The following is a 115343-nucleotide window of genomic DNA, read 5'->3' on the forward strand; positions in this document are numbered from 1 at the left end:
GCGTATGATAGGTGATGAATGTCTTCCGTTGATCGTATGGAGTTGATGCAAACATTTGTGCGTATCGTGGATGGCGGAAGTCTGTCGGCGGCGGCGGGATTGCTTGGCACGACCCAGCCGACCATCAGTCGCCGGTTGCGGACGCTTGAGGATATGCTTGGTGTCGAGTTGATCCTGCGCAATACGCATGCGATCAAGCTGACCGATGACGGGGAACGGTGTTATGCCCATGCCCGCACCCTGATCGAGGGGTGGGACGCCCTGACCGAAGAACTTTCGGGTACGGACGGAGAACCGGTCGGGCGGCTTGCGGTCAAGGTGCCCCATGCCTTTGGGCAGGATCAGTTGCTTCAGCCGCTGATCAAATTCCTGAAACGCTATGACCAGGTCAGTGTCGACTGGGTCCTGAGCGACCGCCCACCGGACTTTATTTCCGAACGGATCGATTGCGCCATTCATGTTGGCGCGGTGTCCGATCCGTCACATGTTGCCGTGCTGCTTGCGGAAATCCCGCGTATTGTTGTCGCCGCACCGGACATTCTGAAAAACAGACCCGTTTGTGATGTCGGGATGCTGGCGGATCTGCCATGGGTATCGCTCAAGACATTTTACGGGTCGGAAATATCGCTGCAAAATATCGGCAGTCAGGAACTAGTCCGGTTTCCGATCAAGCCGCGTCTGAGTACAGACAGTCTGTTTGCAACCCGTCAGGCGGTGCTTGGCGGGCTGGGGGCGGGGATTGTGTCGCGCTGGATCGTGACCGATGACCTGCGAACCGGAAAGCTGGTGCATTTATGCCCGGACTGGCAAGCGTCATCCTTGCCGGTTTATCTGGTTTATCCCTATGCCAGCTATTATCCGGCACGCATGCGGAAGTTTTTTGAAATCCTGCGCGATTTCATGCCAGGCCTGGCTGAGGTCGAAGCCCCGGCGCACAGGCGATAAAGCCACATATGAAAACACCCCGGCTTTGACCGGGGTGTTTTCGGTTGGATTGGATACGGGATCCGGTGATCAATCGGTATTTTTGGATCCGAAATGTTTGTTGAAGTGCAATACCAGCAGGGTAACGATTGCCCCTGAAAGCAGGTAAGCACCAACACCGGGCAGGCCGAACTTGTCACACAGATACAATGCGATCAGTGGGGCAAAACCGGCACCGAGCAGCCAGGCCAGATCGGATGTCAGGGCAGACCCGGTATAGCGGTATTCGCGTTTGAAGTTTGAGGCCAGCGTCCCGGCCGCCTGACCAAAGCACAGGCCAAGCACGGCAAACCCGCCCAGAACGATCATGCCTTCATTGATGATGTTGAAGGAATAAAGCAGCGGGGTCAGAACAGCACCCAGGAAGATGATCCCGGCACTGTATCCCAGCAGGCGACGACGACCGAGCTGATCGGCGATGAAGCCCGATGCGACAATGCCAAAGGCGCAAAGCACGGCACCGACACCCTGGGTCAGAAGGAACTGCCCCGGATTGCCGTTGGCATACAGATAAACCCAGCTGAGCGCAAAGACCGTGACCAGATGGAACAGCGCGTAGCTGACCATCGGGACCAGTGCCCCAAGCACAACGGTACGACCATTATGTTTGAGCGTGTCCATCACGCGGGCGGCTTCGAGTTCGTTCTTTTCAAGAAGATGGCCGAACTCCGAGGTGGCAACCAGACGCAGGCGGGCAAACAATGCGACCACGTTGATGGCAAAGGCCACGAAGAACGCATAGCGCCAGCCAAAGGCCAGGAAGTCATCGGGATGCAGGGTCAGAAGCAGATAGGCAAACAGTGAAGATGCCAGCATGAAGCCAAGCGGTGCGCCCAATTGCGGGATCATCGCATACCAGCCCTTGCGGTTGTCCGGCGCATTGAGTGCCAGAAGCGATGCAAGACCATCCCAGGCACCACCCCATGCAAGACCTTGCAGGAAGCGGAAGCTGCACAGCAGATAGATCGCAAGAACACCGGCCGAGGCATAGCTTGGCAGGAAGGCCATCGCCGCGGTCGAACCGCCGAGCATGAACATGGCAATCGTCAGTTTGACGCCACGGCCATAATGCCGGTCAACCGTCATGAAGACCAGCGAGCCCACCGGGCGGGCGATAAAGGCCAGAGAGAAGATGGCAAAGGAATACATGGTGCCGACCAATGCCGTTTCGCCGGGAAACAGCAATTGCGGGAACACAAGTACCGATGCGATGCAGTAAACGAAAAAGTCGAAAAATTCCGAAGTCCGGCCGATAATCACGCCAAGCGCGATCTGACCGGGATCGTTGGTTGCGTCGGCATTAAGATGCCGTGCGTCGCGTTCCAAACCTGATGAGGTGGCGGTCGCGTAGTTTTCTGTTGTTTGGTTCACGCCGTTCTCCCTAAATCACTGGTCGGACCTTTTGGTCCTAACTACTTTTGATTGGATCACAAATTCGGATCAAAGGACGATACGACTTTGGATCGAGTCTAAGTATAGACATGTGAATTGCAAACGTCAGTGTCAATTATCTTTCTGCACCGCACAACGTTAGGTTTACATTGGAATGATAATTGTCATTAAGACCCAGCTATGCACGGCGGGTATCTTGACATTGTTGCGATGCAGCTATAGCAATTCCCGCGAAATTCCGACCTGGCGGGTTTTTGAAAAAAATTTGCCAAAATTGTGCCCTTTCCGTGGATGTTTGGAATGATTATTCCTATATGCCGTTGCGACGGGGTACGACGTGTGGCGATCTCCGATGGGTCGTTCATGCGGCTCGCAGGCATATTGTTGCCTGTGAGAACATCTTCCAGAAACTGACAAAGTATGAAGCGCATGCTTTCAAAACTTGTACGCGGCGTCGCTGTAGCCTCGATGTTTTCGCTTCTGGCCGGTTGCAACCTGGTTGTTATCGACCCGTCGGGTGATATCGCGTCCCAGCAGTCCGATCTGATTATCGTTTCCACGATCCTGATGCTGCTGATCATCGTTCCGGTGATGGCACTGACTGTCTTCTTTGCCTGGAAATACCGTCAGGGCAACAAGGACGCGGAATATGATCCCGAATGGCACCATTCCACGAAGCTGGAAGTCGTCATCTGGTCCGCACCACTGGTGATCATTATTGCGCTTGGCGCGATCACCTGGGTTACGACGCATACGCTTGACCCGTATCGTCCGCTGGACCGTATTGACGCTGAACGTCCGTTGGCCAAAGATCACGAACCGATGGTGATCGAAGTCGTTTCCCTCGATTGGAAATGGCTGTTCCTGTATCCGGAACAGGGCATTGCGACCGTCAATGAACTTGCAGCTCCGATTGATACCCCCATTCAGTTCAAAATCACTTCTTCGGGTATCATGAACTCCTTCTTCATTCCGGCTCTTGCGGGCCAGATTTACTCGATGGCGGGTATGGAGACCAAACTCCATGCCGTGATCAACGAAGAGGGCGTTTATGAAGGCTTCTCGGGGAACTATAGCGGTGAGGGATTCTCTCACATGCGCTTCAAGTTCCACGGCCTGAGCGAAGAAGGCTTTGACAAATGGGTTGCTGATGTGAAGTCCGACGAGAACTTCCTTGGCCGTTCCCAGTATCTTGAACTCGAAAAGCCGAGCGTCGCCGAGCCGGTTCACTACTACAGCGCAGTGGACCCGGAACTCTATACCGCGATCCTCAACATGTGCGTCGACCAGTCGAAAATGTGCATGAACGAGATGATGGCGATCGACGCGAAAGGCGGCGGTGGACTGGCTGGCATCTATAACGTGATGTCGCTGACCTATGACGTGCCGCATATGCGCGGAAGTCAGCCGTTGCCCGAAAGCAAGTCCTATGTGGCGTCGCTTTGCACCACGCCTGAAAGTGGTTTTTCTGGCGAGCTTGCCAATCTGCCCTTGTTTGACAATGGACAGAGTGCACGCGCCATGAGCATTGCGCCCGCAGGCGTTTCGACAGGGTTCTGAAGCAGTGCCGGTTGGTGAAAGCCAACCGGCCCTTCGCAGTTTTCGCACCGGGTATCTGGTGCCTTGCTGCATTTGAAAGAAGAGTAATCCGATGTTCTCTAATCCGGACCTTTTACATTTTATATTTGGCCGGCTGTCAATCGACTCCATCCCGATGTTCCACGAGCCGATTGTCGCCGTGACATTTGCTGCCGTGGTGCTGGGCGGGCTCGTCGTTGTTGGCGCGCTTACCTATTTCCGTTTGTGGGGATATCTCTGGAACGAGTGGATCACCTCGATCGATCATAAAAAGATCGGCATCATGTATATCATTCTGGCGATCGTCATGCTTCTGCGTGGCTTTGCCGATGCACTGATGATGCGCGCCCAGCAGGCGATCGCGTTTGGGGATGTTGCCGGTTATTTGCCGCCCGACCACTATGACCAGATCTTTACCGCGCATGGCGTGATCATGATCTTCTTCGTGGCGATGCCGCTGGTGACCGGTCTGATGAACTTCGTTGTGCCGCTGCAGATCGGCGCGCGCGACGTTGCATTCCCGTTCCTGAACAATTTCAGCTTCTGGATGACCACCTGTGGTGCCGTCCTGATCATGGCATCGCTGTTTGTCGGTGAGTTTGCAAAAACCGGTTGGCTGGCCTATCCGCCGCTTTCGGACATTGTCTATAGTCCGGGTGTGGGGGTTGATTACTATATCTGGGCCTTGCAGATTGCCGGTGTCGGTACGTTGCTTTCGGGGGTGAACCTGATTGTGACCATCGTCAAAATGCGTGCACCGGGCATGTCGATGATGAAGATGCCGGTCTTTACCTGGACCTCGCTTTGCACCAACATCCTGATTGTTGCAGCATTCCCGGTTCTGACCGCGGTTCTGGTTCTGCTTGGTCTTGACCGTTATGCAGACACCAACTTCTTCACCAACGATCTTGGCGGTAACGCCATGATGTACATCAACCTGATCTGGATCTGGGGTCACCCGGAAGTGTACATCCTGATCCTGCCGGCGTTTGGTGTGTTTTCCGAAGTTGTATCGACCTTCTGCCGCAAGCGCCTGTTTGGCTACAGCTCGATGGTTTATGCCACGGTGGTTATTACCATCCTGTCCTACATCGTCTGGCTGCACCACTTCTTCACCATGGGTTCGGGCGCAAGTGTGAACGCCTTCTTTGGCATCACCACCATGATCATCTCGATCCCGACCGGTGCAAAGGTCTTCAACTGGCTGTTCACCATGTATAAGGGCCGCATCAGCTTTGATGTGCCGATGCTGTGGACGATCGGTTTCATGCTGACCTTTGTCATTGGTGGCATGACCGGTGTTATGCTGGCGGTTCCGCCGGCTGACTTCGTGCTCCATAACAGCCTGTTCCTGATTGCCCACTTCCACAATGTGATTATCGGTGGTGTGGTCTTCGGGATGTTTGCCGGTATCGTTTACTGGTTCCCGAAAGCATTCGGCTTCAAGCTTGATGAATTCTGGGGCAAGATGTCGTTCTGGCTGTGGACCATCGGCTTCTACTTTGCCTTCATGCCGCTTTATGTTCTTGGCCTGATGGGCGTTACCCGCCGCATGAGCCACTTTGACGATCCGTCGCTTCAGATCTGGTTCGTTATTGCGGCCTTTGGTGCGGTTCTGATCGCCGGTGGTATCGGTTCGTTCCTGATGTCGATCGTGGTTGCCGTTATCAATCGCGAGAAGCTGCGTGACGAAACCGGTGACCCGTGGGGTGGTCGTACGCTGGAATGGTCGACTTCGTCGCCGCCCCCGGCTTACAACTTCGCCTTTACCCCGGTTGTTCATGAACTGGACGCCTGGGCGGATATGAAAAAGCGTGGCTTTGTACGTCCGACATCGGGCTTCATCGATATCCACATGCCGAAAAATACCGGCGCTGGCTTTATCCTGGCTGCGATTTCGCTTGTCCTTGGTTTCGCCCTTGTCTGGCACATCTGGTGGCTGGCTGCTGTCAGCTTCATCGTGCTGGTGGTTGGTGCGATTGCGCATACCTTCAACTATGACCGTGATTATCACATCCCGGCAGATGAAGTTGTGAAGACCGAAGACGAACGTACCGCCCTTCTGGCAAAACAGCAGGCGTAAGGGAATGACAATGGCGAATAATACTGCCTCTCAGACCGAAACGCCGGTCTTTTACCTGAAAGAAGAGCATCACCCGGAAACCGGCACGATGCTTGGCTTCTGGATCTATCTGATGAGCGATTGCCTCATCTTTGCGATCCTGTTTGCAACCCATGGCGTGCTTGGCCGCAACTATGCGGCCGGGCCTTCGCCGGCGGATCTGTTCGATCTTGAACTGGTGGCGATTAACACCTCGATGCTGCTGTTCTCGTCGATCACCTATGGCTTTGCCATGCTTCAGATGGAAAAAGGCAAGATTGCCGGCACCCAGCTGTGGTTGGCGATTACCGGTCTGTTCGGGATCGCGTTCGTCGGGCTGGAACTTTACGAGTTCCATCACCTGTGGAGCATTGGGGCAACCCCGATGCGCAGTGGCTTCCTGTCGGCGTTCTATACGCTGGTTGCGACCCACGGTCTGCACGTGACATTCGGCATCATCTGGCTTGTGACCCTGATGGTTCAGGTGTCCCAGCGCGGACTGATCCCGGAAAACAAGCGTCGTCTGATGTGCCTGTCGATGTTCTGGCACTTCCTTGACGTGGTCTGGATCGGTGTCTTCTCTGTCGTTTATCTGCTGGGAGTTCTGGGATGAGTGCACATTCACACGCACATGATGACCATCACGGCGATGGTGCCTCTCACGGTACTTTCAAAAGCTATCTGATCGGTTTCATCCTGTCGGTTATCCTGACAGCGATCCCGTTCTGGCTGGTGATGGATGGCGTTCTTGACAGCAAGGTCGCGACCGCACTTTGGATCATGGGTCTTGGTGTGGTTCAGATCGTGGTTCACATGATCTACTTCCTGCATATGAACACCAAATCCGAAGGTGGCTGGAACATGCTGGCGCTGATCTTCACCATCGTGATCGTGGCGATTGCCATCGCCGGTTCGCTGTGGGTGATGTATCACCTCAATACCAACATGATGCCGCAGATGGATCATGAAATGATCAAAAGCTTTGGCTAGGCCGTTGCTTGATATCTGAAGGGGGCGCGATACTTTACCGGTATCGCGCCCTTTTTCGTTCGCAGACACAGATGCCCTTGGAAAGAAAGCGAGATGACGGACAACCGCCTTTCCCGAACCGCCAAAACGACCACAGCGCCGCAACCATCGCGGCGCGGACCATCCATGACCACCCGGATTGTGGTTCTGGCACTGGCGGCCATTCTGTTTTCCGGGTTTTGCGCCCTTGGATACTGGCAGATCGAACGCCGGGCCTGGAAACTTGATCTGATTGCGCGGGTTGATGCACGCGTGCATGGCGAAGCCCAACCGGCCCCACGCCGCGATGACTGGGCCAATGTCAGTCGCGAACGCGATGAATACCGCAAGGTGACGGTTACCGGCACCTATCGCAATGACCTGGAAAGCCATGTCTATGCCGCGACCGATTACGGGGCGGGCTATTGGGTGATGACGCCGCTTGAACGCGACGATGGCACGATTGTCATGGTCAATCGCGGCTTTGTCCCGACCGACCGCCGCAACCCCGCCACCCGCAGCGATGGCATGGTTGACGGGGAGGTCACGGTGACGGGGCTTCTGCGTCTTGACGAGCCGGTCGGGACATTCATGCGTGACAATGTGCCCGGGGATGATCGGTGGTATTCGCGCGATGTCCGCGCCATGGCCGAAAAGCGCGGGCTTGATGCCAATGATGTGGCCCCGTATTTCATTGATGGCGACGGGGCGGAAAACCCGGCAAAGCTTCCGGTCGGCGGACTGACCCGGATCAGTTTCCCCAACAATCACATGTCCTATGCGCTGACCTGGTTTGGCATGGCGGCATTGACGATTGTTGCAGCCTGGATCGTGTTGCGCCCGCGCCGGCGCCGCGAAGAGGGTGACGACCCGGGCGAGGATTGATCCTTCCGCGACCTGATACCGAAGAACAAAAAAGCCCGGCATTTCAGTTGCCGGGCTTTGTTTTGCAGATTACGTCGCGACCGGTTGGGGAAGGGACCTGTTCGCGTGTTGGGCAGGATCACGGATTGGTGTGATCAACCACTTCGCCGCGTGCCGGGTAGCCCTTGGCAATCACGAAATCAAGCGCGCCAAGGATCTGGTCAAAGGCCGGGCGGGCAAACGGCATGGTCTGGACCGTGCCGAAATAAAGGGTGCCGTCCGGGCGGACCAGAAACAGACCGGGTTCGGAAAAGATCGCCGGTTCTTCATAGCCACTTGAGGTCACGCCGTTCGAGGTCGAGATGTAAAGACCCCATTCGCGGGCCTTATCAAGATCAAGCCCATAGCCGAGATCAAGGTTTTCAAGGCCCCATTTTGCCTTGGCCTCGGTCGCACGGTCTTCGCCGTCCGAGGACAGGACGACAACATTCACGCCGCGTTTGGCAAAATCGGCGAGCTTGTTATCAAGGTCCTTAAGATATTTGCCGCAGATCGGGCAATGCAGGCCGCGATAAAACACGACCATGGTGAAGTTTTCCGGTTTCTGATCGGCCAGCGACCAGGTGCCGCCCCCGACCAGCGGAACGCTGAGAGACGGGACAGGCTGACGGGGCAGAAGCGGGGTAATTGCAGACATTTCGTTCCTCAAGACTTGGTGTATGTGCTGTTTGATTTTATTATGGAATGATCATTCTATAATGCAACATGTTTCGAGACCGATCACTGAACCGTGATCGGAAACAGCGGTCTGCGGGGTTCACAAACCGGTCAGTTCAGGACTTCGAGAATGGTGTTGGTGTAATCTTCAAGCGTTTCACGATCCGCACCGCGGCGCGACATCAATTGAACGCCCTGGATCGACCCTGCAAGAAAGCGCGCCAGTGCGCGGATGTTCTTGTCCTTTGAAATCGTACCATGTTTGATGCCGCGGCTAAGCGCGGCGGCGAACATGTCTTCGACCCGGCGAAAGGCCTGATGGGCGATGGCCGCGGTTTCGGGATCATGCGGGGCCAGTTCCATGCCCGAATTCACAATCAGACAGCCTTTATGTTTGCCTTCTGCGCAGCCGGTTTTGGCAGTGTCGCGGAAAGTCTTTTCAATTGCTTCGCGGCCGTCTTCGATTTCGCGAAGATTGGCAAAACGCTCGGAACTGATTTTCTGGCTGTAATGGTCAAGCACGCGCAGGAAAAGAGCCTTTTTGTCGCCAAAGCTTGCATACATGCTTGCCCGGTTCAGGCCGGTTTCTTCCACCAGATCCTGAACAGAGGTCGATTCAAAGCCTTTGCTCCAGAAGATGTTCATTGCGTTATCAAGAACGCTTTCTTCATCAAATCCGCGGGGGCGCGCCATGACATTTCCTTGGGTAGTGACGAGAACACTGGAACGAGTGTTCTATAACTGTTTTAAAGATGGATCGGCTGGCCTGGAAAATCAACCGCTGTGGCATCACGGCAGGGTGCAGCCACACGCATATCGGGCCTATATCCGATCAAGGGTCACGAAACTGTAGTCCGGACCATCGGGATTGTCGATCCTTTGACGGGCGGTTTCGCGCCATTCATCTTCTGCCAGCGGATCAAGGAATGTGTCGCCGTCGATCTTTGCGTGAACTTCGGTCAACTCAAAGCGCGTCGTAAAAGGCAGGGCGAGGTGATAAATCTGGGCGCCACCGGCAATGATGACTTCATTGATCCCGTCGCGCAGCGCAATTTCGTCGGCAAGCCTGATGGCCGTTTCGATGTCATGGCAGACGCGGACATTTTCATGATCAAATGACCAGTCTTTATCGCGGGTAACGACGATATTGGTCCGTTTGGGCAACGGGCGCCCAATGGCTTCAAACGTGACGCGGCCGAGGATCATCGGTTTGCCAAGGGTCAGGGCCTTGAACCGTTTAAGGTCTTCGGGCAGTTCCCACGGCATCCAGCCATCCTTGCCGATGGCGCCATTTTCGGCCGCAGCAACAACCGCAACCCGTTCAATCCGTTCATTGTTGTTTGCAGGCATCAGACAGCAACCTTGCCGGCAATATGCGGGTGCGGGTCATAACCGACCAGTTCGAAATCCTCGAACTTGAAATCAAAGATCGATTTGACATTGGGATTGATTTTCATGGTCGGCAGCGGGCGGGGATCGCGCGAAAGCTGCAATTCAACCTGTTCAAGGTGGTTGGTATAAAGATGCGCATCGCCAAGGGTATGGACAAAATCGCCAACACCAAGATCACAAACCTGGGCAATCATCATGGTCAAAAGCGCATAGGATGCGATGTTGAACGGCACACCAAGGAAGATATCGGCACTGCGCTGATACAGCTGACAGGAAAGCTTGCCGTCCGCGACATAGAACTGGAACAGGCAATGGCAGGGCGGAAGCGCCATATTGGGCACGTCGGCCACGTTCCAGGCCGACACGATCAGGCGGCGGGAATCGGGATTGTTTTTGATCTGATCGATCAGGCCGGTGATCTGGTCAATGGTTTCCCCATTGGCCCCGCGCCATGACCGCCACTGGCCGCCATAGACCGGGCCAAGATCGCCGTTTTCATCGGCCCATTCGTTCCAGATGCGCACACCGTTGTCTTGCAAATATTTGACGTTGGTGTCGCCATCAAGGAACCACAGCAACTCATGAATGATTGATTTCAGATGCAGTTTCTTGGTGGTGACCAGCGGGAAACCTTCGGACAGATCAAACCGCATCTGATGGCCGAAAATCGATACGGTGCCTGTACCCGTGCGGTCTTCCTTGCGCGTGCCGGTGTCGCGCACCAGACGCATCAGATCAAGATATTGCTGCATGCTCAGTCCTGCGTTTTTCGGAATCGTCTTTGGGGCAGCATAGTCAGGTCGGCGGTCATCGGCAAGCAACGCAGTGTCCCCTTTGATATCGCGTTTTAAACACGCCCCTGCTGACGGTTCCTGTCAGGAGAGATCGCGCAAATTCACCCCGTGTGGCTATACTTGATCGCATGAAATTTTGGCGCGTTTAACGCAGGGAGTGTCGGTCATATGCGAACAGAAGTTCAGTGGGTTGATTGGGACGGAAAGGGGCTTGAACATTGTGTCTGCGAAACCGACGCCGACGGGATCAAGCTTGAGGGTGTGGTGATTGGCACGCGTGAAGGCCAGTATGGCGGATCATACCTTGTTGTGACCGACGCGTCATATGCAACGCGCGAAGTCCGGGTAAGCTATGTCGGCGGGGCGCATATGCATGTCACCTCTGACGGCAAGGGAAACTGGTTTGACTGTCTGGCTGATCGGGATTTGCCGGCTCTGACGGGCTGTTTTGATGTGGATATCGGCATCACGCCAGCAACAAACATGCTTCCGATCCGGCGATTGCAACTGCCTGCGGGGGAGGTGTGCGATATTTCGGCGGCCTATGTGCCGCTTCCAAGTCAGATCGAGGGTGATTTTTTGCCGTCGCGTGCAGCACAACGTTACAGCTGTCTGATTCCGGGGCGTCGTTATCGTTATGAGGGGCTGTTTCGCAATTTCTCGGCAGAGCTTGAAATCGATGAAGCCGGACTGGTGATCGATTATCCCGATACGTTCCGCCGTGTTTGATGGCGGGGAAAATCGGCAATCCGGCATTGTCCGGATATCGGAATGTTCCGTTCGAATGAAAAAAAAAGATTTCCCAAATCCCCTTGTGAAAAGGACCCGGTTTGACCTATATAGGGGCTGTCGGGGCAACCCGACTACGGCGCTAAACTGCGTGACAGAATAGGCTTTACGGACCCGGGGGCGGTACCCGGCGGCTCCACCAAATTTATCGGTTGTCCGACTCAGACAATCTTCGTGGGGCCGAAATAGGATCGACGTGAGCAGTAAAAGTCAATGTGGGCGCTCGGCATGGTACCACCGCATCGGGCCAATGTTTGTAAATGCAAACGACAACAATGCTCCGGTTGCTGTTGCCGCCTAAGCGGTACTAGCACCAAAGCGAAATTCCGGTTGCCGGGAGCGGTAATCTGGTGGGGGACGGGGCACCTAGCAACAGAACGCCCCACTCTTGTATTTATTCCCCGCTTCGTTATGAATAGAGTCATTATAAGGCACTCCAAGATGCAATTGGCGTGCAGAGATGCTATATGACAATGACGGGATTTGCCGGAAAGCACCGGTATCCCGCCAGATACAGGATTACTGATGCAGAAACCGGAAGAATTCCGTTACGATCTTATGGTCGACCAGGCGCTGCGCGGCGTGGTGAAAGATATTCTTGCGCGCGTGGCTGAAGAAGGCCTTTTCGGCGAGCATCACTACTATATCACTTTCCAGACCAACCATCCCGGTGTTGCACTGCCTGAAAGTCAGCGCAAAGCGCATCCCGACAACATCACGGTGGTGTTGCAGCACCGGTTCTGGGATTTGAAGTCCGAAGATGACCATTTCTCGGTTGGAATGAGCTTCGATGGCATGCCGACCACTGTGGTCGTGCCTTTTGATGCGATGCTGGCCTTTGTCGATCCGTCTGCCAACTTCATGCTGACCTTCAGCGTCGAAGAAGAAATGGATGACGATGATTTCGACTTTGAAGAAGATGATGATCTGGATGCCGATCTGATGGATGACGAAGAAGCGGCACCGACGCTGGTGGCCGAACCGTCAAAATCATCGCGCAAAAAATCCAAACCCGATGCGGGCGAAACCGGCGAGGTCATCGCACTGGACGCGTTCCGCAAGAAATAAGACCGGCCCGCCTTCGGGCGCATGGCCGGAACATCGATCGCGGGTCTGACACCAATGTGTCGGACCCGTTTTCATTTCCGGTCAGGCAATCGCCAAATAGGTCGACAGGGTGCCCACCGACAGGATGGTGGTGATCAGGATCATGCGTCCGGTCAGTACACTTTCGCGGTTGTAAAATTCGGCCAGCATGAAGGGCCCGGTCCCGGTCGGAAGGGCTGCAAGCAGGACCGCAAGATGGGCCATGTGGCCCGGCAGGCCAAGAACCGGCACCGCCATCACCCAGGTCAGGGCCGGTTGGACAACCAGTTTGAGGATCACGAAAATCCCCGTGGTGCTCCATTTTTCGTGCTTCTGATTGGCGGTGCGATCAGCCAGAAACAGTCCAAGTGCAATCAGTGCGCACGGGGCGGCCGCCCCGCCAACAAGTTTCAGATAAACATCGACCGGGCCGGGAATTTCCCACGGGGACAGCATCACCACTGAGCCAAGGGTCGGCGCAATCAGAAGCGGGTTTTTGACCAGTGCCTTGAGGGTCTTGAGAATGATGTCAAAACGGCTGGTTTCCTGTTGCAGGCCAAATTCGATCAGGATGATGGCAATGGCAAACAGCACACAGGCGGTCAGGATGGTGGCAATCAGGGTTGCGGCCAGACCGCTTTCACCAATCAGGGCCAGAACAAGCGGGAAGCCAAGGAAACCGGCATTGGCGTAACTGGTGGTAAGGCCGTCAATCACCGCATCGACCAGATGATGGCCGCTGGCAATCCGCATGATGATGGTCAGTATGAAAACCACGCCACAGCCGAAACCAAAAGCCAGAATGAAGTCAGGTTGCCAGATTTCATGGGGTTCGGCCTTTGCCATGATGTCAAACAACAGGGCGGGCAGGGCAAAATAGACCACAAGCCGGTTGATTTCGCGCGTGGCGGTCGGACCAAGGGCACCGCCTTTGCGCGCGATCCATCCTGTCAGGATCAGTGCAAAAATCGGCAGGATAATCAAAATCTGGGAAAGCATGGGCAAACCTGAAACAAAAAACGCACCCGATTGTGGGTGCGCAACCTTGATGCACTTTTAGAACGGGTAATGTCTAGGGCAGGATCAATCAGCGCGCTATCAGAATGATCGTTTACAGGCAATAGACACCCAATAACAGGCTTTGCTTATCCGCAGAACTGCGTATTTGCGGGCAAAAAACGCATATAAGGGCAAAGAACGTGGAAATTTCTTTGTCGAGGCGCTATGTTCCGCGTCAATTATCGAAAAAAACAATCCCACCTTGTTTTGAGAGAGACGAGAGCCTTCCATGAGTGATTTTGTCTATAAACCCATGTTCGATCAGGGGAAGGACACGACCCCGTACCGCAAGATCGGCGATGAGGGTGTTTCCACCGTTGACGTCAATGGCGAGACCTATTTGAAGGTTGAACCCGAAGCGATTGAAAAACTGACCCTTCAGGCGTTTTTCGATTGTTCGCACCTTTTGCGTCCGGGCCATCTTGAACAGCTTCGCAAAATCCTTGATGACGAAGAAGCCACACCGAACGACAAGTTCGTTGCGATGGATCTTCTGAAAAACGCATCCATTGCCTCGGGCGGGGTTTTGCCGATGTGTCAGGATACCGGAACGGCAATCGTCATGGGCAAACGGGGTGGCAAGGTCATCACCGATGGTTCGGATGAAGAAGCGCTGTCCAAGGGTATCTGGCAGGCCTATCAGAAACATAACCTGCGCTTCTCGCAGGTTTCCCCGATCAACATGTTCGAAGAAAAGAACACCGGGTCGAACCTTCCGGCACAGATCGATCTTTATGCGACCAAGGGCGATGAATATAAATTCATGTTCATGGCAAAGGGCGGCGGGTCTGCCAACAAGACCTTCCTGTTCCAGCAGACCAAGGCGCTTCTGAACCCGGAAAGCCTGCGCAAGTTCCTTGACGAGAAAATCCGCACCCTTGGGACGTCTGCTTGCCCGCCGTATCACCTTGCCATCGTCATTGGCGGTACGTCGGCGGAAGCCTGCCTTAAGACCGTCAAAATGGCGTCTGCGCGTTATTACGACAACCTTCCGACCGAAGGTGGCGAGCATGGTCAGGCCTATCGTGACCTTGAATGGGAACAGAAGGTTCTTGAGATGACCCGCGAAATGGGCATCGGCGCACAGTTTGGTGGCAAGTATTTCTGCCACGATGTGCGTGTGATCCGCCTGCCGCGCCACGGGGCAAGCTGCCCGGTTGGTCTGGGTGTTTCGTGCTCTGCCGACCGTCAGATTCTCGGCAAGATCACCAAGGACGGTATCTTTATCGAGGATCTCGAACATGATCCGGCGAAATACCTTCCGCAGGTCACGGACGAGCATCTTGATGACGAAGTGGTCAAGGTTGACCTGAACCGTCCGATGGATGAAATCCGCAAGCAGCTTTCGCAATATTCGGTCAAAACGCGCCTGTCGCTGACCGGGACCGTGATTGTGGCCCGTGACATCGCGCATGCCAAAATCAAGGAACGCCTTGATGCCGGTGAAGAGATGCCCGAATACCTCAAAAACCATCCGGTTTATTATGCCGGTCCGGCGAAAACCCCGGAAGGCATGCCTTCGGGTTCGTTCGGCCCGACCACGGCGGGTCGTATGGATGCCTATGTCGAGCAGTTCCAGGCCGCTGGCGGTTCGTTCGTGATGCTGGCAAAAGGCAACCGTTCGAAGGCCGTCAAGGATGCCTGCGCGAAATATGGCGGTTTCTATCTTGGATCGATCGGTGGCCCGGCTGCGCGTCTGGCACAGGATTGCATCAAGAAGGTCGAAGTTCACGAATATCCGGAACTTGGCATGGAAGCCGTCTGGAAGATCGAAGTCGAAGACTTCCCGGCCTTCATCGTTATTGATGACAAGGGCAATGATTTCTTTGCCGAATTCGGCATCTGATTTCGATCCGGCCATCGGGAAAATCAAAAACGGCGCAGGGGCAACCTTGCGCCGTTTTTTCATGGATTTTGCCGCGCATAGCTGACCTCCGGTCAAAGGGGTTGCCGTATTGGGCGCGGCATGGTCTGATTCGGGCAAAATCAACCCTTTATCGGATAACCTGTTATGTCTGAAACTTCCGCGCTTCGTGCCACCAGTGCGACGGAAAGCCGACTTGTCGGTGTGACATCTGCCTTGGCGACGGTCTTTATCTGGGCCGGTTGGCTTATTGCGACCCGCTATGCCATGACATCAAGCTTTACAGCTGTGGATATTGGTCTTTTGCGCTTTGTGGTGCCGTTTGTTCTGCTTGCCCCGATCTGGCTGAAAAAAGGCATCTGGCCCAAGGGGCTTTCGATTGCCAATGGTCTTTTGATGCTGGTCGGGTCGGGGGCGTTTTACACGCTGATGGTTGCCAGTGCGCTGAAATTCGTTCCGGCAAGCCATGTGGGCATTTTGTTGCCCGGTGTGATGGCGGTCTGGGCGGTTCTGATTGCTGTTGTGATGTTTGGCGAACGTCCGGGCAAGCTACGTTTGACCGGGTATGGTGCGGTGATTGTCGGGGTCTTGTCGCTTGTGGCGCTTAAACCGGCCGGCGAGGTCAGCAGTGACATGTTGCTGGGCTATGGCCTTGTTTCTGCCGGGGCGTTCATGTGGGCGTGCTACACCCATGCCATGCGCCAAAGTGGTCTTGGCGCGCTTGAGGCGGCGGCCTTTGTCGGTTTCTGGTCCTTTGTGATCATGGCCATCATTGCGGTCTTTACCGGTACCACGCTTGCCGATGCGCCGGTTGGCGATGTCATGATGCTGTTGACCGCCCAGGGGCTTTTGGCCGGTTGTGTTGCGGTGATTACCTATGGCCTTGCCGTGCGTCATATCGGATCAACCGGTGCGTCGGCATTCGGGGCGATGACGCCGGCCCTGACAGCACTTGGCGGTGTGATCCTGCTGGGTGAGCAGGGCAACCTTGCGCTGGCACTTGCCGTGGTGCTGGTGATCCTTGGTGTGATGATCGCATCGGGTGTCTTTCGCAAGGTCAGGGTTTAGGTCCGCTGATTGCCAACAGCGTGTTTCGCGCACCAGATGGCGTGGCAAAGCACCTTTAGCCCGGTCTAAATGATTGATTGTATTGCACACGCGAAATGTTCTTTTCGCGTGTGCAATAGTACGCTAATATTCCCTTGTGACCGGGCAATGGCGCCCGGACATTTCGATGATTGGCAGGCAACGAGGCTTGCATGACCTGTTTGGTTTCCGTGAGGGGACCGAACTGTTTCAGCCTCGGAGTTTCAAGATGCTTGCCGGTTTCATCCGTTCTGTTTCCCCCGAAAACGATCCGCAATTCCGTCGCGCGCCCGATGGTTCTGCACTGGTTGATATTTTGCGTTTGCTGCGCAAGGTCAGCACGGTCGCAGACGAGGCCAGCGCACGCAATGAGGCGATTGGCGATATCCTGAGCGCCGTTTGTGATTATTGTGCATGGCCGATCGGGCATGCCTATTTGCGATCGGGTGATGAATTGTCATCAGCGGGCATCTGGTCAATCAGTTCATCAATTTCCGGTGCAAGGATTGCCGATTTCCGGACCCAGTCCGAACAGACTGTTTTTGCCCTGGGGCAGGGACTGATCGGCAGCGTCGCGGCCAATGGCACGGCGGTCTGTATCGCGGATGTCACGCGAAAGGATGGTTTCCTGCGTGCGCCGTCTGCGGCGCGAAACGGGCTTCGGGGATGCTTTGCCCTGCCGGTCAAGCTGGCAGGCCGCACAGAAGGCGTGATCGAATTTTTCAGCCCCGACATTGCCCGGCTTGATGATGAATTGCTGGAACTTCTGGGATTTGTCGGCGGGCAGGTTGCGCGCATTCTGGAACGTGAACAGGTTTTGAAATCGCGCGAACAGCTGGCATCGGATTTTGAAAATCAGGTTCAGGGCACGGTCGGGATGCTTGGTGCGGCGGTCAGTCAGGTGCGCAGCGCGCTTGACGTTCTGGGCGACAGCCATGATCAGACGCGCAACTGCAATCAGGGGATCGCGCAGGCGGCACAAAGTGCGCTTCAGCGGATCGAAAATGTTGCCCAGCAGATGGAAACTCTGAAAAGCCAACTGGTACATGTTGGCGGCGAGGCAGCCGAAACCGTGCGCACCACCCACGAAATCGGGTGTCAGGCCCGTGACATGCGCGAAACATTTGCCACCCTCCAGGCCCGCGCCGCCGATGCGGAAAAGATGCTGTCATCGATTTCTGCGATTGCTGCACAGACCAAGATGCTGGGTCTTAATGCATCGATCGAAGCTGCGCGCGTCGGTGAGGCCGGCAAGGGCTTTGCGATTGTCGCCAAGGAGGTCAAGGCCCTTGCCGGGCAATCTGCCAGTGCAACAGACGAGATTTCGCGCTGGATGGAGCTGATGCTTGAAACCATTGCCAAGGCCGGCAATGACATCGATCAGATTGCCCTGGCGATGGATACCTTGCAGGCGCGATCCGAAACCACCGCCGCACAAACAGAAGAACAGGCCGAAATCTGTATTTCCGTCGCATCGGGGGCAACCAGTGCGGTTTCCGAAGCACGGTCGGTCGGGGACAGTGTCGAAGAAATCACCAATGCCATCGCCCATGCCGATGCGGTTGCCGGTGAACTAAGCGATGCGGCTGCAAATCTTGAAACCCAGGGAAGCGAACTTCGCACCCGGGTAGAAGGCTTTATCGGCAAGATCCTTGCGATGTGACCTGATATCTGCGTGCGCAGATGTGATCCGTCAGGCCTTTTCGTTTTCGGGGCCGGTCAGATGGGCGGTGCGCCGTGCAACCAACCGGGCAAGCGGCGCACCAAAGGCAAGGACCATGAAAAACCGGGTGGCCTGCAACACCAGAATGAATGACAGATCGACATTGGTGCTGGCAGCAATGATTGCGACCGAGTCAAGTCCACCCGGACTTGTCGCCAGATAGGCGGTCAGCGGATCAACATCCATGAAGATCACCAAAAGACCGGAAATCCCCGCACAAAAGCCGATCAGCATTATGATCGACAACAAGACCTTGGGAAAGGCATGGGCGGCGTGGCGCAAGACCGCCGGGGTGAATTTAAGTCCGATCACCCAGCCGATCATCGCATAGGTCAGGCCCAGAAACCATTCGGGCAACACGACATCGATATAGCCGCTGACATGCAGGATCATGGTGACAATGATCGGTATCAGAAGCGTGCCCGACGGCAGGCGCGATTTTTCCCCGACAAGGCAACAGATCGCTGCCAGCCCAAGCGTGATCGCAAAGCCCGGCACATCAAGCGGCGGGAACCATTGATGGGCCAATGCCGCGGCGGCGGCAACTTCGGGATCAACCCAGAAATTGGCAACACTCGATGCCACGGCAACCACGATCACCACCCGGACATATTGCATGAAGGCAACAAGACGGGCATCCGCGCCAAAGGCCTCTGCCATGATGACCATCGCGGATGCCGCCCCGGGGGATGAACCCCAGATGCCCGCCGTTCCCGGCAGAACCTGTTTGACGCACAGGATCCAGCCCAGAAAGCTGCTGGCCAGAAGCGTTATGGTTGTGACCCCGATGATCAGCGGCCAGTCCTGGACAAAGGATGTCAGGATGCCGATGGTCATTGATCCGCCAATCATCACGCCGAGCACGGATTGCGCCCCGAGATAAAGGGATTTCGGCGGTGTGATGGTGGCACCATTGGTCCCCATGACAATACCGATAATCATCGGCCCGACCAAAAGCGCGGCAGGCACATGCCAGCGATGAAGCAGCACCGAAAACACCAGCGATACCGATACCATCACCATCCACTGGACCGGCTTGGGCAATCGGCCAAGGCGTTCTTTTGATGGTATTTCGGGTGTGTGTTGCGGTTCTGATGACACGATGATTGCCTTTGCAAACAAAAGGATCGGCATATCGCGGGTGGCGCGATCTGACAGATATCGGCACAAGGGGCTTGCCGACCGGGTGGGGCAGGCAATTATAACCTTATAATCATTCGGGAATCGAGCTTTTGCAAAAGAGGTAATCTCTGCAACTGTAATTAGCTGCACTTAGCGTTACACATCGCAGCCCTGTGGTTCTTGATCTGGTCTGCAATTGACTGTCTGGAGATTGTCTGATGACGACGTATGAGATCCCGTTTCTGTTTGACGGGGATGAGAAGGCCGGTTTGACCATCGCGCTTGCACATGGTGCCGGGGCGCCGATGGACAGTCCGTTCATGAATGAAATGGCGGGGGCACTGGCTGCTGGCGGTTTGCGGGTGGCACGGTTTGAGTTTCCCTATATGGCCAAACGCCGGGAGGATGGCAAAAAGCGCGGACCCGATCGCGCGGCAGTTCTTTTGCCGTTTTTAGGCGAGGTCGTTCGTCAGCTTGGCGGGCCGGAAAACCTGGTACTCGGTGGTAAATCAATGGGCGGCCGCATGGCCAGCATGGTGGCAGATGATCTTGGGGTGGCGGGGCTTGTATGTCTTGGATATCCGTTCCATCCGCCGGGCAAACCCGAAAACCTTCGCACCGAGCATTTGGCCAGCCTTGTAACGCCCGCACTGATTTGTCACGGAACGCGCGATCCGTTTGGTAAACCTGACGAGATCGCCGGGTATGATTTGTCGAAGGCGATCGGGCTGCATTGGGTTGAGGACGGCGAACATGATTTCAAGCCGCGCAAAAGTTCCGGACGGACGCAAAGCCAGAACATTATCGAGGCGGCCGGTGTGATATCGGATTTTGCCCGAAAACTGACCTGATGATACCGGCCCGCCATTGAGTGGCGGGCCGGTTTGGGTTGCATTGATTTGGGGCGTTCAAGTCGTGCGGTTCGGCGCAAGGGGGATCAGGCCAGAATGGCCTGGGTATCATCAAGGAAGTGATGGGCATATTCCGGTGCGATTTGCCCGGTCTGGCTTGCGATATCAAGGCGCACGCCATTGGGATCAAGCAAGGCAAAATGGCGTTGTCCCCACGGTTCGTCACGGACATCCATGGCGAATTCGAACCCGGCATCGCGCAGTTCGCTGGCGGCAGTTCCCGCATCTTCGACTTCAAGACACATCACGCTGCCTTCGCCAAGGGTGGCGGCATGGAATATGGCCGGCTGGGTTTCGTGGCCCGGTTTCATCAGGCCAAGCTGAACGGACGGAAAATCCGACCAGACAAGCTGGCAATACCAGTCGCCATCAAACACCGGGGTAAAGCCAAGCTTTTTGTAAAAGGCACGGCTTTGGGTGAATTTGTCGGTGATGATGATGGGGTATGAGTTGGTAACTTTCATTGTCGTGCTCCTGACATTGGCGTTTGATCCTGTCCCGATTTCTCAATGGTTGCACATCCCTCCTGACAGGAGCCTGTCAGGAGCGGTATGATAATTTTCAGGGCAGGATGACGAAGGAGCGATCATGAGAAGGGCCGACCGATTATTTCGCCTTGTTCAAATCTTGCGCCGCCGGAAACTGTGCCGTGCGTGTGATCTGGCCGAGGAACTCGAAGTTTCCGAACGTACAATTTACCGCGACATTCGCGACCTTGCCGCATCGGGTGTTCCGGTCGAGGGCGAGGCGGGTGTCGGCTATATCCTGCGCGATGGCTATGACCTGCCGCCCCTGATGTTTGATGCCGACGAGATCGAGGCGCTGGTGGTGGCAGCCCGCATGGTGCAAAGCTGGACCGATCCGCAGATGGCGCGCGCGGCGGGGGATGCTCTGACCAAGATCGAAGCCGTCCTGCCGGAAAAAATGCGCGGTCTGATTGGCGGGGTGCCGATTGCCGTTGCCGAAATTGCACAGGAACCGATTTCGATTTCGATGCCTGATCTGAGGCGGGCCATTCGGGAACGCAACCTGATTGATATTGATTATACCGATGCCAAGGGCGACGAGACCAACCGTCGTGTCTGGCCGTTGGGGATGCTGTTTTTTGGCAGTACCTGGCTGTTGGCGTGCTGGTGCGAATTGCGCGAAGCATTCCGGGTGTTTCGGGCCGACCGTATCCGGGGCATGGAAATTTCAACCAGCAAATACCGCCCGGTTCCGGGGCGTTCTTTGCGCGATTACCTGATTTCCGAAGGTGTTGAAGGCGAAATCCTTAATGGCATCGGTCGATAACGAATTTGTTCTGACATTTGCAGAGATCCTTGCGCCTTTGGGCGCGATCCGGATCAAACGGATGTTTGGCGGGTTTGGCCTTTATTGCGACGGGGTGTTTTTTGCCATCGTTGCCGATGATGTTGCCTATCTCAAGGGGGATGAACAAACCCGCAAGGCATATGATGAGATGGGCATGGCGCCGTTTGTTGTGCCATCAGGACGCGCGCAGACACTGTCCTATTTCGAAGTGCCCGGTGAATGGATCGAGGATGGCGATCAACTGATGGCGTTTGCCCATATGGCACTTGGCGCGGCCCATCGTGCCCGGGCGATCAAGGATGCCAGGGGCAAAAGAGAGCGCAAAACTGCAAAGCGCAAAGCAATAGACAAGCCATCACACAAGCCAGTGGTCAAACCGGCCGGAAAAGGCGGCTAACGGGCCTGTCGGTGCGCAGTTTTTGTGGTACCGCCAAAACTGCTTAAAGTGGTAATTTTATAAATAAATACGCGCTTTTGGCGAGTTTGGCGATCAAGGTATGTTATCTAATATAAATTCTGTGTAGTATTTTGCTACGACAATGAAAGTATTAGGTTCCTGATCCGTGGCAGTCGGCGAGTTTGGGCAACGTGTTGCCGATATCTTCAGAATACATACAGAGAAACCGGAACTGATCCGTGCACAGGTAAGGGCCCTGTCGCGGCAGATACCGGTGCTTTACATGTTGCTGTTGGCCAATGCGGTTGCGCTGGCCTACACCCATTACGGGGTCGCACCCGACTGGCTGACGATTTACGCCATCGGCATTCTTGCGGTGGTGTGCATTATGCGCGCCATTTCATGGAGCCGGGCGGGGCTTGATGTCAGTGACATTGCGGTCTGTATCGGGCATCTGCGCAAAATACGGGTTCTGGCGGCGGCGATCGCCGTGCTTTTCACGGCATGGGCGATCACGATGTTTGGCTATGGCGACCCGTATCAGAAGGGGCATGTTGCCTATTTCATTTCGATCACCGTTGTTGGCTGCATCTTTTGTCTGGTCAATTTCCCGCCCGCCGCGATGCTGGTGGTGGTGATCGTTCTTGGCACCTTTGTCATGTTTTTCGGGCTGAGCGGCAATGAAGTCTATGTCGCGATTGCGGTGAATATGGCACTGGTGTCGGTGATGATCATTCAGATCATCCGAAGTTTTTATTCCAACTTTGCCGGTTTGATCGATACCCAGCTTGATCTTGAAGATCAGCACCAGACCACCATCGAGCTGTCGCGCCAGAATGAGGCGCTTGCACTGATTGACGCATTGACCGGCCTGTCCAATCGCCGCGCCTTCTTTGCCATGCTCGAACAAACGGTCGCGCAGGCCGGTCCCAATGACCAGTTCGCCGTTGCGATGATTGATCTGGACGGTTTCAAGCCGGTCAATGACGTGCATGGTCATCCGATCGGTGATGAGTTGCTGATCCAGGCCGGGATGCGGTTGCGCCGTATTCTTGGGGATGAAACATTGCTGGCGCGCCTTGGCGGTGATGAATTTGGCGTCATTCTGACCAAAGGCCGCGATGCCATCGAACTGATCGAACTCGGATGTGAACTGTGCAAGGCGCTAAACCGTCCATTTGTTCTAAGCAACATCACGGTTCAGGTATCCGCATCCCTTGGTTTTGCGACATATCCAAGTGTGGCGCGTAATTCGAACGGATTGTTCGAACGTGCGGATTTCGCGCTTTATCACGCCAAGAAAAACTGCCCCGGCGAACCGGTGCTATTTGCAGCCCATCATGAAACACTGATCCGTCATGATTCCCAGATCGAGCAGGCCCTGCGCAAGGCTGATCTTTCGCGGGAATTGTCGCTTCATTATCAGCCGGTCTTCAACATCAAGACCGGCCGGGTCAATTCGATTGAAGCCCTGGCACGCTGGGACAGCGAAACAATGGGCCGGGTTTCGCCCGCAACGTTTTTCCCGGTCGCCGAAAAGACCGGCCAGGTCAGTTTCCTGACCCGTGTGTTGTTTGAAAAGCTGCTTGAAGATATGGCGGGTTGGCCGGGGAATGTGCAGGTATCGTTCAATCTGTCAGCCCGCGATATTGTTTTGTCCGATACGGTTGAATGGTTGATCGAACAGATTACGCACAAGAATATCGATCCCGCGCGGCTGACATTCGAGGTTACCGAAACTGCATTCCTGCGCGATTTCGCTGCGGCACGCACCAGCATCCGTTATTTGCGCCAGCATGGGGCACGTGTCGCCCTGGATGATTTCGGGATCGGCTATTCCAGTCTGCGCTATGTGCATGAGCTGGAATTTGATGCGTTGAAGGTCGATCGCAGCTTCATCACGCCGCTTGCCAATAACGAACGCAGCCGCCGTATCGTTAAAACCGTTGTCGATATGTGTGCCAATCTTGATATCGATTGCGTGCTTGAAGGCATTGAAACCGAAAGTCAGCGCGATGCGGTCATGGCGCTTGGCGGGCGGTTGATGCAGGGTTATTTCTTTGCCCGCCCGGACCGGGAACCACGGTTGGTCGCACTTTCGGATGCGCTTCGGGCGTGAATATCCTGCCTGTGTCAGAAAAAACAACAAACGGTGTAATCGGTGCGACTCGGTTAATCTTCCCGCAACCAGATGACGTTAATCTGTTCTGAACGGGATCATTGCCATCAGGCCAAAGTGACGATGGTTCCCGGTTTTTGGCGAGAACGGGGCATCTGGCAATGTCGTCTCAGACACAGATTTCGCAGACATCTGACATCGCAATCGCGGGGGAGATTGACCTTGCCCCCGAGATCCGCACGCGTCTGCGTCAACTGATTGACAGTCTGCCAAGCCAACCGGCGCGGCTGCGCGTTTTGGGGCATGTTCTGCTTGATCTTGGTTTGGGTGAGCTTGCGCTTAATGCGTTCGGGCGGGCGTTGCTGATTGATGATCTTGATGCCGCGACCCATCTGGGACTGACCCGGGTATATATCCAGACCGGCCGTCGTGAGATCGGGCTTGAACATCTGGAAATCGCCATCAGTTTGCGTCCCGATGCCCGTGAGTTACGGGTATTGGCCGCCGATCTTCTCGGATGCCGGGACAAAATGCGGGCGCTGGATCAGTTGGGTAATGTTCTTGCGGCTGAGCCCGATCATGCCGGGGCGCGCAAGGGGCTTGCCAATCTGGTGCGCACGGTTATTGCCGGACGCATCGAAGCCAAAAAACGCGATATCGTCATGCGTGACCGGGCCGAACCGATGGTCGATCACAGCCAGTTTGTCTGGAGTGACGCCGAACCGTTTGGTGATCTGGTCCATTCATCGCTTGGACGGGCGCGTTACCATTCCTGATGCCCAAATGTCCCCTGCATCAAATGGCGCAGGGGATTGGCGTTGATTGCAACGAGACAATGGTAAAGTCGTCGGCAAGCTGAGCCGGGGCGCGGTCCATGAACTGATCGGCAATCTGGGCGGCCAGATCAATTTCCGACTTACTTTCAATAATGGTTTCACGCAGCATCGACAGCAGCTTTTCCTCGCTCAGGAACTGGCCGTCATCAAGTGTAGTTTCAATCAGCGCATCACTGTAAAGCAGCAGGAAATTGGCACCGGTAAACGGCACCTCGCGGGTTTCGTAACGTGCATTGCGCACCACGCCAAGCGGGACACCCGATCCGTCAAGATACCGTGCCTGACCGGTCAGGCTATTGCCGAGAACCGGGGATGTGCAGGCGGCACTGGCATAGGTGAACTTGCTTTCGACACGGTCGATGATCCCATAGAGCATGGTGGCATATTGCCCGATCGGCAAAAGCCCCTTGAGATGGCGGTTCAGGTTTTCAAGATATTCGCCCGGCTCCCGATCATGGAGCTGATCAGACCAGATCAGGGAATGCAGGCGGAATGTGTTCAGTGCGGCACCAAGACCATGTCCGGCGAAATCGACGATATAGACACCAAGCCGGTGTTCGTCGATCGGCATCAATCCCCACATATCGCCGCCAAGTTCCGATGACATCTGGAAAGTCGCACTGATCCGAAGCCCGTAATCAATACCGGTACCGCGGTAGTTTTCCGGGGTGGGGTTGAGGTTTTCCTGCATGTCGCGCGCCATGGTCAGTTCAGAACGCGTGCGTTCCTGATAGGCTTGCAACTGTTTGACCAGAAGCCGGTTTTCAAGATGAATGCGTGTGCGCGCGATCAGTTCCGCCTTGTTAAGCGGCTTAAGGATAAGGTCGGTCGCGCCATCATCGAAAATCCTTGTCCGGCCTTCGTTTTCTTCAAGGGCGGTCTGGGCGATGATCGGGGTTTCGGCGTAATCCGGATTGGCGCGGATGGCCTTGCACACCCCGTAACCATCAAGTTTCGGCATGATGATATCAAGGATGATCAGGTCGGGATTATGGATTTTGACCTGATCAAGTGCATCTTCGCCGTCCTTGGCAAAGACCAGATTGGTAAACCCGTCCGATCGCAGATAGGACGCGATGATTTCGCGCGACAACATCGTGTCATCGGCAATCAGAATGGTTGCATTTTGCGGGTTGCGGATATCGGTATCGGGGGCCTGGTCTTTATTACCGTCCAGTTCGGATACAAAGATATCCGATGTCGTCAGAAGGTCGGCCTTGTCCTGATCAAATTGCAGCTCGATGCTGCGCCCGCTGCGCGAAAAGCTGACGGAATGGCAAAGGCTTTTGATCAGCGGCAATCCGCGGCCAAATGTTGTTTTGCGCCCGGCCACTGCGGTTGAGCAGGAATCCGATGGCGGGGTAAAGCCATTGCCCTGATCATTGACGGTAATCACGATATGGCCGTTCTTTTTACGGCGTGCGGTCAACAGAATGACGCGTGCGCCATGCTTGCTTGACGCCAGACGGCGTTTGGTTTCTTCGCCCAGTTCGGTGAAGCTGTCCATCGACAGGTGGCCACTGGTATCGAGTTCGAGATTGCCGTGAATAAGCGAATTGGCGAAGGCTTCCTGAACCGCCATTTCAACGGTTGCCGCGATTTTTTCGGCTATCAGGCCACGATGGCGCAGGGCGGTCACGAATTTGCGCGCGACAGGTAGGTGATAGGCACTCCGCGTTGACATACAGACCGAAAGCGCATGGCTGCGCCCGCCATTTGTCGGGATCAGCGGTGCCAGATCGGCGAAATCGATTTCAGATGAACATTCAACAAACGTGTCGCAGTCCAGACGGGTCAGGCCGCCAAGCCATTCCCGTCCGACACCGGATGGCAGGAAACACACCGAAAACCGCCTGTTGTGCGAAAAGTCTTCGGGTGTTTGCCCCGTAACGCTTTTGACTGAAACACGATCCGGGGCATCCCAGAGAGCACTGCTGGCAAGGAGGGCATCAATGTCGCTTTGGGCAAGCGACTGCGCAATGGCGACCGAATGGGCGGTGCGGCTTTCTTTGCCAGCAGTCATATCTTAGTCTTCCAATTTGAACAAAGTATCGAAGCGGGCGACTTCAAGCATGCGTTTGACCTGTCCCTGTGCGCCGCGAATGACCACGGATGTGTTGGTCTTTTCGCCTTCGTCACGGGCAAGCAGCAGCATGCCAAGGCCTGCGGAATCGATGAATTCCACACCGGCAACGTCGAGGACATAGGTGTCCGAGCCGTGCGGGCGGATCTCTTCGATCAGTTTGCGAAAACTGGAATGGTCACCAAATGTAAAACGACCACTAAGTTCAACTTTTGTGGTCCCGTCGGCGGTTTCTGTCTTGTAGTTCAAAACTGGTACTCCTGGTGGCAGGTAACGGCGTAAAAACTATGCCTTTTTTAACCTTAGTCTGATTGTGTATGCTTTAGGAAGCCACTGCAAGAATGTTAGCAGTTGTGACGAACACAGCTCTATCGGTATGTTGGGCCATAGTGGCTATATCGGGACATGAACACGAAAATGCCAGATCAGGCACGCATTGTAATTGTGGAAGATACATTGTCGCTTGCGCGTGTGTATCAAGACTACCTGCGTGCGGATGGTCATCTGGTTGATCATGTGGTCAATGGCACGGACGCGATTGAACGATTGCGTCAAAACCCGCCCGATGTTCTGGTTCTTGATCTTGTTCTGCCTGACATGGACGGGCGTGACGTGCTGCGCAGTGCTGCCCAGATTTGCCCGGATTGCAAAATAGTCGTCATCACCGCGCACGGATCGGTCAATGTTGCGGTCGAAGCCATGCGCGAAGGGGCATGGGACTTTTTGTTAAAGCCGTTTACTGCCGACAAATTGCGTGAAACCGTGACCAAGGCGCTGGCCGGTGCGCCGTCCATTCCCGATGGACCTGATGTCGACCTTGCCGGGGCGGACACCGACGAGATGTATTTTGACATCATCGGCGGGTCGGACAATATGCGCGACATTTATCGCATCATTGAAAATGCCGCACCAAGCCGCGCGACCGTGTTCATTACCGGTGAATCGGGTACGGGCAAGGAACTTGCCGCCGAAGCCATTCACAGGCGATCAGAACGTTCCAAGGAACCGTTCATACCGCTGAACTGTGGTGCCATTCCCAAGGACCTGATGGAAAGCGAGATTTTCGGTCACGTCAAAGGGGCCTTTACCGGTGCGGTTTCCGACCGCGAAGGTGCGGCACACCGGGCCGAAGGCGGTACACTGTTTCTGGATGAAATCTGCGAAATGGATCTGGATCTTCAGACCAAGCTTCTGCGTTTCATCCAGACCGGCACATTCCAGAAAGTCGGTGGCAGTTCGATTGAAACAGTTGACGTGCGGTTTGTTTGTGCGACCAACCGTGATCCGCTTGAAGAAGTGCGTGCCGGGCGGTTCCGTGAAGATCTTTATTACCGTCTTCATGTGATCCCGCTTCATATGCCGCCCCTGCGCGACCGCGATAACGACATCCTTCAGATCGCCAATTTCTATCTTCAACGCTACACCCGCGAAGAAGGCCGTGACTTCGAACAGTTCAGTCCGGAAGTATCCGCCCTGTTTGCGCGCTATACCTGGCCCGGAAATATCCGGCAGCTGCAAAACATCATTCGAAATATCGTTGTTTTGAATAACGGTACCGAAGTCACCCTTGCCATGGTGCCGCGTCCGGTCAATAGCGGGACCGAGGATGACCGTTTCGGGTCTGCGACAATCGAAGCCCCGCCGCCGCATCCGGTGGTCTCGCGTGATTCCGGGGGAAATGGCCGGCTGTGGGAAGGCGATCCCGAGGCGCTGGCCTTTCTGGCCGGGGCGCGCCAGATGCGCAAGGTTGTTGAAAACCACCAGTCAGACAAAAGCAGCCAGCTTGTCGGCACCAACGGTGCATCGAATGACCGCATGAGCATGCCGTCGCAAGGTCTTGGCGCGCCGGGACTGGGGTTTGGTGAAATCCGGCCGCTTTGGCAGGTGGAAAAACAGGCGATTGAAGAAGCCATCGAACGTTGTGGCGGGTCCATTCCGCGCGCCGCCGATGCGCTTGGCGTCAGCCCATCAACGATTTACCGTAAAAAACAGTCCTGGGAAGAAAACGGTCTGTAAGACATTTGCGATCCCGACAGGTCAGAAGCGGCACAAAGCTTTGCCGTTATGAACGAACCTGCCAGTCGTCAAGTGCGCTGATCAGGCGTTGCCAGTCATCTGACGTACCGGGAAAGCCAAACCGGATCTTGGCGCCGTCGTGATCAAACAGCCGGACCAGAATGGCGCGCCGCGCCAGATGATCGGCCAGTTCGGCACAATCGCCGCCATCATAATATCGAAACAGATCGGACGCCCCGCAAAGGGCAAGCGACGTTTTGGTCGTAACTTCCCGATCCAGTCGCAGACCATCGGCATGCAGACGTTGTCTGGTTCCTTGCTGCCAGTCTGTATCGGCAAATGCCCGGGTGGCAATTGTCATTGTCGGGCCGGGAATGGCCCATGGGCCAATGCGTTCGCTTAGCGATGTGACCAGATCGGGGGCCATGACAACACACCCCAACCGAATACCGGCCAGTCCGAAAAACTTGCCAAAGGAACGCAGCACCAATGTATGGGGCATATCAGCGATCATCGGGCAGACCGACTGATCGGGCTGACAATCCATAAAGGCTTCATCAATGATCAGCCAGCTATCGGCCTGCCGGGCAAGCCGGGATAGTTCGCAGATATCCTGTACCGGGATAAGGCCGCCATCGGGATTGTTCGGATTGACAATGATGATGACAGTGCCCGGACCTGCCGATGCAAGCAGATGTTTTGCATGATCAAGACGCGCATCGGCCGCGGTTTCATGGATATGGCAGATGTGACCGGCCCGGTCCCAGCAACGCGCATGTTCGCCATAGGTTGGCCCCATGATATGCACGGCAGACACATCGACATGATCCCTGATCCAGAACGGGATGGTCTGGATCAGCGCCTGGGTCCCCGGTGCGCAGGCAAGATAGGCCGGATCGGGGATGCCGTAATATGCACAGGCAGCATCCCCAAGGGCTGCCAGTTCGGATGCCAGTGGCAGGCGTTGCCACTGAATGGCGGGGATGACATCAACCTGATAGGGACAGGGATTGATCCCGGTGGACAGATCAAGCCATTCTTCGGCCGGAATGCCGTATTTGCGTGCAGCAGCATCAATGGCGCCACCATGATTGATGGGCGCGGCCGTCCGGGATGATGTCATGTTGGGTGCCATTGAAAGAGCCAAACTCGTTTTTGAACGGGCAAACCAGTGCCACAGACCGTTTTGCCATGGCCGAACGGGACTTGCCAATAGGGCGGGTGCTGCGTATCGTCCGGCCACCTTCAATACCGGACATTTGTCGATGATCACACCGAAAAACGCCATGCAGCCCGAACAGTGGCAAAAGCTTAATCCGCAATTGTCGATTTCTGATGGCGCACCAATCGGTCACGCGATTGAGGAAATCGGGGCGCGTGAAGGCGGCTTTGATGGTGGTGTGCTTTCAGACCGTTTCTGGGACGAGGGATATTTCCTGATCGAGGATGTTCTGCCGGTTGCCGAACTTGCCAAATTGCGTGACGGGATCGAAACCCTTGTTGCCAACGGCATGTCGCCCGCGCTGATCTATCTGTATGACGAGGCATGGCAGGTGTTTTTGCGCCTGCGCCCGTTACTTAGTCATTTTCTGGGCGACCGGATTGCTTTGTTGCCGCATTTCTGGGCCTGGCATGTTGATCCGGGCGAAGGCGGGCGCGGCTGGCCGCCCCATCGCGATTATCAGGGCGAAAGCGTCATTGGCGATGACATGCTGATCAGTCTTTCACTGTGGGTGCCACTGAGCAAGGCAAGCCCGGAAAACGGCTGTATGTACGTATTGCCGCGTTGTTTCGAAAGGTGTTATGGTGCGCCGGTAATGAGGCCACAAGACGTTTTGTTGCAGGATGTCAGGGCGTTACCGGCTGAACCCGGGGCGGTGATGGGATGGCGGCAGGATTTGTATCATTGGGGTGGCCGGGCCAGCAAACATGCCACCGAACCACGGATTAGTCTTTCGCTGGAATTCCAGAATGCGGCCTTTGACCCGCTTGCCGAGGAGCTTCTTAGTCTTGAATGTCCGCCGGCCTTTGACAAACGGCTTGTGCTGATTGCAAGCCAGTTCGAAAAATACCGGCATATGCAGGCCATAGACGACGCCACGGTAAACTGGGCGAAAGCGGTGCTGGAACATGCATCATGATGCCGCGGGGATGCGGTATTGATGTGGGGTGGTGATCCGGTTCATGGTCGGATGCAGTATCAATAATGTAGCGTCCCGGATATCGGGGATGTGTACGGTCTGAAACCACGACTTGTGACGAAAGATACATGAATGGATCTGATCGATAAAAGCCGGTTCGCAGAAGTCAGTTCAGCATTGGGCAAAGAACATTTTGGGATGCTGGTCGGGTTGCTGAGCTCATCCTATCAGGAAGAACGCGCGCGACTGGTGAGTGCGGCAAGCAATCATGACAGCAAAGCCCTGCACGAAGCGGCCCACACCATCAAGGGGATGGCGGCAAATATGGCAGCAGCCAAACTTGCCGAAGAAGCCCGCCGCCTTGAAGGATATGACGGCGCCTTTGGCGACGAGATCACTGCAAGGATTGCCGAACTCGACAAGACGGCCGATGACACGGTCGCAGCCATGAAGGCCGAACTTGGCCTGATCTAGGTCTGATCCCAGCCTGATAAAGATGGCGCGGGGGCGCCAATGTCAGATCGGTGTCAGACCGATATCAGATCGGCATAGCGACTGGACAGAAAACGCAAAGGGCAACCCGATACAGGTTGCCCTTTGTTTGCATGATCAGCGCGTGATCAGATCAAGGCCATGGCGCGATACGCTGTCATTGCCGGTTTCGGTGACAATGACCGAATGGCCCGGACACATGGCAATCCCGCTTTCGCTGTCCATCAGGATCATATGCAGGAAGAATACCATGCCCGGTTCGGCAATCACCGGGTTGCCGTGATAGAACATCGGCCAGTCCATCCAGTTCGGGGCAAAGGTCGTGCCCATCGAATAGCCACAGGCATTGAGCCGGTGGGCGCGCATTCCGGCCTTATCACAGACCTTGGCATAGGCATCAAACACCTTGCCGATCGGTTCGCCGGGGCGAAGTGCCTCGCGGCAGGCAACCAGCGCATCGGTTGCGACCTTGTGCATTTCAATATGCCGGGGCAGGGCTTTGCCAACCGGGATGGTGCGCATCATCGCCGCATGATAGTGCCGATAGGCACCCGCCCATTCCAAAGTGATCTGGTCGGTCTGGGCGATATGTTTGCGCCCGGTGAAATACCGGCACAACAAGGCATCGCGCCCGGCACCGATAATGAATTCATTGCCCGGATAATCCCCGCCGCCTGCGAAAATAGCGCCCTGCATAGCCGCCAGAATATCGCCTTCGAATGCGCCGGGATGAACCGTATCAAGCGCAGCATCCCATGCGTCATCAGCCAATTCGGCAGCCTTGCGGATATAATCAAGTTCGGCCGGGCTTTTGACGACGCGCAATTCGGAAACCAGTCCCGATGCATCTTTAAGCGTGCAAAAGCCGTCCAGCGCGGTTTCAAGCTTTTTGCCATTGGCCGCGGTCAGGCCATAGGCCTCATACTCGACACCAAGGGTTTTGCCGCCACAGCCGAATTCAGCCAGCATGTCGCGCAACTGGAAGGCCGGATTGACGTCAGGGCCATCGACCCAGATGCGGATATCGTCGATATCGGATGTATGTTGCGCCTGTCGCAGATCTGGTGCCCGCGTAATTAGCGCAACCCGACCGTCAACACCAAGATACAGGCACTGGAAAAACACATAGCCGAATGTGTCATACCCGGTCAGGTAAAACATGCTTTCCTGACGGAACATCAACAGCCCGTCGAGACCGGCCTTTTCGAGTTTTTCAATTGTTCGTGCGCGGCGGTTTGCCAGTTCCTGGCGTTCAAAATGCAATGCCATATGACACATCCCTGATCAGTGTTTTGTTCGATGCTATCAGAGATTTCGGGGCCCCCCAACAGAAATGACATTTCAACAGCAAAGTGACGATAAAATGTAATTGTGGAAATGTTCCCGATACTTATTTTTCGTTCCATATCAGGGGTATGCCGCACATTTCCGGGAAAAACCGGGGAGGGGGAATAGAAATTCTTCCAAACTCTCCTACATGAATTGTTACGGCACTTTTACAGTTTCGGGGGAAAGCACTGTGCCGAGATCGCTTGGACCGTCCCATAAAGGAGGCAAGAGTGGCGAGCTTTAACAGACTCTCGAAGTCAGAACGGGAAACATCCACGTTTCGTCCCTATAGAAAGCCGGACTTCAACAAATGGCGCCGGGATGATCTTTATCATCTTGCTCAGCAGCAAGGGATCGAAGATCGCGCCAACATGTCCAACGAGGAACTTGCCCGTGCACTGAGCCGTGCACAATCGGGTTCCCCGTAAGAGTCCCGCCCTTTAACGTCAAAATCGCGTACTGTCAGGCTGTTTCAGCCTGTTTCGTGCGGTGGACAAGATGATTATTCATCTATCCGCCGACAGTACCGTTTTGACGGTTTGTCATGTGCAAACAACAACTTGGATGGACTGCCAGATCAGGAAGATGTGGCAGTCATCATAATATTATAGGTATTCTAAATTAAATTCGCGCAGATCATTTGACCTTTGAAGCGAAATTCACTATCCGGTCGTATGGATTGCTGAAATACGGTTTTGGCTGTGGCAGCGTTTCTTCGGGGAATGAGAAGTGCATAGGTTGTTTTGGGCTCTGCTTGGGGTCGGTTTATTGTGTGTTGTGGCAGCGCCATTAAAAACAAACGCACAACAAAATGGGGATCAGTCCGACCACATTCGTGTGGCCTTTATCAATCCGGGCTATGGTGATCGCGGGTTCTGGAAAGATGTTCGCGACACCATGCAGGCCGCAGCCGATCAGTTCGGCTATGAGCTGACGGTTTTTGACAGTGATCGTGACTGGAAAATGATGGTCGAAAGTGCCGAGCAGGCCTTTGCCATGCAACCACCCCCCGATTACATCATCGCGGTCAATGAACATCAGCAAGGAACGCGCATCGTGCTCGAAGCCGAAAAGCGCGGCATTCCGGTGATCATGCTGCTGAATGATCTTACCCAGGAACAGAAATACACCTATGGCACCCCGCGCAAGGATATCAAAAACTGGATCCTGACGCTGACACCCGATAACGAACGCGCGGGCTATGATATTGCCCAGTCGCTGATTGATGGCGCGCGCCTGGCACAAGGGGACGCGATGCCCCAGACACTGTGTCTGTTGTCAATTGCCGGGGACCGCAACACCCCGGCATCCTTGCAACGCCTTAAGGGGCTTGATCACGCACTTAGCCGCTATCCGGTGTTGCGCGAACAGCGCCGTATCGTTGCAAACTGGTCATATGACGAAGCGTTCCGCCAGACCGAGGCGTGGATAAAGCGTGGCGGCTGCATTGATGCGGTATGGGCGGCAAACGATAATATCGCCCTTGGCGCGATCGCCGCATTGAAAGAAGCTGGGCGGGTTCCTGGCAAGGATGTTTTTGTTGGTGGCCTTAACTGGTCAACAGAAGGCCTCGATGCCGTAACCGATGGCGAGATGACGCTGACCCATGGCGGGCATTTTTTTGCCGGTGCCTGGGTGATGGTTTTGTTGCACGATTACGTTAATGGCGTTGAATTTCTGAAAGACCATCCCGAAATAACGTTTAGAATGGAAGCTGTTACGCGCGAAAATATGGCTGACTTTAATGACATATTGTTCACGCGCGACTGGGATAAAGTTGATTTTTCCCGGTTTAGTCTTGTCAACGCGCCCGTGGGGGCAGAATATCGGTTTGGGCTTTTGTCGCACGACAAAGAACATAATTAACTGAAAGCCCAAAAATCAGGACCACTTAAAAGTGAGGGAATGCAGGCTTGGCTAGGCAATCGGACGAAGATGATAACGATGTGCTGGCCAGCCTGAAACTGGGAAGTACAATTGCCGCCCGGCAATTGAAATATTCCCTGTTGCTTGCTGTCGGTCTTGGTTTTCTGATCGTTGCATTTCGCGGATATCAGGATTATCGCTGGCTTGCCGAGATCTATCAGCAGGGCAATCAGCGCGTGACCGCATCCAACGTGCCGGTCGCTGTGCAGGCACTTCAGAAACGTGACCTTGACCTTGCCGATGTGATGGTTGGCGGCATGATGAGCCAGCGGTCCATTCAGCGCGTCACATTGATGACATCCGACGGTGATGTTTTTTATGAAAGACGCCGCGCGGCGGGGGAAATTCCGACGACTCATTGGGCCGAAGAACTGTTTGGCGGTTTGCAAACCATCAGCGTGCCTGTGCGCGACCCTGATGTCGAACCCGCCACCGTCATGGGCGAAATGATCATTGAATTCAGCCCGCAGGTTTTTGTCACCGCCCTGTTTTCACGTCTGTCCTGGTCATTCCTTGCGACCATGATACTGGCAGTATTGATGGCCATCGTCTTTGCGGGCCTGAGCTATTATATCTTTTCGCGGCCTCTGGTGCGTCTTGGCAATTATCTGGTTAAATCCGACCCGACCGATGAGTCCAAGCCGATGGAGATGCCGCCATATCACCGGCATGATGATGAAATCCAGTTGCTGGGGTCTGTCACGGTCGGTCTGTTTGGCATGATCCGCGGGCAACTGGGGCAACTGCGCAAGGCACGCGACGAACTGCTTGATGCCAATGTCAATCTTGAGGCCCGCGTCGCTGCGCGAACCGAAGAATTGAATGCGGCAATGAAAAAGCTCGAAGTGCTGGCCTCGACCGATCCGCTGACCGGTTTGCCAAACCGCCGGTCCTATCTGGCGCGGTTTGAAGAAGCGATTTCTGTCTGGCGTCGCCGCGACACGCCGGTTTCGATCATTCTGCTCGATATTGACCGCTTCAAGGCGTTTAACGACACACACGGGCATCAGGCCGGTGATGCGGTTCTGGTCGAACTGGCCAAAGTGATGCAGTCAAACCTGCGCGACATTGATCTGCCGGCCCGAATGGGCGGTGAAGAATTCGCCGTTCTGTTACCCGGCGAAGAAATCGAAGGGGCGATGAAGCTGGCAGAACGTCTGCGCGGGGCCTTTGAAAAGGCTGTTGTTGCTTTTGGCGGCCATGATCTGCACTTCACGGCAAGTTTCGGGATTGCGGGGCTTCCGTCATCTGCCGGCATGGCGAACCTTGATCACGAAACAACCATGCATATCGACGGGCTTAAAAGCTGGGACAGTGGCGATATATCGGCTGTGATGTATTCGCTGGCGGACAGTGCGCTGTATGATGCCAAGAAAAATGGCCGAAATCGTTGCGAACCCTGCGATTTCAAACAGATCCCCGAACATTCAAACCTGTCGGTTTCCGAAACCTGATTGCAGAATGTCGATGAAGTTGACGGGCGGCCTAGTTCCGGCCGTCATCATTCCCCTGTCGGGATATGCGAATGTCGCGGTGGATCGAAACACTCATCAACAGTCCGAAACTGACCAGAATGGTCATCATCACGGTGCCGCCATACGACACCAGTGGCAATGGCACGCCGACCACCGGGATCAGCCCCATCACCATCGCGATATTGATGAAGACATACAGGAAGAAGGTCGATGTCACCCCGATCGCAACCAGACGCCCGAACTGGTTGCGACAACGCAGCGCAATCACATAGCCATAGGTAATGACCAGCGCATAAAGAGCCAGCAGCGCCAGACCACCGACAAGACCGAACTCCTCACCCAGCATGGTAAAGATAAAGTCGGTCTGCTTTTCCGGCAGGAAGTTCAGATGGCTTTGCGACCCCAGCATGAAGCCTTTGCCAAACAGTCCGCCAGACCCCAGTGCAATCTTTGACTGGGTAATGTGATAGCCCGCACCCAGCGGATCATTTTCCGGATTAAGAAACGTCAGAACGCGGTTCTTCTGATAATCGCGCAGGAACTGCCAGCCAATCGGGATCGCGGCAAGCGCACTGCCAAGAATAAGGGCAAATTTCCACATCCGGACACCGGCCAGCCAGAAAATCACACCACCCCCGGCAATCAGCAAAAGTGCCGTTCCAAGGTCTGGCTGGCGCAACACCAGTGCCGCCGGGGCCAGCACCATCAAAAGTGGCGGGATCAAAAGGGTAATCCGGCCGGAATCTTCGACCGTCAGACCGTGGAAATACCGAGCCAAAGCCAGCACCAGCGAGATTTTCATCAATTCCGAAGGTTGCAACTGGAAGAAACCAAGATTGATCCAGCGTTGCGCACCCATGCCAATATCACCCTTGATTTCGACACCAACCAGCAAAACCAGTGCAACGAAATAGGAAAAATAGGCCAGTTTTAGCCAGACACGGATATCGGTTACCGCAATCACGATCATCAGGGCCGACCCGACCGCAAAACGCATCATCTGGCGTTCGGCCCATGGTTGGAACGATCCATTGGCCGCGGAATAAAGCATGGCAAAGCCGATCCCCGACAATGCCGCGATCAACAGAACCAGTGTCCAGTTCAACAGCAACAGTCGCCGTCCGATCGGCACATAGTCCGGATCTTCACCAATGCGATATTTGCTCATGGCCATGGATCAGCCCTCATTACGGTTGTTCTGGGCTGGTCTTGGGCGCAGCTGGGCGCTGTTGGGCAAGTTGGCAGCCGATATTCCCTGACGGGCGGATTGCAGTTCCTGTGCCTTCAAAAGAAGATCGCGGACAATCGGACCGGCGACACTGGATCCACCGCCGCCATGTTCAACCACCACCGTACAGGCATAGCGCGGATTGTCGACCGGGGCGAAGGCCACAAACAATGCATGGTCGCGATATTTCCATGGCAATTCATCATTGCCCAGAACGCCCGTGGTCTGGCGTTCGCGCATGGTGATACGGCGCACCTGGCTGGTGCCACTTTTGCCAGCCATTTCCATGCCCTTGATCTTGATCCTGGCGCCATGGCCGGTGCCGCGCAATTCGTTGGTCACACCGTTCATGCCGTCGCGAATACGCGCCAGATTGACACGGCTGACCTGAAGGTCGGGGAATTCTTCTGCTTCGCGGCTGGTGACACCTTCGGGTGTTACATGATCGCGTGTCAGATGCGGTCGCACGGCCTTGCCCGATGCCAGACGTGCGGTCATGGTGCAAAGCTGAAGCGGGGTGGCCAGAACATATCCCTGACCGATCGAGGCAATCAGGGTTTCACCACCCTGCCAACGTTTGCCAAGCTGGATTTCCTTCCAGTCCTTGGTCGGGATCAGGCCGCTGCGTTCATTGGGAAGATCAATGCCGGTTTCTTCGCCCAGGCCAAGCTTGTGGGCCATAGCGGCGATCCGGTCGATGCCGATCTTTTGCGAGATTTCATAATAATAGACGTCGCAGGAATGCTTGAGCGAGTCATGCATGTTCATCCAGCCATGACCACCACGTTTCCAGCAATGGAACCGGGCATTGCCAAGATCAAGATGGCCGCTGCAGAAGAATTTCTGATTGGGCGTGATGATCCCGGCCTCAAGCCCGGCAAGGGCGACGCACATCTTGAAGGTCGACCCGGGCGCATAGGTCCCGTTCACTGCCTTGTTCGACAGCGGCGCATAGGTATTGTTGACCAGACTGTTCCAAAGCTTGTGGGAAATGCCGTTGGTAAAGGCATTCGGGTCATAGCTTGGATGAGATGCAAGGGCCAGGACTTCGCCATTATGGATGTCCATGACAACGGCCGATGCGCTTTCCTGATCCGAAAGGCGCTGATTGGCATAGCGCTGCAATTCAAGATCAAGCGTCATGACGACCGTATTGCCGCTTTCGCCTTCTTCGCGTTCAAGTTCGCGGATCACACGGCCAAGGGCGTTGACTTCGACCTGACTGGTGCCCGCCGTTCCGCGCAGGGCAAGGTCATAGACCTTTTCAACGCCGCTTTTGCCAATGGTAAAGCCCGGCAGTTCAAGCAGCGGATCACCGGTAAGTTCCTTTTCCGAAACCGCAGCAACATAGCCCAGGGTGTGGGCCAGATGCGGGCCTTCGGGATAGTCGCGTGACCGCCCGGCATCAATGATCAGTCCGGGAAGATCGGGCGCATTGACGCCAACACGGGCAACTTCATCCCAAGTCAGATTGTCGCGCACAGTCACCGGCACAAAGGATCGGCGGCGCGAAACATCACGTTCGACCCGTTCGATGGTATCGGGGCCAAGTTCAATAATCTGATCAAGGATTTCAAGCGTGCGGCGCACATCAGGCGTCTGTTCGCGGACGATCATGATGTGATAGTTCTGCCGGTTCACGGCAAGCGGTGCGCCGAACCGGTCGGTCACAAGCCCGCGTGGCGGCGGCAACAGCCGGTGGGAAATGCGGTTTTCATCAGCCAATGTCCGGTAGCGGTCGCTTTCAAGGACCTGAAGATAGTACATCCTTGCGGCCAGCCCCGTCAGCAAAACACCCTTGCCAGCACCCAGCATAAGGGCACGTCGGGTGAACATTCTGAACCTGTCTGAATCGCGATGCCACATGGGCGAAGAATACCTGTCTTTTCTAGGCGAACCGTTGCAGTGCGAAACTGCTGATTTTTGCCCGTTTTATCCCGGTTGGAAGGGCTTGGAAACCATCTTGTTCAAGCATATCCGATAGCCGTTGCCAAAACATCAATTTTGCACGGAATTTCGAAGGACACCCGATGCCCTAAACATAGCGCAGCAGGCTGTTTTGCGCGCGCGCCAGAACCCAGGCAACAATCGGAAACAGCACAGCGGTCAGTACATAGCTGATCATGGTTGCCTTGATCGGCAACAATGCGCCAATCAGGGCGGAACTCAGCAACCACTGGATCAGCAGGGCCGGTATCGCCACCAGGGCAAAGCCCCACCACATGACGCTGAAGGGCTTGTTATGGAAAAAGCGTCCCTGACTTGCCGAGCCGGTCTGTACCAGAAGCAAAACCAGCGGGCTTACGCCAAGCGGCAACCCCATCAGAAGATCCTGAAGCAGGCCCAGCAGGAATGCCGCCACCGCTGTCAAAAGATCGGGCCGGTTCACCGACCAGTAAAACACCGCCATAAGGGCAAGCGCCGGTGATGCCGTGGACAGCAACGGCACACTGATTGGCAAAAGGTTGATCAGCAGAAGGACGAAAACGCTGAATGCCGGAAAAAGACCACGTGCGATGACGTCCAGTCGTTGCCAGACGCCGGGCTTCACGGAAGTTCCCCTGCCGGCGGTTTCTGTGCGGACGGGGCGGGTTCAGCCGGCGCTGCGGGCACCACGCCAACCCCGGCCGGAATTTCGGGCGACAGTTGGGTGGCATTGGTATTTACCGGTGCCTGGCTGTCGCGGATGCGCTTTTCGCTCAGGATACCTTGCAGGCCGTAATCGGCAACACGCAGATATTCAAGCTGATGGCGACGGAACAGCGGGGCGACACGAACGGCATTTTCCGATACCGATGACACGACACCGATCGGAATGCCCGGCGGGAATGCGCCGCCATGGCCCGATGTCAGAATGCGATCACCCGGTGCAACGGCCGCATCGGCGGTCAGGAATGTCAGAAGCGGACGGTTGGTGTTGTCACCAGACAGGAACGCACGGTCACGGGAATTTTCGACAATGACCGGCACGCGCGAATTGATATCGGTGATCAGAAGAACGCGCGATGCCTGATATCCGGCTTCTGCGACGCGTCCAACCAGACCTTCGTCGGAAATAACGGCTTGTCCCTTGGCGACACCGTCACGCGAACCGGCCGAAATCATCACACTATGGGCATAGGCCCCGCCCATATCGGCGATGACACGCGCTGTCACAAGATGCAGGGCAGGCGGATTGGTGTAATGTGCGAGTTCACGCAGGCGCACATTTTCATGCGAAAGATTACGGGCGGCTTGCTGCCAGGCCAGCAATTGCTGGTTTTCACGGCGCAGGCGTTCGTTTTCTTCGTAAAGATGGGCCAGATTGTAAATCTTGTCGGTCAGCTCGTTGATGCTGGCCGCCGGGCGGGAAACAACATTCATGACCGGGGATACGAGATCGGCAGATGCCGCACGGATACGTTCAATCAGAACCGTATCGGCCTTCCCCAGAAGCATCAGCCCGAAAGCTGTGAATATCAGCAATATGAAAGCGAAGCGGTGAAGCGCCGTGCGTAACGGCGAAAAGATTCGCTGCTGCGGACCGCCATGCTGTGCCAATGTATTCCCCGCGATTTCCCAAAAGTTCGTCTTGTATCCCCAACGGGATATTCAACCATAACGAAATCACCGAGTCGCGTCCAGTACGGATACGACCCGGTGATGATATTTCAGGCCAAAATTTTAGTATGCTGTGTGCAGAACGTTGCGCAGCATCTTTTTCTCTTCGAGTGCGCGACCGGTACCCAGTGCAACACAGGAAAGAGGATCGTCCGCGATCGAGACCGGAAGGCCGGTTGCATGACGCAGCACATAATCAAGATTGCCAAGCATCGCGCCACCGCCGGTCAGGACGATGCCCTTGTCGACGATATCTGCTGCCAGTTCCGGCGGGGTCTGTTCAAGTGCGACCTTCACAGCCTCGATAATGGCTGAAACCGGTTCTGCAAGGCTTTCTGCGATCTGGCGTTCGGAAATCAGAAGTTCTTTCGGAACACCGTTCATCAGGTCGCGGCCACGGATTTCAACCGTTGCGCCATCACCATCATCGGGTGCACAGGCCGAACCGATTTCCTTCTTGATGCGCTCAGCAGTGCTTTCGCCAACCAGAAGGTTATGGGTGCGACGGATGTAAGCAATGATTGCTTCGTCCATCTTGTCGCCACCAACGCGTACCGAACGTGCATAGACGATACCGCCCAGCGACAGAACGGCAACCTCGGTGGTGCCACCGCCGATATCAACAACCATCGAGCCGGTCGGCTCGGTCACCGGAAGACCGGCACCGATTGCAGCGGCCATCGGTTCGTCAATCAGCCAGACCTTGCGTGCGCCGGCACTTTCAGCACTTTCCTGAATGGCGCGGCGTTCAACTGCGGTCGACCCGGACGGTACGCAAATGATGACTTCCGGGCTGGCAAAGTTGCGACGGTTGTGAACCTTGCGGATGAAGTGCTTGATCATTTCTTCGGCGATATGGAATTCCGCAATAACGCCGTCCCGCAGCGGGCGGATCGCCTGAATGTACCCCGGGGTACGACCGAGCATCTGTTTGGCTTCTTCACCAACCGCAAGGACCTGTTTCTTGCCTTTTTCGTCGGTAATGGCCACCACGGACGGTTCGTTGAGGACGATGCCACGCCCCTTAACGTAAACCAGTGTGTTCGCGGTGCCCAAATCCACCGCCATGTCGGAGGATAAAACCCCAAGAAGCTTGGAAAACATTCCTGCCCTATGCCCCGGTTAATAGTAAAATCTTGAATGCGAATGTACCGGCTTTGATAGCGCAAGGAACAAGCCGATGCACGAATAATCTGCGCAGGGGATTGAGGAATAATTAAGGCGCGTAAATTTCCTGAAATAAGGGTGGAAAAACATGATCAGGAATATGGTCTTGGCGGATAAATTCAATTTTCTCTGTTTTTGGTGATTACCCCGGATTGGGACAGGAATTCTGTCACAATGCTGACAACCTCCGGGCTTTTTTCTGGTGCGACCACTTTACGAGTCGCTTGTTTTTCAACTGTTTCACCATTTCCGATCAGCTCGAAACGGACCAATGCACGCGCAGGTGTCAGGTCGCGATCCATCCGCCATTGGCACCAGGCCGGCGGGTTGAACGGATCACCGCGCAGCGCGATCAGAAGACTTGGCGCAAAATTGTTCATTTCCGACATGCATTGCGGGCGCAACCCGATCAGGGCGCGAAACCGTGCGGCAAAATGTTTGGCATGACCATCACGATAAATCGCCAGTTGAGCCGCGCCGCCACCATATCCATACCCGAAAATGGCAATCCGTTCAGGGTCGATGTCAGGCTGCTCTGCAAGATAACCAAGCGCGCTTAGCCCATCAAACGCCCAATAGGTCAGACCGTGTTTGGGATTTCCAAGTGACCCTTCGCTGCAATAGGCCTGCGATGGATGGGCGCGGTTTGGTGATATCACCAGAATACCGATGCCAAGATCGCGCAGGACATTGATCCAGTCTTCCGGAAAGTGATCATCGCAATCAGGAAGGGCTACGATTGCAGGGTGGCGGTCTGCGTCGGGAATGTCCGTGCCGATCTGAGGCGGGGGATAATAGAGGCCCGGAATATCGGCCTGCAGGCTGTTATCAATGGCGGGAAGTGTTTTCCCGGCATCGGATAACCGTTTGCGCAGCCCGCTTTGCGGATAGGGCAGGGCGGGAACCAAAACGGTGTGTGGCTGATGGTTTGTTGTGTCACTTGAAGCTTGGCTGATGGTGGTGACACAGATCGACATGGTCGCCATCACAGCAGCGATCCGTAACAGGATGTTCCCGTATCGTTTGAATGTGCCCGACATGCCATCACCTGATCCGGCTTTCTGGTCAGGATCAAGGATACCACATGGCGGCAGCGGGCAAAATAGCGGGCAAAACAGCTGGCAAAACAGCGGGCCGGGGCAATGCCGGTCCAACGGATCAGGATGCAATGTCGCAAGACATATCGAACCGCGATGAACCGGGACAACCCGGCGTTCGTGACCAGCAAAGAAAAGGGGCGGCGAAAACGCCACCCCCAATGTCTTGTCAGGCAATAAAGCCGATCAGGATGCCATGGCGTCCGGGGCGGTCTTCTTGCTTTTCTCGATCAGTTTGTTCACAGCGGTCACATAGGCCATGCAGGACGCAACAACGGTGTCGGTGTCCGATGCATTGCCAACCACAGTGCGGTCTTCGCCGTCAAGCTTGACGGTGACGGTGCCCTGGGCGTCCGTGCCCTCGGTTACGGCATGAACCTGATAGAGTTTCAGGCGCCAGTCATGCGGATAGATTTCCTTGATCGCGTTGAAGGTCGCGTCAATCGGGCCGTCACCGGTGGTTTTGGCCGTGCGGATTTCACCATCGACATTCAGTTCCAGTTCCGCGGTCTGCGGACCTTTGGAACCACAGGTCACGGTCAGGCCAACGAATTTGATATGTTCATTGTCGCGCATGCCGTCATCGACCAGGGCGACGATGTCATCGTCATAGACTTCTTTTTTCTTGTCAGCCAGATCCTTGAAGCGGGCGAATGCGTCTTCGATGGCGTTGTCGCCCAAATCGGCAAAGCCCAGCTCCTTGAGCTTCTCACGGAAGGCATGGCGACCGGAATGCTTGCCCATGACCAGGCTTGATTTGTTCAGGCCGATCGATTCCGGCTTCATGATTTCATAGGTTTCGGAATTCTTCAGGAAGCCGTCCTGATGGATGCCGCTTTCATGGGCGAAGGCGTTGGCACCAACGATCGCCTTGTTTGGCTGTACGACAAAGCCCGAAACGGCCGAAACCAGACGCGATGCATTCATGATCTTGGTGCTGTCGATCCCGGTGGTGAAGGGGAAGGCGTCGTTACGGGTATTGATCGCCATAACGATTTCTTCGAGTGCGGCGTTGCCCGCGCGTTCACCCAGGCCGTTGATCGTGCATTCGATCTGACGGGCCCCGGCATTGACCGCCGAGATCGAGTTGGCAACCGCCATACCCAGATCGTTATGGCAGTGAACCGACAGGATCGCCTTGTCGATGTTCGGAACCCGGTTAAACAGCATGGTCATCAGATCGGCATATTCGGTCGGGGTGGTGTAACCGACCGTGTCCGGGATGTTGATGGTGGTTGCACCGGCATTGATCGCAGCTTCGACGCAGCGGCACAGGAAGTCATGTTCGGTACGCGAACCGTCTTCTGCCGACCATTCGACGTCATCGGTGAATTTGCGCGCCAGCGTGACGCTTTCGATGACCTTTTCCAGAACGCGTTCCGGCTCCATCTGCAATTTGTATTTCATATGCAGCGGGCTGGTGGAAATGAACGTGTGGATACGTTTGTTTTCTGCGGGTTCCAGCGCCTCGGCAGCGCGTTCGATGTCGCCCTTGGCCGCGCGGGCCAGCGAACAGATGGTCGGGCCTTTGACCTGTTTGGCGATCTCGTTGACGGACTGGAAGTCACCATTCGATGCGATGGCAAATCCGGCCTCGATCACATCGACCTTCAACTCAGCCAAGGCATTCGCCACGCGCAGCTTTTCATCAAGCGTCATCGACGCACCCGGGGACTGTTCACCGTCACGCAGGGTGGTGTCGAAAATGATGACGCGATTGTCGTTTGCACTAGCCATTATATTGTTTCCTGATCAAGCGGGCCTTGCCCGGTATGTAAATTCTGTCTGGAAGGAGTGCGGGCCGTCTGGCGCGACTTTATTCCCCTGAGCTGCGGCAAATGGATCGACAATGTGTCCTGTGATCCGGGCCGTCATATTACGCTCAGGGGCGCGTAAGTCGTAGCGAGCCTAGGGCTGCAAGACCAATAAGACCGAGTAGAAGGTTTAGGGCAGACAGCACAAAGGCGCCCGAAGCATCGGCTTCGGCGCGATCGGCATATGCATCAATGTTGCAAATGTCTGCGGTCATCGGTCTTCATCAATTGGCTTGGGTGCCAGTCTTGGCTGGCGATGTCCCCAATTTCGTCGGACGACCCGCCGGGGTCAAGTAATTTTTGTACCTTTTGGCTTCTTTTTGGGGTGGAATTTAGCGGGGCGGCAAAAGCAGGGGGCAAAAGCAGGCTGTATTTTCCCGGTTCCAAAGGCTTTCCGGCACAGATTTCAGGGAACCTGATTGCGCTTTGTGACGGGAATGAAGCCATGCCAAAAAGACGCTGGTCGGCAATCGCCTTATCGGGTAGTGGTTTTGTCTGATCCTGCCATGCCCCAAAAATGGCGATCAGAAATGCGCACCACACCAAGCCACAGGAACCTTTGATGGTCAGTCTATCCTTGATCGGGGCCTTTATCCCGACGGCCTTTTTTGTGTCGATTACGCCGGGCATGTGCATGACCCTTGCCCTGACGCTTGGCATGACCATCGGTCTGCGCCGTACCCTTTGGATGATGGCGGGCGAACTTGTTGGCGTCGGGATTGTGGTGGTGGCATCCGCGCTCGGTGTTGCGACCGTGATGTTGCAGTATCCGGCCGTTTTTGCGGTTTTCAAATATGTCGGTGGTGCGTATCTGGCCTGGCTGGGCATTCAGATGTGGCGTTCACGCGGGCGTATGGCACTATCGGCCGAGGTCGACGGGGTCAAGACAGCGAAGGCAACCGCCCTTATGGCGCAGGGATTTGTGACCGCCATTGCCAACCCCAAAGGCTGGGCCTTCATGATTTCATTGCTGCCGCCATTTATCAGTCTTGAACATGCCATCGCGCCGCAGCTGTCGGTTCTGGTGGCGATCATTCTGGTGACCGAACTGATTTGCATGACCCTGTATGCCACCGGAGGCCGGTCGTTGCGCCGGTTCCTTGAAAAAAGCGGCAATGTACGGGTACTGAACCGGGTGGCCGGAACCCTGATGATCGGTGTCGGCATCTGGCTTGCCAGCAGCTAAGCCGGATTTCGATCACGGGCGGGCCAAATGCGCTTGCCCCTGTGCGTGACGCTGCATCGTATCTGTTAATGTTTGTTTTGTGGTTCTGCAGTAACCATATGTAATCAAACAACTGTTACAGGATGTGCGGCATGCGCGAGATACGCTGTATCGTTTTTGAAGATGGCGAACTGATCAAGGCGCTGGTGGCGCATGGTCGGCGCACGGGAAAGTCGCTGCCGCCGGGCCAGATCAGCAGTTTTGAAATCGAACGATCAAAAGAAGTCGTCGCCCGCATGACCATCACCTCGGATGAGGGGCAGAAAACCGTCATCCCGACATCCGGTGCGCAGCTTGCCGCAGCGATGATTGCCTATTGCATTGATCGCAAGGTCCCGGTACCTGCACATGCGGCCAAATCGATTACCGTGATTGATGATCACGTTGCCCTGAAAATCACCATGGCAGGGGACTGACCGTTGCCCCAAGATTGGGCTTGCCAGGTCGCATCGGGCAGCAGTCAGGAAAAAAGGCGCGAATTTGATTTCGCGCCTTTTGTGTATCCGAACCGACGGGGTGGGGTTACCACTGCATCATCTTGCCCTTGAGCGCGCCCATGCGTTCATCTTCGTTCTTGAAGCTGTGCTGTTCGGCCACGCCATCCTGCACCTTGGTCATCAGAAGCCATTCCTTGACCTTCATGAAGCGCGGGGCAAGGAACTGATAGGTTTCCTTGACAAGCCTTACAGCCGCCGGACCACGTTCAAGCTGAAGGTCTTCCCACAGCTCGATCAGGGGTTGCCATGCGCGCAGGCGTTTGTGCAGGTCATCACGTTTGCTGCGGATATATTGGCGCTGGGATGTGAAGTTGCGCAGCACCGACATGATTTCCCCGGTATTGGCATCAAGTTCGTCAAATGTCGTTTCGAACTTTTTCTTGGCATCATCAAGCAGGCGGATGGCCTGGGTGACGGTTTCAAGAACGCCTTTTTCGTGGGCATAGATGCGGCGCAGTTCCTGCAACTTGCGATCAACCATCAGGATCTTGCGGTATTTCACGCGCAGCGTTTCGATATAGGACAGCTCGTCTGCGACCTGATGGACCAGATTGACGACTTCCTCACGGTTGTTCTTGCCAAGGCCAAGCTTTTCGGCAACTTCGTCAAAGGCCTGGTTGATCTTTTTCTTGGTGTTGGGGTCCTCGGCGATCTGCATCAATTCGTCCGGGTCGGTAATGAGTTCCTCACTGCCGGACATCCAGGTGACGAGCTGCATGGTAATACGGTTATAGGCAATCGCCTGATGTTCTTCGTCGACTTCCCAGGATGCTTCGCCGGTCAGAACCTCAAGCGGCAAATTGTCGCCGGGGCGCAGCACGTTGATAAAATTCAGGGCCTTGTCGATCAGGCTGATCAGATCGCCATCTTTGGATTCCGGATCGATATCGAATTCACGGCAGATGGCCTTAAGCGGCAATGACACAACAGATCCTTCTGCCATTTTAAGGACAAAAAGAGCTTCGTCTGAAATATCAGACTTCTGAAAGTGGCATTCTTCGAACGTTTTGAAAATCTTGTGTTCAAGTTCGATCTTACGTTCGGTCTTTGGTGTCTTCATATGGTTGCTCCGCCCCGCAAAGCCTTTGCACATGTATGTTGTGCATAACAGGGACGATTATAAGGGCTCGAACCTGCTGATTTTGGCCTGTCAGGACACGTGTGTTGGCTCGGTGTCTTTACCTGTTGATTATGTGCCCCGGTTTTCTCTTGTGTCAGAGATTTAATGACCCGGAACGTTTGTTTAGTGCCTGTTTATGCGTATGACCTACTGCAGGACACAGGTGTTTCTACCATCCTGTTTTGCGAGATAAAGAGCCTTGTCCGCGCGATCAACAAACTCAAGTATATTCTCCCCTAGTTGGTAGGACGTCAAGCCAATAGAAACGGTTAACTTACCGAAATCTTTGCCTGTTTTTTTGTTTATAATCCGCTGGTTTGACACGTTTTCACGCAGCTTGTTTGCCAGTTTTTCAGCGTTTTCACGTGTTGTATCGGGCAAGATGACCGCGAATTCTTCGCCGCCATATCGCGCGACCGTATCTGCGCCTTTGGTCGAACGTACCAGTACCCGCGAGACCGCCTTGAGAACCCCGTCACCGGCCCGGTGCCCGAAATTGTCGTTGAATTCCTTGAAATGGTCGATATCGATCATCAGCAAGGTCAAGGGGGCACCGGTTTCCATGGTCGAGGTCACGGCTTCGCGAAGCGAGCTGTCAAAATTCTTGCGGTTGGCAATGCCGGTCAGCGTATCGGTCAGGGCGTCACGGCGCACCAGTTCCAGTTCGGTTCTGACCCGGCGGACTTCCTTGTGATATTCTTCAAGGCTGCCATTGAAGGTGCCGTAACAGTCGCGTGCCTTGTTCGATGTGCCCGACAACTGGCGGCTGACCGAACGGGCATCTTCAAGGGTGATGTCATCGGCCAGAAGCCGTTGGGATGCGGTATCGAATTCGCCACAGAACTGTTCGGTGTCGCGCATGACCGAATTCACGGCTTCTTCGACGCGTTCAACCGCTGCCTGAAGGCCTTCGACCCCCTGGTTGATATGCTGTTCGACCGCGTGGGTGCCCAGATATTTGTGGTAAATCCGGTAAACGGTTTCTTCGTCCAGTTCCTGCGTGTTGCGGATCAGGACCTTTACCAACTGGCTGAGTTCGGGAATCTCGTCTGACAAATAGCTGTAAAAAACGTGATAAACCTGAGGTGTCGGCTGCAGGTTAAGCTCGTTTATCAGCGCCATGGCGTTTTGCGCAATGTCACGCGGGTTTGCGATCTTGGTTGTCGCTGTCACTTACTGTATTCCGATCCGAAAGTCGTTCCCATTCAAGTATTTTCGGTGTCCCGGTCGCGTTTGCTGCATCTTATGGTCTGATGCATTGATCTTGTGAATTCGCATCCATTTGATGTGTTTTGGATTCATTGTTCCATAATCAAACCAATTCAGGGGCAATGTCACGTGAAACCGTCCCCGAAAAAATGACAAAATCAGACATTTCTTTTCATCTGGTCCGTAAGTTACTGCGACATAACAGCTTATTTCATTGCGCCCGAATAACCGCCATTTGGCGCAACAGGATGTGCCGATCTGAAATTTGAATTCACGCGGGTTCCAAGGCGGATCGGCATTCGGTACGCAGGGAAAAGTCACAAGGATCAGTCGCCTATATGATTTGCCTGTATTGAATATGCGGTTCGATGAAAAAAAATATCCCCATGATATAATTGCATTCTTGCATCTGGAACCGTTGCGAGAATTCGTCGTGAAGATTGTTTTATCTAGGGGTGATGTGTCCTTGCGGGATTTTCAACCGCACGAAATCATGCATTTTGCCGGTGACATCAGACGGCGAAAAAAGAACTTCATACATGAATCCATTGCACTAAGCCCAAATTTCGCGTAATTGTTGAAACGATGCAGTGCATCTTTCATGCGCGTGGTTGCTTCCTGGTTGATGGTGATCATGCTCTTAATGGGTGTGTTGCAGGGACTGTTTTCTTGCATCTCCTTACTTCGGGGATGCGCCTACTAAACTAAGGACGACTACGGATATGGCTACCGGAACGGTTAAGTGGTTCAATGCGACCAAGGGTTATGGCTTCATCACCCCTGACGAAGGCGGAAAAGATGCATTCGTGCACATCACCGCAGTTCAGCGTGCTGGTCTGCAGGGACTTGATGAAGGGCAGAAAATTCAGTTTGAGCTGATTGAAGGTCGCAATGGCCGCATGTCGGCAGAAGAACTCGCCATTCTCTAAATTTCTATCTGGCTTGCAGCTTTTTTGCTGACAACCGTTAACGCGCCGGGTTCCCGGCGCGTTATGCGTTTATGGGGTTTTGCTGTAGGTTTGTGACTTCTGTCCATCTGCACATCCTATCCGCTATCCCATCTGCAAACTGTGATCGCGCCCATGAGTCTGAATTTGCCAACCCCGCCACAATCGGACGATGAACAAAGCCATTCTGAATGGCGGCAAACCGTTCGGCGTATCCTGCTTGGCTGGCGGTCGGAACTCGATAGCGTAACCCATAAAAATCTGTCCGATCAGATCCGCGCGCATTTTGACAGTTTCCTGTCGGCGCGGCGTGGTGCGACGGTGGGGTTTTACTGGCCGATCCAGAATGAAGTCGATCTGCGCCCGGTGATAACTGACCATATTTCCGAGGGCGGTCGCGCCGCCCTTCCTGTTGTTCCGGGCAGGGATTTGCCCATGGTCTTTCATGACTGGACGCCTGATACCGTAATGACCCCGGGCTTTGCCCGCATACCCGAACCGCAAGATACCCCCGAAATTCCGGTGCATGTGTTGCTTGCCCCGCTGGTCGGATTTGATCGGGCAGGGTACAGGCTGGGTTATGGGGGCGGGTTTTTTGACCGCACACTGGCCGCAATGACGCGCAAGCCACTGGTGGTCGGAATCGGGTTTGAGGCAACCCGCCTTGATGACATCAAACCCCACCAATATGACGTGCCCGTCGATGTTTTGATTACCGATGCCGGAACAAGTGTTTTGTCCGATGCGGGCGAGGCGGCCGAAAACAAACCCGATCAGTCATCGCCCCCCTGTCATTTGTGTTCATGACGACCCGCTTGATGATCCGTTTGGTGCCAGTCGGGCAGGCAGGATCAATCTTCGTTGCGATCGGTTTCCGGGCGATCTTTTTCATAGGAATGACGAAGCGCAAAATCCGGTAGCCAGCTTTCGCGCCGGATCGTCCAGAGCTCGTAACTCGGGGTGAATTGATCCGGGGCATCGAGAATGCCGAGATTGACTTCGATCTCGTCATCCGTGTGGCCATAAATCGATGATCCGCAGGTCGGGCAAAAATGCCGACCATTGAATGATGTGGTTTCACCGGTAGTGGTCACGGCATTTTCGGGAAAGATCGCGGATGCATGAAACAGCGCGCCATGATGTTTCCGGCAATCAAGGCAATGGCACAAACCGACCCGGTACGGCGCACCGGTTGCCGTGATCGTGACCTTGCCGCAAAGGCAGCCGCCCGTGACCTGATCCATCGCCTGTCTCCTGAAAACGTGATCGAGATTACAGATGTATATCAAAGCTGCCATCACGCGCAATTTGCGTGCGCGCAGGATTGATGATTGATCGACGCCAATTAGAACGACAAAGAACAAAGGTCGAAATCGGGAAGGTCGGGCAAAGTGGCTGGGGAACCTGGATTCGAACCAGGACTGACGGAGTCAGAGTCCGTAGGTCTACCGTTAACCTATTCCCCAGCAGTACTTTGGTGTGCGTTATTTATACCCCGGACCGCATGTTGTGCGCAATGTTGGGCCATTGCAACGTCCGGCAAAGTTGGCTGGGGAACCTGGATTCGAACCAGGACTGACGGAGTCAGAGTCCGTAGGTCTACCGTTAACCTATTCCCCAACAAAACTTGGTCCGCCGCGACACGCGATGCATCGTGGCGTGGGCCGCTATGTATAAAACCCGCCCGGGTTTGGCAACCCCTTTTTTGTTTCGATTTATTCAACCATGCGATTACTGCATACGGGATTTGCCTTGTCGGGGATTGTCGTTACACTCATATAGCTGATTCGCGGGATCGTCATATAAATGTCTTGATGATCCGCGATACAGACAGTGCGATTAACAGAAAGCAGGTTTTCGAAAGGTGAAGCAGGTCAATCCCCATAGCAACTCGCACCGGGCAGAAAGCCCCGCAGGCGGCGCTGCAATGGGCGACCATGCGGTGCTTGAGGTGCCTGACAAACCGGCAATGCCGCAGCCGGGGCAGGCTGTGCATGTGCCCGGTGACCGTGAAAAACCTGCGCGCATGGTCGATTGCATTACCGTGCCGCTTTATGCCGCGATTGACCTTGGCAGTTCGAACTGCCGGCTTCTGGTGGCGCGTCCGTGTAATGACGGGTTCAAGGTTATTGATGCCTTTTCGCGCGTCGTGCGCTTGGGCGAAGGTGTCCGCGAAAAGGGATATCTGTGCGAAGCGGCAATGGAACGCGCGATTGATGCCCTTCGCGTCTGTGCCAAAAAATTGCGCCGCCATCCCGGTGCCCGTTTGCGCGCAGTTGCGACCGAAGCCTGCCGGACGGCCAATAACCGCGAAGAATTCGTGCGCCGTGTCTTTGATGAAACCGGCATCACCCTTGATATCATCAATCCCGACGAGGAAAGCCGCCTTGCGCTTCAAGCCTGCTCGGCGCTACTGGATGAACGCCCATATGCGGTGGTGTTTGATATTGGCGGTGGCAGCACGGAAATCTGCTGGATCAAGGTCGACAAAACCGGCAAAACCCAGTGCATTGAAACGCTTTCAATGCCATGCGGGGTTTTGTGCCTGACCGAACGCTATGCCTCGGTCGAGGAACGGCGCGAACGGTTCGAAGCAATGCGGACCGAAATCCGTGAACGTCTTGAAGAATTCGCCAAACGCAATTGCTGCACCGATATGCTGGATGATGACAAGGTCCAGATGGTTGGCACATCCGGTACGGTGACGACTTTCTGTGGTATTGCGCTTGGTCTTGAACGCTATGAACGTCATAAGGTTGACGGATCGGATCTGCGTTTTGACGATGCCGAACGGGTGACCGAATTGCTGTTGCGCATGGAATCTGACAAGCGCAAGGGACATCCCTGTATCGGGAATCAGCGGGCCGAACTGATGGATGCGGGGGCGGCAATTTTCGCAGCGATTCGTGATATCTGGCCTTTGGCGACGCTCAAGGTCGCCGATCGGGGCCTGCGCGAAGGTATTTTGGTCGATTTGATGCGTGCGGACGGTCATGCTATTGACCCGTGCGACGCGCGCCGTCATACAGTGTCGCATATTCCGGCTTCATCCTGATCGGTAGACGCATCGTCCCGACAGGCCATTGGCCAAAACAGAATTCAGTTCAGGAAAGATCATGAGCGAAAATCGCAGCGGAAAAGGCGGGCAGCGCCGCCGCAAGGGTTCAGCCATTGCAGCCATTGATACCGGCGCACGCCGTGGCCTGCGCACGCGTGTCAAAAGTGCAAAGGGGCGCAAACTGTCTTCGACGCGTTGGCTCGACCGTCAGCTCAATGATCCCTATGTGCAGGAAGCAAAGCGTCTGGGCTACCGGTCGCGTGCGGCCTTCAAGCTGATTGAAATCAACAACCAGTTCGATCTGCTACGCCCGGGAATGCGCATTGTTGACCTTGGTGCTGCACCGGGGGGCTGGACGCAGGTCGCGATTGATATGGTCGGCTCCAAACATGGTAAGGGCCAGGTCGTCGGTCTTGATATTCTTGAATGGGAAGGTCTGTCTGGCGCAACCTGTTTGCAGGCCGACTTCCTTGATCCCAAGGCACCCGACATGATCAAGCAGGCCCTTGATGGCCCGGTTGATGCGGTAATTTCCGACATGTCGCCGGAAACCACCGGACATCGTCAAACCGACCATATCCGCATTATTGACCTGGTCGAACATGCCTTGTTGTTCGCCGAGGAGGTCCTGGCGCCGGGTGGTATTTTCATTGCCAAGGTGTTCAAGGGCGGTACCGAAAACGATTTGCTTGACCGGGTTAAGAAGAATTTCCGTGTGACCAAACACGCCAAGCCGCCGGCATCGCGCCCCGAAAGCCCGGAAGCCTATCTGATTGCCACCGGGTTCCGTGGCCAGAACAATGCAGAAGACGACATCAAGAACGCCGAACTGCGTGAAGATGACGGCTGGTCGCCGGTGGAGTAATGATCGGGCCGGTCGTGGCAAAGGTTACGACCGGCACCGCCAAATAATCGTCTTTTCCCTTGCGCTACATCAAACCCCGTAATTGGCATTGCGGGATATAGTTACCCTTTAATCTGCGACGAAATGTTTGTGCGCAGATGGACCGATTGGGGTGGGTCCTTTGTTGTGGGGTGTAACTGATGAAGCAGGACAATCTGTTCTTGACCGGCGTCGAACGCTATTTCGACGAACACGAAATTATCGTTTCAAAGACCGACCTTAAAGGTCGGATCACATATGCAAATGATGTGTTCCTTCGGGTGGCCGGATACCGTGAACGCGACATCCTTGGCCAACCCCACAGCATCATTCGTCATCCCGGCATGCCAAGATGTGTGTTTTCCCTGTTATGGCAAACCATCGAAGCCGGTCGCGAAATTTTCGCCTATGTCATCAATCGCTGCTCGAACGGTGACCATTACTGGGTTCTGGCCAATGTAACGCCGACTTTCGGCCCGGATGGCAAGATCATCGGGTATCATTCAAATCGTCGCGTACCGCGTCGTGATGCCATTGAAAAAGTCATTCCGCTTTATGCCGCCCTTTGCGAAGAAGAAGCCAAAGAACGCAATCGCAAAGAAGGCATGGCACGCGGAACGGCAATGGTCACGAAGCTTCTGGGGGATGCGGGCGTCGATTATGATCAATTTGTTTTCACTCTCTAACCTGCGTCTGGTATTGGCCGGGGGCTGGTGTCTGGGCCTGTTGGCTGTTGTTGCGGGATTTGTCTGGTCATCGCATATGGGCCTTGTTGTGGCGGGCCTTGCCGGGGTGCTCAGCGTTTGTTGTGCCGCCGGGCTTCTGACCATCTATCGGCAGCAGCGATATCTTGATGAGTTGTGCGACATTGTTCGTGCGGCGGCCAATGGCAATATGGATGCACGCGTGTCCAACCGGTTGCACCGGGGCAAGCTTGCCAATATGCAAAATGCCGTCAATCAGCTGCTGGACCTGACAGAAGCCTTCACCAAAGAAGCCGCTGCTGCGATGAATTGCGCATCGCGCGGGGATTATTTCCGCAAGATCATTCCACGCGGGCTGCGCGGTGATCTGGTCGGATATGCCCAGAAGGTCAATCAGGCACTTGATGTCATGGATGCGCAGACCAGAACATTTCGCAACAGTGCCGGGCAGATAGGTGATGATCTCAAGCTTGTTGTCGGCGATTTGTCTGATAGTGCGCGCAAGCTGACCACCAATTCCGACTTCCTGTCGCAGAATGTCGGTAAAATTGCGATCCAGGCGGCGGAAATGCGCCGGGCCGCCGATGAAAGCAGTGCCGCACTTGACGGGATTGCGACCGCCACCGAACAATTCAGCGGATCCATCCAGCAGATCGGGTGCCAGATTGACGGATCAGCGTCGCTGTCAGAAACCGCTGTTGAACGTGCGCGGTCTGCGGGTGAGCATATGGGGCGTCTTGATGCGCTGGCAGTAAGGGTCACCGGTGTGGTTGAACTGATCACGGATGTTGCCGATCAGACAAATCTTCTGGCCCTGAATGCATCGATCGAAGCCGCGCGGGCAGGCGATGCCGGCAAGGGATTTTCCGTTGTCGCATCCGAGGTCAAAAATCTTGCCAGCCAGACCGCCCATGCCGCCGAACAGGTCATTCGTGAAATCGGTCAGATGCAGGAAATGACCCGCGAAGCCGTGATTTCAGTGCGCGATATCAGTGAAACCATTGCCGAAATAGACAATGGTGCGCGTCTGGTAGCGGGGGCAACCCGCGAACAAACCGCCGCGGTGACGGAAATCGGCAACCGTATCGAACAGGCCGTCAAACTGATGCGCGACATTGTCGATAGCGTAACCGAAGTCGCATCGGGCACCCATGCGTCGCGCGATGTCCTGCTTGCCCTGCATGACGAGGCAACCAGTCTTTTGGGACGTGCGGAAACACTTGATGGTGATGTTCGCCATTTTGTCGGGACGGTTCTTGATACCCGTACTCAGGACGTTGCCTGATCGCAAAATCGGCATCTTGCGCACGGCATCGCACGCAGATCACATAACATTGATGGCAGGGATTTGGCGGCTTTGACAGTTGGCGGGATGACAACGTTTGTGCGGTGTTGCCTGCCAGAAGCCCCATCGACCAGTTTCTAACGGAATGCGCAAAATAAAGCATCAATAAAATCACAGGGCTGTTATGGGCGCAGAAAACTTGGCATTTGGGGCGTAACGTGTATAAATTCCGCGCCAACTCAGATTAACGAGGTGGCCAGATGACCCGCATTGTAGAAGCCCTGACGTTTGACGACGTATTGATCAAACCCGCAGCATCCGAAGTGCTGCCGGCTCAGGTGCAGACCAACACCCGCATTACCAAGAAAATTGACCTGAAAATCCCGCTGCTTTCCTCGGCTATGGATACGGTGACCGAAAGTGCAATGGCGATTGTCATGGCACAGCATGGCGGCATGGGGGTCATTCACAAGAACCTCGATATCGCACAGCAGGCCGAAGAAGTTCGCCGCGTGAAAAAGTTCGAATCGGGCATGGTTGTCAACCCGATCACCATTCATCCTGACCAGACGCTGGCCGATGCGCTTGATCTGATGGATGTAAACCATATTTCGGGTATTCCGGTTGTCGAGCGCGGCTCGAACAAGCTGGTCGGTATTCTGACCAACCGCGATGTCCGCTTTGCATCCAACCGCGCACAGCCGGTTTCCGAACTGATGACCCACGAAGGTCTGGTTACGGTGACCGAAAATGTCGACACCACCGAAGCCAAAAAACTTCTGCACCAGCACCGTATTGAAAAGCTTCTGGTTGTTGACGAAGCGTATCGTTGCACCGGCCTGATCACGGTCAAGGACATCGAAAAAGCCAAGCTGCACCCGAATGCCTGTAAGGATGAAAGCGGTCGTCTGCGTGTTGCGGCGGCAACCGGTGTCGGCGAGGCGGGCTTTGAACGTGCCGCAGCACTGATCGAAGCCGGTGTTGACGTTCTGGTCATTGATACCGCGCATGGCCATTCGGCTGGCGTGATCAAGGCGGTCGAACAGATCAAGGCAAAAGTCGGCGATACCCAGATCATTGCCGGTAACGTCGCAACCGCAGCCGCCGTCAAGGCGCTTGCAGAAGCCGGTGCCGATGCGGTCAAGGTCGGTATCGGACCGGGATCGATCTGCACGACCCGTATTGTTGCCGGTGTCGGCGTGCCGCAGCTGACCGCGGTTCTTGATTGTGCCGAAATGGCGCACAAGCTTGATGTGCCGATCATTGCCGATGGCGGTATCAAATTCTCGGGCGACATTGCCAAGGCAATGGCCGCGGGTGCCAGCACCTGCATGGTTGGTTCCCTTCTGGCCGGTACGGACGAAGCACCGGGCGAAGTCATCCTTTATCAGGGCCGTTCCTATAAATCCTATCGCGGGATGGGCTCGGTCGGTGCCATGGCACGCGGTTCGGCTGACCGTTATTTCCAGCAGGATGTTCAGGACAACTTGAAACTGGTTCCCGAAGGCATCGAAGGCCGCGTTCCGTACAAAGGTCCGGCAGGCCAGATCATCCATCAGCTGGTTGGCGGTCTTAAGGCATCGATGGGCTATACCGGTTCGGCGACCCTTGCCGATTTCCGTGAACGTGCCGAATTCGTGCGCATCACCAATGCGGGCCTGCGCGAAAGCCACGCCCATGACGTGACCATCACCCGCGAAGCTCCGAACTATCGTCCGGGCGGCTAAGCAATCAGGTTGCTGATCTGGCTGCCGCGATTTCGCTGAGCAGCCCTGCATTCGAAGCGGTTGGCGAACCGCGCGTGACATGCTATCAGCAGCCCCGTATTTCAGATGACGGCAGGTCTTCCTGCCGTCATCGTCTTTTTTATCGTATTTATCGCAAGCGGTGTTTGCGCTTCCCATATCCGAAGCAGCAGTAACACCCGAAAAACAGGTTGGAAATTCGCTTTGAAACCCGGTGCACGTATCGCAGCCGTCATTGAACTTTATGATGGCTGGACCCATACCCGAGACGACGCAGACCGCGTTGTATCTGGCTATTTCGGATCACGCCGTTACATCGGCGGTGGCGATCGCCGTGAAATCAGCGAACGTTTCTATAACCTGATCCGGCATCAGGCCCGTCTGGGCTGGTGGCTGGCGGAGATGGGCTATGAGTTCCAGGACGGTCGTGCACGCATGATCGCCGAACTGGTTCTGCATGATGGTCTATCAAAGGCCGATATCGAAGACCGTTTCAGCGGCGAACAATTCTGCCCGGAAACGCTTCATCCCAATGAAAAGCACCTGATCAACAAGCTGGCCGACAAGACCCTTGATCATGATGCCCAGCCCGGCGCGGTCAAAACCGAATTGCCGAAATGGCTGTATGCGGAGCTGATGAAGCTTCACCATGAAAACCTGTCTGCCGAAATGGCGGCCTATAATCAGCCGGCCAAACTTGATCTGCGTGTCAACCGCCTGCGCGGAACTGTCGAAGACGCGATCAAGTCGCTGAAAGCCGATGGCATCAAGGATATTGAACGCACCCCGTTTGCACCCAACGGCCTGCGTTTGCCGCTGGGCCTCAATATGCTGGTGACTGCGGCCTATAAGGATGGCCTGATCGAAATCCAGGACGAAGCATCGCAGATTTGCGTCAAGCTGGTCGATGCCAAGCCGGGCATGACAATCCTTGATATGTGTGCTGGCGGTGGCGGCAAGACCCTTGGTATTGCCGCTGACATGCGCGGCAAGGGACGTATCCTTGCCTGTGATACCCATGGGGGTCGTCTGGACAATTCGCGCAAACGTGCACGTCGTGCCGGTGCAGGTGATTGCATCCAGCAGCGCATCATTGCCGATGAACGCGACAGCTGGCTGCGCAACAAGTCGGGCTTCTTTGACCGTGTATTGCTTGATGTGCCCTGTTCGGGGCTTGGGACCTTGCGCCGCAACCCGGCTTTGCGCTGGCGTATCGGTCAGCGTGACCTGCGGACCCTGATGGCGCAGCAAAGCAAGATCCTTAAGGCCGGTGCGGCCAAAGTCACCAAGGGCGGGCGCCTGATTTATGCGACCTGTTCGATCATGCCCGAAGAAAACGAACGCCTGATTGAAACCTTCATGCGCGATCGCAAGGATTTCAAACCGGTGCCGATCAATGAAATCTGGCCTGACGCGCCGAAATCCGTTCCGGTTCCGGGCGGCAAGGATAAACCGTGGTTGCGTCTGTCGCCGAATGTCCATGGCACGGACGGGTTCTTTGTTGCGGTGTTCGAACGGACCGCCAAAGGCAAGGTAAAATAATGGACCGACCGGTGATGACATATGGCATCCGGCCCGTCATCAGCCTTAGTCCGTCTGCACAAAAAAAGGCCCTGCGAGGAATACTCGCAGGGCCAGTTTTGTTTTACCGTGAACGCAATATTGCGTTAAGTGGCTCTTCTGCAGATTGCCGGTCCCACGGTGTCGCGGGCGTCAGCCCGTTTGTTGCTCAGAGCAGGTTATTCGGTTTTCTCGGCCGGAATGTCATAGACCGGACCATTGCTGTCCGAACCTTCCGAATTTTCGAGATTGTTCATACCGGGAATAACATCATCCTCTGCATCGGGGCCGGTCTTCAGGCTTTCGCCGATTTCGGCACTCGGCGCAGCCGGTGCAATGGTTTCGGATTTTTCAGCCGGGGCGGTTTCTTCCGTACCGAAGATCGGCAGGGCGGAACCGCCATCTTTCTGGGTCATCGCGATTGCGGTTGCAGTACCGGCAACCAGAATAAGACCAGCGACGGCGAGTGCGATTTTGCTACCTTTGGAAGTGCTCATGATTACGTGTCCCTTGCTTCGATCAAAAATGCGTTGCTCATGCTCGGACGCGTTGTTTCCCGCGTTCCGTTGATTGGAATACTGCGCGACCATTGCGAAGGAAAAAGGGACCAATTGTGTAATTTTCGGGGGATGATGTGCGCAAAAACGCCGCAATTCTCCGTGCCGGTCCGGCAACAGGGCACAAGTTTTTTGAATGCATCGTTGGGGGACCGCCTGCGCCGGGTTGCCCATCACGATGGTTTGGCGTATGTACGGCGCAACCCCATCTTCGACGGAGATACGGCCCGATGACTGATCGCGTGCTGATTATTGATTTCGGATCCCAGGTTACCCAGCTGATTGCACGTCGCGTGCGTGAAAGCGGTGTCTATAGCGAGATCCACCCTTTTAATAACATCTCGGATGCGTTCCTTGATGAATATGCCCCCAAGGCCGTGATCCTTTCGGGTGGCCCGGCGTCTGTCCATTGGGACAAGGCCCCGTCGGCACCGGCAAAGGTGTTTGAGCTCGGCGTTCCGGTTCTGGGCATCTGCTATGGTCAGCAGACCATGGTCAACCAGCTTGGCGGCAAGGTCGCGACATCCGATCATCGTGAATTCGGTCGTGCCTTTGTTGACGTGATCGAAGATTGCGCGCTGTTTACCGGCGTTTGGGCCGCGGGCGCACGCGAACAGGTCTGGATGAGCCACGGCGACCGCGTTGATGCACTTCCCGACGGTTTCCGCGTTGTTGGCAAATCCGAAGGCGCACCGTTTGCCGCCATCGCCAATGACGAAAAGAAATTCTATGCGGTTCAGTTTCACCCGGAAGTGGTCCATACCCCGCATGGCGCACAGCTCCTTAAGAACTTTACGCATGGCGTTGCCGGTTGCTCTGGCGACTGGACGATGAATGCCTATAAGGACGATGCGATCGACAAGATCCGCAAACAGGTCGGTGATGGCAAGGTCATCTGTGGTCTGTCGGGCGGTGTTGACAGCTCTGTCACTGCGGTTCTGATCCACGAGGCAATCGGCGATCAGCTGACTTGCGTATTTGTTGATCATGGTTTCATGCGTGCGGGCGAGGCCGATCAGGTCGTCTCCCTGTTCCGTGACCATTACAACATCCCGCTGGTTCATGTTGATGCGTCCGAAACCTTTATCGGTGCGATCGAAGGCGAAACCGATCCGGAAGTAAAACGCAAAACCATTGGTCGTCTCTTCATCGAGACCTTCGAAGAAGAAGCCAAGAAAATCGGCGGTGCGGATTTCCTCGCACAGGGGACGCTGTATCCGGACGTGATCGAAAGTGTGTCCTTCACCGGCGGCCCGTCCGTCACCATCAAGTCGCACCATAACGTTGGCGGTCTTCCTGAACGCATGAACATGAAGCTGGTTGAACCGCTTCGTGAACTGTTCAAGGACGAAGTCCGTGACCTTGGTCGTGAATTGGGCCTGCCGGACAGCTTTGTCGGGCGTCATCCGTTCCCTGGACCGGGTCTTGCGATCCGTATTCCGGGCCAGCCGATCACGCGCGAAAAGCTTGATATCCTGCGCAAGGCCGATGCGATCTATCTCGAAGAAATCCGTAATGCCGGTCTTTATGACGCGATCTGGCAGGCATTCGCCGTTCTGCTGCCGGTCCGTACCGTTGGCGTGATGGGCGATGGTCGCACCTATGACTATGCCTGTGCACTGCGTGCGGTCACCTCGACCGATGGCATGACCGCGGACTTCTATGCGTTCCCGCCGGAACTGCTTGGCCGCATTGCCAACCGCATCATCAATGAAGTCAACGGCATCAACCGTGTCACCTATGACTTCACATCCAAACCACCGGGAACCATCGAGTGGGAATAAGTTGTCCGATATCGGAAACAACAAACGGCGCGTCCATTGGGCGCGCCGTTTTGTTTTTGAATGTCGTTCCACTCACCTGGACGTGTGGGAGAAAAATATACTGTACCTTGTTGTTAAAAACTTGCACCCTGACCTCAGGCCCTGCGCCGATCCTTGCAAGGACTGGTTGCTTTCAAGTTATGTCAGAATGCGAGACGACATATGACGGATGACGATTTCTCATTTCATGCGACGCGTGAAAAGCCTGTCAGAATCAAGTCTGATGAAGATATCCAGACATTCAATGGGAGCTGGTATCGGGGGGAGTCGACCAATTTCATTCCGTCCAAAAAGATGTTGCAGTCAAGTAGCGCGTTCAGAAGATTCATCATCAAGGGGTATGAGCCACCGGCCCCGTTCATTGATAAATCGACTGTTGTGACAGCCTTTGGCAGTTGCTTTGCACAAAACATTTCAAAGTGGTTGCTTGATAATGGCTACAATGTCCTTGGCAAAAAGCTCAATCTCAACTCGCATATCATCCGTTTCGGAGAAGGGCTGGTAAATACCTTTGCCATTCGCGAACAGCTTGAATGGGCGTTTGAAAATCGAAGCCTGGAAGAAGGGTTATGGTTTGGCGAGAACAAGGAAATTGTTCTGCCTGATGATGATGTCCGGGACGCGACAAAAACGCTTCTGATGAAAACGGAAACATTGATCATTACAGTTGGCCTTTCCGAAGTCTGGTTTGACAAGGTTTCCGGACGGGCATTCTGGCGCACAGTGCCCGCAGAAAACTTCGACAATGAAAGACACGGATTCAGATTAACAACGGTCGAGGAAAACCGCGAAAATCTGGAAAAGATTGTCGAATTGCGAGATCGCTATATTCCGGATTGCAACATCATCTTCACGCTTTCGCCCATTCCACTGATGGCGACGTTTCGAGATATAAACTGCATTTCGGCAAACACGGTATCAAAGTCGATTTTGCGCATCGCGCTTGACGACCTGATGGGGGAAAAACACGACCGGGTTTATTATTTTCCGTCATATGAACTGGTCAAGGAAGTCTATCCGGACCCGTTTGATGACGATAACCGGCACCCCAAGAAACCCTATATCCAGGAAATCATGCAGCTATTTGCCCGCGCTTATTGCGAGGATACGTAAGCGGCTATTGATTTTCAGGCCGATCCATCCATCTTGATGCGTCCCAAACCTTCAAACAAGAGCCAAGAAAATCGGCGGTGCGGATTTCGTCGCACAGGGGACGCAGTATCCGGACGTGATCGAAAGCGTGTCCTTCACCGGCGGCCCGTCAGTCACTATTAAGTCACACCACAATGTCGGTGGTCTTCCGGAACGTATGAACATGAAGCTGGTTGAGCCGCTTCGTGAACTGTTCAAGGACGAAGTTCGTGACCTTGGGCGTGAATTGGGCCTTCCTGACAGCTTTGTCGGGCGTCATCCGTTCCCTGGACCGGGTCTTGCGATCCGTATTCCGGGCCAGCCGATCACACGCGAAAAGCTTGATATCCTGCGCAAGGCCGATGCGGTCTATCTCGAAGAAATCCGCAATGCCGGTCTGTATGACGCGATCTGGCAGGCATTCGCCGTTCTGCTTCCGGTCCGTACCGTTGGCGTGATGGGCGACGGTCGTACCTATGACTATGCCTGTGCACTGCGCGCGGTCACCTCGACCGATGGCATGACCGCTGATTTCTATGCGTTCCCGCCGGAACTGCTTGGCCGCATCGCCAACCGCATCATCAATGAAGTCAACGGCACCAACCGCGTGACTTACGACTATACCTCTAAACCACCCGGAACAATCGAGTGGGAATTTCGTGCACAGGAAACTTCAGGAAAAAGGTTGCCTCGGTTGATAGTGCTCTTTTCGCCCGTATTTAATTTGCCGTACCCTAATTAAAAGAAAAGCACTAGAAACCTATAATCTATGCCGTTTCTGATTAAAAGGTCTCTGCGCGTGATTTCGAAATTCAAAGCTGTTCTGAAAAGTTTCGCGAGGGCCCGGCGCGCCGAGGCTGCGGCAGAACAAATTCTGCTTAATCAGGGTAAAATCCTGACCGGGATGTTTGCACATAAGGATGCAGCCCGACTGTGTGAGTATGAATGGAAAGTGTTCTCGCAATGGGGCGAGGACGGCATCATTCAGTTTTTGATTTCCGAGATAGAGATTGAACATCATACCTTCATTGAATTCGGCGTCGAAGCTTTCTTTGAAAGCAACTGCCGTTATCTTTTGCAAGGGTGTGACTGGCAGGGTTTTGTCATCGATGGTTCACAAAAGAATATTGCACGTCTGAGGCAAAGCGACCTTTATTGGCGCCATGATTTGCAGTCGGTTGCGGCCTTTGTCGATAAGGATAATATCAATAGCCTTTTGACTGGATCCGGGTTTGATCGTGATCTTGGGGTTTTAAGTATCGATCTTGATGGTAACGATTATCATATTCTTGAGGCCATCAATTGTTTCGAACCCAGGATCATTATTTGCGAGTTCAATCCTTACTTTGGGCGTGAGCGGGCGGTTTCCGTTCCTTATGATCCAAAATTTTATCGAACTGAAAAGCATTATTCTAACCTGTATTTCGGCGCCTCGCTCAAGGCATTTATCCATCTTCTGGAAGGCCGGGGATATCGTCTGATCGGAACCGGAGCGATGGGCGGAAATGCGTATTTCGTTCGAAAAGACCTTGTGAATGCCAAGCTTGAGAAGCTGTCACAAAACCCGATCCATTTTAACGGTAACTGTCGTGAAAGCGTTGACCAGAACGGCAATCTCACCTTTCTGCGCGGCGAGGAACGCCTGAAAGCTATTCGAGGGATGCCGGTGGTTAATGTCATCACCGGCAAATCCGAAGCGCTTTAGGTTAGCTGATTTTTGCGCGATCATTTTGTTGCGTCATTTGCCAAACATCATAACCCATTGGTCGCTGTTGGAGCCGCTCTGATCCATGATTTAGGCGAGATTTTTATTCGGAAGTAAATTATTTAGGGTAAATGATCCTGCCGGGGAATGCCGTTGGAAACTCTCGTTTCTTTCTCTAAAAATCGCCTGCTGCATTCTTTTCTTTAAAGGTTTTTTTTAAAAGTATTTGTTATGATCATTAGAAAATACACAAAATCATCATCTTTTTATCTGGGGACCAAGGCAGGTTTTTTTGAAAGAAATGAGTCAAATCTAAACGAATCCTTGAAAGAGAATGAATTGTACTCGAAACAGCCCAAGAGAGAGATGTGTAAGATTTGTTCGTCTAGACTTCCCGGGGATGAGGATTTTCAATCTCACAATGTGAGCTATGTTTTTTGTACAGATTGCGGCCATTTAAACGGAGTTTTTGAAGATACGATAGAATTTGTTGATAAAATTTACATGGAAGATAGTGGCGCAGAATATGCCAAAAATTATTTGGATGAGGATTTTTTAAATAGAGTCTCAGATATTTACGCTCCAAAGGTGGATTTTTTGCTATCGGTCGTTCCTGACGGGAATTGCGAAATACTGGATGTTGGATGTGGTGCTGGTTATTTTGTTTTGGCTTCATTGATGGAAAACCAACAGGCCAGTGGAATTGATGTTAGTGACGTCATGGTGAATTTTGGCAATCAGCAAATTCTGAGCCACCAAGGGTGCGCACCTTTGCAAAAAGTTAAAGAGGATGGTTTTTTTGAAGAAGTTACCAAGACAGGAGCGGATGTTGTATCTGCAATAGGGGTGATAGAGCACCTTCGCCAACCGCATAAATTATTTGAGGCCTTCAAAGAAAGTAAGGCAAAATATCTATATTATTCTGTTCCGATGTTTTCGTTGTCTGTCGTATGTGAGAATGTTTTCAAAAATGTGTTTCCGCGCCAGCTTTCTGGTGGGCATACCCATCTATTTACAGAGAAATCCATTTCCAGGATGCACGAATTACTTGGTGTCCGTCCTGTTGGGGAATGGAGATTTGGCACCGACTTTATGGATTTGTATCGGCATCTAAACATTTATCTTCGGGCTAACAACGTCTCTCAGAAGATGCTGGATTATTTTCACGCAGGGTTCGCAACAAAGATAGATGACCTTCAAGCCGCATTGGACAAAAACCACTTTTGTTCGGAAATACATGTGGTTGCGGTTAAGGATTAGTCGGGGACAAAACTGGCAAAATTCGTAATTTTGTCAGTCTCTGCGTTGCAAAGACTTTAGTGCAATTTCCGTTTGGCGGGCCTGATGTCATTGCAATCAATTCAATTGATTGATGGGCTGGTCTTTACCTGGTCAGTCGACTGGTCCGGATGATCCGCAATCACTTGTCGCGTTGCACGCACCCGAAAGCACGCTTTGAAGGCTGCGCTGCCAATTGAATGTCAGACAGGATGACAGTGAAATAACCGCTGTCAGCATGACGATTATTCGAAGGCAGCGCATTTTCCTTTTCCTATTTCCGAAGGGCGGGCAGGCCGACACCCGTGCTTTCAAATCCGCCATCGGTTGCGATGGTTTGTCCAGTCACAAAACTTGCCTTGTCACTGCATAGGAAAAGGATGACTTCGGCGATTTCATTTTCCGTGCCATATCGGCCAAGCGGCATAGCATCAAGGTAGGCTGATATGATGTCGGTTGAATGGACTGCCATCGCCAGTTTGGTTTTGACCGGGCCGGGGCAGACGCAATTGGCGCGAATGCCGTATTCGCCAAGTTCGGCAGCCTGTTGTTTGGTCATGTGAATGACGGCAGCCTTTGACGTACCATAGGCCACCCGAAGGGTCGATGCACGCAGGCCTGAGATCGAGCCGATATTGACAATTGCGCCTTTGGTTTCCTTTAGCGCCGGAATGGCTGCCTGCGACACCAGGAACACGCCATCAAGGTTGGTTTCCATGATCCTGCGCCAGGTGGCAAAGCTGGTTTCTTCGACCGGAAGGAAATCGGCAACCCCGGCATTGTTGATGACTGCATCAATCCGGCCGAATTCAGAAAGAACATCGTCAATCATCTGATCGACCTGTTGGGGGACGGAAACATCAAAGATGAATGCCTTGCCATCCGTCATCGCGCTTGTGGCCTGTGTCAGTTCATCCCCGTCACGATCAATCATTGCCACTTTCCAGCCCTGTTCGATGAACAGTTTGCTGGTGGCAAGTCCGATCCCGCGCGCAGCCCCTGTGACCAGGGCGATCTTTTGTGTCATCTGTTCCGTCCTCTCCTGAAGCATTTGGTTTTTTTACGATGGTGCCATCGCTTTATTGGCTTCATTTAGGCAAAACAATCACGTTGCGGCAAGTGCCGCATCGTTTCGGGTGGAACCCGGCATTGTGTCAGGCATGGAGAAACAACTGTGCGGCATAGACCAGCATGGCAGACAGGCTAACGAAATAGGCAATGGACCGCACACCGTGTACATGGGGGGACAACGGGCATATTAGTTTCGCATTTCTGAGTAGAGTTTGTTGCTCAAATCTCTAAATCACTCCATTTGACGGGTTCACCTCGCGCGATATCTCTTTTCACCGTTTTGCCAATGACTTCAGAGTAGTGCTTGGAAGCTAATCCAAATCCAGGGCGAATTCTGCGGACATCATCTTTTGAAATAGTTGTCCCAGAGGGGAGGTCTCTTACGAAATACAATGATCGACGGAATGCTTTGTTTGCTGTTTCCGCGTCAGGACGAGAAAACTCTTCTCTTCCCAAGGCGAGCCATGCGTCACGTGTGTCATTGACCAGTGCCGACAACTCGTCTGGTTCCAGGGAGAATGTGCTGTCTGGTCCTTTTTCCAATCGACTCATGGTGAAATGTTTTTCGATCGCGACTGCTCCCAAAGCAACGGCAGAAATTGCCGCAGTATTCGTCAGTGTGTGGTCTGACAAACCCACTTCGACGTTAAACGTTTTCTTAATATAGACCATATTGTTTAGGTTGCATTGGTCAAGAGGAGCTGGGTAGCTGCTAATGCAATGAAATAACAAGATGTTCTTAATCCCGCTGCGTCTGGCAACTTCGACGGCGTCACCAATCTCGCTTTCGCTTGCCATCCCTGTCGACATTAGGATTGGCTTTTGGGTCTCGGCTATTCTTTCAATTAACGGGTGATCATTAAGCTCAAAGGAGGCAACTTTGTATGCGGGGGCATCAAGCCTCTGCAGCAAGTCAATAGCTGTTTCATCAAATGGAGAGGAAAAAATAGTAATACCGATTTCCCTAGCGTAACGGAACAGTTCCTCGTGCCATTCATAAGGAGTATGAGCCTCTGTATAAAGCTGATATAGCGTGTAACCATCCCACAGTCCTCCAGTGATTTTAAAGTCGTCACGGTCACAATCAATGGTCATACTATCGGCCGTATAGGTCTGCAATTTAACAGCATGAGCTCCAGATTTCTTGGCCGCTAATATACTTTGTTTTGCTCTGTCAATTGAGCCGTTATGGTTGGCGGACAATTCTGCAATTATGTAGGGAGGGTATGATTGGCTCAGCTCTCGGTTTGCAATCTTGTACAATTTTGCCTCGAATGAACGAAAAACTACGTAAGTGAAAAGGTGGTCTGTATTTCAGTCCAGCCTAACTTTGCTACTTGCTCTTTCATTAGAGCATTATTTGTTGGGATATTGATGTAAAAATTTGGTGGTCTAACAGATTTTATTTCTTTGAGAGGGCTGTGGTTTTGAATGATGAAGTCAAGTACGGTGCTTAAGAATTTTTCTGATCCATCAATCAATGATACGGATATGCAATTGCTATCCATTACATAGCAAGACCCAATGCATTTAAAATTTTCATAGATAAGGTACCAAGCTATATAAGGGTTTTTCATCACAAATTCATAATGTTCATCGTAGCTTGGTGTTGACTTGTGACTTATGTTAAAGGAGCGATTTTTTAATAGATTGTACAAATCGTTAACTTGTTGTTCTGTTCCTTCAACTTTGGTGAACGTTATTTCATTTGTCATGTAGTTACGTCTGTCGTTTCAGTTTTATCAATTTAATTTAGCGTGTAGTATAAGATACCATGTTCCGGTTTTGATTCAACTTCGAGAAAGCCGGCGGACTTGAAAGTATTATTGCTTGCTGCGTTGTCAATCCGAACGACGGCAATGATCTCGTGCGAATGAATCTGTCTAAATTTCTCTACACAGGCCCTCAATAGAGGAACTGCTTTCCGTTGTCCTCTATGCTTGGGGTTTAGGTTGATGGAGACTTTGGCGGAGAGCTGTCCCGAAACTCTGTCGAATCTGACCATGCCGACTTTATCGCCATCTATCTCTCCGATGAATATGAAACTGTCAGGTGCTGATAATGTTTGAGTGAACCATTTCTCATGTTGTTCAATTGTTATTAGGTCAGAATTTAGTGACATGGCACGAGTTGTTGGATCATTCCGCCAAGAAAGAATATCTAAACTATCTTCTGCTCGGCATTCTCTAATCTTGATGTGAAGCATTCGGGGAATCCAGTCAAAATACTGATGTTCGAAATGGGGTAAATTTATCCTAATTCGCGAGATAGACAGTGAGGATAACTCATTAAGGTGGAAATATAGCTGCCATAGGTGGACCACTCGAATAATCTTGTTGCGATGTTGGCTTAAAATTTCCCGGTGCGGGATGATTCTTAACTTGGTAAAGCCTTAAACGCAAATCTAGGACGGTGGAAACCTAGTAATCGGACTGCGGTTCTGTTTTATCTTGTCTGCTAGCAAAACAATCACGATGCGGCAAGTGCTGCATCGTTTCGGGCGGAACCCGGTATCGTGTCAGGCATGGACAAACAACTGTGCGGCATAGACCAGCATGGCAAGCAGGCTGACGAAATAGGCGATGGTTCTCACGCCTTTTACCGGGCCGAGATGTTCGATCCCGGAAAGATACCATCCGCCATGCGCAAGACGGGCAAGAAGAAATACAGTCGCACAGGCGATGGTGACCGTATTCGAAACACCGGTTGCCTGTGCGACAAGAGTGATGATTGCAAACGGTACGAGGTTTTCCAGATGGTTCTGATGTGCGCGCAACCCGCGGGCGGCCATGCCCGCACGTTCCGGAAGGCCGTCACGATTGCCCATCAGCTGTGTGCCACCAACACCGGGTTGTTTGGCATAGGCGTAATTGTAGGCCCACGGAAAGGCCAGGCACAGCAGGGCATTTAACAGCAGAATGAAAAGCTCGTATGTCACAGGGCACCCGTAAAGTTATGAGAATGTTGGCTTTACGTTAATTGCAGGCATTCCGGATCAGCTAGTCTGGCGCCGGAAGTCAGTCATCCGCAACAAATTCAAGCAGATCACCGGGCTGGCAGTCCAGTTCCTTGCAGATCGCAGCCAGGGTTTCAAAGCGTACGCCGCGCACCTTGCCCGATTTCAAAAGCGACAGGTTCTGTTCGCTGATTCCGATCCGGGCGGCAAGATCCTTGGATTTCATTTTGCGGGTGGCCAGCATCACGTCAAGTCGGACAACAATCCCCATCAGACGAAGCTCCGGTTTTCATCATCAATCCGTGCCGCTTCGCCAAGCACCCAGGCAATCACGATAATCAGCGCGCCAAGGAAAAGCGTGCTGGCCTCGGCATTGCCAAGGCCAATGGACAGCATCCGTTCACCGGCCGGGCGGTGGAAGGTCGCCAATACCGATGTCACAGCCCCGGTCAGCGGTTTGGCCAGTGTTTGTACCAGAAGCGCGACGCCAAACAGTTTAAGATGACGGATCGTTTCAGGCTGGAAAATCGCGTTATGGGCAAAGGCCCCGAACATCTTGCGCAGGTGAAGCAGCCCATAGGCCATGATCAATGACGGGATCATCATTACCAGCATGGTGGCATATTTCTGCCATCCCGAAAGCGCGTGCAATTCCGCAAGGCTGACCGTCATCTGGCTGGTGCTGGCTTCGACCCATCCCGGCAGATACCAGACCATTGGAATGGCAAGAAACTGAACAACGATCGCAACCGCACATCCCCAATAAAGCAGGGTGCTGAGCCTGCGAACATTTTTAAGGGTATCGGGCTTCATGGCATGTGACGTGGATGGGGTGGACATGGTGGGGCTCCTGTCAGGGATATTCACGAATCGATTTATATAATTAATGTAAAACATGAATAAATTGTCGAAATGAGTCAATACGAAATTGACCGATCGCTGTGGGGTATCGGCGCAGGTCGCGGGTGTCGAACTTGCGGTGTCGGGCGTTCCCTTGTGATTTTTTCAACCGGGCAGGGGCCGGGGCAATTGGAAATCGGCGCTGTCGTGGATCGTATCACGGTGTTTTGGTTCAGTTCCCCTTGCCTTGGATCGGCTGTCATGGAAAATAGGGGCATGTCAGAAAGCAAAACCAAATCCCCGATCGCCAAATCCCCGGTTGGCAAAGCCCCGGTCAGTAAGGCCATGTCGTCGCCAACCGAAACAGATTGCCAGGAATGCGATACGGCAGCCCGTCTTGGTCTGAGCACCGAACAGGGTGAAGCCGTCACGCGCGATGCGTCACGTGCTGTGGGGGCGAACCTGTCGCTGCCCCATATCGAGGCCGCGGCAAAGATCTTTGCGCTTTTGGGGGATGCCGGGCGGTTGCAGCTGGTTTTGCGGTGTATGGAACGCCCGCAGACCGTCAGTGAGCTGGCCGATGCGACCAACATGTCGCAGTCGCTTTGCAGCCATCATTTGCGCCATTTGCGCGATCAGCGGATTTTGGCATCCGAGCGCCGCGGACGGCATATTTTCTATCAGATCGATGATGAACATATTTCGCGCGTGGTGCGTGATGTCTTTGCGCATGTGACGCACGACTGATCTGACTTTGTTTTAATTCAGCTGCTTGAAGAATGGTTGCCGGGCAGGTGACCGGCCGGTCAGGCATGGCATTTCCAAACATTCAAATCCGTATTTGAATGTTCTTGACAGATAAATATATGAAGCATAGTTTGAATATAACATATGAATGAAAATTTGATTTTATGAGGTGATGAATGTCCTTCGTCGCAAAATGGGAAGACCTTCCGGCAATTGGTGACTGTGCGCAGTGCCGCGCATCATTGATTAATGTTCTTTCGCGGGCCATTCCGGGGCGTGGTATTTCCGGGGATGGGCAGGGCATATCAACATCATCACCGATCAGTGCGGATGAAGACGCCACCTTGCGGGACATTCTTGCCCGTCAGGCTGATGCCAAACGCCATTACCATTGGCAGGTGTCGGGCATGGATTGCGGATCCTGTGTTGCCAAGATCGAAGCCGCCCTTGGCAAAATGGATGGCGTGTCCTGTGTCGATGTCTCGATGTTGCGCGAAACCGTTACTCTTGGCATTGTTGATGATCACCAATCTGATCGCGCCGCGGTTACTTCGTTACTGAACAAGCTGGGCTATCCGGCCCGCGAGAAAACGACACCGGGCATGACGCGCACCCAGCGCAATACATCCTGTTGTGCCGGTGACGCATGCACGCAGGATGGCGCCCCCAATTCGACCAGTCGCAGTCACAGTCACAGTCACGACGCGACCGCAAAAGTTGCGGATGTTGATGCTGATGCCGGTACCGGTATCAAACGGCGGTTTGTACCCTGGTCGTCTGAAAATGATGAAATTGCCTTTGCGGCCATTTGTCTGGCGCTGGGCGGTCTGGCGGGGGTGATTATCCCGTCATTCGGGTCTTATGCCATGTCTGTTGCATCGGTTCTGGCTGCCGTGCCGGTAATGAAAAAAGCGATGCGACTGGCACAAAGCGGCGCGATTTTCTCGATCGAACTTCTGATGTCGGTTGCCGTCATCGGGGCGGTGGCGATAGGCGAAAGTCTTGAGGCCGGTATGGTCGTGCTGCTGTTTGCGATTGGCGAACGGCTTGAAGGTGTTGCGGCCGGTCGCGCACGAAGCGGGGTCAAGGCCCTGATGAAGCTGGCCCCCGAACAGGCGCGGCGCATAACCGGCGATGGCGTGCAGACCGTTTCACCAGCAGAACTTGCATTGAACGACCTTGTTGAAGTCCGCCCCGGGGAACGGGTCCCGGCCGATGGTGTGGTTGCATCGGGGGCGGCTGATATTGATAACAGCCATCTGACAGGGGAATCTGTTCCGGTCTATTGCAAGGCGGGCGATGACGTCTTTGCCGGTGCGATTGTCACAGACAGCCCGGTGCGGATCACGGTTACCCGTGCTGCCGGGCAGACCATGCTTGATCGCGTGATCGAGCTGGTCGAACAAAGCGAAAAGCACAAGGCACCGGTCGAACGGTTTGTGGCAAAATTTGCCCGTATCTATACACCGATCATCATGGCGCTTGCCGCCGCGACCGTTATCATCCCGCCGGTTCTGTTCGGGCAGGGCTGGGAAGAATGGATCTATCGCGGCTTGGCATTGCTTTTGATCGGCTGCCCCTGTGCGCTGGTGATTTCAACACCGGCTGCTGTGACATCGGCCCTGGCACGTGCCACCAGGATCGGCCTTCTGGTTAAGGGCGGAGCCGGGTTGGAGCTCATCGGGGCGGTACGCACCATGGCGTTTGACAAAACCGGCACCCTGACCGAAGGAAGGCCGAAAGTTGCTGCGATCAAAACCACGGATGGCTATGGCGAAAACGGCCTTCTGACCATTGCCGCGGCGCTTGAAACCGTGACGTCCCATCCGTTGGCCCGTGCCGTTGTGGCGGCGGCGGAAAACCGGAACCTTGAATTGCCGGTGATCGAAGATGCCAAAACCATCGCCGGTGCCGGTGTCGAAGGCAAAATTGATGGTGTGACCTATCAGGTGGGGGCGGCCACCCGGCTTGGCATCACGCCGAATGGCGAAATGACGGGCTGGCTGACCGCACAGGAAGAAGACGGCAGCACAGCGGTTGTCATCCTTAAAAACGGCCAAATCATCGGTGCATTGGCACTGCGTGATGTGGCGCGCGCCGATGCGAAGGCCGCCCTTGCCGAACTTAACAGGCTTAACATTACCCCGGTGATGCTGACAGGCGACGCCACCCCTGTTGCCAAACGCATGGCAGCCGATCTTGGCATGGATTATCGCGCCGAACTGATGCCCGAAGACAAGCTTGATGCCCTGACGGCCCTTCGGGGTGATCCGAAACGTTCCGGCCCGGTTGCGATGGTTGGCGATGGCATTAATGACGCACCCGCTCTTAAGGCCGCGGATGTCGGTATTGCCATTGGTGGCGGCACCGATATCGCGCTTGAGGCCGCCGATGCGGTCGCGGTCAAGGATCGCCTTGGGGATGTCGTCAATCTGGTCAAACTGTCGCGTGCGGCGCGTCGGGTGATCCGTGAAAACATCACGATTGCACTTGGCCTCAAGGCCGTCTTTCTGGTGACGTCGATCACCGGCTTGACCGGCTTGTGGCTGGCTGTTCTTGCCGATACAGGTGCAACGGTCCTTGTGACCATCAACAGCCTGCGTCTTCTGATCGCCCTGCGCACCGCGCGATAGGAAAAAGGTCCCGAAAAGAGAAAGCGGCGGTTATCGTTTCCCGCATCGATAACCACCGCTATTCCACCTTGAGAGGCCTACGGGGAGAGAGGACCCGTAGGTGAGAGACAAGCCGTTTTGGGGACAAATGCGAATGGGTTGCATTCGCGGGCTGTGTCGAGACCTGTTATAGGTGAGGGAAAAACATTGCGCAAGTGAAAATCGTTCTCATTTGCGTAAAATTTTTAGTTGATAATTGTCTTATTTAAATAGCCCGACCAAAACAGTCGGTTAATCTGCCGGTTTTCTGCGGTTTCTATGGGGCTAAAACGATAAAACCCGCAGCATTTGTGCGGGTTTTATCAATATTCATTCGGGATGCGTTTACGCCGTAATACGCCGCAAATGGTTATCCCAATGCAGCGATTTATGAGAATCGTCGGGAAGTTCCACGCGTTTTCGGCGAATCGCATCAAGTCGCCAGCCATTGCCAAGGCCGCTGGTGCCGACGAATTCACCCGGGCGATCGGTTGCGGCAAGCCCGCATCCGTCCGGGGCTGCGATATGGGTCAGGAATCCATTTGTCTTTGCATCCCAGAATGTCACAAGTCCGCCGCGCGGGCACGAAATGCCAAATACCTGGCCCGATGCATCAAAGCGCACCGATCCGCAATATTGGCGCATGCGGTACTGGACATTGTCGGGGGCTTCGATCGGGCGGATTTCCTTGCCCGGTTGCCATATACCGACAAGCGGCACCTGATCATTGATCTCGCCCTGATACTGGAAACCGGCGGCAATGGTGCCATTGGCCGCGACATCAAGATGACGGATGGAAAGCTGATGCCAGTCATGTTTCAGCGACGCCTGATGGATCAGTTTGCCGGTCCGTCGATCAATGATCGACAGATTGGGTTCCATCGAATCGATATTAAGGGCCGTGCGCCCGTCAAAGTCGGGATGGGTATGCAGCCCGCCATTGGCAATCACCAGATGTTCACCGCCGGGCATCAGATGCAATTCATGCGGCCCGGTGCCAAAGCTGTCAAATTCCGCGACCCGGCGATAACCATCCTCGGCATCCCAGACCGACACAACACCGCGCGCATGATCAAAGTCATTCTCGGTGATATAAAGAAACCGCCCGTCATTGGAATAAATGGCATGTCCATAAAACCGGCGGTCTTCCGGACAATGCAGTTTGGCACGGACATCGCCGGTATGACGGTCAAGGATCAGCCCGTAAAGGCCGGGGCGGCGTTCAACGGCTGCGACATCAACATGATTGGGGCGAAGGCCGATATCATGTCCGCGTCCCGGCAGGGCCTGTTCAAACAGGATCTTGCCCGATGCGTTGAACGCGCTGACATAATAATCATCGGCATCCCCGGCACTGGCCGAGATATAGACCGCGCGATCTTCGGGTGCCGGCGTGCCGGCCGCACGGGCGATATCAATCGGCAACAGGGTAAATGCCCCGCCAACCCCCATGAGTTTCAGAAACTCGCGACGTTGATGTCTCACTTTATCCTCCGTATTCAGGCCCGGTCAGGGGTGCTCAATCGCCGTCAAGCGCATTGAACCCGCCGCCAAGCTGGGTATTGCCGCCAATATCGTTTTCAACAAGAGTGGTCAGAAAATCGATCTGGGATTTGAATTCCGCGAGCTTGTCATACCCGTCAGGCTGGGCCAGAAGGTCCTCGACCGAGGCAGGAAGACCATCAAGCGCGTCGACCACGGTTTGCCAGTTCAGTCGGAACGAACGATCCAGAAGGCTGCTGTCAATCAGGGCAGCCAAACCGGTTCCTTCGCTGCCGACATCGCCCCATTTGCCATCATAGATCGCAAACAGACCGGTCAGGTTATGGGCGATGTTGCGAAGTGATCGTTTCGATACTTCGCTTTCTGCGCGGCTGGCCTTGGCGTCCTGCTTGTTATCGCCAAGCGGTTTGCCAAGTTTCTGGGCCGATATGATCAGGATACCTTCATGTAGGGCGCGATAAAGATCGGTCGCGGCAAATTTGGCGGTGGGGTAATCCATGCTGTCGGGGCCGGCTGTCGCCATGGCATCGGCAAATTCCGGCCATTCGTCGCGCAATTCCCCGGCAATCGTTTCAAGATTGGTGGCAATGGCAGCCCCGTACTGGCAAAGGTACACGCCGTCTTCGTCGCTGCTTGTCATGTGGGCGGTGTTTTTGGGATCAAACAGAACTTCTTCAAGTGCCGGGAACCCCTGAAGGGCGGCGCTGGCTTCTGACAGCTGTTCGGGATCAGTATAGCCTGCCGGTTTGCTAAACAGCAATTTCCGGAACTGGCGGGCGGCGGTGCCGTGCTTGTCTGGCCAATATTCGATATGCTGATCGCGGCCATTGGCAACCATCGGTCCCATGCGCCATGGCTGGATTTCCTGCCAGATATCCATTGCCTGATGGAAATCTTCCTGAACATCTTTCAGGTCATCGGCATCCGGATCGGCGCAGAAATCCGTGATCGACGTGCTGAGTTGCGCATTGGCTTTGTGAAAGTCATCAAGTTTCGGCGGCATGACTTCATTAAGAAGATGGTTCAGAACCGGCCGGTAATTTTCATCCGGGATATCGGCATGTGCGTTCGGGGCTGCAAAACCAATCGCAATTGCGGCGGTGGTTGAAAGAAGCATAAGACGCGAACATGATTTCAGGAGCATATGTCTTTTCCGAATATTCACTTGATCAGAAGGGCTTGGCGCCGGGGTAACCCATGCCAGGCTCAAAGTGACTTGAGAAATGCAAGCAGTTTCCTGCGCTCAGATGGTGGCAGCAATGTGACAGAATTGCGCGCAGCTTCGGCTTCGCCACCATGCCAAAGTACGGCTTCAAGAATGGTACGTGCCCGCCCGTCATGCAAGAATTGCGCGCGCGGATCAATCTGTTTTGCCCGTCCAATTCCCCAAAGCGGCGGGGTGCGCCATTCGCGTCCCGATGCCTGTGCTTCGGGGCGATGATCGGCAAGTCCTTCGCCCATGTCATGCAGCAACAGATCGCTATAGGGCCAGATCACCTGTCCGGATTGCTCGGCCATGTCGGGGCGTTCAGGCAATTGATAGCGCGGCGTATGGCAGGATGCGCAACCGATTGAAGTGAAAATCTGCTGCCCGGCAACGACATCGGCATCATGGGCATCCGGGCGCGCAGGCGGGGCGATGTTGCGCGTATAATACAAAACAAGGTCAGTGACCTGCGAATGGGCTTCGAGATTTTCGAATTCCGGGTCATTGCCATCCGGCGCGGTCAGGCAATTTTTCTGTGTTTCGGTGCAATCGCCCGATCCGTTGGGATAAAGCGGGGTCGACAGACCGATATCAAACTGAAAGGCATTCTGGTTTTGCTGATCAAGTGTCGGCATCCCGGCCTTCCAGCCAAATCGACCAATTGCCAGCTTTCCGCGGGCAATATCCCAGACATGATTGACCCGGCCCGAAATGCCATCGCCGTCACGATCCTGGGGATCGGCCGCCGCCAGCAACACATCGTCGGGGATGGCTTCAAGCAGGCCAAGACCGATCATCGGCGGTGCGAGGCGCGGAGAAACCATAACATCGGGATGAAGCGGCCCATAGGCCAGTTCGGTCATCTGGTAATCGGGTTTTTGCAGGGTAACGACTTCACCCCCGGCCAGGCTGACGTCTTGGGGCTGGTAGGTAACCTTTACACGGCCTTCGGCCTTGATGCCCGGGATTGAAAAGTCCTGAAACTGTCCGCCATAAACCGGATCGGGAATGGTTGCGATCTTGCCATCCAGATGGTCGCGCAACTGATCGGCGGTTTGCGGCGGGATCGACAGGCGCAGTAACATTGAAGTCGCGCCGTCACCCGGGGCATTTTCATCAACCGGATGGCCGCGACCATTGCGGATATGGCATCCACTGCAAGCACGCGAATTAAACAGCGGGCCAAGCCCGTCGGCGGTTTTTGTTCGGGTCGGGGCAGTCACCCAAAGCCTTTGAAAAAGGGCCTCGCCAAGCTTGAAATCAAGCCGCTTTTCAAAGGTCATATTGGCCGAATAATGGGTGAAAACATTCCGGCCATCTGCGTTGGGCCATGTAGCGTCCCCGCCGGGCAGGGCCGATGCAGACAGATCGTCAGCACGGGCAGGAATCAACGGTGCCATCAAACTGGCCATTACAAGACCGGATGACAGAATATAGCGCAGGGCAAAAGCGGGACGTTTCATGGCGGGTTCGGTTCTTGTCATTATTATAAAAAGCAAAACGGCGGGAGACACATCCCCCGCCGTTCAATGCCTTCAAGGCAGGTGCCGTAAAAAGGCTTAGTTGACTGCAGACGGATTGTCGAGGCTGTCGGAACCTTCGAACTCGATGCCGTCAATGCCGACAGCGGCAATGATCTGCTCGATCGACTTGGTCTGGTCAACCAGGGCATCGACAAAGGTCTGGACAACAGCGTTGCCTTCGTCATTGCCCATGGCAATCAGCTGGTCGAAATGTTCGCCGCCCTGTGCGCGGGTAACCATCGCCTTGCCGGCCAGAACCGACGTTGCAAGCTTGCCACGCAGTTCGGTATCAAGGGCTGCGTCTTTTGCTGCAACAAGATCGGAAAGCGACGGGCCTTCAACGACCGAACCGTCAACACGGGTGTAACGGCCAAGATAAACGTTCTGGATGCCCAGCGCGTCATAGTAGTGGCTGTTATGGGTGTTGTCGGAGAAGCAATCATGTTCTTCTTCCGGATCATGAAGCAGCAGGCCAAGCTTGGTGCGTTCGCCGCCCAGTTCGCCATAGGACAGCGAACCCATGCCGGTGACGATTGCGGTCAGACCCGGAACGCCATCACCTTCAAGAACGGTTTCGCGTGCTTCGCCGCCTTCGGCCCACTGTGCCGTGATCCATTCAAGGTCGGATACCAAAAGATCGCCAGCCGCCTTGAGATACGCACCGCGACGGTCGCAATTGCCGTTGGTGCATGCATCGCCAGCCGCATAGTCGGTCCATTCACGTGCACCTGCACCAGCACCCGTTCCATTCAGGTCCTGACCCCAAAGCAGGAATTCAATCGCGTGGTAGCCGGTGGCAACGTTGGATTCAACGTCGTCAATTTCATGCAGGCTTTCAAGCAAAGCAGCATCAATGGTCGATGCATCAATGGTTTCACCGGAAATCACCAGGGTCGGGTTGGCGACCACATTGGCGGTGTATGCCGGGTTTTCTTCGCTTTCTTCGCCATAAAGACCGGTTTCGACATAGTCGATCAGGCCTTCGTCAAGCGGCCATGCGTTAACTTTGCCTTCCCAGTCATCAACGATGGCATTGCCAAAGCGATATACTTCGGTCTGCTGATAAGGCGCGCGTGCTGCCAACCAGGCAGATTTCGCAGCACCAAAAGTCTCTGCCGACGGCTGTGCAACCAGTGCATCAATAGCAGCCTGAAGTTCTTTGGCAGTGATCAGTGAATCTTCGTAACCGGCATGCGCGATGTCGGCATAGGTCGTCAGAACGTCTTTGGCGCCCGGTGCGGCATATGCCTGCACACCAAGGGTCGACACCAATGCGGCCGTCCCGAGAATTTTTGCGATTTTCATAGGAGTTCCCATCTATCCCTGAAAGTGAGCCAAGGGCAATGCCCCGCGGATCAGAGCGGCAAAACATCTTGCGCAAATGAAGAAATTTGCTCCCCGATAGTCACCCTGATCCCTATGCTTCCGTTTAAGTGATACTGCTTGTGATAATGATTTTCAATTAGAGAATGGTTTTGTTGCCAAATTTTCACGTTTTTTGAATGTGGTAACCGCAATTTGATCTGTTCATCGGCGCAATACAGGTCATTATCACTATAGTGTTCATGATCAACCGTCCCGCCAGGAGAGGACCTGATGAGCAATCAGATGTCGGATGAAAAGCCGGATGAAAAGAAAGTCAAACTTTGGGACTTTCCGGTACGCCTGTTTCACTGGTCGCTGGTTGCGGCCATTGTTACGGCATGGTGGACCAACCGGGAACTGATGATCGATATTCACGCCATTGCCGGTTACACCGTATTGGCCCTTGTGCTGTTTCGCATCATCTGGGGCTTCGTCGGCAGTTCGAATGCGCGCTTTGCATCCTTTATCAAAGGCCCGAAAAAGGTCATTGGCTATGCGCTGCGGATCCCCCGGGGATCAATGGCGGACCTGACCTATGCCGGGCATAATCCGGCGGGCGGCTGGATGGTGATAGTGTTGCTGGTTCTTGTCGCGGTGCAGGCGGTAAGTGGCCTGTTTGCCAGCGAAGATACCTTCCTGTTCTTTGATGGTCCGCTTGTTGCCCATGTCAGTTCCGATCTTGCCAGCACGATGAACTGGATCCATCACACCAACATCAATCTGATCTATGCGATGGTCGGGCTGCATGTTTTTGCAGCCCTGTTTTATCTTGTGGTCAAACGCGAAAATCTGATCGGTGCGATGATTACCGGGGCCCGGACGGTTCCGGCCGAACTTGCGGCCCGCTTTGCGCAGATCCGCTTTGCCTCCCCGATTGCCGGGATTGCCATTCTCGCAGTTTGTGCTGTCATTGTTTGGGCGATGGTGACGGTTGCGCGCGGATAGTCGCGTGCGGATAAACGGCCGGCGGATCATCATCTGATCCGCCGTGCCAAGGGGAAAATGCCCCCGGCCTGAATTTTCCGGTGTGCTGCGCTGACAGCATGGGGGGTGAAAACCGGACCGGGGGCGCCCATCCAGGGGTAGGGACGGGCCAGTGTTTGCAATTTCGTTGGTTAGGTTATTTCGACCGATAGGTCTCGTGACAGCCTTTGCACGACTTGCCAAGATTGCCCATCGCAGCCCCCATGGCCGATTTGTCACCGGCTGCGGCGGCCATTGCCAATGCTGCTTCTTTCAGTTCCGGGAACCGTCCGGCAAAGTCATCCCAATCCGACCAGACTTTGTCGGTTGCCGTGGTTTTGACGGTTGCATCCATTGTTTTGGGTTCAAAAGCTGCCGGGGCGGCGTCTGCGGCAAAGGCGATGCCATTTGCCAGGTTGCGCAATACCGGATCAGGAAGGTTGCAGTCTCCCTTAAGGTAACAGCCAAGGGTCCCCATCGCCCCGCCGATACCATCCATCAGCATCTGGCGGTTCTGAACCGTGGCATTGTCCATTGTCTCGTCGGCAAAGGCGTTGATCGGCATCATGCTGCCTGCGGCAATCATGGCGCTGAACAGTCCTGCAGTCACAAGGTGCTTCATGGCTTCTCTCTGTTGTATTTTGCGGGGTCTCTCTGATCGCCAAGCGGGCGTTTGATTCTTATCTGTATAAGAAGCATCTTGTTGCTTCCTGCCCGTCGCTCGGATTAGGGTCAGGACCGATTGTCCCAGTTGCGCCCCGAAAACCGGAATCACAAGCGCGTGAGTAGATCAGTTTTTTCGTATCTCGCGTCAAAGGAACTGCCCCGTTATGTCGTCTGCCACCCCGCAAACTGTTTCGAATTCTGATGACCAAGCCATTCGCGAAGGACGCGCGCGTGCCCGCAACCTGATCCGTGAATGGGATCTGAGGCATGCCTATATCAACGGTCTTTGGCAGGATGCCGACAGCCGTGAGACTCTTGATGTGATTGATCCGGCCTGCGGGGATGTGATCGGTGCCGTTCCGTTCATGCGCACATCCGAGGCCAGGCGCGCGATTGATGCCGCCCATGATGCCTTTGCCGGCTGGTCCCGCACACTGGCAAAAGACCGTGCCGCTATCCTGCGGCGCTGGCGCGATCTGCTTGAAACCCATCAGGAAGACCTTGCGGCATTGATCACCCTTGAACAGGGCAAGCCCTATGATCAGGCCTTGCGCGAAGTCATCGGGGCGATTGCCTATGCCGAATGGTACGGCGAAGAAGCCAAGCGCGCCTATGGCCAGACCATGCCCGCCACCCAGCGCGATCGTCGCGTTGTCGTGCAAAAACACCCCGTGGGGGTCGTTGCGGCAATCACGCCCTGGAATTTCCCCCTGACCATGGTGGTGCGCAAATGCGCCCCGGCACTGGCGGCGGGCTGTACGGTTGTTGTCAAACCGGCCGAAGATACGCCGCTTTCGGCGCTGGCCGCGGCCAAGCTTGCCGAACAGGCCGGATTCCCGGCGGGTGTGTTCAATGTGGTTACCGGTCTGCCCCAGCCGATCGGCGAGGCCCTGACGGGGGATGAACGCGTTCGCATGCTGTCCTTTACCGGCTCGACCGAGGTCGGCAAACGGTTGATGGCGCAATGCGCACCCACGGTTAAAAAGCTGTCGCTTGAACTGGGTGGCAATGCGCCCTTCATCGTGATGGATGATGCCGATCTTGATGCGGCTGTTGCCGGGGCGATGATTTCCAAATTCCGCAACAGCGGCCAGACCTGCGTCTGTGCCAACCGCATTTTTGTTCAGGACGGGGTTTATGACGCGTTTGTCGAAAAATTCATTGCCGCAAGCAATGCCCAGACCATCGGCAACGGCTTTGTCCCGGGGACCGAAATCGGTCCGCTGATCAATCGGCAGGCGGTGGCAAAGGTCGAACGTCTTGTTGAAAATGCGCGCAAGGCCGGTGCCACGCTGGTCTATGGGGCCGAACGGCCCAAGGACGGACATTTTGTCCGCCCGCTGGTCATGACCGATGTACCCCATGATGCCGACTGCTTTAACGAGGAACTGTTTGCCCCGGTAGCACCGGTTTATCGTTTCGCGACCGAGGATGAGGTAATTGAACTTGCCAACCGGGTGCGCACCGGTCTGTCATCCTATCTGTATAGTCGCGATATCGGCCGTATTCAGCGCATTGCCGACAATCTGGAAACCGGTGTGGTCGGGATCAATGACGGCACCACCAGCCACGAAGGCGCACCGTTTGGCGGTGTGAAGGAAAGCGGGCAGGGACGCGAAGGTGGTCATTGGGGGCTTGAGGAATATCTTGAACCCAAATACCTCAATTACGCGATTGGCGGGCAGTAACGGCGGCCCCCGTTCGCTTTGGTTCAGTCCCGTGACGGAACCGGGAAAGGGGATGCGGTCAAATGCGGTTCCGGCCGGTTGAAATGGACGGATCGCAAAGCGATCATTCTACTTGTTGTTGTTGTCGTTTTGCGATCCTGACAAAGCTATGCAAGATTGATGAGTCGGATTCCGCGGAAAAACCGGTTTGAATTTGCCGTGTTTGGCAAAAATCCATGCAGTGCAAAGCATCAATCATGGCTGTTTTTTCTGCGACAATGGCGCAAATCGACGGGGTGAGATGCCCAGAACCCCTTTATATTAGTGGAATGCGCGGGTGTCGGGGCGGTCGGTGTCGCAGAAAATCCAGCAAAACGAGCATGTTATTTGTCATGATACGATCATGCGTTCTGCGCATGATAAGATTATGGCGGAAATGTTTCACGATATGCGCTGTGTGCATGGGTGGAGTGAGAAAACTCTTCTCGTGGGAATGCAAAAACAGGCGTAAACCCGTTTTCAGAGAACACAACGCAAAACCCAGACGCGACAAGCGCGGGATGCTTTTGAAAGGAAACGGACATGAAAATGTATCGTGATTATGACCTGGTTGCCCTGCAGCGCGAAGCAGAACGTCTCCGTGCTGTTGCAATGCGCAACATGTTTGCTGCTCTGGTTCGCAAAGTTGGCGCACTGTTCGGTGCCAACCGCAAGCCGCACGGTGGCGTACCGGCTGGCGCATAATATCGCCAGTACCAAGAATTCCGGTGCTGACATGATCAGCACCCTTAAAAACACCTCCGCAATCCTCCCATGCGGGGGTGTTTTTGTTTGTATGCTTCACCTTGGCCCGGCAGACGGTTATTAAGGGGGATTGCTGTCCCATTCCCGATCCCGGAAAGTTGGTTTTATGAAGCTCGCCCATTACGCCTTTGGTGAAGAAAATCGCGACAACGGTACGATTGTCATTGTCCATGGTCTGTTTGGTCAGGCCCGGAACTGGACCGCGATTGCCCGTCGGTTGGCGGAAAAATACCATGTGGTCACGGCGGATTTGCGCAATCACGGCCGGTCGGGCTGGGATATGGATATGACCTATGGCGCGATGGCGGCCGATCTTGCCGAACTGATCGGGTCCGTTTCCGATAAGCCGGTTCATCTTGTCGGGCATTCGATGGGGGGCAAGGCATCAATGGTGCTGGCATTGTCGGCCAATGCCGGACTGGTTGCCGATCTGGTGATCGTTGATATCGCGCCGGTGGCCTATGACCATGACTATACCGGTTATATCACGGCGATGCGCGGGGTCGATTTCGATAAGGTCACCCGCCGCGCCGAAGTTGAAGATGCGCTGTCATCCGGGGTTTCGGAAAAAGGCGTGCGTCAGTTCCTGGCCCAGAATGTCACAACAGACAAGGACAGCGGCAAAATGTCCTGGCAGGTCAATATTGACGCCATGGCGGCCCATCTTGATGACATCACCGGCTGGCCGCAATCGGATGTCAGCGGATCCTATGACGGGGATGTTCTGTTTATTTCCGGGGCCAATTCGCATTATGTCGATTCCCGTGATCGCGACCACATCAAATCACTGTTTCCCAAGGCGGCCTTCACCAGCATCAAGGGTGCCGGGCACTGGGTACATGCCGAAAAGCCCGAAGCCGTATTGCTGACCTTGTCTGCATTTCTCAAACGCTGAACAAAGGCGGGTGTCCAATGGTCGATCTTCCAAAAGGCTGGTCCATTCCCGATCTTGCCAATATCCGCATAGACGATATCGAATGCCTGTCTGACAACTGGTATCACCTTTATCGTGTCAGTTTTGATCTGAAACGGTCGGACGGATCTTGGCAACATCAAACCCGCGAGGCCTATGAACGCGGAAACGGGGCGGGCATTCTGCTTTATAACCGGGCCGACCGGACGGTGATCCTGACCCGGCAGTTCCGCCTGCCATCCTTTGTCAATGGCAACCCCGACGGCATGCTGATCGAAGTTCCTGCCGGTCTGCTTGATGATCGTGATCCGGCCGCAGCCGTGATTGCCGAGGTCGAGGAAGAAACAGGCTATCGCATCGGCAAACCGCAAAAGGTCTTTGATCTTTTCATGAGCCCGGGCTCGGTTACGGAACGGTTGCATCTTTTTGTCGCCGAAGTTCGCCGCGATCACCGCGAAGGCGATGGCGGTGGCCTGCACGAAGAAGGCGAGGATATCCACGTTCTTGAAATCGCCTTTGACGATATCGCATCGATGATAAGCGATGGCCGCATTCGCGATGCCAAAACAATCATCCTGCTCCAGCACGGGTTACTGACCGGCCTGTTTGACTAACCGGTTTGTTTTTGACAGAGCGGCGCTTTTACCCGGGGCAATTACCAAGGCAATTCCTGGCCGTCATAGGCAAAGAACCCGCCGGATTGTCGGGGTGTCAGGCCGTCAATCACCGCAAGCATCCTGGCTGTGGCCTGTTCGGGGTTTTGCACATCAAGGCCCGATTTGGCAAACGGACCGGAAAGGCCGGTATCGACCGTTCCCGGATGCAGGGAAACGCAAATGGCATCGGGCTTGTTGCGGGCAAGTTCAATCGATGCGGTTTTGACCAGCTGGTTCAATGCCGCCTTGGCGGCGCGATATCCGTACCATCCCCCCATCCGGTTATCACCGATACTGCCGACCTTGGCCGACAGGGTCGCAAAGACGGCCTTGCCCTTGCGCGGCAGCAACGGACAAAAATGCTTCATCAGCAATGCCGGGCCAATCGCATTGATCCGGAACTGTTTGGTCATATAGGTCGCGTCAATCTGACGCAGGGACTTTTCCGGCTGAAAGCTTTCATCATGCAGATAACCGGTCGCATCAATGATCAGGGCAATGTCACATCCATGTGCATCGGCCTGCATGCGGGCATCCCGCGCACAGGCATCGATGCTTTCGGGGATGTCGAAATCAAGTGACGGACGGGTTTTGCGTCCATAGGTCAGGACCTTGGCAAAATGCCCTGATGAGTGCAGATGGGTTGCAAAGGCGGCCCCAATGCCGCCGGTTGCACCAATAACAATCGCGATCTGGCCGGTCGGGATGCTTTTGAAGTGCGGTGTTTCAATGCCTGACATCTGCGTCCCCTGGATTGTGCTTTGCGTGGGTGGTTGCGTGATGTTTTACGGCGGTGAAGGCCGTGCAGTTCAGGATTGATGAGTGTCGGGGGGCAAAACCAAAAAGCCGCCGGCACGGGGCTGGCGGCTTTGGCAAGGTTTCGGTCAGGTCCGATTATTCGGCGGCGTTGATGCGCGCGATATTCGGGGCGCTGCGGGCGCCTTTGCCTTCGTGATCGTGGCGGCGGATGAAATCCTTGATCCGCGGGCTGATCTGTTCGCGCCAGCGACGGCCGTTAAACACGCCGTAATGGCCAACACCCTGTTGCAGATGATGCATGCGCATATTGTCGGGCAGGTTGCTGCACAACTTGTGCGCGGCCCGGGTCTGGCCCATGCCGGTAATATCATCGCGTTCGCCTTCGACCGTCAAAAGGGCGGTTTTGGTAATCGCGGACGGATCAACCGGCACACCCTGCCAGCGCATGGTGCCTTCGGGCAGGCTGTGTTCATGGAACACGACCTTAAGGGTCTGAAGATAAAACTCGGCCGTCATGTCCATGACCGCCAGATATTCCTGATAGAAGGATCGCTTGGCTTCGGCGCTTTCGCCGTCACCTTCGACCAGATGCAGGAACATGTCATGATGGGCCGACACATGGCGGTCCCAGTTCATGCTCATGAACCCGGCAAGCTGCATGAAGCCCGGATAAACCCGGCGCATCACACCGGCATGGGGCAGGGGCACATGAGACAGGACATGGCGTTCAAACCAGTCAAGGCTGTGCTGTTTTGCGAAATTGTTGACCTCGGTCGGGTTTTCACGCGTATCGATCGGCCCGCCCATCAGGGTCATCGAGGCCGGCTGGCATTTCTCGTTGCCGGCTGCCATCAGGGATGCGGCGGCGACCACCGGCACGGATGGCTGACACACGGCAATCATGTGGGTGTTGGGGCCAAGCTTGCGCAGGAACCGCATCAGGTAATCGATATAGCTATCAAGGTCGAAATGCCCCTGATGAACCGGGACGGTGCGCGCATCAATCCAGTCGGTGATGTAAACATCGTGATCGGGCAGCAATGCCTCGACCGTGCCGCGCAGAAGCGTTGAAAAATGCCCCGACAGCGGTGCGACAAGCAGCACACGCGGATCATCGGGCTGGGTTTTCAAGTGATCGGTTTCGCGCTTGAAATGCAACAGATCACAAAAGGCCTCGCTATGAACGATTTCTTCGGTGATCGGCACGGTTTCGCCGTCAATGGTCGTGGTTTCAAGCCCGAATTCCGGTTTGCCGTAACGGTGGGTGAAATGGGTGAACACGTCACATGCGGCCGCTGCTGCCCGACCCTGATGGGTATAGGACAGCGGATTGGCCGGATTGCGCAGCCACTTTTTGCTGGCATCAGCAGCCATGCGAAGCGGGCTTATTGTGGCGTGCTGCAATTCATAAAGGTGATACAGCATTTACTCTCACTCCCGGGTGACCGGCCTTTGGGCCTGTATCACCAACTGGTTACGGCATTTCATCCTGTTTATGGTCGTATGGGCGTCTGGCTGTGCGATACGACTTGGTATTCGGGTTCTGATCCGGGCTCGGGATTGATTGATGCCGTTTTGATCCACAACCATCGGGTCGTGAAGATGTGATCAGAAATCCTGTTATTGCGTCAAAGCCTACGACAGTTCAGCTTACTTGCAATAGCCATAAAGTATGATGAAATTCCAAATTATCGTTTTCTTTGTTGATTCAAACGAAATTTTGCCAGCCTGTCGAGTGAAATTTTGCAACGCAGCGTAAACTGTTGCAATGCAATAAGTGTTTTAAGCCTGAAATGATTGCCCTTCGCTGGGCGGGCCGCAAAAACGATCAGAAAAGCAGACTCGCCCAAAATCGGGTGCGATATCCTTTGGCGCAATATGCGACGGCTGGTTGATCCTGCTTTACGCATAAAGAAAAGGCGCTGCTATCGGGGAATAGCAGCGCCAAGTCGTGCGGAGTATATTTTCAGTCGCCATAAGGCCCAAAAGGGAAGTCGGGCATTGGGGAAGCTCTGGCCGACAGGCGGGACAGGGTATGGGTGCGGGGTTGCCTGCCGGCCAGATGCCCGTGATGGACAAAAGCAATGGTGGCTTAAAGTCCGGGCCTCACAGATTTCAATTCGAATTCACAAGAAACGTTGCGGAACGTTTCAGACAAGACCACGAAGGCTTTGTGCCATGCCCAGGGCGATCACAAACAGGAAGAAACCTGTACTGCCGACAATCGCAACAGTGCTGCAAAGCTCGTTCAGGCGGGTCGGGTTTTCGATCAGTTTGTGCATGGTATGTCCTCCTCGATCTGTCTGAAGAAACCATACTGTTCTGATTTTGTTCTCGCAAGAACAAAATTGGAACAAAATCCGGAACATTTAATTAAACCATTGTTTTTAAATAAATATATGGTGTTCCCGGATGTTCTCATTTTGATCGCAAAATGAGAACATTCGGCATTATTTCAGGCCGTCAGGTAGAATGAAAGCCGCAGAAAACGGTGCTTTTGCGCGAGTCTTTATATTCCGGACCGATGATGGGCGATTGGGGGGCTGTTGCGGTTTTACCGATCAGCGCGCTAATCGGGGATGGCGGGCGGGTTAGGGCAGGCGGGGAATGGCGGGGCAAAGCGTCATGAAAGTTTGCATTTCATCCCGGCCGGATCTGGTTGACACTGGTTTGACAAGACATTGTCCGGAACCGGTCAATGTGGTCAAAATCAATTTGTTGCACGATATTCTGACTGGCCTAAAATGGGAGCCAACCCGGTGGTTGTTGAAGCCGTTTCGCAACAAATTGTTACGGTTAAACCGGATTCCGGTAAAACGGTCCATTTCGCGCTTGATCGCAGTGGTCTTACCCCCTGAGATCGTGTAACAGTGCGCTTTGCGACCGGTCTGGCGCAGCACTGTTGATCAGGACACAGCATTGCTGTTTGAATCGGTACAATTGGTCAGATAACAGAATGCTGCCATGACCAAATCCCGCTGGCAGGTGTTCAAAATCGCAGAAATGCGTGTTGTCTGGTCATGATAAACAAGCCGGCTTTGAACCATTTGGGCACCCGTCAGAATGGTTTTGCCAGCAAATGCACAAGCACCATCGGGAATGCCGGTGGTGTTATCACGGTAAAAATGCCGTGTTCCCGTCGCCTGCCAGGATCGACTGATCCGGGGTCCCACCTTGGCGACAGGAAGGAAACGTTGGAAGGCTAAGGGCAGAATGAAACAAAGGCTTAAGCATCGTATCGCTGATATCGTGATTTTCGGTGGGACCGGAGATTTGGCGTTACGGAAACTGTTCCCCGCACTCTATGAAATGGAACGTACCGGGCGTTTCGACGATGAAACCCGCATCTTTGGCGCTTCGCGCAGCGAACATAGCGACGAGGAATTCCGCTCCAAGCTGGAAGAAGCCGGGCAAAAATTTATCCCCAAGGGCGAATTCGACGCCGAAATCTGGAAAAAATTCGCAAGCCGCATCGCTTATGTGCAGGTTTCCGCCGGCGACGAGGCGGGCTTCAAAGTCCTGTATGAAAAGCTTTCCGATCAGCCTGATCGTGATCGCGTCTATTATTTCTCGACCAGTCCGTCCCTGTTTGCCGACATGGCCTTTAACCTCAAAAAGGTCGGGCTGGTGACGCCCAATTCCCGTGTTGTGCTTGAAAAGCCGCTGGGCCACGATCTTGAAAGCTGCCGTGAAATCAACGGCCAGATCGGCGAAGTGTTCGAGGAAAACCAGATTTTCCGTATCGACCACTATCTTGGCAAGGAAACGGTGCAGAACCTTATGATCCTGCGCTTTGCCAATGCGATGTTCGAACCGCTCTGGAACAGTGCGCATATCGATCACGTACAGATCACGGTCGGCGAGGAAGTCGGGGTCGAAGGGCGCTGGTCCTATTATGATGATGCCGGCGCGATGCGCGACATGGTTCAGAACCATATGTTGCAGTTGCTGTGCCTGGTCGCCATGGAACCGCCCTATGTTCTTGATCAGGATGCGGTGCGTGACGAGAAGGTAAAAGTTCTTAAGGCGCTGCAACCGATCAATGACAGCAATATCGACAGTTCCACCGTACGCGGCCAGTACCGCAAGGGCGCGGTGGGCGGCAAGGAAGTGCCGGGCTACCTTGAAGAAGAAGGTGCCAATGTCGACAGCACGACCGAAACCTTTGTTGCCATCCGGGCCGAGTTGAACAACTGGCGCTGGGCGGGTGTTCCGTTCTATCTGCGCACGGGCAAACGGTTGCCCAAACGTCATTCGGAAATCGTGATCCAATTCCGCGACGTCCCGCATCAGATTTTCCCGCTGGCCAAATCCATGACCAACTATCAGGCCAACAAGCTGGTTCTGCGGTTGCAGCCTGATGACGGCATTCATCTGGTTCTGAACAACAAGAACCCGGGGCCGGGGCTTGTCCGGTTGCGTCCGACAGCCCTGAACCTGTCCTTTGCCGAGGCATTCGGGGGCCGTAGTCCTGACGCCTATGAACGTCTTTTGCTTGATGCGATTGATGGCAATAACACGCTGTTCGTACGTCGCGATGAACAGGACATTGCATGGCAATGGGTCGATGCGATCCAGGAAGCCTGGAAAAACAATCATATCACGCCCAAAGGCTACACTTCTGGAACGTGGGGCCCGTCTGCGGCCATTGCGCTGATCGAACGTGATGGACGGACCTGGAACGAAGAAGCCGGGTTCTAGGATGGTGCGGCCCTGGCCAAAAGGCCGGGGCACCACATATTCAGCATGACCCCAATTCGGGAAGAAAACATGATTAACGAACGCATTTTCAAAAGCGGCGATGACATGCTCGCGGCATTGGTCAAGGAAACCGTCGAACGACTGGAATTTGCCATCGCGACCCGCGGCCATGCCAGCATTGCTGTTGCTGGCGGCCGGTTTCCCAAACCGCTTTTCCAGACCCTGTCGACTGTCCGTCTGGACTGGTCCAAGGTAACTGTCACCCTTGGCGATGATCGCTGGGTCGGGCTTGATGATGATCAGTCCAATGAAAAGCTGGTGCGCGACAATCTGTTCATCAACGAAGCACAGAATGCCCGCTTTGTGTCGCTTAAAACATCCGATAGCAGCCCCGAAGACGCGGTTGCCACCGTCAGTGCGCGTTTGCGAACCGAAATGCACTGGCCGCTTGATATTGTCTTTTTGGGGATGGGGGATGACGGCCATACCGCATCACTTTTCCCGTCCTCAACCCCCGAAGCCCTGCGCAAAGGGCTTTATCCCGAACATGGCGAGGTCGTCGCCGCTGCACGCCCGACCGTATCCCCGGTCCCGCGCATCAGCATGACGTTACCTGCCATTCTTAACGCCCGGTATATTGGGATCCATATTACCGGACAATCCAAATGGTCGACCTTTGAAACCGCGAAAAACGGCACCGATATTGAAGAAATGCCGGTTCGCGCAATTTTGCAACAGACTGACGTCCCCGTCGATCTGTGGTGGAGCGCCGAGAACCCGAAAGGCTGAACCCCATGAAACGTGAAATAGAACAGATTACAAAACGCATTATCGAGCGTTCAAAACCAACCCGCGAAGCCTATCTTGCCAAGATCGAGGCTGCTGCGTCTGATCGTCCGCATCGGTCTTCCCTGTCCTGTGGCAACCTTGCCCATGCATCGGCGGGCTGTGGTGCGGCTGAAAAGGCCCGCATCAACGGGGACGAGGGCGCAAACCTTGGCATCGTTACATCCTATAACGATATGCTTTCGGCCCATCAGCCGCTTGGCGTTTATCCCGACCTGATCAAAAAGGCCGTGTTCGAAGCCGGGGCAACCGCACAGGTTGCCGGTGGTGTGCCTGCCATGTGTGATGGCGTGACCCAGGGCCGCCCGGGCATGGAGCTCAGCCTGTTCTCGCGCGATGTCATCGCGATGTCGACGGCGGTTTCGCTGTCGCATGATGTGTTTGACGGTGCGCTTTATCTTGGTGTTTGTGACAAGATCGTTCCCGGTCTTGTCATGGGGGCACTTTCCTATGGTCATATTCCGGCGGTGTTTGTTCCGGCCGGTCCGATGCCATCGGGATTGCCCAACAATGAAAAGGCCCGCATTCGTCAGCTTTATGCCCAGGGCAAGGTTGGCCGCAAGGAACTGCTGGAAGCCGAAACCGCGTCCTATCACAGCCCGGGTACCTGTACTTTCTATGGGACCGCGAACTCCAACCAGATGCTGATGGAAGTCATGGGGCTGCATCTTCCCGGTGCGGCGTTTGTCAATCCGAATACCGAACTGCGCGATGCCCTGACCGAAGAAGCCGCGCGCCGCGCGCTTGCCATCACCAAGCTTGGCAATGACTATCGCCCGATTGGCAAAATCCTTGATGAAAAGGCCTTTGTGAACGGCATCGTCGGTCTTTTGGCGACGGGTGGTTCGACCAACCATACCCTGCATCTTCCGGCGATGGCACGTGCCGCCGGGATCGAACTGCGCTGGGATGACTTTGACGAACTGTCGCGTGTCGTGCCGCTGCTGTGCCGTGTTTATCCGAACGGTCAGGCCGATGTGAACCATTTCCATGCTGCTGGCGGCATGGGCTTTGTCATTTCCGATCTTCTGAAGAACGGCATCCTGCATCCGGATCTGGAAACCATCCATACCGGGGGCATGGCGGCCTATGGCACCGAGCCGTATCTTGATAACGGCAAACTTGCCTGGCGTGATGCGCCGGCCAACAGCCATGATGAAGAAATCCTGCGCCCGACCGAAAAGGCATTCAGTGCCGATGGCGGTCTGCGCATGCTGTCGGGCAATCTTGGCCGTGCCGTGATCAAGGTTTCGGCGGTCAAGCCGGAAAACCGCGTGATCGAAGCTCCGGCTGCGGTGTTTACATCGCAAGAAGCCATGATGGATGCCTTCAAGGAAGGCAAACTGCATCGTGACGTTGTTTGTGTTGTGCGCTTCCAGGGGCCGAAAGCCAACGGCATGCCGGAACTGCATAAACTGACCCCGCCGCTGGGCGTGCTTCAGGATCTTGGTTACAAGGTTGCCCTTGTTACCGATGGCCGGATGTCGGGTGCATCGGGCAAGGTTCCCGCTGCGATCCACGTCACGCCGGAAGGTATGATGAACGGCCCGATTGCCAAGGTCAAAGACGGCGATATCGTCCGTCTGGATGCCGAAACCGGCGAATTGATCCTGAATGTCTCTGATGCCGAACTGGCCAAACGCGACTTTGCGACCTTTGACAACAAGGCCGAACATCAGGACGGCTTTGGCCGTGAAATGTTTGGCGTGTTCCGTGAACATGTTGGTCTGGCAGAATTGGGTGCCAGTGCTGCCTTCCCGGGGGAGGCAGAAGTCGCGTAATGCAGCTGGTTGGTGATATTGGCGGGACCAATGCCCGCTTTGCCTGGCTTGACGATGCGGGCAATCCCCATACGCCGATGACATTGCCGGTGCGCGAATATGCGACCATCGGCGATGCCATGCGGGACTTTATGGTCAGGACCGACTGTTCGGACTTGCGTGAATTCGCGGTGGCCGTGGCATGTCCGGCCATGGCCGATACCATCAAGTTCACCAATAATCCGTGGGTATTCTCCAAGGAGGCGCTTAAGGCCGAGTTCAATCTTGACCGTCTTGTCGTGGTCAATGATTTCACCGGTCTTGCCATGTCGGTGCCCTATCTTGGGCCGGAAGACCTGATTACGCTGTTTGACGGGCCGGGGCGCCCTGGGCTGCCATTGGCGGTGATCGGGGCGGGCACCGGTTTGGGTGTTTCGGGTCTGTTGCCCCATGAAGGTCACTGGTTGCCGATCCAGGGCGAAGGCGGGCATGTGTCCCTGCCTGCGGTGGATGATCTTGATTACGAGATCGTCAAATTCCTGACCGGTGAACTGGGCCGTGTTTCGGCCGAGCGCATCCTGTCAGGCATGGGGATTGAAAACCTGTATCGGGCGCTGGCAGCGATTGACGGTATTGCAGTAACCCCCAAAACAGCAGCCGAGGTTGTCGATGGCGCACTTAAGGACGGGGATGCCTTGTGTCTTAAGGTGCTTGAACGCTTCTGCCTGTTTATGGGCGGGGTTGCCGGTGATCTTGTCCTGACGCTCGGCGCCTTTGACGGGGTCTTTATTGGTGGCGGCATTGGTCCGCGTATTGCCGATTACATGAAACAAAGCGGCCTGAAAGAGCGCATGATCGCCAAGGGCCGCTTCCGTGATTTGATGAATGATGTGCCGGTACGTCTGATGACGGCGAAATACCCGGCCCTGATTGGCTGTGCCAAGATTTTGACGGCCTGATCAGGAAACAGGAGGAATATTTATGAGCCTTTCATCGCGTGAAATTCTGTCCAAAGCCCCGGTTGTGCCGGTTCTGGTGATTGAAGACGCCAACGACGCCGTTCCTTTGGCCAAGGCACTGGTTGCCGGTGGTTTGCCGGTGCTTGAAATTACCCTGCGGTCCGATGCCGCCGAAGAAAGCATCAAGCGCATCATCGCCGAAGTCCCCGACGCCATCACCGGTGCGGGTACCGTGATCAATGCCAAGCAGATGGAACGTATGGCAGAAATCGGCTGTGCCTTTGCCGTGTCGCCGGGCCATAGTGAAGGCTTGCTCAAGGCGGCGGCCGATACCGGATGCCCGTTGCTTCCGGGGGCTGGTACGCCGTCTGAAATCATGAACCTGCTTGATCATGGCTATGACACGTTGAAATTCTTCCCGGCAGAGCAGCAGGGCGGTGTTTCGATGCTTAAGGCAATTTCGGGTCCGCTGCCCCAGGTCAAATTCTGCCCGACGGGTGGGGTTTCGCTTAATAATCTCGCCGATTATTTGGCGCTGCCTAATATTATCACGGTCGGCGGGTCCTGGGTGGCCCCCAAGGATGCGGTCAAGGCCGGAGACTGGGACCGGATTACCAAGTTGGCCCAGGAAGCAACCGACCGGGTCAACGCCCTTCGCGGCTAACGACAATCAAATCATCATACAAATAAAAAGGGACCCGTCTGGGTCCCTTTTTGTATTTGCGGGGCAAACATTGTGCGGGTGGTGGGCGCGCGGGGGACTAGCGGTTTTGCAATTGGTTCCGGTTCGGGAACGGACGATCGGTGATCCGTTCGACATACCAGCGTTCGCCATCAAATTTCCGTTGCAGACCGACATCTTCAAGTTGCGCGTCGCTAAGCGTGCTGAGTACTTCGCGCTGGTTCTTGCGTTTGCGGGCTTCGATCGAATAATTGACGATCCTGTCGATCAGGGCGCCAAACGGCATGCGTTTGGCAAAGGGATCGGTCGCGACATCGAATGGTTTTTGGGTCGAAATCTGGTGCGCCATATCGGCCTCCTGACATCTCTGGTTGAGTTGTCTTGTTGATGGTTTGATCGTCCCATATGCAAAATAAAACAGGAATTCGGTTGTTTCGCAGAGTTAATGTGCAAAAATAACCAGAATGATTTGAATCGCGACCGACAGGGTGCAGGGATGAACTGGAACGATTTACGCTATTTTCTTGTTCTGGCCGAGGAAGGTAGCCTTTCCGGGGCGGCCAGACGGCTGCGCAAGGAACACACAACTGTTGCGCGCCGTATCGAATCCCTTGAAAGCGATGTCGGGACCAAGCTGTTTGATCGCTTGCCGCGCGGCTGGCAATTGACCACGGCGGGGCAGAACCTTGTGCCGGTTGCCGAGCGGGTCGAACAGGAAGCGCTGAGTTTCGAACGTCAGGCCAAGGGCGATGAAGCCGCCCACGGGGTGGTGCGGATTTCCGTGCCGCCGGTTGCCGGGCGTGTGCTGTTTGCGCCGCGGCTGGCGCGGCTGTTGACCGCGCATAAGGGGCTTGAATTTGAAATCATCGGGGCGGCGAATGTGGTCAATCTGGCACGGCGCGAAGCCGATATTGCCGTGCGGATGGTGACCCCGCGCGAACCCGGCCTGATCACGCGCAAGCTTTTGGAACTTGGCGTCGGGCTGTATGGGGCGGCGGGATATCGTGACCAGGTGCCGGAACCCGACTGGGAATTCTGTGGCTATGAAGATACGGCCTACGGGGCCTCGAAAAAGGAATGGGTGCGCACGGTTCTGGGACGGGAATTGCCCTGCCGTTTCCGGGCCGATGATACCGAAACCGTTCGCCAGTTCATCGCAGCCGGCCACGGGGTTGGCGTTCTGCCCCGCTATCTGGGCGACAAGGATGACCGGCTGGAACTGATCCATGCCGATACCGACGGGCATGGTCGTGAAACCGGATGGCTGGTTGTCCATCCCGACATGCGCCGTTCCCCGGGGGTGCGGCTGGTGATGGATGCGCTGATCAAGGCCGCAGATGAAATCGCCGAGGAATTCCAGATTTAAAGATGTGACCCAGCCCGCCGCCTTGTACCAGTATCGGAGTTGCGAGTTGGGAGCCAGAAGTTCTGAGTTCCAAGCTGAAAGGTCTGAGTTCCGAATTCGGAACATGCGGCGGGCGCTTGGGGCGCGCGTTTTGGTATGGGCCCTGCAACAGTTACAACGTCAAAGACAAAGGCCTCCGACTGGCGGAGGCCTTTTCCATGCCCTGAGGGAGGCATTGGGCCCAAAGCCGATACCCCTATCGGTTCTGAGGCCGGCATCAAAGCGTGTCGATTGCCGCAGGTCGGACCCTTGGCCGCTTTGATCTGGTTATGCGGACCGCCGGTTGATCCGGCCATCGTCGGACCGTTCAAGACCGATGTCGCGCAATTGGGTGTCGCTGAGACGGGTCAGGGCAACGCGACTTTGATACCGCTTATAGGATGCCGCCAGAGTTCCAATAATTGCCGTGATGATAGCGCTAACACCCTTGGAAATGCTTGGGCGCGAGGGCGGGGTGGTCTGGCGTGACGCAGCCATCACCGACAGGCTTTTTGCCGAAACGCAACCGACGACGGGATTGCAATCGATCTGGTTATGCATAGCCATTTTGATGCTCCTTGATCGTGGGGGCTGTTGTGATGGGCCAACATTGCCATGCGCAGAAATCCCAAGGAATTCCGATAAAATGCGCTATAGTTGTGCAATATTGCGCAGTTGAGCCATCGGCCGTCAGGCAATAGAGCAACGTGAGTAAACTGCGCGCCGGTGATCATCATCGCGAAGGGGGCTGCTCCGTTCGGATATGGCGGTTTGGCACAGGTGAGGGTCGGTTCGACTTGGTGCTGGGGAAGGTTTGATCGGGGCTATCAAGGTTAGTTGGCCTGATTGGTGCCGGTCAGAGCAGATCAGGTGACGTCGTGTCACTTTGTGTCACGTCACGTGGTCAGGTCATCAGGTCAACTCGGTTTTGGGGCTGCGACGGCATGGGATTGCCTGATTATCGGGCTGCCGGTGATGACGGTTGGGGGCGATTGCACTGGCACTGGCACTGGCACTGGCAAGACAATGGCAAGACAGGGGGGATTGATGAACTGGAATGATTTGCGGTTTTTTGTCGCGGTGGCACAGGCCGGCACCCTTTCCGGGGCCGCACGCCGGTTGGGAAAGGATCACACCACCGTTGCCCGGCGGATCGAGGCGCTGGAAGCTGATCTTGGCGCGCATCTGTTTGATCGTCTGGCGACCGGCTGGAAATTGACCGAAGCGGGCGAGAATCTGGTGCCGGTGGCCGGCCGGATTGAAGAAGATGTTCTGGCGTTTGAACGTCAGGCCCGCGGTGATGAAACCGCACACGGGGTTGTGCGCATTGCGGTCCCGCCCGCTGCCGGACGTTTGCTGTTTGCCCCGCGACTAGCCGAGTTGCTGCGTGACCAGAAAAATCTGGAATACGAGATTTTGGGATCAAGCGTCATCGCCAACCTTGCCCGCCGCGAGGCGGATGTGGCAGTGCGCATGGCAACCCCGGATCAAAGCGGCCTGATCGTGCGCAAGCTGACCAATCTGCGTTTTGCGGTCTATGCGGCCAAGGGTTATACCGACCGGGTCCCGCGCAAGGATTGGGAATTTTGTGCAGACGGGCGCAACACATTTGGCGATTACCAGCAAGGCTGGGTCTGGGAAACGCTGGAACAGAAATTGCCGATGCGGGTCAAGGCCGATGACAGCCAGACGGTTCTGGCCTTTGTTGCCGCCGGGCATGGGTTGGGATTGTTGCCGCGCTATATGGCCGATCTTGATGATCGTCTGGAACTGGTTTTCGATGACAAACTGGGCGAGGTCAGCAAGCCGGTCTGGCTGGTGGTCCATCCCGATATGCGCCGGTCACCCGGGGTCCGCATGGTGATGGATGCCCTGATCAAGGCAACGGAAAGCATCCCGGCCCAATTCAAATCCTGAACGTTCAAACCCCAGCAGGCAAAGCCCGATCCGCAGCAAGACCGATCAGCAGGGGGCAAGGCGGGTCAAAGCCATCCCATCTGGCGGGCCGATGCCAGCAACAGCATGACCCCGAACAGGGTGATGGTCGCCGCACCGGCAAAGCCGACACCACGCCGCACAATCCCCGATGTGCTGTCGGACAGATCAAACAGATGCCGGGTGCCGGTGCGAATGCCGATTGCGGCAAGCCCGATCAGGCTGATGGTCAATGCCACCCCGGCAGCCATGGCAAAGGCAGCCCCGATGCCAATCAGAAACATGCCGTTGGCAAGGGTAAAGAGCAGCACCAGAATCGAACCCGTACAGGGACGCAGCCCGACAACCACGCCACTTGCAATCATTTGCCAGCGTGTTTGCGCCGTCGAAGCAGGGGCGTTTTGATGCGCATGTGCATGGTCATGTGTGTGTTGATGGCTGTCGTCATGTCTGTGTTCGTCATGCCCCTGCCCGTCATGCCCGTGACTGTGGTGATCGGCATGGTCGGTGTGGGCGTGATGCACGTGATGGGTATGGTCACAGGCATGGTGGGAGTGGGTGTCATCATGGTGATGACGATCGTGGTTGTGATCATGGTCGTGATGTTGATGTGTGTGCCCGCCATGGTCACAGCAATCATCCCGGCCCTGAAGAATGCGCAGGCACATCAGCCCGCCCAGAAGGGCGATCAGGGCATATGACACGGCCTCCATCACCAGTCCGTTGCGGGTAATGGCCGCCGGGCCAAGATTGAGAACAAGCGTAAGCGACCCGACAAGAATGATCGCCGAGACGGCCTGCACGGCTGCGATCAGGCTGCCCATGGCGACACCCTGTTTCCAGCCGGCATCGCGCGACAGGAAATAGGTGGTGGTGATCATTTTGCCATGACCGGGGCCTGCCGCATGAAAAACGCCATAGGCAAAAGACAGGGCAATGATCATCAGTCCGGGCCAGAAACTGTCACCGGATTTGGCTTCACGCAGGGTGGCGGTGATTTCGCGGTTCAGTTTGGTCTGGATAATGACGGTTTGACCGACAATGTCTGACAACCAGCCGGGCAGGGTGATCATGCTGTCTTCTGCCCGGGATGGTGCGGATGGTGCGGATGGCGCGGTCGGGGCGGTGTCGGTACTGTCCGACGCACCGCGGCCCAGAAGGTTTGATGACTGGGCGGCTGCCGGATTACTCGACGCGAACGAAATCACCAGGAGCAAGGCCGCCAGAACTGCCGCCATCGGCCACCTTGCCTGCGCAAACAAGATCGGCGCGGACCGGTGCGACAAGGTCAAAATAGATGCGGTTCTTTTCATCTTCGCTCATCTCGAAATGGCAGGACAGGTTCTTGGTGCCGACAAACAGTACGGGATCAACCTGTGTGAAAGCGACATCGATGTAATATTCGGCGTCATAGACAGACAGGCTGATTTTGTCCTTTTTGGGGTCAAGCGGCTGGTCAAGGGTCAGCGTGAAATCATATGTCACGCGCCGGTCATCGGTGATGTCGGCCTTGAAATCGGTCGCACCGGCAAAGGCAAGAAGTTCTTCGTTGCGGCGCAGATGGGTCAGCCAGGAAACTTCGGCAAGGGCGGCAAAGGCATTGTCGCGCAGATTGGTGTTTTCGTCGCCAAAGAACCGGGTGTCATGATTATGGTCGAATTCATCAATCAGCGTCATGCTGAACAGATCGTCAAACAGCCAGTGCACACGAATTCCGGTAATCCGGTCATTTTCAAACACAAATTCGGCGCTGGCATCAATCCATACATGGGGATGCGCCAACGCCGCCTGACCGGTTGCCAGCAACGAGGTGCCGGCAACCAGGGCAGTCATAACGGTTTTACGAACCCTGTCCGAGGCAATCGACAAGGGCGTCAACATTCTGTGCAAGGATTTGCTGATAGGTGTCCGGCCCCGCCTTGAGATCGGCACCCAGCGGGTCAAGCGTTCCGGTACGGATGCCGGTATCTGACACAACAGCCTGAACAACTGCCGGACGGAATTGCGGTTCGGCAAAGATGCAAACGGCACCGGTATCGCGAATTTTGTCTTCGATCTCATGGAGGCGCTTGGCTCCGGGCTTCTGGTCGGGGGACACGGTGATCGACCCAACCGCTGTCAAACCAAATCCGGCTTCCAGATACTGATAGGCATCATGGAAAACGACATAGGGTTTGCCCTGAATCGGGGCGACCTTCTGGCGCAGATCATTGCCAAGACTGGTCAGGCTGGCAAGTAACGTTTTCAGATTGTCGCGATAGGCATCTGCGTGTTCCGGGTCGATTTCGACCAGTTCATCGGTAATTGCGATGGCAATGCTTGCGCCATTGGCCGGATCCATCCAGATATGCGGATCAATGCCGCCATGTTCGTGATGGTGATCTTCGTCACTGTCATGGGTGTCCGCGGCGTGATCGTGGTCGTGATCATCTGCTTCTTTGGCGTCGTCATGATGATGGTCTTTGTCATGATCATCATGAGCATGGTCATCATGAGCATGCTCATTGTGGTCATCATGGTCGCCGTGCGCGTGATCATCATGTTCGTCATGGGCATGGTCATCATGGCCGGCATGATCTTCATCGTGATCGCCATGCTGGTGGGCTTCCCATGCGCCACCATCGCGCATTTTACGAAGCGCCATGCCTTCGACGGCGACCAGTTCAAGCTGATGGCTGGATTTGGACAGTGTCTGCAACGGTTTTTGCAGGAAACCTTCCAGTGAATGGGAAACATAAACAACCAGATCGGCCTCGCTAAGCGCACGTGCTTCGCTGGGGCGCAGCGAGTAGGCATGCGGGGAAGATGCCCCGTCAACCAGCAAGGCCGGTTCGCCGATATCCTTCATGATGGCACTGGCGATCGAATGGATCGGCTTGATGGATGTGACAACCTTGGGGGCATCATCGCCGTGGGCTGATGCCGACCCGGCCGGGATGGCAATCAGCGGCAAGGTGGCAAGGGACGCGGCAAAAAACGCGCGGCGAAAAACAGGGGAGAAGTCAGGCATGTAACCGATCCGGTCTGGAGTGGGGAAGATTTCGATGACCTGATGTTGTTATGATATAACATAACAATCGGTCAAGCGAAAACTCGATACCGGTACTCATTTCAGGATGGAAATGACCGACCGACTGTGAAGCAGGCCACTGTGATCAAGCGACAGGTAGCCGCTTTGAATTACCGATTTCAGCCGAAAGAAGCGTGACGGACGGGGCCGGACCTGTCGAAGATAAATATGGAAATAGGAAAATCATTCCGCGCGAAAGGACCAAAATCGACGTTACTAGGTGAAATTTGATCCAATTAGAATTTACCAATTGATCCAAATAGAAAAATTGCACAGTCGAAACAAAAAATCTGCGAATGGAGTTGCTGCGATCCGTGCCCTGGACCGCGGTGTTGTCGGCCCAAAACAGATGCCCAAAACATAAGACTGTGCGACCGGTCGGGACTTTAATTGATGGGGGTTAATCCCAATCTACCAGAGGTAGATGTTGTTCATGTTTTCGGGTTTGAGGAACGGCGTGCTTAAATTTTGCAAATGGTTGATTGTCCCGGCGCTGGGATTGTTTGTTATTGGCATTGCAATTTCAAAGCCGTCGCAGGCCGAGACATTCCGCATCGCACTTGTCGGTGACCCGAAAAGCGGGCCTTTTTCCTATCAGTACAAGTTGCTTGAACTTGCTCTTGATCATGCGGGCGGGGACCATCAGGTCGAATATATCGCCTTTGACGGGGCGACGGCCAAACGCATCATGCAGCAAATGGAAGATGGCCAGATCGATGTGATGTTTGCGGGCTATCGCCCCGAATTCGAGCAGGATTTTTCCCAGGTCTATGTGCCACTGACCCGCGGTATTCTGGGGCATCGGGTTTTTGTGACCCGGCCCGATATGGCCCAGGCACTGAATGAAGTCGAGACGCTGGATGACCTGAAAGGTCATTGCATCGGGTCGGGCGCGGACTGGCTGGATACCAGAATCCTTGAAACCAACGGATTTTGTGTTGAAAAGGCGACATACGAAAATCTGTGGCGGATGCTTGATCACGGGCGGTTCGATCTTTTGAATCGCGGGGCCCATGAAGTTCATGCCGAAATCGGTCTGGCCCTTGATGCGGGGATGGATCTGGTTGTTGATCAGAATATCCTTCTGATCTATCCGCTGGATTTCTTTTTCTATGTGCGGGCCGATGACCGGGCCCGCCATGCAATCATCACAGAAGGGTTGCAGGCGGCCTATGAGAACGGGGCCTTTATGCGCAATTTCTATTCCGATCCGGGAATTGCCCGGTCGCTGCGTCTGATCCGTGACAGCAAGCGCAAGGTATTTCGCATCCCAAATCCCTATATGTCGTCGCAAACCCATGCGGTGGCCAACAGCTATTGGGAAGGCTATTAGGCGGGCTTGAAACCAGTTGGGCGGCCCAGTTGGACGGCGGGGCATAGACCGTCGGTCACAAGATCAGGAAGTTGCCAGATCTTCGGGCGTGTAATTCATTTCATGAAGGATTTCGCCGGTTTCATAATCAACCGCCTGAAGTGTCACGCCATATCCCCACAATTGCCCAATATAGCCAAGCGTCATCTGGGCTTCGGCTTTTTCAAGGCGGATGCCTTCATGTTCGGTATGCTGAATATAAAGCTGGCGATTGCCGCGGATATCGACATCGACTACCTGCATGTCGGGTTCACGCACCGAAATGTCATGCATCCGGGCCAGTGACCGGCGGACCTTGCGATAGCCGTTATCATCATGAATGGCTGCGACTTCGAGATGCGGTGATGTGCTTTGATCATCGATCATGAACATCCGCATGTCGCGCATCAGTTTGGGCGACAGGAATTGCAGGATGAAGCTTTCATCGCGGTAATGTGCCCAGGCTTCCTTGAGCGTTTCCACCGGCTCATTATTCCCGGCGATATCGGGGAACCATTTGCGGTCCTCGTCGGTCGGATCAACACAGATGCGGTGGATATCCTGCATCATGGCAAAGCCCAGCGCATAGGGATTGAACCCGGAATAGCGCGGATCATCATATTCGGCCTGAAACACGACGCGCGAATGGTAATCGATGAATTCCATCATCGCGCCCTCGGAAATCCGGCCCCTGTCATACAGGCTGTTCATGATGGCGTAATGCACATAGCACGCACAGCCTTCATTCATCATTTTGGTCTGTTTCTGGGGATAGAAATACTGACCGATATTGCGCACGATCCGCAGGATTTCACGTTCCCATGCCTGAAGCGACGGTGCATTTTTTTCCAGGAAATAAAGCAGGTTTTCTTCCGGAAGGCCGAATTGGGCGCGGCGTTCCTCGATCCGCATTTTGCGTTTGAGCTCGTCCATATCCTGATCGCCCTGATCGGGCTGGGGCAGGGTGCGCCACAGATCGTTATAGGTTTCGTCTTCATATTTGGCCCGTTCGCGTTCACGTTCCAGTTCGACTGCAAGATTGGGCTTTTCCGGATGGGAATAACGGTTAACCCCCTGTTCCATCAGGGCATGGGCGGCATCAAGTACGCGTTCGACCGCGTCAAAGCCGTACCGGTCTTCGCATTTGGCGATATAGCCCTTGGCGAATTGCAGATAATCCAGAATGCCTTCGGCATCGGTCCATTGTTTGAACAGATAGTTGTTTTTGAAAAAATGGTTATGCCCGAACGCGGCATGGGCCATGACCAGCGCCTGCATGACGATGGTGTTTTCTTCCATCACATAGGAAATGCAGGGGTTCGAATTGATCACGATTTCATAGGCCAGCCCCTGATAGCCCTTGCGATACATGACATCATCGCGCACGAAGCGTTTGCCGAACGACCAGTGGTGATACATCAAGGGCATGCCGATCGATGAATAGGCATCAAGCATCTGTTCGGAGGTGATGACTTCGACCTGGTTGGGATAGACATCAAGTTTGAGTTCATTGATCGCGATGTCTTCAATCGCGTCATAGGTCGCCTTCAGCGTTTCGAAATCCCAGTCGGCACTGGTGAAAAGCAGTTTGCCATTATCAGCTTCGGAGGATTTGGTTTTGGTGCTCATAGCCGTGCCTCCGTGCGGTTTTTGGCAAAGAGTTCCCGGAATACCGGAAAGATATCAGCGGCCTTTGTCACCCGTTTAAGGGCAAAGCGCGGATTGTGCGAGGCCAGCGGGGCATAGGCCTTCCACAGGGCGGTTTCGCCTTCGGCAGCGGCGAAAATCTCTGCCTCGCGCTCATCAGTGATTTCGATATAGGCGTAATATTGGCATTTCGGCAAAAGGTCTTCGGCCAGCAGGCTGGTGCATTTGGCGCCGTCATTGGAATAGTTGTCGCCATCGGATGCCTGTGCGGCATAGATGTTCCACTGATCGTTGGGATAGCGGTCCTTGAGCACCTTTTTCATTTCTTCAAGGGCGGTGGAAACAATGGTGCCGCCGGTTTCGCGCGAATAGAAAAAGGTTTCTTCATCAACTTCGGCGGCGCGCGATGTGTGGCGGATGAACACCACTTCGACATGTTCGTAGCGACGATGCAAAAACAGATGCAGCAACATGAAGAACCGCTTGGCCAGTTCCTTCATCTGTTCGGACATCGATCCCGATACATCCATCAGACAGAACATCACCGCCTGGGTGTTGGGATCGGGGATTTGCTGGAACTGGTTATAGCGGGTATCGATCGGATCAATGAACGGGATCGCCTTCATGCGGCGTTTGGCTTCTTCAAGGTCGGCCAGCAATCCGTGCAGGCTGTCTTCGTCGGCCTTGGTCAGTTTGCCATTGGGGCGTTTTTCGGCCTTGGCCTGAAGGGCTGCGATCTTTTCTTCGAGTTCGCGGACTTCGGTGGTTTTGGGCCGTCTCAGGCCGATGCGCCGGGCCAGTGAATTGCGCATGGTGCGCACAAGGCTCAGGTTGGCGGGCGTGCCTTCAACCGAAAAGCCCGCGCGCGCATTGCGAAACGCGGTTGTCTGTTTCAGGCTTTTTTTCAAAAGGTCAGGCAGTTCGAGATCTTCGAAAAAGATATCAAGGAATTCGTCACGGGTCAGGGTGAACTGGAAATCATCCTCGCCGTCGCCATCGGGGCTTGCCTGTGATCCGCCAGCCCCGGCGTCACCACCTTGCGGGCGGGCGATGCGATCGCCCTGAACGAATTTCTTGTTGCCGGGCAGGACATAGTTGCGGTTGCCGCCCCGTCCGGCATGGTGGAAGCCCGGTTCTTTCAATGTCTTGCCGGGAATGGTGATCTGATCGCCGCTGGTGATATCGGTGATGCCGCGCGACCGGATGGTGTCTTCGACAGCTTTTTTGATCTGGGCCTTGGCCCGGCGCATGAAACGCTGTCGGTTGCCAAGACTTTTGCCTGTCGGGTTCTTGCGGCGGTCAACGATATACAGCATGGGCATTCACATCCTTGGACCGACATGCCGGGATAAGGGGCCGTCATGTCATGTGCAGGTCGCTTGGGCCTTTGGTCTTTGACAGGATGGGCGAACGGGTGCCCATCCTGCGACGGGATAAAAGCCGGGCGGACAAGGGAGAAACCGCCCGGCAGGGTCGGTAAGCCGAGGGCGTGGCTTAGCCGGCCTTATTGACGCGCATATACCATTCGACCAGACGACGGGTCTGACGTTCGGTATAGCTTCGATCGATCATGCGTTTGACGAACTCGTTATGTTTCTTTTCGGTTTCGCTGTCTTTTTTCGAACCGAACGAAATCACCGGCAGAAGGTCTTCGACCTGGCTGAACATGCGTTTTTCGATCACATCACGCAGTTTCTCATAAGACGTCCAGGACGGGTTTTTGCCCTTGTTGTTCGCACGTGCGCGCAGGGCAAATTTGACGACCTCGTTACGGAAGTCCTTGGGATTGGCGATGCCGGCCGGTTTTTCGATTTTCGAAAGTTCCTGATCAATGATCTTGCGATCAAGAAGCTGTCCGGTATCGGGGTCCTTGAAGTCCTGATCCTCGATCCAGGCATCGGCATAGGACACATAGCGATCAAACAGGTTCTGCCCGTAATCGGAATAGCTTTCGAGATAGGCCTTCTGAATTTCCGCCCCGATAAATTCGGCATAACGCGGGGCCAGTTCGGACTTGATGAAGTCCATATAATCCTTTTCGCGTTCTTCGGGATATTGTTCACGCCGGATCGCCTGTTCGAGCACATACATCAGATGCACCGGATCGGCGGCGACTTCGTGGGTGTCATGGTTGAAGGTTTCAGACAGAACCTTGAAGGCAAACCGGGTGGAAATGCCGTCCATGCCTTCGTCGACACCGGCGGTATCGCGGTATTCCTGCATGGATTTGGCTTTGGGGTCGACATCCTTCAATGTTTCGCCGTCATAGACCCGCATCTTGGAATAAAGGTTGGAGTTTTCATGTTCCTGCAACCGCGACAGGACCGAAAACTGTGCCAGCATCTTGAGCGTTCCGGGCGCGCAGGCACCCTGTTCAAGTTCGGATCCCTGAAGCAGCTTTTCATAGATCATGGTTTCTTCGGTAACCCGCAGGCAATAGGGGACTTTGATCACCGAGATACGATCAATGAAGGCTTCGTTGTTCTTGTTGGATTTGAAGGTCTGCCATTCGGCTTCGTTTGAATGGGCAAGGATCAAGCCCTGGAACGGGATGGCACCAAGGTTTTCCGTGCCGATATAGTTGCTTTCCTGGGTTGCGGTCAGAAGCGGATGCAGCATCTTGATCGGGGCCTTGAACATTTCGACAAATTCAAGCAAGCCCTGATTGGCGCGGTTCAGACCACCGGAATAGCTATAGGCATCCGGGTCGTTCTGACTGAAATATTCGAGTTTGCGGATATCGACCTTGCCGACCAGTGACGAGATATCCTGATTGTTTTCATCACCCGGTTCGGTTTTGGCGATTGCGATCTGACGCAGGCGCGACGGGATCAGCTTGACCACCGAGAATTTGGAAAGATCACCGCCAAATTCGTCAAGACGCTTGACCGCCCAGGGCGACATAAGCCCGGTCAGGCGGCGTTTGGGAATGCCGTATTTGTCCTGGATGGCGTCACCCATTTTGGCTGGATTGAACAGGCCAAGCGGGCTTTCAAACACCGGGCTGATCACATCCCCGGCCTTCAGAACATAGATCGGTTCGCGTTCCATCAGCTCCTTGAGCCGTTCGGCAAGCGAACTTTTGCCGCCGCCAACCGGACCGAGCAGATAAAGAACCTGTTTGCGTTCTTCTAGCCCCTGGGCCGCATATTTGAAGAAGCCGACAATGCGTTCGACGGTTTCTTCCATGCCAAAGAAATCGGCAAAGGCAGGGTAACGTTTGATGGTTCGGTTCAGGAAAATACGGCCAAGGCGGGGATCGGTCGATGTATCGATCAGTTCCGGTTCGCCAATCGCCGTGATCATGCGTTCCGCGGCCGAGGCATAGGCCGTTGGATCTTCGCGACATAGATTAAGGTAGTCACGGATGGTCAGTTCGGTTTCTTGCTTTCCGTCATACCCTTCCGCATACAGCTCGAAGATGTCCTTGTCTTCAGCCATGGCGCGGTCTCCTTTCAAACGTTATCTCTTTGGTATCGAACGATCGTTTCCTGTCCTGCCTGTTTTGCGTTGCAGCAGACCTGTTGATGGCCGCCTGATTCTGTATACGTCAGCAAATGGTACAAAAGTTCATTTGCCAGACAGTAAATATTTTAACGAAGACTATTTAGCTTCTGGTTAAAATCGGCAGAAGATGCCAAGAGTTTGAAGTTGTTGTCTTTGCCGGTTCGCAAGTTAATATTTGCTACTTTGGGTTGCTGTCTTTTGGCCCCGTTTCGGCAGCCCTTTGATAAAGACTTCAGACCTGAATGGGCGTCGACCTGTCGCCATGACCCGGATCGTTGCCGCTGGAAAATGTCCTATTAAATGACTTGGGAAGCAGCGACCTGTTCCGCAAGGTAAGATACAGGTATTGGCGAAAGAATTTCCATTCGGGTGATCACGGTTGAGTGACCGGAACGGGCTGTGGGCAAGGCAGTTGCCCGTGATCAGACCTGACAAAATTATTTTGCGTTTGCACAGTCGGCGGGTCGGACGTTATCACTGCACCAATCGCGAAACCGGCGGCGGTTATGGTCGCGCCGCCCAGCAGGAAGAATGAAATGACCGATGGTGCTGTAAAATTTGTCGAACCCCACGAGCTTGATCTTCTGATCGGCCAGGACGCGGTGACTGTCATCGACGTGCGTGAACCCGATGAATTCGTCACCGGCCATATCGAAACCGCGATCAATATGCCGACATCAAATTTTGACATTTCGGCACTGGTTGACCTGACCGATGAAAATGACACCGACCTGGTGTTTGTCTGTGCGGTGGGGCAGCGATCCTTTGGCGCGGCCAATGCCGTTCTGCCCCATGTTGATTGCGCGGTCAGCAACCTTAAGGGCGGCATCCAAAGCTGGACCCGGGCCGGCTTTGATCTTGAAGGTGGCAAATAAGCCCGGAATTGGTCGTCGGGCAGGGAAGGCTGTTTAATGCTGCCTTTCGCCAGACCCGTAGCTTGGTTTGTCCGGTACGCCCAGTTTGCCCAATCCGCCCGATCTGCTGGGGCCACCCGTGAATTATCTGTGTTCTTGTTTGACCAGAACCCCAGATGCAAGGCATTCGAATGCTGAAATTGCCTTGTGAAGGGTTGCTTGCGGATCATCGCTTGTTGCAACCCAAAGGGCCGCATTCAATGCCACGCCGTTCAGCATTCTTGCCAGGGCTTCAATATCCACAGATTTGATCGCGCCCTGATCGGCCAGTTCCCCAAGCGTTGCAATCGTCGCCTGCAAGCAGCGATTTTGACTTGGCCAGTTTGACGGATCGCCAAGGAAAGCCGGACCATCGCGAAGGACGATGCGCTGGATCTCGGGATCAAGGGCCAGTTCGATATATGTCCTGCCCTCGGCCATTAACCCGTTCCAGCCACCCCCGGCGGCATCACCGGCATCTTTGGCCTTTTGGGCCATGGCCGAGTCAATTTCATCGACAACAGCCGCAAGCAACCCGAGCTTGTCACCAAAATTATGATAAAGCGCGCCGCGCGTCAGGCCGGCGGATGCTGTCAGCTCATCCATTGACGCATCTGCATATCCCTTGTGGGCAAAGGCCTTGCGCCCCGCAGCGATCAATTTAACGCGCGTTTCTTCCATCTTTTCAGCACGGGTCTTGGCAGTCATCAGGCACTCCGATTTTAACATACGGCGCGTATGTTAATTGACATACGCGATGTATGTGAATATATCTTTGCTTCACATACGCAGCGTATCTGAATTGGGTCCAAAACACCACATCAACTGAATTTATCTGAACAGGAGGGCTTTATGTCCCTTGCAAACCAAGCAATCTTTCCCCCGAACCGTCATGCCCTTTATGAGGCGCATGGCTATTCCCCGGCCATCCGGTCTGGCGATCTTCTGTTTGTTTCCGGTCAGGTTGGCAGTCGCGAAGACGGAACCCCGGAACCGGATTTCAAAAAGCAGGTCGAACTGGCGTTTGAAAACCTAAGAGCGATCCTTGAGGCTGCTGGTTGCAGCTTTGATGACATTATTGATGTCACCAGTTTCCACACCGATCCGGAAAACCAGTTTGGCGATATCATGGCGGTCAAAGGGGCGGTCTTTGATCAGGCCCCGTATCCGAACTGGACGGCCGTTGGGGTGACCTGGCTTTCCGGTTTTGATTTCGAGATCAAGGTTGTTGCGCGTATTCCCGATGGGCAGGTTTGACGACGCAATTGGTCCGCACAGCAACACTGGCGTGATTTGATCAAATCAAAAACCGGTCCTGCGTGGTGAATGCAGGGCCGGTTTTCTATCTTGACGAATTCTCATAAATGGAAAAATATCCCTATATTGAGATTCGAGGTTCAAGATTCAAGATTCAAGATGGAAGAAATCGAAACACGCCTTGCCCGACGCCTGTCACAACTGCGAACCGAACGCGGTTGGTCGCTTGATGAGTTGGCAAAGCGCAGCGGGGTCAGTCGCGCCAGTCTGTCACGCATTGAAAATGGTGATGTCAGTCCGACCGCCAGTGTTCTGAGCAAGCTGTGCGTTGCCTTTGGTGTCACGCTGTCGCGTTTGATGCAGATGGTCGAAGATGATTTCACGCCACTGGTCAGACGTCAGGATCAGGAAATCTGGACCGATCCGGAAACCGGATATCGCCGCCGTCTGGTATCGCCAACATCGCGCAATCTGGCGGGTGAAGTCCTGGAGGTCGAAATTGATCCGTACACGCGGATTGAATATGGCGGATCGCCACGCGACGGGCTGGAACATCATCTTGTGATGCTTGACGGCATGCTGAGCCTGACGGTGGATGGCAAGCGCCATGAACTGGGGGCGGGGGATTGCCTGCGCTATCAGCTGCGCGGCGGCAATGTGTTTGAAACCCCGTCCACGTCCGGGGCGCGCTATCACCTGTTTATCGTCGAATAACCAACCTGAAAGCATCGCGATCATGGGCCAGACCAACCGGATTACCCCACCACGCATCATCACCCTTGATGCGGATGCGCTTGCCGATCGTCTTGAGGCATTTGGCGCGATGCTGCATGCCTGTGTGCATGACGGGGCCAGCATCGGTTTTATCGAGCCTTTCCCGATATCCGAGGCGGTGGCATTTTGGCGCGACCGGATCATACCGGCAGTGGCCGGAGGCAAAAGAACGCTTTTCGTCGCCCTTGATGATGATCGGGTGGTTGGCACGGTGCAGCTTGATATCGATACCATGCCCAATCAGGCCCATCGCGGAGATATCAGCAAACTGATGGTCCATCCCGACTGTCGCCGACGCGGCATTGCCCGTCTTTTGATGCAGGCCGCGGAAAGGCAGGCAGGGGAATTGGGACGCAGTTTGCTGACCCTTGATACCCGTACCGGCGACAGTGCCGAGACGCTTTATGCATCGCTTGGCTTTGAAACTGCCGGGGTCATTCCGCAATTTGCCCGCGATCCGTTTTCCGAAAAGCTCAGTGCGACAACCGTGATGTATAAACGCTTACTATCTTAGACTGAACTGATTGACATAGAAATTTCGATGTTGAGATCTTCATCCGTTTGATGTTGTGCGTTTGTAGATTCTCATTGGTAACTAAAAAGACACAGTTTCAAACAATTGATGGGAATAACTATGCGTTGGTGGGAATGTGTTGAACTTGCTTTGATTAACCTGAATGGGTTAGCGCCTCTGAAGGAGATATATGCAGAAGTCTTTTCGATCAGAAGTAAGCGGCAGTTGAGCATTCCTGTGTCGTTGGAGGCAACGGTCCGAAAAGAGCTTGAGTACAATTCATCTGATTCTACGAATTGGCGCCAGAGCAGAGATATATTCTTCAGTGTACATGGAATTGGAAACGGCGTTTGGGGGCTGCGTTCAATGATAGAACATAATCCTCGTGCGTATGACATTGAGGAACCTGAGGAAGATCAGAACCTAAGCTTGAGAGAGCTAACAATTACAAGGATCGTTAGGGATACAGCTCTTTCCAAGCGGCTAAAAGCTCTCCATCGGTTTCAGTGTCAGATGTGCGGGACCGCCATTCCCATGAAAGATGGACGAAGCTATGTTGAGGCGCACCATATTATTCCACTTGGGAAGCCTCATAATGGCCCTGACATCGCTTCCAATGTACTTGTTGTATGCCCTAATCATCACGCAATGCTTGATCTTGGTGCCGTTGGGTTGAAACGGGACGATTTATCTGAAATGTGCGGGCATGCGATTAGTCAAGAAAGCTTGGATTATCACAACACCGTAATCGCAGGTATAAGCCCAAGTAGCGAATGAATTAGTCGCTTGAAGTACAGCGCGATTCTCCGAATTGTATTCAAAACAAACATTGTGGCATGCCACATTCGACTGCCGGTCCTGACCGTGCGGTGCCAAATGAATTGTTGCATTGCGGAAATTTCTGCCCGGAACAGCCCGGACTCCCTTTATTCCATGGTTTCAGCAGGTTGTGCGCCGCACTAAGGGTTTTCTGATAGATCGCCCATACCGTGCGAAACATGTTGAACCGTGCCAAAAAATAGGCGCATCTTTGCGGTCCGGCATTAAGAATTAGAATAAAAGTTCCTGGAGGAAGTCCATTATGAAGAAATTTGCCCTCGCCGCGGCCCTGATGACGGCCGTCGGATTTTCCGGTGCTGTGCATGCGGCTGATCTGACCCTGCGCATTTCGCTGCAGCTGCCGATGAAAAGCCACCTTGGCCAGAACCTTTTGATGTTCAAGAACGAGGTCGAGGAAAAATCGAACGGCGATATCGAAGTTCAGATTTATGACTCGGCCCAGCTTTACAAGGATAAAGAAGTCCCCGCAGCCGTCGGTTCTGGCGCGATCGAAATGGGTGTGGCATCGCTGACCCGTTATGTCGGTGACGTTCCGGCCGTTGACGTGTTCTATCAGCCGTTCCTTCTCGATACCGAAGAAAAGGTTCGCAAGGCCGTTGCCCCGGATTCACCGGTCCGCGCACCGCTTGATGCGGCGATTGCCGATACCGGTGCCACGGTTCTGTGGTGGCAGGCATATGGCGGATCGATCATGCTGTCGAATGGCGGCCCGATCAAAGGTCCGGATGGCCTCAAAGGTCAGAAAGTTCGCGTATTCTCGAAAACCCAGGGTGATTTCATCTCTGCGGCTGGTGGCGCGCCGACCCTGATTTCCGGCTCCGAGCAGTATATCGCCTATCAGCGTGGCACGGTTGATGTCGGCATGACCGGCATGTCGGGCGTCAAATCCCGTCAGCTTTGGGAAGTCATGGACACCGTAACCACCACCAACGATGCCGATATCGAATTCATCGTGGTTGTGAATACCGAATTCTGGAACGGCTTGACCGATGAGCAGCGCGAAATCATTTCGACCGCGGCGGTAAATGCCGAAAACGATGTGCGTGATCGCATGTCGGCAATCGAAGCTGCTGCCTTTGACGAAGCCAAGGCCAACGGCATGACCATTTATCATCCGACCGAGGAAGAAATGGCTGCATGGCGCGAAGCTGCGAAACCGGTTTACGAGGCATTCCTTGCCCATACCGGTGATCTTGGCAAGCAGGTCTTTGAAGCTGCGCAGAAGTTCTGATCATAAAGCCGGTCCCGCCCAATTTCCGGTGCGGGACCGGATGATCTTTTTGAATGTGATCATGTCATCACTTGCCATGCCGCCGATCATGACGATCCATGTTTCGCGCTTCCGTCACCCGGTCGGCAATTGATGATGATTTCCCGCCCCTTTATCGAGATCAGGAGATGTCCGTTTCACGGTCGCGCATGATCAGCCACCCGGGTAACGGCATTTGTTTTACGATGTTTGATCGTTTTATGCTTTTTCTGGCATGGGCTGCCGCCATCCTGTTCGTGTTGGCAGGCTGCATGCTGACTTATGAAGTTATTGCCCGTTATTTCTTTATCCGTCCGACGATCTGGGCGGCTGAGCTTTCACAGCTTTGCCTGATCTGGGGGGCGTTGCTTGGCATGCCCTGGGCACTGGCAGCGCGCCGCCATATTGCGGTTGATGCGGTCACCCGTCTGTTTTCACCCACAGCCCAGCGCGGAATCGAAATTGCCGCGATGGCGTGCATTTTCGCCTTTTCGGTGATGGTGACCTACAAGGGCTGGGAAATCTTTTATGAAAGCTTCGAGCGCGGGCGCACCAGCGGCACCATGCTTGATCTTCCGGCCTGGGTGGCGGAACTTCCCGTTGCCATCGGCTTTGCGCTTCTGGCCATTCAGGCGGTGATTGAAATCGTCGGCCTTCTGCGCGGCAAGGATATTCCGAAAGGGGCACACGAATGACCATTCTTCTGACCCTTGCGGCGATGTTTGCGCTGTTGCTGGCGCGTGTTCCGGTGGCCTTTGCGCTTGGCGGGCTGGGGCTTGCCATGCTGTTGCTTGGCGGTTTTTCGCCCTTGATGGCGCCGCAGGCGATCCTGTCAACGCTTGATGGCTTTATCCTTCTGGCGGTGCCGCTGTTCCTTTTGATGTCGAATATCCTGTTGCGTGCCGGGGTGGGCAATGACCTTTTTGCAGCCGTCAGCGCCTGGGTCGGGCATTGGCCGGGCGGTCTTGCGGTGGCAACCATCCTGTCATGCGGTGTGTTTGCCGCCATTTCCGGATCGTCGGTTGCAACAGCAGCCACCATCGGCACGGTTGCCATCCCGGAAATGATCAATCGCGGCTATAACAAGAAATTCGTCTATGGCCTTCTGGCGGCGGGCGGCACATTGGGTATTCTGATCCCGCCGTCGATCCCGATGATCATTTACGGCTTTGTGACCGAAGAATCGGTGATTTCGCTGTTTCTTGCCGGGATCGGTCCGGGGATTGCGCTTCTGATATTCTTCATCCTGTTTTCGATGGTCTATGCCCGCATGGGCGGGCAGGAACGCGAACCCAAACAGGGATGGGCAGAACGCCGTCGGGCCACGCTCAAGGCGCTGCCTGCCGTGATCCTTGCTGTTCTGATTATTTCGGGGATCTATTCGGGGGCCTTTACCCCGACCGAGGCCGCGGCGATCGGCTTTGCCGCGTCGCTGATCATTACCGGCCCGAT

General features: G+C 54.6%; 106 protein-coding genes, 2 tRNA genes, 1 other RNA gene and 1 pseudogene (1 of these 110 cut by a window edge). 61 read left to right on the forward strand and 49 right to left on the reverse strand.

The features are described from left to right. Positions 1-18: 18 nt before the first annotated feature. The gene (locus CU041_RS17355) at positions 19-945 is read left to right on the forward strand and encodes a LysR family transcriptional regulator (RefSeq protein ID WP_101247860.1); all 927 of its coding nucleotides are present in this window, start codon (positions 19-21) and stop codon (positions 943-945) included. 69 nt (positions 946-1014) lie between these two features. Here CU041_RS17355 and CU041_RS17360 read toward each other — a convergent pair whose 3' ends face one another. Further along, positions 1015-2355 (reverse strand): MFS transporter, encoded by a 1341-nt coding sequence (locus tag CU041_RS17360; protein WP_101247861.1) that lies wholly within the window; start codon positions 2353-2355, stop codon positions 1015-1017. 450 nt (positions 2356-2805) lie between these two features. Between CU041_RS17360 and cyoA the strand changes: the two genes are divergently transcribed. The 5 genes from cyoA to CU041_RS17385 all read left to right on the forward strand — a co-directional run bounded on the left by cyoA (position 2806) and on the right by CU041_RS17385 (position 7948). Continuing rightward, positions 2806-3936 (forward strand): ubiquinol oxidase subunit II, encoded by a 1131-nt coding sequence (cyoA, locus tag CU041_RS17365; protein ID WP_228195743.1) that lies wholly within the window; start codon positions 2806-2808, stop codon positions 3934-3936. 91 nt (positions 3937-4027) lie between these two features. Continuing rightward, entirely contained in the window at positions 4028-6037 is a 2010-nt protein-coding gene (gene cyoB / locus CU041_RS17370) for a cytochrome o ubiquinol oxidase subunit I (RefSeq protein ID WP_068517079.1), read from the forward strand. 10 nt (positions 6038-6047) lie between these two features. Further along, positions 6048-6668 (forward strand): cytochrome o ubiquinol oxidase subunit III, encoded by a 621-nt coding sequence (gene cyoC / locus CU041_RS17375; RefSeq protein WP_068517080.1) that lies wholly within the window; start codon positions 6048-6050, stop codon positions 6666-6668. Next, positions 6665-7045: a cytochrome o ubiquinol oxidase subunit IV gene (locus CU041_RS17380; protein WP_068517081.1), complete on the forward strand. Its 381-nt coding sequence runs from the start codon at positions 6665-6667 to the stop codon at positions 7043-7045. Before cyoC ends, CU041_RS17380 begins: the two co-directional genes overlap by 4 nt. A 93-nt stretch (positions 7046-7138) precedes the next feature. Continuing rightward, positions 7139-7948 carry an SURF1 family protein gene (locus CU041_RS17385; RefSeq protein ID WP_233433159.1) on the forward strand — a complete coding sequence of 270 codons (810 nt, stop codon included), beginning with the start codon at positions 7139-7141 and terminating at the stop codon, positions 7946-7948. Between the two features lie 118 nt (positions 7949-8066). On the opposite strand, the gene CU041_RS17390 is transcribed toward CU041_RS17385, so the two are convergent. The 4 genes from CU041_RS17390 to CU041_RS17405 all read right to left on the reverse strand — a co-directional run bounded on the left by CU041_RS17390 (position 8067) and on the right by CU041_RS17405 (position 10788). Then, positions 8067-8624 carry a peroxiredoxin-like family protein gene (locus tag CU041_RS17390; protein WP_101247863.1) on the reverse strand — a complete coding sequence of 186 codons (558 nt, stop codon included), beginning with the start codon at positions 8622-8624 and terminating at the stop codon, positions 8067-8069. Positions 8625-8755: 131 nt separating this feature from the next. Then, positions 8756-9337, reverse strand: coding sequence for a TetR/AcrR family transcriptional regulator (locus CU041_RS17395; RefSeq protein WP_101247864.1), 582 nt, complete (start codon positions 9335-9337; stop codon positions 8756-8758). 129 nt (positions 9338-9466) lie between these two features. Further along, on the reverse strand, positions 9467-9994 hold the full coding sequence (locus tag CU041_RS17400; protein ID WP_068517084.1) for a dihydrofolate reductase: 528 nt from the start codon (positions 9992-9994) through the stop codon (positions 9467-9469). After that, positions 9994-10788: a thymidylate synthase gene (locus CU041_RS17405; RefSeq protein ID WP_101247935.1), complete on the reverse strand. Its 795-nt coding sequence runs from the start codon at positions 10786-10788 to the stop codon at positions 9994-9996. The genes CU041_RS17400 and CU041_RS17405 overlap by 1 nt, the downstream gene beginning before the upstream one ends. Before the next feature lie 210 nt (positions 10789-10998). Between CU041_RS17405 and CU041_RS17410 the strand changes: the two genes are divergently transcribed. From CU041_RS17410 to CU041_RS17420, 3 genes are all read left to right on the forward strand, one after another. Next, positions 10999-11559: a putative glycolipid-binding domain-containing protein gene (locus CU041_RS17410; protein WP_101247865.1), complete on the forward strand. Its 561-nt coding sequence runs from the start codon at positions 10999-11001 to the stop codon at positions 11557-11559. An 80-nt stretch (positions 11560-11639) separates the two neighbouring features. After that, positions 11640-12006, forward strand: a transfer-messenger RNA (tmRNA) gene (ssrA, locus tag CU041_RS17415). Positions 12007-12144: 138 nt separating this feature from the next. Next, positions 12145-12687, forward strand: coding sequence for an SspB family protein (locus tag CU041_RS17420; protein ID WP_068517086.1), 543 nt, complete (start codon positions 12145-12147; stop codon positions 12685-12687). A gap of 81 nt (positions 12688-12768) precedes the next feature. On the opposite strand, the gene CU041_RS17425 is transcribed toward CU041_RS17420, so the two are convergent. Beyond that, a complete protein-coding gene (locus CU041_RS17425) occupies positions 12769-13704 on the reverse strand; it encodes an AEC family transporter (protein WP_101247866.1) in 936 nt (311 codons plus the stop codon). A 289-nt stretch (positions 13705-13993) separates the two neighbouring features. Between CU041_RS17425 and CU041_RS17430 the strand changes: the two genes are divergently transcribed. The 3 genes from CU041_RS17430 to CU041_RS17440 all read left to right on the forward strand — a co-directional run bounded on the left by CU041_RS17430 (position 13994) and on the right by CU041_RS17440 (position 18377). Beyond that, positions 13994-15610, forward strand: coding sequence for a fumarate hydratase (locus CU041_RS17430; protein ID WP_068517088.1), 1617 nt, complete (start codon positions 13994-13996; stop codon positions 15608-15610). A 165-nt stretch (positions 15611-15775) separates the two neighbouring features. Then, positions 15776-16696 (forward strand): DMT family transporter, encoded by a 921-nt coding sequence (locus CU041_RS17435; RefSeq protein WP_101247867.1) that lies wholly within the window; start codon positions 15776-15778, stop codon positions 16694-16696. Positions 16697-16943: 247 nt separating this feature from the next. Then, the gene (locus tag CU041_RS17440) at positions 16944-18377 is read left to right on the forward strand and encodes a methyl-accepting chemotaxis protein (protein WP_170310294.1); all 1434 of its coding nucleotides are present in this window, start codon (positions 16944-16946) and stop codon (positions 18375-18377) included. A gap of 30 nt (positions 18378-18407) precedes the next feature. Here CU041_RS17440 and CU041_RS17445 read toward each other — a convergent pair whose 3' ends face one another. Beyond that, the gene (locus CU041_RS17445; protein ID WP_233433160.1) at positions 18408-19538 is read right to left on the reverse strand and encodes an AbrB family transcriptional regulator; all 1131 of its coding nucleotides are present in this window, start codon (positions 19536-19538) and stop codon (positions 18408-18410) included. A gap of 239 nt (positions 19539-19777) precedes the next feature. On the opposite strand from CU041_RS17445, the gene CU041_RS17450 reads away from it, so the two are divergent. Then, positions 19778-20410 (forward strand): alpha/beta family hydrolase, encoded by a 633-nt coding sequence (locus CU041_RS17450; protein WP_101247869.1) that lies wholly within the window; start codon positions 19778-19780, stop codon positions 20408-20410. An 86-nt stretch (positions 20411-20496) separates the two neighbouring features. Here the strand turns inward: CU041_RS17450 and CU041_RS17455 are convergent, their stop codons facing one another. Next, positions 20497-20934: a VOC family protein gene (locus CU041_RS17455; RefSeq protein ID WP_068517092.1), complete on the reverse strand. Its 438-nt coding sequence runs from the start codon at positions 20932-20934 to the stop codon at positions 20497-20499. 124 nt (positions 20935-21058) lie between these two features. Here CU041_RS17455 and CU041_RS17460 point away from each other — a divergent pair, with 124 nt between their 5' ends. From CU041_RS17460 to CU041_RS17475, 4 genes are all read left to right on the forward strand, one after another. Further along, a complete protein-coding gene (locus CU041_RS17460; protein WP_101247870.1) occupies positions 21059-21763 on the forward strand; it encodes a helix-turn-helix transcriptional regulator in 705 nt (234 codons plus the stop codon). Further along, the gene (locus CU041_RS17465; RefSeq protein ID WP_101247871.1) at positions 21747-22181 is read left to right on the forward strand and encodes a TfoX/Sxy family protein; all 435 of its coding nucleotides are present in this window, start codon (positions 21747-21749) and stop codon (positions 22179-22181) included. Before CU041_RS17460 ends, CU041_RS17465 begins: the two co-directional genes overlap by 17 nt. A 166-nt stretch (positions 22182-22347) precedes the next feature. Continuing rightward, positions 22348-24300 carry a putative bifunctional diguanylate cyclase/phosphodiesterase gene (locus CU041_RS17470; protein WP_233433161.1) on the forward strand — a complete coding sequence of 651 codons (1953 nt, stop codon included), beginning with the start codon at positions 22348-22350 and terminating at the stop codon, positions 24298-24300. 161 nt (positions 24301-24461) lie between these two features. Then, positions 24462-25076 (forward strand): hypothetical protein, encoded by a 615-nt coding sequence (locus tag CU041_RS17475; RefSeq protein ID WP_101247872.1) that lies wholly within the window; start codon positions 24462-24464, stop codon positions 25074-25076. A gap of 19 nt (positions 25077-25095) precedes the next feature. On the opposite strand, the gene CU041_RS17480 is transcribed toward CU041_RS17475, so the two are convergent. Next, on the reverse strand, positions 25096-27159 hold the full coding sequence (locus tag CU041_RS17480) for a SpoIIE family protein phosphatase (RefSeq protein ID WP_101247873.1): 2064 nt from the start codon (positions 27157-27159) through the stop codon (positions 25096-25098). 3 nt (positions 27160-27162) lie between these two features. Next, positions 27163-27468, reverse strand: a complete 306-nt coding sequence (locus CU041_RS17485; protein ID WP_101247874.1) for an STAS domain-containing protein — start codon at positions 27466-27468, stop codon at positions 27163-27165. A 168-nt stretch (positions 27469-27636) separates the two neighbouring features. Between CU041_RS17485 and CU041_RS17490 the strand changes: the two genes are divergently transcribed. Further along, on the forward strand, positions 27637-29235 hold the full coding sequence (locus CU041_RS17490; protein WP_101247938.1) for a sigma-54-dependent transcriptional regulator: 1599 nt from the start codon (positions 27637-27639) through the stop codon (positions 29233-29235). Between the two features lie 46 nt (positions 29236-29281). Here the strand turns inward: CU041_RS17490 and cobD are convergent, their stop codons facing one another. Beyond that, positions 29282-30358: a threonine-phosphate decarboxylase CobD gene (gene cobD, locus CU041_RS17495; protein ID WP_233433162.1), complete on the reverse strand. Its 1077-nt coding sequence runs from the start codon at positions 30356-30358 to the stop codon at positions 29282-29284. A 142-nt stretch (positions 30359-30500) separates the two neighbouring features. Here cobD and CU041_RS17500 point away from each other — a divergent pair, with 142 nt between their 5' ends. Both CU041_RS17500 and CU041_RS17505 read left to right on the forward strand, forming a co-directional pair. Continuing rightward, a complete protein-coding gene (locus CU041_RS17500) occupies positions 30501-31376 on the forward strand; it encodes a phytanoyl-CoA dioxygenase family protein (protein WP_101247939.1) in 876 nt (291 codons plus the stop codon). A 132-nt stretch (positions 31377-31508) separates the two neighbouring features. After that, on the forward strand, positions 31509-31850 hold the full coding sequence (locus CU041_RS17505) for an Hpt domain-containing protein (protein WP_101247876.1): 342 nt from the start codon (positions 31509-31511) through the stop codon (positions 31848-31850). Between the two features lie 135 nt (positions 31851-31985). Here CU041_RS17505 and CU041_RS17510 read toward each other — a convergent pair whose 3' ends face one another. Beyond that, the gene (locus CU041_RS17510; protein ID WP_101247877.1) at positions 31986-33137 is read right to left on the reverse strand and encodes a M24 family metallopeptidase; all 1152 of its coding nucleotides are present in this window, start codon (positions 33135-33137) and stop codon (positions 31986-31988) included. 290 nt (positions 33138-33427) lie between these two features. On the opposite strand from CU041_RS17510, the gene CU041_RS17515 reads away from it, so the two are divergent. The 3 genes from CU041_RS17515 (at position 33428) to CU041_RS17525 (ending at position 36577) form a co-directional block, all read left to right on the forward strand. Further along, the gene (locus CU041_RS17515) at positions 33428-33625 is read left to right on the forward strand and encodes a hypothetical protein (protein ID WP_082817667.1); all 198 of its coding nucleotides are present in this window, start codon (positions 33428-33430) and stop codon (positions 33623-33625) included. A gap of 409 nt (positions 33626-34034) precedes the next feature. Next, a complete protein-coding gene (locus CU041_RS17520) occupies positions 34035-35063 on the forward strand; it encodes an ABC transporter substrate-binding protein (RefSeq protein WP_233433163.1) in 1029 nt (342 codons plus the stop codon). Positions 35064-35110: 47 nt separating this feature from the next. Then, a complete protein-coding gene (locus CU041_RS17525; RefSeq protein WP_101247878.1) occupies positions 35111-36577 on the forward strand; it encodes a GGDEF domain-containing protein in 1467 nt (488 codons plus the stop codon). Between the two features lie 31 nt (positions 36578-36608). Here CU041_RS17525 and rodA read toward each other — a convergent pair whose 3' ends face one another. From rodA to CU041_RS20735, 8 genes are all read right to left on the reverse strand, one after another. Beyond that, positions 36609-37772, reverse strand: coding sequence for a rod shape-determining protein RodA (gene rodA, locus CU041_RS17530; protein ID WP_068517103.1), 1164 nt, complete (start codon positions 37770-37772; stop codon positions 36609-36611). A gap of 3 nt (positions 37773-37775) precedes the next feature. After that, positions 37776-39692, reverse strand: coding sequence for a penicillin-binding protein 2 (mrdA, locus tag CU041_RS17535; RefSeq protein ID WP_068517104.1), 1917 nt, complete (start codon positions 39690-39692; stop codon positions 37776-37778). A gap of 169 nt (positions 39693-39861) precedes the next feature. Further along, a complete protein-coding gene (gene mreD, locus CU041_RS17540) occupies positions 39862-40377 on the reverse strand; it encodes a rod shape-determining protein MreD (RefSeq protein WP_068517105.1) in 516 nt (171 codons plus the stop codon). Further along, on the reverse strand, positions 40374-41366 hold the full coding sequence (gene mreC / locus CU041_RS17545; protein WP_101247879.1) for a rod shape-determining protein MreC: 993 nt from the start codon (positions 41364-41366) through the stop codon (positions 40374-40376). Before mreC ends, mreD begins: the two co-directional genes overlap by 4 nt. Positions 41367-41489: 123 nt before the next feature. Then, on the reverse strand, positions 41490-42530 hold the full coding sequence (locus tag CU041_RS17550; protein ID WP_008892088.1) for a rod shape-determining protein: 1041 nt from the start codon (positions 42528-42530) through the stop codon (positions 41490-41492). 182 nt (positions 42531-42712) lie between these two features. After that, complete coding sequence (locus tag CU041_RS17555; RefSeq protein WP_101247941.1) at positions 42713-43633, reverse strand: alpha/beta hydrolase family protein; 921 nt, start codon at positions 43631-43633, stop codon at positions 42713-42715. Positions 43634-43876: 243 nt separating this feature from the next. After that, a complete protein-coding gene (locus tag CU041_RS17560; RefSeq protein ID WP_101247880.1) occupies positions 43877-45427 on the reverse strand; it encodes a 2-isopropylmalate synthase in 1551 nt (516 codons plus the stop codon). Positions 45428-45693: 266 nt separating this feature from the next. After that, positions 45694-46134, reverse strand: a complete 441-nt coding sequence (locus CU041_RS20735; protein ID WP_170310288.1) for a hypothetical protein — start codon at positions 46132-46134, stop codon at positions 45694-45696. Between the two features lie 4 nt (positions 46135-46138). Here CU041_RS20735 and CU041_RS17570 point away from each other — a divergent pair, with 4 nt between their 5' ends. Together CU041_RS17570 and CU041_RS17575 are read left to right on the forward strand one after the other, a co-directional pair. Further along, a complete protein-coding gene (locus CU041_RS17570; protein WP_233433164.1) occupies positions 46139-46690 on the forward strand; it encodes a LysE family translocator in 552 nt (183 codons plus the stop codon). A 131-nt stretch (positions 46691-46821) separates the two neighbouring features. Next, complete coding sequence (locus CU041_RS17575; RefSeq protein ID WP_068517175.1) at positions 46822-47145, forward strand: hypothetical protein; 324 nt, start codon at positions 46822-46824, stop codon at positions 47143-47145. A gap of 106 nt (positions 47146-47251) precedes the next feature. Here CU041_RS17575 and CU041_RS17580 read toward each other — a convergent pair whose 3' ends face one another. Then, a complete protein-coding gene (locus tag CU041_RS17580; RefSeq protein WP_068517109.1) occupies positions 47252-48286 on the reverse strand; it encodes a hypothetical protein in 1035 nt (344 codons plus the stop codon). A 207-nt stretch (positions 48287-48493) separates the two neighbouring features. Then, complete coding sequence (locus CU041_RS17585; RefSeq protein WP_101247882.1) at positions 48494-49519, reverse strand: GGDEF domain-containing protein; 1026 nt, start codon at positions 49517-49519, stop codon at positions 48494-48496. A 758-nt stretch (positions 49520-50277) separates the two neighbouring features. On the opposite strand from CU041_RS17585, the gene CU041_RS17590 reads away from it, so the two are divergent. Together CU041_RS17590 and CU041_RS17595 are read left to right on the forward strand one after the other, a co-directional pair. Then, on the forward strand, positions 50278-50484 hold the full coding sequence (locus CU041_RS17590; protein ID WP_008892097.1) for a cold-shock protein: 207 nt from the start codon (positions 50278-50280) through the stop codon (positions 50482-50484). A 153-nt stretch (positions 50485-50637) separates the two neighbouring features. Continuing rightward, positions 50638-51309: a 5-formyltetrahydrofolate cyclo-ligase gene (locus CU041_RS17595; RefSeq protein WP_101247883.1), complete on the forward strand. Its 672-nt coding sequence runs from the start codon at positions 50638-50640 to the stop codon at positions 51307-51309. Between the two features lie 44 nt (positions 51310-51353). On the opposite strand, the gene CU041_RS17600 is transcribed toward CU041_RS17595, so the two are convergent. The 3 genes from CU041_RS17600 to CU041_RS17610 all read right to left on the reverse strand — a co-directional run bounded on the left by CU041_RS17600 (position 51354) and on the right by CU041_RS17610 (position 52122). Then, positions 51354-51746, reverse strand: coding sequence for a GFA family protein (locus CU041_RS17600; RefSeq protein WP_101247884.1), 393 nt, complete (start codon positions 51744-51746; stop codon positions 51354-51356). Positions 51747-51894: 148 nt separating this feature from the next. Further along, a tRNA-Gln gene (locus tag CU041_RS17605) sits at positions 51895-51968 on the reverse strand. An 80-nt stretch (positions 51969-52048) separates the two neighbouring features. Continuing rightward, positions 52049-52122: transfer RNA gene (locus CU041_RS17610), tRNA-Gln, on the reverse strand. A gap of 244 nt (positions 52123-52366) precedes the next feature. On the opposite strand from CU041_RS17610, the gene CU041_RS17615 reads away from it, so the two are divergent. From CU041_RS17615 to CU041_RS17640, 6 genes are all read left to right on the forward strand, one after another. After that, positions 52367-53557, forward strand: a complete 1191-nt coding sequence (locus tag CU041_RS17615) for a Ppx/GppA phosphatase family protein (protein ID WP_228195768.1) — start codon at positions 52367-52369, stop codon at positions 53555-53557. A 61-nt stretch (positions 53558-53618) separates the two neighbouring features. Next, a complete protein-coding gene (locus CU041_RS17620; RefSeq protein ID WP_101247885.1) occupies positions 53619-54425 on the forward strand; it encodes an RlmE family RNA methyltransferase in 807 nt (268 codons plus the stop codon). Positions 54426-54604: 179 nt separating this feature from the next. Continuing rightward, complete coding sequence (locus CU041_RS17625; RefSeq protein ID WP_068517115.1) at positions 54605-55129, forward strand: PAS domain-containing protein; 525 nt, start codon at positions 54605-54607, stop codon at positions 55127-55129. Continuing rightward, complete coding sequence (locus tag CU041_RS17630) at positions 55104-56432, forward strand: methyl-accepting chemotaxis protein (RefSeq protein ID WP_170310295.1); 1329 nt, start codon at positions 55104-55106, stop codon at positions 56430-56432. The genes CU041_RS17625 and CU041_RS17630 overlap by 26 nt, the downstream gene beginning before the upstream one ends. A gap of 260 nt (positions 56433-56692) precedes the next feature. Beyond that, on the forward strand, positions 56693-58159 hold the full coding sequence (guaB, locus tag CU041_RS17635; RefSeq protein WP_101247887.1) for an IMP dehydrogenase: 1467 nt from the start codon (positions 56693-56695) through the stop codon (positions 58157-58159). Between the two features lie 222 nt (positions 58160-58381). Next, on the forward strand, positions 58382-59719 hold the full coding sequence (locus tag CU041_RS17640; RefSeq protein WP_068517176.1) for an RsmB/NOP family class I SAM-dependent RNA methyltransferase: 1338 nt from the start codon (positions 58382-58384) through the stop codon (positions 59717-59719). A gap of 197 nt (positions 59720-59916) precedes the next feature. Here CU041_RS17640 and CU041_RS17645 read toward each other — a convergent pair whose 3' ends face one another. Further along, positions 59917-60234 carry a hypothetical protein gene (locus tag CU041_RS17645; RefSeq protein WP_068517118.1) on the reverse strand — a complete coding sequence of 106 codons (318 nt, stop codon included), beginning with the start codon at positions 60232-60234 and terminating at the stop codon, positions 59917-59919. A gap of 290 nt (positions 60235-60524) precedes the next feature. On the opposite strand from CU041_RS17645, the gene guaA reads away from it, so the two are divergent. From guaA to CU041_RS17670, 5 genes and pseudogenes are all read left to right on the forward strand, one after another. Beyond that, on the forward strand, positions 60525-62078 hold the full coding sequence (guaA, locus tag CU041_RS17650) for a glutamine-hydrolyzing GMP synthase (RefSeq protein ID WP_068517119.1): 1554 nt from the start codon (positions 60525-60527) through the stop codon (positions 62076-62078). 201 nt (positions 62079-62279) lie between these two features. Next, positions 62280-63230 (forward strand): GSCFA domain-containing protein, encoded by a 951-nt coding sequence (locus tag CU041_RS17655; RefSeq protein WP_101247888.1) that lies wholly within the window; start codon positions 62280-62282, stop codon positions 63228-63230. A 61-nt stretch (positions 63231-63291) separates the two neighbouring features. Next, a pseudogene (locus CU041_RS17660) lies at positions 63292-63903 on the forward strand (GMP synthase (glutamine-hydrolyzing)); the annotation flags it as partial. A gap of 114 nt (positions 63904-64017) precedes the next feature. Then, a complete protein-coding gene (locus CU041_RS17665) occupies positions 64018-64953 on the forward strand; it encodes a hypothetical protein (RefSeq protein WP_101247889.1) in 936 nt (311 codons plus the stop codon). Positions 64954-65184: 231 nt separating this feature from the next. Then, positions 65185-66213, forward strand: coding sequence for a class I SAM-dependent methyltransferase (locus CU041_RS17670; protein WP_101247890.1), 1029 nt, complete (start codon positions 65185-65187; stop codon positions 66211-66213). A gap of 292 nt (positions 66214-66505) precedes the next feature. Here the strand turns inward: CU041_RS17670 and CU041_RS17675 are convergent, their stop codons facing one another. From CU041_RS17675 to CU041_RS17705, 6 genes are all read right to left on the reverse strand, one after another. Continuing rightward, a complete protein-coding gene (locus CU041_RS17675; RefSeq protein ID WP_101247891.1) occupies positions 66506-67258 on the reverse strand; it encodes an SDR family NAD(P)-dependent oxidoreductase in 753 nt (250 codons plus the stop codon). 263 nt (positions 67259-67521) lie between these two features. Beyond that, positions 67522-68565: a pseudaminic acid synthase gene (gene pseI / locus CU041_RS17680; RefSeq protein WP_101247892.1), complete on the reverse strand. Its 1044-nt coding sequence runs from the start codon at positions 68563-68565 to the stop codon at positions 67522-67524. A 484-nt stretch (positions 68566-69049) separates the two neighbouring features. Beyond that, entirely contained in the window at positions 69050-69508 is a 459-nt protein-coding gene (locus tag CU041_RS17690; RefSeq protein WP_101247894.1) for a GNAT family N-acetyltransferase, read from the reverse strand. A 312-nt stretch (positions 69509-69820) separates the two neighbouring features. Continuing rightward, positions 69821-70240: an MAPEG family protein gene (locus tag CU041_RS17695; RefSeq protein ID WP_101247895.1), complete on the reverse strand. Its 420-nt coding sequence runs from the start codon at positions 70238-70240 to the stop codon at positions 69821-69823. Between the two features lie 79 nt (positions 70241-70319). Next, positions 70320-70529 (reverse strand): helix-turn-helix domain-containing protein, encoded by a 210-nt coding sequence (locus CU041_RS17700; protein WP_068517123.1) that lies wholly within the window; start codon positions 70527-70529, stop codon positions 70320-70322. Next, positions 70529-71098 (reverse strand): DUF2975 domain-containing protein, encoded by a 570-nt coding sequence (locus CU041_RS17705; protein WP_233433165.1) that lies wholly within the window; start codon positions 71096-71098, stop codon positions 70529-70531. Before CU041_RS17705 ends, CU041_RS17700 begins: the two co-directional genes overlap by 1 nt. A 276-nt stretch (positions 71099-71374) precedes the next feature. Here CU041_RS17705 and CU041_RS17710 point away from each other — a divergent pair, with 276 nt between their 5' ends. Further along, positions 71375-71845, forward strand: coding sequence for an ArsR/SmtB family transcription factor (locus CU041_RS17710; RefSeq protein ID WP_101247942.1), 471 nt, complete (start codon positions 71375-71377; stop codon positions 71843-71845). A 176-nt stretch (positions 71846-72021) separates the two neighbouring features. Then, positions 72022-74478 carry a heavy metal translocating P-type ATPase gene (locus tag CU041_RS17715; protein WP_101247897.1) on the forward strand — a complete coding sequence of 819 codons (2457 nt, stop codon included), beginning with the start codon at positions 72022-72024 and terminating at the stop codon, positions 74476-74478. Between the two features lie 363 nt (positions 74479-74841). Here CU041_RS17715 and CU041_RS17720 read toward each other — a convergent pair whose 3' ends face one another. From CU041_RS17720 to CU041_RS17735, 4 genes are all read right to left on the reverse strand, one after another. After that, positions 74842-75981, reverse strand: a complete 1140-nt coding sequence (locus tag CU041_RS17720; protein ID WP_101247898.1) for a DUF1513 domain-containing protein — start codon at positions 75979-75981, stop codon at positions 74842-74844. Between the two features lie 34 nt (positions 75982-76015). Continuing rightward, on the reverse strand, positions 76016-77143 hold the full coding sequence (locus CU041_RS17725) for an imelysin family protein (protein ID WP_101247899.1): 1128 nt from the start codon (positions 77141-77143) through the stop codon (positions 76016-76018). Positions 77144-77205: 62 nt separating this feature from the next. Beyond that, complete coding sequence (locus CU041_RS17730) at positions 77206-78669, reverse strand: di-heme oxidoreductase family protein (RefSeq protein ID WP_101247900.1); 1464 nt, start codon at positions 78667-78669, stop codon at positions 77206-77208. 96 nt (positions 78670-78765) lie between these two features. Next, the gene (locus tag CU041_RS17735) at positions 78766-80034 is read right to left on the reverse strand and encodes an imelysin family protein (protein ID WP_068517129.1); all 1269 of its coding nucleotides are present in this window, start codon (positions 80032-80034) and stop codon (positions 78766-78768) included. A gap of 291 nt (positions 80035-80325) precedes the next feature. Here CU041_RS17735 and CU041_RS17740 point away from each other — a divergent pair, with 291 nt between their 5' ends. Then, complete coding sequence (locus CU041_RS17740) at positions 80326-81039, forward strand: cytochrome b/b6 domain-containing protein (protein ID WP_233433166.1); 714 nt, start codon at positions 80326-80328, stop codon at positions 81037-81039. A gap of 175 nt (positions 81040-81214) precedes the next feature. On the opposite strand, the gene CU041_RS17745 is transcribed toward CU041_RS17740, so the two are convergent. Further along, positions 81215-81667, reverse strand: a complete 453-nt coding sequence (locus CU041_RS17745) for a c-type cytochrome (protein WP_231856644.1) — start codon at positions 81665-81667, stop codon at positions 81215-81217. A gap of 220 nt (positions 81668-81887) precedes the next feature. On the opposite strand from CU041_RS17745, the gene CU041_RS17750 reads away from it, so the two are divergent. From CU041_RS17750 to CU041_RS17760, 4 genes are all read left to right on the forward strand, one after another. Further along, on the forward strand, positions 81888-83411 hold the full coding sequence (locus CU041_RS17750) for an NAD-dependent succinate-semialdehyde dehydrogenase (protein WP_101247901.1): 1524 nt from the start codon (positions 81888-81890) through the stop codon (positions 83409-83411). Between the two features lie 561 nt (positions 83412-83972). Next, positions 83973-84134, forward strand: coding sequence for an RSP_7527 family protein (locus tag CU041_RS20740; RefSeq protein ID WP_156480797.1), 162 nt, complete (start codon positions 83973-83975; stop codon positions 84132-84134). A 166-nt stretch (positions 84135-84300) separates the two neighbouring features. After that, a complete protein-coding gene (locus tag CU041_RS17755; RefSeq protein ID WP_101247902.1) occupies positions 84301-85089 on the forward strand; it encodes an alpha/beta fold hydrolase in 789 nt (262 codons plus the stop codon). Positions 85090-85106: 17 nt separating this feature from the next. After that, on the forward strand, positions 85107-85721 hold the full coding sequence (locus tag CU041_RS17760) for an NUDIX domain-containing protein (protein WP_082817659.1): 615 nt from the start codon (positions 85107-85109) through the stop codon (positions 85719-85721). A gap of 41 nt (positions 85722-85762) precedes the next feature. On the opposite strand, the gene CU041_RS17765 is transcribed toward CU041_RS17760, so the two are convergent. The 3 genes from CU041_RS17765 to CU041_RS21030 all read right to left on the reverse strand — a co-directional run bounded on the left by CU041_RS17765 (position 85763) and on the right by CU041_RS21030 (position 88804). Continuing rightward, positions 85763-86503, reverse strand: a complete 741-nt coding sequence (locus CU041_RS17765) for an SDR family NAD(P)-dependent oxidoreductase (protein WP_101247903.1) — start codon at positions 86501-86503, stop codon at positions 85763-85765. A 154-nt stretch (positions 86504-86657) separates the two neighbouring features. After that, positions 86658-87947: a polyhydroxyalkanoate depolymerase gene (locus CU041_RS17770; RefSeq protein ID WP_068517133.1), complete on the reverse strand. Its 1290-nt coding sequence runs from the start codon at positions 87945-87947 to the stop codon at positions 86658-86660. Positions 87948-88672: 725 nt separating this feature from the next. Beyond that, complete coding sequence (locus CU041_RS21030) at positions 88673-88804, reverse strand: hypothetical protein (RefSeq protein ID WP_255355705.1); 132 nt, start codon at positions 88802-88804, stop codon at positions 88673-88675. A 931-nt stretch (positions 88805-89735) separates the two neighbouring features. Here CU041_RS21030 and zwf point away from each other — a divergent pair. The 5 genes from zwf to CU041_RS17800 all read left to right on the forward strand — a co-directional run bounded on the left by zwf (position 89736) and on the right by CU041_RS17800 (position 95452). Beyond that, positions 89736-91223, forward strand: a complete 1488-nt coding sequence (gene zwf / locus CU041_RS17780) for a glucose-6-phosphate dehydrogenase (RefSeq protein ID WP_068517136.1) — start codon at positions 89736-89738, stop codon at positions 91221-91223. A 69-nt stretch (positions 91224-91292) separates the two neighbouring features. Continuing rightward, positions 91293-92012: a 6-phosphogluconolactonase gene (pgl, locus tag CU041_RS17785; protein WP_101247944.1), complete on the forward strand. Its 720-nt coding sequence runs from the start codon at positions 91293-91295 to the stop codon at positions 92010-92012. A gap of 5 nt (positions 92013-92017) precedes the next feature. Next, positions 92018-93850, forward strand: coding sequence for a phosphogluconate dehydratase (gene edd, locus CU041_RS17790; protein ID WP_068517137.1), 1833 nt, complete (start codon positions 92018-92020; stop codon positions 93848-93850). Next, entirely contained in the window at positions 93850-94788 is a 939-nt protein-coding gene (gene glk, locus CU041_RS17795) for a glucokinase (protein ID WP_101247905.1), read from the forward strand. Before edd ends, glk begins: the two co-directional genes overlap by 1 nt. Positions 94789-94810: 22 nt before the next feature. Continuing rightward, positions 94811-95452, forward strand: coding sequence for a bifunctional 4-hydroxy-2-oxoglutarate aldolase/2-dehydro-3-deoxy-phosphogluconate aldolase (locus CU041_RS17800; protein WP_101247906.1), 642 nt, complete (start codon positions 94811-94813; stop codon positions 95450-95452). 97 nt (positions 95453-95549) lie between these two features. On the opposite strand, the gene CU041_RS17805 is transcribed toward CU041_RS17800, so the two are convergent. Continuing rightward, positions 95550-95819, reverse strand: coding sequence for a DUF1127 domain-containing protein (locus tag CU041_RS17805; RefSeq protein WP_101247907.1), 270 nt, complete (start codon positions 95817-95819; stop codon positions 95550-95552). Between the two features lie 147 nt (positions 95820-95966). Between CU041_RS17805 and CU041_RS17810 the strand changes: the two genes are divergently transcribed. Beyond that, positions 95967-96836 (forward strand): LysR family transcriptional regulator, encoded by an 870-nt coding sequence (locus CU041_RS17810; protein ID WP_068517182.1) that lies wholly within the window; start codon positions 95967-95969, stop codon positions 96834-96836. 306 nt (positions 96837-97142) lie between these two features. On the opposite strand, the gene CU041_RS20840 is transcribed toward CU041_RS17810, so the two are convergent. Further along, positions 97143-97421: a DUF1127 domain-containing protein gene (locus tag CU041_RS20840; RefSeq protein WP_212733821.1), complete on the reverse strand. Its 279-nt coding sequence runs from the start codon at positions 97419-97421 to the stop codon at positions 97143-97145. A gap of 480 nt (positions 97422-97901) precedes the next feature. On the opposite strand from CU041_RS20840, the gene CU041_RS17820 reads away from it, so the two are divergent. Beyond that, the gene (locus CU041_RS17820) at positions 97902-98771 is read left to right on the forward strand and encodes a LysR family transcriptional regulator (RefSeq protein ID WP_101247946.1); all 870 of its coding nucleotides are present in this window, start codon (positions 97902-97904) and stop codon (positions 98769-98771) included. Between the two features lie 65 nt (positions 98772-98836). On the opposite strand, the gene CU041_RS17825 is transcribed toward CU041_RS17820, so the two are convergent. From CU041_RS17825 to CU041_RS17835, 3 genes are read right to left on the reverse strand one after another with little or no spacing between them, the layout of a single operon-like run. After that, entirely contained in the window at positions 98837-100027 is a 1191-nt protein-coding gene (locus CU041_RS17825) for a nickel/cobalt transporter (RefSeq protein ID WP_101247908.1), read from the reverse strand. Further along, complete coding sequence (locus CU041_RS17830) at positions 99975-100622, reverse strand: DUF1007 family protein (protein WP_231856645.1); 648 nt, start codon at positions 100620-100622, stop codon at positions 99975-99977. Before CU041_RS17830 ends, CU041_RS17825 begins: the two co-directional genes overlap by 53 nt. 7 nt (positions 100623-100629) lie before the next feature. Then, positions 100630-101799 (reverse strand): zinc ABC transporter substrate-binding protein, encoded by a 1170-nt coding sequence (locus CU041_RS17835; RefSeq protein ID WP_101247909.1) that lies wholly within the window; start codon positions 101797-101799, stop codon positions 100630-100632. 517 nt (positions 101800-102316) lie between these two features. Between CU041_RS17835 and CU041_RS17840 the strand changes: the two genes are divergently transcribed. Continuing rightward, positions 102317-103192 (forward strand): type 2 periplasmic-binding domain-containing protein, encoded by an 876-nt coding sequence (locus CU041_RS17840; protein WP_147250661.1) that lies wholly within the window; start codon positions 102317-102319, stop codon positions 103190-103192. A gap of 63 nt (positions 103193-103255) precedes the next feature. Here the strand turns inward: CU041_RS17840 and CU041_RS17845 are convergent, their stop codons facing one another. The 3 genes from CU041_RS17845 to CU041_RS17855 form a co-directional block, all read right to left on the reverse strand. Continuing rightward, complete coding sequence (locus CU041_RS17845) at positions 103256-104839, reverse strand: SpoVR family protein (protein ID WP_101247911.1); 1584 nt, start codon at positions 104837-104839, stop codon at positions 103256-103258. After that, positions 104836-106173 (reverse strand): YeaH/YhbH family protein, encoded by a 1338-nt coding sequence (locus tag CU041_RS17850; protein ID WP_101247912.1) that lies wholly within the window; start codon positions 106171-106173, stop codon positions 104836-104838. The genes CU041_RS17845 and CU041_RS17850 overlap by 4 nt, the downstream gene beginning before the upstream one ends. Before the next feature lie 178 nt (positions 106174-106351). Beyond that, entirely contained in the window at positions 106352-108298 is a 1947-nt protein-coding gene (locus CU041_RS17855; protein ID WP_068517148.1) for a PrkA family serine protein kinase, read from the reverse strand. A 602-nt stretch (positions 108299-108900) separates the two neighbouring features. Between CU041_RS17855 and CU041_RS17860 the strand changes: the two genes are divergently transcribed. Then, the gene (locus CU041_RS17860) at positions 108901-109239 is read left to right on the forward strand and encodes a rhodanese-like domain-containing protein (protein WP_101247947.1); all 339 of its coding nucleotides are present in this window, start codon (positions 108901-108903) and stop codon (positions 109237-109239) included. 123 nt (positions 109240-109362) lie between these two features. On the opposite strand, the gene CU041_RS17865 is transcribed toward CU041_RS17860, so the two are convergent. Beyond that, positions 109363-109965, reverse strand: a complete 603-nt coding sequence (locus tag CU041_RS17865) for a TetR/AcrR family transcriptional regulator (RefSeq protein ID WP_101247913.1) — start codon at positions 109963-109965, stop codon at positions 109363-109365. Positions 109966-110109: 144 nt separating this feature from the next. Between CU041_RS17865 and CU041_RS17870 the strand changes: the two genes are divergently transcribed. From CU041_RS17870 to CU041_RS17900, 7 genes are all read left to right on the forward strand, one after another. After that, on the forward strand, positions 110110-110514 hold the full coding sequence (locus tag CU041_RS17870) for a RidA family protein (RefSeq protein WP_101247914.1): 405 nt from the start codon (positions 110110-110112) through the stop codon (positions 110512-110514). A gap of 159 nt (positions 110515-110673) precedes the next feature. Continuing rightward, positions 110674-111228, forward strand: coding sequence for a helix-turn-helix domain-containing protein (locus CU041_RS17875; protein ID WP_101247915.1), 555 nt, complete (start codon positions 110674-110676; stop codon positions 111226-111228). 22 nt (positions 111229-111250) lie between these two features. Continuing rightward, complete coding sequence (locus tag CU041_RS17880; protein ID WP_101247916.1) at positions 111251-111802, forward strand: GNAT family N-acetyltransferase; 552 nt, start codon at positions 111251-111253, stop codon at positions 111800-111802. Positions 111803-111922: 120 nt separating this feature from the next. After that, complete coding sequence (locus tag CU041_RS17885; RefSeq protein WP_101247917.1) at positions 111923-112579, forward strand: HNH endonuclease; 657 nt, start codon at positions 111923-111925, stop codon at positions 112577-112579. Positions 112580-112883: 304 nt separating this feature from the next. After that, positions 112884-113873, forward strand: a complete 990-nt coding sequence (locus CU041_RS17890; RefSeq protein ID WP_068517152.1) for a TRAP transporter substrate-binding protein — start codon at positions 112884-112886, stop codon at positions 113871-113873. 98 nt (positions 113874-113971) lie between these two features. Then, entirely contained in the window at positions 113972-114586 is a 615-nt protein-coding gene (locus CU041_RS17895) for a TRAP transporter small permease (protein ID WP_228195796.1), read from the forward strand. Continuing rightward, a protein-coding gene (locus tag CU041_RS17900) for a TRAP transporter large permease (RefSeq protein WP_101247918.1) crosses the window boundary here: on the forward strand, positions 114583-115343 show its 5' portion. It continues 511 nt past the right edge of the window; 761 of the gene's 1272 nt are visible here — the first part of the coding sequence; the start codon lies at positions 114583-114585; its stop codon lies beyond the right edge, outside the window. The genes CU041_RS17895 and CU041_RS17900 overlap by 4 nt, the downstream gene beginning before the upstream one ends.

Origin of the sequence: Thalassospira povalilytica (assembly GCF_002844235.1) — a bacterium.
In the GTDB taxonomy this organism is placed as follows: Bacteria; Pseudomonadota; Alphaproteobacteria; order Rhodospirillales; family Thalassospiraceae; genus Thalassospira; species Thalassospira povalilytica.

Bases quoted from the DNA above. Each gene is read 5' to 3' on its own strand.
- CU041_RS17825 (WP_101247908.1), bottom strand. From the start codon at position 100,027: ATGGCGGCAGTTCTGGCGGCCTTGCTCCTGGTGATTTCGTTCGCGTCG.
- CU041_RS17850 (WP_101247912.1), bottom strand. From the start codon at position 106,173: ATGCTGTATATCGTTGACCGCCGCAAGAACCCGACAGGCAAAAGTCTT.
- CU041_RS17380 (WP_068517081.1), top strand. From the start codon at position 6,665: ATGAGTGCACATTCACACGCACATGATGACCATCACGGCGATGGTGCC.
- CU041_RS17570 (WP_233433164.1), top strand. From the start codon at position 46,139: ATGACCCTTGCCCTGACGCTTGGCATGACCATCGGTCTGCGCCGTACC.
- CU041_RS20840 (WP_212733821.1), bottom strand. From the start codon at position 97,421: ATGGCTATGCATAACCAGATCGATTGCAATCCCGTCGTCGGTTGCGTT.
- CU041_RS17875 (WP_101247915.1), top strand. From the start codon at position 110,674: ATGGAAGAAATCGAAACACGCCTTGCCCGACGCCTGTCACAACTGCGA.
- CU041_RS17645 (WP_068517118.1), bottom strand. From the start codon at position 60,234: ATGAGCACTTCCAAAGGTAGCAAAATCGCACTCGCCGTCGCTGGTCTT.
- CU041_RS17865 (WP_101247913.1), bottom strand. From the start codon at position 109,965: ATGACTGCCAAGACCCGTGCTGAAAAGATGGAAGAAACGCGCGTTAAA.
- CU041_RS17500 (WP_101247939.1), top strand. From the start codon at position 30,501: ATGATCACACCGAAAAACGCCATGCAGCCCGAACAGTGGCAAAAGCTT.
- CU041_RS17450 (WP_101247869.1), top strand. From the start codon at position 19,778: ATGACGACGTATGAGATCCCGTTTCTGTTTGACGGGGATGAGAAGGCC.
- CU041_RS17805 (WP_101247907.1), bottom strand. From the start codon at position 95,819: ATGGCGCACCAGATTTCGACCCAAAAACCATTCGATGTCGCGACCGAT.
- CU041_RS17675 (WP_101247891.1), bottom strand. From the start codon at position 67,258: ATGACACAAAAGATCGCCCTGGTCACAGGGGCTGCGCGCGGGATCGGA.
- CU041_RS17735 (WP_068517129.1), bottom strand. From the start codon at position 80,034: ATGAAAATCGCAAAAATTCTCGGGACGGCCGCATTGGTGTCGACCCTT.
- CU041_RS17890 (WP_068517152.1), top strand. From the start codon at position 112,884: ATGAAGAAATTTGCCCTCGCCGCGGCCCTGATGACGGCCGTCGGATTT.
- CU041_RS17655 (WP_101247888.1), top strand. From the start codon at position 62,280: ATGACGGATGACGATTTCTCATTTCATGCGACGCGTGAAAAGCCTGTC.
- zwf (WP_068517136.1), top strand. From the start codon at position 89,736: ATGAAACAAAGGCTTAAGCATCGTATCGCTGATATCGTGATTTTCGGT.
- CU041_RS17385 (WP_233433159.1), top strand. From the start codon at position 7,139: ATGACGGACAACCGCCTTTCCCGAACCGCCAAAACGACCACAGCGCCG.
- CU041_RS17755 (WP_101247902.1), top strand. From the start codon at position 84,301: ATGAAGCTCGCCCATTACGCCTTTGGTGAAGAAAATCGCGACAACGGT.
- CU041_RS17580 (WP_068517109.1), bottom strand. From the start codon at position 48,286: ATGAAGACACCAAAGACCGAACGTAAGATCGAACTTGAACACAAGATT.
- CU041_RS17420 (WP_068517086.1), top strand. From the start codon at position 12,145: ATGCAGAAACCGGAAGAATTCCGTTACGATCTTATGGTCGACCAGGCG.
- CU041_RS17400 (WP_068517084.1), bottom strand. From the start codon at position 9,994: ATGCCTGCAAACAACAATGAACGGATTGAACGGGTTGCGGTTGTTGCT.
- pgl (WP_101247944.1), top strand. From the start codon at position 91,293: ATGATTAACGAACGCATTTTCAAAAGCGGCGATGACATGCTCGCGGCA.
- CU041_RS17480 (WP_101247873.1), bottom strand. From the start codon at position 27,159: ATGACTGCTGGCAAAGAAAGCCGCACCGCCCATTCGGTCGCCATTGCG.
- CU041_RS20735 (WP_170310288.1), bottom strand. From the start codon at position 46,134: ATGCCCGGCGTAATCGACACAAAAAAGGCCGTCGGGATAAAGGCCCCG.
- CU041_RS17885 (WP_101247917.1), top strand. From the start codon at position 111,923: ATGCGTTGGTGGGAATGTGTTGAACTTGCTTTGATTAACCTGAATGGG.
- CU041_RS17855 (WP_068517148.1), bottom strand. From the start codon at position 108,298: ATGGCTGAAGACAAGGACATCTTCGAGCTGTATGCGGAAGGGTATGAC.
- CU041_RS17690 (WP_101247894.1), bottom strand. From the start codon at position 69,508: ATGCTTCACATCAAGATTAGAGAATGCCGAGCAGAAGATAGTTTAGAT.
- CU041_RS17510 (WP_101247877.1), bottom strand. From the start codon at position 33,137: ATGGCATTGCATTTTGAACGCCAGGAACTGGCAAACCGCCGCGCACGA.
- CU041_RS17440 (WP_170310294.1), top strand. From the start codon at position 16,944: ATGCTTGCCGGTTTCATCCGTTCTGTTTCCCCCGAAAACGATCCGCAA.
- CU041_RS17550 (WP_008892088.1), bottom strand. From the start codon at position 42,530: ATGTTTTCCAAGCTTCTTGGGGTTTTATCCTCCGACATGGCGGTGGAT.
- CU041_RS17870 (WP_101247914.1), top strand. From the start codon at position 110,110: ATGTCCCTTGCAAACCAAGCAATCTTTCCCCCGAACCGTCATGCCCTT.
- rodA (WP_068517103.1), bottom strand. From the start codon at position 37,772: ATGGCCATGAGCAAATATCGCATTGGTGAAGATCCGGACTATGTGCCG.
- CU041_RS17750 (WP_101247901.1), top strand. From the start codon at position 81,888: ATGTCGTCTGCCACCCCGCAAACTGTTTCGAATTCTGATGACCAAGCC.
- CU041_RS17460 (WP_101247870.1), top strand. From the start codon at position 21,059: ATGAGAAGGGCCGACCGATTATTTCGCCTTGTTCAAATCTTGCGCCGC.
- CU041_RS17820 (WP_101247946.1), top strand. From the start codon at position 97,902: ATGAACTGGAATGATTTGCGGTTTTTTGTCGCGGTGGCACAGGCCGGC.
- CU041_RS17895 (WP_228195796.1), top strand. From the start codon at position 113,972: ATGTTTCGCGCTTCCGTCACCCGGTCGGCAATTGATGATGATTTCCCG.
- CU041_RS21030 (WP_255355705.1), bottom strand. From the start codon at position 88,804: ATGCACAAACTGATCGAAAACCCGACCCGCCTGAACGAGCTTTGCAGC.
- CU041_RS17430 (WP_068517088.1), top strand. From the start codon at position 13,994: ATGAGTGATTTTGTCTATAAACCCATGTTCGATCAGGGGAAGGACACG.
- CU041_RS17800 (WP_101247906.1), top strand. From the start codon at position 94,811: ATGAGCCTTTCATCGCGTGAAATTCTGTCCAAAGCCCCGGTTGTGCCG.
- CU041_RS17555 (WP_101247941.1), bottom strand. From the start codon at position 43,633: ATGTCGGGCACATTCAAACGATACGGGAACATCCTGTTACGGATCGCT.
- CU041_RS17705 (WP_233433165.1), bottom strand. From the start codon at position 71,098: ATGTCCACCCCATCCACGTCACATGCCATGAAGCCCGATACCCTTAAA.
- CU041_RS17665 (WP_101247889.1), top strand. From the start codon at position 64,018: ATGCCGTTTCTGATTAAAAGGTCTCTGCGCGTGATTTCGAAATTCAAA.
- CU041_RS17355 (WP_101247860.1), top strand. From the start codon at position 19: ATGTCTTCCGTTGATCGTATGGAGTTGATGCAAACATTTGTGCGTATC.
- CU041_RS17505 (WP_101247876.1), top strand. From the start codon at position 31,509: ATGGATCTGATCGATAAAAGCCGGTTCGCAGAAGTCAGTTCAGCATTG.
- CU041_RS17830 (WP_231856645.1), bottom strand. From the start codon at position 100,622: ATGACTGCCCTGGTTGCCGGCACCTCGTTGCTGGCAACCGGTCAGGCG.
- CU041_RS20740 (WP_156480797.1), top strand. From the start codon at position 83,973: ATGAAAATGTATCGTGATTATGACCTGGTTGCCCTGCAGCGCGAAGCA.
- CU041_RS17760 (WP_082817659.1), top strand. From the start codon at position 85,107: ATGGTCGATCTTCCAAAAGGCTGGTCCATTCCCGATCTTGCCAATATC.
- CU041_RS17670 (WP_101247890.1), top strand. From the start codon at position 65,185: ATGATCATTAGAAAATACACAAAATCATCATCTTTTTATCTGGGGACC.
- CU041_RS17455 (WP_068517092.1), bottom strand. From the start codon at position 20,934: ATGAAAGTTACCAACTCATACCCCATCATCATCACCGACAAATTCACC.
- CU041_RS17880 (WP_101247916.1), top strand. From the start codon at position 111,251: ATGGGCCAGACCAACCGGATTACCCCACCACGCATCATCACCCTTGAT.
- CU041_RS17740 (WP_233433166.1), top strand. From the start codon at position 80,326: ATGAGCAATCAGATGTCGGATGAAAAGCCGGATGAAAAGAAAGTCAAA.
- cyoA (WP_228195743.1), top strand. From the start codon at position 2,806: ATGCTTTCAAAACTTGTACGCGGCGTCGCTGTAGCCTCGATGTTTTCG.
- CU041_RS17590 (WP_008892097.1), top strand. From the start codon at position 50,278: ATGGCTACCGGAACGGTTAAGTGGTTCAATGCGACCAAGGGTTATGGC.
- cobD (WP_233433162.1), bottom strand. From the start codon at position 30,358: ATGACATCATCCCGGACGGCCGCGCCCATCAATCATGGTGGCGCCATT.
- CU041_RS17475 (WP_101247872.1), top strand. From the start codon at position 24,462: ATGTCGTCTCAGACACAGATTTCGCAGACATCTGACATCGCAATCGCG.
- CU041_RS17835 (WP_101247909.1), bottom strand. From the start codon at position 101,799: ATGCCTGACTTCTCCCCTGTTTTTCGCCGCGCGTTTTTTGCCGCGTCC.
- CU041_RS17700 (WP_068517123.1), bottom strand. From the start codon at position 70,529: ATGGGGATTGTTGTCCGACTTGACGTGATGCTGGCCACCCGCAAAATG.
- CU041_RS17845 (WP_101247911.1), bottom strand. From the start codon at position 104,839: ATGAGCACCAAAACCAAATCCTCCGAAGCTGATAATGGCAAACTGCTT.
- CU041_RS17405 (WP_101247935.1), bottom strand. From the start codon at position 10,788: ATGCAGCAATATCTTGATCTGATGCGTCTGGTGCGCGACACCGGCACG.
- cyoB (WP_068517079.1), top strand. From the start codon at position 4,028: ATGTTCTCTAATCCGGACCTTTTACATTTTATATTTGGCCGGCTGTCA.
- glk (WP_101247905.1), top strand. From the start codon at position 93,850: ATGCAGCTGGTTGGTGATATTGGCGGGACCAATGCCCGCTTTGCCTGG.
- CU041_RS17595 (WP_101247883.1), top strand. From the start codon at position 50,638: ATGAGTCTGAATTTGCCAACCCCGCCACAATCGGACGATGAACAAAGC.
- CU041_RS17770 (WP_068517133.1), bottom strand. From the start codon at position 87,947: ATGCTGTATCACCTTTATGAATTGCAGCACGCCACAATAAGCCCGCTT.
- cyoC (WP_068517080.1), top strand. From the start codon at position 6,048: ATGGCGAATAATACTGCCTCTCAGACCGAAACGCCGGTCTTTTACCTG.
- CU041_RS17600 (WP_101247884.1), bottom strand. From the start codon at position 51,746: ATGGATCAGGTCACGGGCGGCTGCCTTTGCGGCAAGGTCACGATCACG.
- CU041_RS17395 (WP_101247864.1), bottom strand. From the start codon at position 9,337: ATGGCGCGCCCCCGCGGATTTGATGAAGAAAGCGTTCTTGATAACGCA.
- edd (WP_068517137.1), top strand. From the start codon at position 92,018: ATGAAACGTGAAATAGAACAGATTACAAAACGCATTATCGAGCGTTCA.
- CU041_RS17465 (WP_101247871.1), top strand. From the start codon at position 21,747: ATGGCATCGGTCGATAACGAATTTGTTCTGACATTTGCAGAGATCCTT.
- CU041_RS17710 (WP_101247942.1), top strand. From the start codon at position 71,375: ATGTCAGAAAGCAAAACCAAATCCCCGATCGCCAAATCCCCGGTTGGC.
- CU041_RS17765 (WP_101247903.1), bottom strand. From the start codon at position 86,503: ATGTCAGGCATTGAAACACCGCACTTCAAAAGCATCCCGACCGGCCAG.
- guaB (WP_101247887.1), top strand. From the start codon at position 56,693: ATGACCCGCATTGTAGAAGCCCTGACGTTTGACGACGTATTGATCAAA.
- CU041_RS17860 (WP_101247947.1), top strand. From the start codon at position 108,901: ATGACCGATGGTGCTGTAAAATTTGTCGAACCCCACGAGCTTGATCTT.
- CU041_RS17410 (WP_101247865.1), top strand. From the start codon at position 10,999: ATGCGAACAGAAGTTCAGTGGGTTGATTGGGACGGAAAGGGGCTTGAA.
- guaA (WP_068517119.1), top strand. From the start codon at position 60,525: ATGACTGATCGCGTGCTGATTATTGATTTCGGATCCCAGGTTACCCAG.
- CU041_RS17725 (WP_101247899.1), bottom strand. From the start codon at position 77,143: ATGCTCCTGAAATCATGTTCGCGTCTTATGCTTCTTTCAACCACCGCC.
- CU041_RS17560 (WP_101247880.1), bottom strand. From the start codon at position 45,427: ATGGCTAGTGCAAACGACAATCGCGTCATCATTTTCGACACCACCCTG.
- CU041_RS17425 (WP_101247866.1), bottom strand. From the start codon at position 13,704: ATGCTTTCCCAGATTTTGATTATCCTGCCGATTTTTGCACTGATCCTG.
- CU041_RS17715 (WP_101247897.1), top strand. From the start codon at position 72,022: ATGTCCTTCGTCGCAAAATGGGAAGACCTTCCGGCAATTGGTGACTGT.
- CU041_RS17490 (WP_101247938.1), top strand. From the start codon at position 27,637: ATGCCAGATCAGGCACGCATTGTAATTGTGGAAGATACATTGTCGCTT.
- CU041_RS17435 (WP_101247867.1), top strand. From the start codon at position 15,776: ATGTCTGAAACTTCCGCGCTTCGTGCCACCAGTGCGACGGAAAGCCGA.
- CU041_RS17625 (WP_068517115.1), top strand. From the start codon at position 54,605: ATGAAGCAGGACAATCTGTTCTTGACCGGCGTCGAACGCTATTTCGAC.
- CU041_RS17575 (WP_068517175.1), top strand. From the start codon at position 46,822: ATGCGCGAGATACGCTGTATCGTTTTTGAAGATGGCGAACTGATCAAG.
- mrdA (WP_068517104.1), bottom strand. From the start codon at position 39,692: ATGTGGCATCGCGATTCAGACAGGTTCAGAATGTTCACCCGACGTGCC.
- CU041_RS17620 (WP_101247885.1), top strand. From the start codon at position 53,619: ATGAGCGAAAATCGCAGCGGAAAAGGCGGGCAGCGCCGCCGCAAGGGT.
- CU041_RS17810 (WP_068517182.1), top strand. From the start codon at position 95,967: ATGAACTGGAACGATTTACGCTATTTTCTTGTTCTGGCCGAGGAAGGT.
- CU041_RS17390 (WP_101247863.1), bottom strand. From the start codon at position 8,624: ATGTCTGCAATTACCCCGCTTCTGCCCCGTCAGCCTGTCCCGTCTCTC.
- CU041_RS17730 (WP_101247900.1), bottom strand. From the start codon at position 78,669: ATGAAACGTCCCGCTTTTGCCCTGCGCTATATTCTGTCATCCGGTCTT.
- CU041_RS17630 (WP_170310295.1), top strand. From the start codon at position 55,104: ATGATCAATTTGTTTTCACTCTCTAACCTGCGTCTGGTATTGGCCGGG.